The following is a 102,636-nucleotide window of genomic DNA, read 5'->3' on the forward strand; positions in this document are numbered from 1 at the left end:
TGAGGTAGCTGTTCGCTAGACACGACCGGCGGCAGCCCGATCGGGCTGCCGCCGGTCGTGTTACCGGGATCGCTACCGGGAAACGAGCTCGCCGACCTGCTTGCCCAACGTGTCGGTGCCGCCGGGCCAGCCGCGCAGCAGCTTGCCCCCCTTGCTCACCAGCGCGACCAGTGGTGGCTCCTCCACCCGGTACGTCCGCCAGACCTGTCCGGACCGATCGATGCCCACCGGATGTTTGACCCGGTTGTCGCGGACGTACTGGCTCATGCGCTCGACGGTCGAGTCGTTGCCCACGCCCACGAAGAGGACCACGTCCCGGTACTCCTCGGCGAGCCGGTTGATCTCCTTCTGCTGCTCGGCGCACAGCGTGCACCAGGGCTCGAGGAAGACCAGGACAACCGGCCGGCGGTCCCACTGTTCGTCCAGGTTCAGGACCGTGCCGTCGAGCAACTCCAGGGTGAATCCGGGTGCCTGCGGGGCGTTCGCCGGCGGGGCGACGAACGTGACGCCCTTGGGTACCGGGCCGGGGAGGGCCGCCGCCGGGGGCCGGTCGGCCTGGCCCGTCGAATCGGTGCAGCCGGCGAGCGCCAGGGAGGCGACGAGCAACGCGGAAAGACAGCTGCGGGACCTCATGAGACCACCACCTCGCCCGCGATGTCCGCGGCGTCGCTCTTCTTGATCGGTACGGCCGGGCGGTCTTCCAGGACCAGGACCTGTCCCTCGACCTGTTCTGTCGTCTCGACCTTGAGCAGCATCACGCAGAGCGTCGGCTCGCGCTTGACCTTGCTGAAGTCGACGTCCATCGCCTTCTCGGAGGTTCCCGTGGGGAGGGTGCCCCGCGCGATCTCGCGGCCGTCGGCGTCCTTGATGACGAACGGCGCCTCGGCGTGGGCGAAGCGGTACGGTCCGGCCCCCGAGCAGCTGGTGCCGGCCGGGCGAAGATTCCAGTCGGGCACGGTCAGCCGAATGACCTGGGTCTTTACGGGGGCGGCGGGTGGGTCGGAGCAGCCGCTGGCCAATGTCGCGCTCAGTATGGCGGTGCCGAGCAGGAGCGCTCGTGGTGGATTCATCGGTCCCTCTCATCGACAACGGTGCCCACCTGGCGGGGCGGCCGGTGGGGCCGGCAGACGGGTGGGTGCCGGGCATGCCGCCACCCACCCGTCGGTCACCGGGGCGAATCGGTCAGCTGCGGCGGCCGGTGTCCGCGGGCGTCACCGTACAGGTGCTGGTCGACCGGGCGGTCGGATCGCTCTCGGATACCGCGGTCAGCGTCACGGTGGTGTTGTTCGCTGCCCCAGGGGTGCGCGTGACGTAGACCGGTACGGTCACGTTCTGCCCGAACTGCGCGGTGGCGAGTTCGTTGTAGAGTTCCGCCCGCCAGCCCGGCCCGGACGACTCGACCGACAGCCGGTAGACGTCGGCGCGCACCTTGTCGCTGACGTCACTGGGGTGCAGCGTGCGGTCGATGGCGGCTGCCTCGCCCGTGTTGTTCAGCTGGAAGGTGCAGGTGGCGGCCTTCCCGGGGGTGTGCCGTCCGGCCTCGCCCGTGTCGAGCCGGACGCCGCGCTGGTGTGGCCCGGCGCCGTCGAGGGACCGCACGCCGACGGTGTAGGTCCGGATGCCGTCGGCGTCGACCGCGAGGTCGATGATGTAGAAGTGCAGCCGGTTGTCCCGGTCCACCCACTCGTACTCGGTTCCCGAGTTGGTGCCCACGTTGAAGGTGGCGTCGTTGAGCTGCCGCGGGTCACCCGGCACCACCATGCGCGGCGTGCCGTCCGGCTGGTAGAAGTCCACCATGTTGATGTCCTCGGGCTTCGGGTCGACGGTCCAGGCGAAGCACGTGGCGGTGCCGCAGTTGGTGGCCTGCGGCTTCGTCTTGTTGATGATCACGCCGTTGCCGGGTACGTAGGAGTCGACGCCGACCTGCTGCACCGTCTCGATGGTGTAGGCGGTGTAGTCGCTGTTGCCCGCGCAGTTCAGCCCGCCGGTGGACGGGTGGCACGAGGGGGTCCGGTCGACCGGCCGCGCGCCGTCGAGGTTGATCCGTACGCCGAGCAGTTCGTCCGCCAGCGGGCCGACCGCCCGGGCCCGGACCTTGGCGACGACGACCCCCGACTTCGCCAGGCCGTCCCGGCTGAGGTCGACGATGTCCTTCGTGGTGGCCAGGCCGAGTTGCAGCTTGTTCCGGAGGTTGTGGTGGGGCCCCACCGTTGATCCGCCGTCGGCGGGCACCTTCCAGCGGGTGTGCATGCCGTTGGGGCCGTTCCAGGACCCCTGGCTCATCATGTCCCATTGCCCGGTGAAGGTCCGCTGCGCGGGTACCGCGAACGCGCCGTTGTAGTTGTCGCCGATGCCGAGCAGGTGGCTGAACTCGTGCGCGTAGCCGGCGGTGCCGGACGACTCGGCCATGTTGGCGGACCGGTTGCCGGCGCTGGCCCAGGTGAACGAGCCGGCCGCCCAGGAGGTCCACGGGATGTACCGGGTCGGCATCCAGTTGGTCATCGTGCCGTCCGGGTCGAACTCCCGCGGCGGCCCGAACTCGTCCGGCACGTCCTCCGGGGACCGGAACATCATCTCGCCGAAGACCTGCCAGGCGGTCGACTCGTCGAGCCCGGCGCCCATGTAGAAGACCTGGTCGTACGAGTTGGCGACGGCCTGGCCGACGTCGGCGATCCAGAGATTGCGGGCATCCTGGGTGAAGTTTCCGTTGCAGGTGAACTTGGGCGGGCAGCTGCTCGCGTTGCCGTACGGGGAGTTGCCGTACTCGAAGTGGTTGCGCGGCAGCTTGTAGGCGCCGTACGCGTCGAGGTCGACGCCGTACTTGCCGTACGAGACCTCCATCCAGTAGGAGTTCAGCGTCTGCCCGTGGTTCAGCGGCCCAGGCTTGTTGAGCAGGTCGCGGTAGAACTCCGCGACGTCGTCGCGCGCCACGTTACCCACGCCGATCGGGTTGCCGAAGATCGTCGAGCCTGGGGCCTGGCTGATCTGGAACGGCATGTTGGGGTAGTCCAGGACGACGACTGCGGCCTTCCACCTCTTTACCGAGGGCTGGCGCGCGGGGTCGCTCCAGTCCACTCCCGGCACGGGTGTGAAGTCGTCCCAGGTGAGGTCGTACTGGTTGTCCCAGTTCTGCGGATCGAGCGGAACGATCTCCGGCGCGCCTGCCTGTGGTGGCGTGGCGCCGGCTGTCTGCGGCGCGACGAGAGTGCTGACGGTGAGCGCGGCAAGGACGACGGTCGCCCAGCGCCGTCGGGTTGGTCTCTGTCTCCAGGACAAGGCTGTCCTCCCTGTGGCTCGATGAGTCCCGTCGCGCCGGCGCTGACAGATAGACGTGTCGCGTTGTCGCTGCTCCTCGCCGGTCGGCGAGCGCATCGGTGGCGGCGGGGTCGCTCATGGACGGGGGTGGTCACGCGGGGTCGGTGGATCGCTTGTGGCGGTCGACGCGGTGGGGGAGCGACCCCGGATCCGGGGTCACGATTGTGATACGAGGTTGCAATTGTACATTGCACCAGCCGGATTCGATGGCTAATCTGCCTGGCAAAGCTCGCCCCAGGAGGTGCTCCGCACCCTCGACATGTTCGCGGTGACCACCCGTCCGCCACGCCTCACGCCCGCCGGGATCTCGGTGTCCCGCGTCGGGCGACAACCGTCCCGGCACGAGCGCCCTCTGCTGTTCCACAGGGGAGGTGCGAGCGTGCCCCGCGGCCCGTGTGGCGGACAGCCAAGGAGGAAATAATGCGTGTCAACGGCAAGGTCGGGCGCATAGTCGCCCTGTCGGCCGGCGTGGGGCTGCTCGCCGCAGTCACCGCGTGCAGTGGTGCCAAATCGACCGGGGACGGAGAGCGCAAGACGTTTGTCTTCGGCGCTTCCGAGGACCCCAAGACGCTGGACGCGGCGTACGTGTCGGACGGCGAGTCCTTCCGAGTCATCTTCCAGATCTACGAGACGCTGGTGGCTCTGAAGCCGGGAACGACCGAGGTCGTCCCGTCGCTGGCCACCGACTGGAAGGTCAGCGACGACGGGCTGACCTACACCTTCAACCTGGCGAAGGACGTCAAGTTCCACGACGGCGAACCCTTCAACGCCAAGGCCGTCTGCTACAACTTCGACCGCTGGTACAACTTCAAGGGCGCGCAGCAGAACGGGGACATCTCGTACTACTGGCAGACCATCTTCGGTGGCTTCGCCACCCAGGACAGCGAATCCGCCCCGAAGACCAGCCGCTACGGCTCCTGCGAGGCCACCGAGGACTCGGTGGCGACGCTGCACCTGAAGCAGCCGTCGTCCGCGCTGCTGTCCGGCCTGGTGCTGCCCGCCTTCGCCATCGCCAGCCCCAAGGCGATCGAGCAGGGTGGCACCGACCTCACGGTCAGCGGTGACTCGATCGCCTACACCGGCGGCTTCGGCACGAAGGTTGTGGCCGGCACCGGGCCGTTCAAGTTCGTGAGCTGGGACCGTGGCGAGCGGCTGATCCTGGAGGCGAACAAGGACTACCGCGAGGGCAAGCCGGCGCTGGACCAGATCATCTTCCGGCCGATCGCCGACGCGACCGCGCGTATGCAGGCGCTGCAGGCTGGCGAGATCGACGCCTACGAGGGCGTCGCGGCGGCCGACATCCAGGCCGTGAAGAACGTCGGCCAGGTGGTCGAGCGCCCGGCCTTCAACGTCGGGTACGTCGGCATGAACCAGAAGGTGCCGCTGTTGAAGAACCACAAGATCCGCGAGGCGATCGCGCACGCCCTGAACCGCCAGGGCCTGCTGTCCGCGGCGTACCCCGAGGGCGCCGAGGTCGCCAACCAGTTCCTGCCGCCGTCGCAGTGGGGCTACAACAACAGCATCAAGGGCTACGAGTACGACCCGGAGAAGGCCAAGCAGCTCATCGCCGAGTCGGGGGAGAAGGACCTGAAGCTGGAGTTCTGGTACCCGGCCAACGTCTCGCGTCCGTACATGCCGAACCCGCAGGCGGTCTACGAGTCCTTCGCCGCGGACCTGGAGAAGGTCGGCTTCACCGTCGTCCCGAAGACGGTCCCGTGGACGCCGGACTACCTGCAGAACATCCAGGCGGACGGGAAGGGCCAGCTCTTCCTGCTGGGTTGGAGCGGTGACTACGCCGACCCGGACAACTTCGTGGGCACCTTCTTCCGCGAGACCACCCCGCAGTTCAACCTGACCGACTCCACCATCCAGGACCTGCTCAACAAGGGACTGGCGGAGACCGACCAGGCCGCCCGCCAGAAGCTGTACGAGGAGGCCAACCAGGCCATCTTCGACTACATCCCCGGCGTCCCGTTCGTGCACAACCGGCCGCTGCTGGCCCTGGGCAAGAACGTGACCGGCTACCAGCCGTCCCCGGTGAGCCTCGAGTACTTCAAGATCGTAAACATCGAAGGCTGATAATCTCGTGCTTCGCTTTGTCGTTCGACGGCTGCTTCAGCTGATCCCGATCCTGCTGGGGTTGTCGATCCTGCTGTTCGCCTGGGTCCGCGCACTCCCTGGTGGGCCGGCCCAGGCACTGCTGGGGGAGAAGGCGACACCGGAGGCCATCGAACAGATCGAGGCGCAGCTCGGCCTGGACCGCCCGCTCTGGGAACAGTACGTTCAGTTCCTCGGGCGGGCGGTCCGGCTGGACTTCGGCGCGTCGCTGCAGACCGGTCGGCCGGTCCTGGAGGAGATGGCGCGCCGGTTTCCGGCCACCTTCGAGTTGGCCGTCGCTGCGCTCCTCATCGCCGTCGCGGTGGGCATTCCGTTGGGCTACCTGGCCGCTCGCCGCTACGGGACCTGGCTGGACAGCGTCCTGGTCTCGGGTTCCCTGCTCGGGGTGACCGTCCCGATCTTCTTCCTGGCGTACCTGCTCAAGCTCGTCTTCGCCGTCCAGCTCGGCTGGCTGCCCACAGCGGGCCGGGCGGATCCACGCGCCCTCGCGGATCATCCCACCGGCTTCTACGTCCTCGACGGGTTCCTCACGGGCAACCCGCAGGCGAGCTGGGACGCCCTGGCTCATCTGATCCTGCCAGCGATCGCGTTGGCCTCGATACCGCTCGCCGTGATCGTCCGGATGACCCGCGCCTCGGTGATCAACGTCCTGCACGAGGACTACGTGCGGACCGCCGAGGCGAAGGGCCTGTTGGCCGGCACGGTGATCCGCCGGCACGTGCTGCGGAACTCGATGCTGCCGGTCACCACCGTCATCGGCCTCCAGATGGGCGTCCTGCTCGCCGGAGCTGTCCTCACCGAGACGGTGTTCGCGTTCGCCGGTGTCGGAAAGTTCATGGCCGACGGCATCGTCGCGCGCGACTTCCCGACCATTCAGGGTTTCATCTTGGTGATTGCCGTGACTTACGTACTCATTAACATGATCGTCGACATGATCTACGGCCTGCTCGATCCTCGGGTGAGGGTGTCGTGAGCGTCGCGGAGGAAGCCCGCCCCGGGCAGCCGAGCGGACCGACGGGCGTCGACGCGACCCTCGGCGCGGGGCCACCGGTGCGTGGACTGCGCGGTGAGGCCATGCGCCGGCTGCTGCGGAATCCGATGGCGATGGTCGGGTTCGCGCTGATCGTGGTGTTCGTCGCGGTGGCCGTCTTCGCGCCGTGGATCGCGCCCTACTCGCCGAAGGACAACTCGTGGTTGTCCCAGGTCCGACCGGGTGCCTACCCCGGACCCTCGGCCGAGCACTGGCTGGGCATCGATCCCCTGGGTCGGGATGTCTTCTCCCGGCTCGTCCACGGGGCTCGGCAGTCGCTGCTGATCGGCGTGGTGTCGCTGGCGATCGGCGCCACCGCCGGGGTGTGCCTCGGGCTGCTCGCGGGCGCCTTCGGCGGCTGGGTCGACGTGCTGGTCATGCGGCTGGTCGACATCATGCTGTCCGTACCGGGTCTGCTCTTCGCGATCGCGATCGCCGCGATGCTGGGGCAGAGCCTCACCTCGGTGATGATCGCCATCGCGGTGGTCAACGTGCCGATCTTCGCTCGCCTGTTGCGTGGTGAGATGCTCGGGCAACGCGCCGCCGACTACGTGCTGGCGGCGCGCTCGCTCGGCATCTCCCGGGCCGGCATCGTCTTTCGCCACGTGCTGCCGAACTCGTTCACCCCGGTGATCGTCCAGGGCACCCTGACCCTCGCGCTGGCCATCGTCGAGGCGGCGGGCCTGGCCTTCCTCGGTCTGTCCGGCAGCGATCCGTCGGCGCCGGAATGGGGACGCATGTTGACCGACGCCCAGGTCGCGCTGACCTCCGCCCCCCAACTGGCGCTGTACCCGGGGCTGGCGATCGTCCTCGCCGCGCTCGGCTTCACGCTCGTCGGTGAGTCGTTGCGCGAAGCACTCGACCCCAAGCTACGGCGGTAAAGAGATGAGTTTCCTGCGCGTACGGGACCTCACGGTCACCTTCACCCGACCTGGACATCCGCCGGTGCGGGCGGTCGACGGCGTGACCTTCGACGTCGAGGCGGGGCAGTCGGTGGGGATCGTCGGCGAGTCCGGCTCCGGCAAGTCCGTCACCTCACTGGCCATCATGCGGCTGCTGCCCGCCCGGAACGTCCAGGTCACCGGCAGCATCATGCTCGGTGACCAGGACCTGCTGTCGCTGCCCGCCCGGCAGATGCGCGACATCCGCGGGCGGGACGTGGCCATGATCTTCCAGGATCCGATGACCTCCCTCAATCCGGTGGTCACCGTGGGCCGGCAACTCGGCGAGGTGATCGTCCGGCACGGCGACCGATCGGCCCCGGAGGCCAGGGCGGACGCCGAGGCACTGTTCGACCGGGTCGGGATCCCGGACCCGGCACGCCGGCTGCGGGAGTATCCGCACCAGCTGTCCGGCGGGATGCGGCAGCGCGTCATGATCGCCATGGCGATCGCCTGCCGGCCCCGGCTGCTCATCGCCGACGAGCCCACCACGGCGCTCGACGTGACCATCCAGGCGCAGATCCTCGACCTGCTGCGGGACCTCGTCGAGGAGAGCGGGTCCGCCTTGATGATGATCACCCACGACCTCGGGGTCGTGGCCGGGCTGTGTGAGCGGGTGCACGTGATGTACTCCGGCCGGATCGTGGAATCCGCCCCGGCGGCCGGCCTTTTCGGACAGCCCGCCCACCCGTACACCGACGGTCTGCTGCGCTCGATACCCCGCATGGAAGGCGAGCGGGGCGGCCTGTTGCACACGATTCGCGGTTCGGTACGGGACGTCGTGCCGTGGGATCGGGGCTGCGCGTTCCAGCCCCGCTGTGATCACGCGGTCGACGCGTGCCTGGGCGCTGCGCCACCGGTGCAGGAGCTCAGCTTCATCCCGCCGCGCCAGGTCCGCTGTCCACGCCCACTGGAGCCGGCGACACCCGCCGCCGGCGCGGGACGTCACGAGGGTAGTGTCGAATGAGCCTGCTTCAGGTACGCGATCTCAAGGTCCACTTCCCGATCCGCAGCGGTACGCTCCTGGGCCGGAACCACGGCTCGGTGAAGGCCGTGGACGGCGTGGACCTGGACGTGGCGGCCGGGACCACGTTCGGCCTGGTGGGTGAGTCCGGCTGCGGCAAGTCGACCCTCGCGCGGGCCGTCACGCGGTTGATCGAGCCGACCAGTGGCACCGTCACCCTCGACGGCGAGGACCTCCTCGGCCTCAAGGAACGGCAACTGCGGGCGTCGCGGCGGAACTTCCAGATGGTCTTCCAGGATCCGATGGCCAGCCTGGACCCCCGGCAGAGCGTGGAGTCGCTGCTCACCGAGCCGCTGCGTGCCCACAAGATCCCCGGCGGATCGGCGGAACACGCACGGCGGATCCGCCACCTGCTGGAGGTGGTGGGACTGCCGGCGACCGCGCTGAACCGGTATCCGCACGAGTTCTCCGGCGGTCAACGCCAGCGGATCGGCATCGCGCGGGCCCTGGTGCTGAGCCCCAAGCTGGTCGTCGCCGACGAGCCGGTGTCCGCCCTGGACGTCTCCGTCCAGGCGCAGGTGATCAACCTGCTCAAGGAGCTGCAGGAGAGGTTCTCGCTGACCTATCTGGTCATCGCGCACGACCTCGCCGTGGTCCGGCACATCAGCGACACCGTGGCGGTGATGTACCTGGGATCCATCATCGAGCAGGCGCCGTCCGAGGTGCTCTACCGGAAGCCGACCCATCCCTACACCAGGGCCCTCATGGGGGCCGTGCCGGTGCCGGACCCGACGGTCGAGGCGGGCCGCAACCGGATCCTGCTGCGGGGCGACCTGCCGTCGCCGGCCAACCCACCCGCCGGATGCCGGTTCCACACCCGGTGCCCGTGGCGCCAGGCCACCCGCTGCGCCGACGAGCGGCCGACGCTGCGCACGCTCGCGCCGGGACATCGGGTTGCCTGTCACTATGCCGAGGACATCGAGGCCGGCCGGATCAAGCCGGCGGCGAGCGCCACGGCGAAGTCCGGGGCGCCGCGGCAGAAGCAGGTCGCCGCGTCGCGGGCGGTCGATCTCCTGACTCCCGGGCGGCCCTCCGGTGGGCGGTGACCTCGGGCCGGAGGTCGTGCACCTCCGCGGTGGCGGCGTCAGCATCGTCGTCCACGCCGGCGGACCGGGGCTGCCGGTGCTGCGCTACTGGGGCCCCGAGCTGGGCGACGCGGATGCCCGTAGCGTCGGCCTCGGCTTCGGCGAAGCGTTGCCGGTCAACTCACCCGACCCGGTGGTGCCGCTGGCGATGCTGCCGGAGGCGAGTACCGGACACATGGGCCGGCCCGGTCTGCGTGGGCATCGCATGGGAACGTGCTGGTCGTCGGCCTTCGCGCTGACCGACGTCGCGGTCGCCACCGGCACGGCTCGATTCACCGCGGTCGACAATCGCGCCGAGCTGGAGCTGGTGACCGAGGTCGAGGTGACGCCGTCGGGGTTGGGCCGCGTGCGTCATGAGCTGACCAACCGCGGCGCCACGGCGTACGTGTTGGACGGCCTCGAGGTCGCCCTCCCGGTGCCGCCGCACGCCGACGAGGTCCTCGACTTCACCGGCCGGTGGGCTCGCGAACGCCACCCGCAGCGCCGGCCGTTCGACCGGGGCGCGTGGGTGCGGGAGAGCCGGCGCGGTCGTACCGGGCATGACGCGACCATCGGCCTGGTAGCCGGCACCCGAGGCTTCGGGTTCCGTGGCGGCGAGGTGTGGGGGATCCACGTCGCGTGGAGCGGCAACCATGTCACGTACGCGCAGCGACTGCCGGATGGGCGGTCCACGCTCGGGGGCGGCGAGCTGCTGCTCAGCGGCGAGGTGATCCTGGCGGCGGGGGAGTCCTACCGCTCGCCGTGGATCTACGCCGCCTACAGCCGCGAGGGTCTGGACGGCCTGAGCGCCGTGTTCCATCGGTGGCTACGGTCGCGGTCGCACCATCCGGCGCCGGCCCGGCCGCGACCGGTCGTCCTGAACACGTGGGAGGCCGTCTACTTCGATCATGACCACGACCGGCTGCGCGCGCTGGCCGAGGCGGCGGCCGAGGTCGGAGTGGAGCGGTTCGTCCTTGACGACGGCTGGTTCGCCGGGCGCCGGCACAGCAGTGCCGGCCTGGGTGACTGGTTCGTCGATCCGGACGTCTGGCCGGACGGCCTGGGGCCGCTGGTGGACCACGTCGAGTCGTTGGGCATGGAGTTCGGGCTGTGGGTCGAACCGGAGATGATCAATCCGGACTCCGACCTGTTCCGGTCTCACCCGGACTGGGTCCTCGGCCCGGCACCGGGCGTACTGCCGGTCACGATCCGCCGTCAGCAGGTCCTCAACCTGGCGCATCCGGCGGCGTACCGGTACATCCTGGACCGACTCGATCAACTGTTGCGGGACCACAACATCCGGTATCTCAAGTGGGATCACAACCGCGACCTGGTCGACGCCGGCCAGGACGGTCTGGCATCGGTGCACGACCAGACCCTCGCGGTGTACCGGTTGCTCGCTGAGCTACGCCGGAAACACCCCGGGGTGGAGATCGAGAGTTGCTCCTCGGGTGGAGCACGGATCGACCTGCAGATGCTGGAGTACACCGACCGGGTGTGGGCGAGCGACTGCAACGACGCGCTGGAGCGCCAGGCGATTCAGCGGTGGACGGGCCTGGTCCTTCCGCCGGAGCTGATCGGGTCCCATGTCGGACCCTCACGTTCACATACCACCTCGCGTACCCACGACCTGTCCTTCCGCCTGGCGACCGCGATCTTCGGCCATCTCGGGCTGGAATGGGATGTCTCCACCGCTACCGAGGAGGAGCGGCGGCAGTTGCGTCGAGCGATCGCCCTGTATCGGGACCTTCGCCCGCTGCTGCACACGGGAACCGTCGTTCGCGTCGACCACCCGGACTCGGCAGCCTGGGCGCACGGCGTCGTGTCGGCGGATCGCTCGGCCGCGGTGTTCGCCTACGCGCAACTGGCCACGTCCGTGGACGCCGTGCCGGCCCCCTGGCGGATGCCGGGCCTCGACCCGCACCGCTTGTACCGGGTCCAGGTCCTTGATCAGATCGGGCAGCCCGCGACCGCTGGTCGGTCCGACCCTGCGTGGTTCGAGTCGGGATCGGTCGACGTCAGCGGTCACGTGCTCGCCGTGATGGGGCTGCCGCCCCCGCTGCTGGCACCCGAACAGGCCGCCCTGGTCCGACTGGACGCCGTCGGCGAGGCGTAACGGTGAGGCACAGGCGCCGCGCAGTGCCCCCGCGACCCGCTGGCTCAGCTTCTGCCGCTGGGGCCGGGCAATCCGCGGATGAGTTCTACACTGCGCTGCACGCCGTCACCACGGCGGTCGCGCCGACACGAGGATTGAACGATCGGGGTTCTGCGGGTGGTTGGAACCAGTCCAACTATCCTGCAAGCGGAAGGGGTGCAGTAATGGCGCAGTCGTTGCATTTGCCGATGCTCGAGGCGCGGCGTAGCGTGCGGGGCCAGGTTGCCCACGCGCTGCGTGCGGCCCTCGTCGCCGGTGAAATGCGCCCCGGGGAGATCTACTCCGCGCCCGCCCTTGCCGCGCAGTTCGGCGTGTCGCCGACGCCGGTGCGGGAAGCGATGCTGGACCTGGTCAAGGAAGGCCTGGTCGAGACGGTGCCCAACAAGGGTTTCCGGGCCACCGAGCTCTCCGACGAGGAACTCGACAACATCACCGAGATCCGACAGCTTCTCGAGGTGCCGATGACCACCCGGGCGGCCGGCGTCGCCACTGCCGACGACCTGGCCCGCCTGCGACCGATGGCGGAACGGATCGTCGCGGCGGCGCAGGAGAAGGATCTGATCGCGTACATCGAGCAGGACCGCGTCTTCCACCTGGAACTCCTCGCACTGGCGGGCAACGCGAACCTGGTCTCGCTCGTCGGCGAGTTGCGGTACCGGACGAGGCTGTACGGCCTCACCCGGCTCGCCGCCAACGGCGAGTTGACGTCCTCGGCAGCGGAGCACCTCCAGATGCTCGATCTCATCGCCGCGAACGACAAGCGTGGCCTCGAACGGCTGATCAAGGCGCATATCGGCCACGTGCGCGGCAGCTGGGCCGGCCGTGAGGAACGCCCTCGCCGGCAGCGGACGCGAGCCGCGGCGGCGATCCAGGGCCCCGACAGCTGACCTCCGACGATCGACCGGCGCCTGCGCCGGTGCCGGTCTGCGCGGCCACGGCCGCACCCCCGCACGGATGCCGTGCCCCCCGGTCACCGTACGCGTGACATGCCCAGATGAAAGGAGGGAGCGACGGGCTCCCCGGGCCACCCGGAGTGCCCTGTCGCGAAACCCGATGAGCGCGGCTCACCCACTGAGTGTCGTCAACGCTGCCATCTTCGACGGCGTATCGGCCGAGCTGGCCGAGGGCGTGATCCACATCCACGACGGCGTCATAGTGGGGATCGGCGGCTCCGCCGGCCCGGCCGGCCAGGTGATCGACGCGCGCGGTGGCACGGTCATCCCCGGCCTCATCGACGCCCATTTCCACGCCTACGGCACCGAGCTGGATCTGCTCGTGCTCGAGTCCAGCCCGCTGAGCTACCTCTCGCTGGCCGGGGCGCGTCGACTCGCTGCCGCCCTCCGCCGAGGGTTCACCACTGTGCGTGACGTGGCGGGCGGGGATCCCGGCCTGGCGAAGGCCATCGCCGAGGAGCTCATCACGGCGCCGCGGTACCTGTACACCGGAGCGGCCCTGTCGCAGACCGGCGGGCACGGCGACCCTCGCCCGGGTGACCTTGACCTGTGCGCCGGCGGAGCGCATCTGGCCGAGATCGTCGACGGGGTCGACGCGCTGCGCCGCGCCGTCCGGGACCGTTTCCGCCAGGGCGCGCACGCCATCAAGATCATGGCCTCCGGCGGGGTGGTCTCCCTGACCGATCCGATCCGCATCCCGCAGTACTCCGCGGCAGAGATACAGGCGGTGACCGACGAGGCCACCCGACGCGGCAGCTACGTCGCGGCCCACGCCTACTCGCCTGAGGCGATCGCCCACGCCGTGACCAACGGCGTGCGCACCATCGAACACGGCAACCTGCTGGACGCGCCGGCCGCCGACCTGATGGCTGCGCACGGTGCGTTCCTCGTGCCCACGCTCGCCGCCTACGACGCGATGGACCGGCGTGGCGAAGAGGTCGGGCTCGCGCCGATCTCGCAGTCGAAGAACCGTGAGGTGTTGGCGGCCGGCCAGCGGGCGATCGAGCTGGCCCGGGCGGCGGGCGTTCCGATCGGATTCGGCAGCGACCTGATGGGCGTGCTGGAGGACGAGCAACTCACCGGGCTGCGGCTGCAGGTCGAGGTCGACGGGGCGCTCGAGACACTGCGCTCCGCGACGTCCGTCAACGCCGAGATAATCGGCCGGCCCGACCTCGGGCGCATCGCGGTGGGCGCTCGAGCCGACCTCGTGATCCTGCCCGGCAACCCGCTCGAGGACCCGTCGATCCTGTGGGCGCACCCACGACACCGCATGGTCGTCAAGGACGGCCGACTGGTTTAGCCACTCGCCGGCGACCGGTCGAACAGCGGTCCGCGGGGTCGATGCCACCGGGCCATGCCGCACCCGCATGCGCGGCGTGGCGTACCGCAGGAAAGGATGAGGATCATGACCGATCCTGTTCTCGAGTCCGCACTTCCCGGGCGCGTCGTCGTCACCGGTGCCACCGGCAAGCTCGGTCGCGCCGTGGTCGCGCACCTGCGCGACGTGGGCATCGACGTGCTGGCTGTGGACCGCGCCGGCGTACACGACCCCCGCGACGTCGACGGCGAGTTCCTCCTCGCCGACCTCACCGACTACGGGCAGGTGGTGGAGGCATTCACCGGCGGCGCCGACGAGCACGGCGGCAGGGTCGACGCGGTCGTGCACCTGGCGGCGGTTCCTGCCCCCGGGCTGCTGCCCAACGCGACCACCTTCGCGAACAACTCCGCGGCGACCTACAACGTCTTCGCCGCGGCCAGGGCCGCCGGGATCAAGCGGGTGGTGTGGGCGTCGAGCGAGACGGTGCTCGGGCTGCCGTTCGACACCCCGCCGCCGTACGCGCCGATCGACGAGAAGTACCCGCCGCGCCCGGAGTCGACCTACTCGCTGAACAAGGTGCTCGAGGAGGAGATGGCGCGGCAGTTCTGCCGATGGGACCCCGAGCTGGTCATGGTGGGCCTGCGGTTCTCCAACGTCATGGACGTCGAGGACTATGCGAAGTTCCCGTCCTTCGACGCCGACCCGCGGCTGCGCCGGTGGAATCTGTGGGGCTACATCGACGCCCGTGACGGGGCTCAGGCGGTCGAGCGGGCACTCGCCCACGGCCGGCCCGGCGCCGACGTCTTCATCATCGCCAACGCCGACACCGTCATGAGCAGGTCCAGTGCCAGCCTCATGGCCGAGGTCTACCCGGGTGTCGAGGTCCGCAAGGAACTCGGCGAGCACGAGACCTTGCTCAGCATCGAGAAGGCGCGGCGCGTGCTGGGCTACGAGCCCCAGCACTCCTGGCGGGACCATGTGGAACCCACGAGCCGCTGACCCGTCGCTGGGTGGGCTCAGCGCCCCCCGTCCGGGTGCTCAAGCAATCCGCGGTATTCGCCGTAGCCTTCACGCTCGAGGTCGTCGCGCCCGATGAACCTGAGTGCGGCCGAGTTCATGCAGTAGCGCAACCCACCGGCTTCCACGGGGCCGTCGTCGAACACATGGCCGAGGTGGCTGTCGCCGTGCGCCGACCGGACCTCGGTGCGGACCGTCCCGAAGCTCGATTCCCGGACTTCGACCAGGTTCTTCGGTTCGACCGGCCTGGTGAAACTCGGCCAGCCGGTACCGCTGTCGAACTTGTCGACGGAGGCGAACAGGGGTTCACCGGACACGACGTCAACGTAGATCCCGGGCTCCTTGTTGTCCCAGTAGGCGTTGTTGAAGGCCGGCTCGGTCCCCGCGTCCTGGGTGACCCGATATTGCTCCGGCGACAGCCGAGAAATCACCTCGGGGTCCTTGCGATACTCGTGTGGCACGGTCGTTCCTCTCGGATAGGCCGTCGGCAGGAAGGGACCGGTTCGGCCGGCCGCCACAAACGCGTCACGAAATGCGTACCCCGCCTGCGGTCGACTAACCACGACCTGGGCGGCCGGGGGGCCTGACCGGTCGGCGCCGTGCCCGCCGCCGCCGCAGGGCGTAGAGGGCGGCGCTGGCCAGGAACAGGGCGGCCGTGGCGAGCAGCCAGCGGCCGAGGAACGGTCGCTGGTTCTGCCCGGACGCGGCCAGGTAGGTCGGCCGACCCAGCCGGAGGATGCCGGGCAGGTAGACGAGGAACAGCAGGCCGGAGGCCAGGGCCGGCACGCGGATGTGGTTCAGCGGTGCCGGGCCCGACGCCGGCACGGCGCGGGGGCCCAGCGCGCGCCGCAGCACGCGATCGGCCAGTCCGTAGATCGGGAACAGCACGAAGTCGTGGGCGATCGCCGCGCCGGCGAACCAGAGCAACATCCGGCCGGCGGTCGGCTCCGCGGCGAGCCGTAGCGCCACCCACCCGGTGACCGTGAAGGTGCCGGCGAGCAGCAGCAGGTGCCCGGCCGGCGCCCCGTACGCAGCCCGGAACCGCGCCGCGAGGTCACCCACCGGTCCGCCCCCGGAACGCGATCTCCGCCACCCACTTGGTGCAGTGCACCCCGGGCAGCGCCGGGACGATGACCCGCGCGGGGTAGCCGTGGTCGAGGGAGAGGTCGACGCCGTTGACCCGCAGCGCGAGCAGGGAGTCGGGGTCGAGGACCTGGTTGGCCTGCAGGGTCGCCTGCTTGAACAGCCCCGCCTTCTCCAGGGACAGCACGTGCGCGGCGGTGATCCCGCTCGCTCCCACGAGGGCGGCGAGGTCGCGCAGCCGTACCCCGGTCCAGGTCTGCACGGTCGACCACCCCTCCACGCAGGCGATCGGCAGGGTGACGGTGTGCTGGGCCATGGCCAGCAGGCCGGCGCGGTCCACCGCGACGGTGCGGCCGTCCGCCCGTAGGGTGAGCCGCCAGCCCGGCCCGGTGTCGGCGGCCGCGACGCCGGCGGCGGCCGCGGTCCGGTTCACCGGGAACCCGGTCGGACCCGTGCCGGGCTGGCGGCCCCGGGGCAGGAGCAGGGCGGTACCGCGCCAGCGCCCGTTGAGATGCTGCCCCACGGTCAGGGCGGCGAGCAGCAGCGACAGGCCACCGACCAGGGTGACCGCGCCGCGCCGACTCATCGTCGGCGGCCCGGGCCGGGCGGCCACCAGCCCGTCCGGGTCCGACGGTTCGGGCCGGGTTTCCTCGCGGAACGTCGTCAGCTCCTCGGCCGGCGAGCGGGACCGCAGGCCGGTGACCATCCGCCGCAGCTTGAGCGCCACGTGCGTGACCAGCGCGGCGACGAACACCCAGGCGCCGAGGTAGTGCGCGGTGTAGAAGTCGAAGCCGAACAGGTAGGCGTACTGGATGTCGAGCAGGCCGGTGACGATCTCGAAGAGGATCCCGCCGACCAGCAGGACCAGGGACAGCCGCTCCAGCACCTGCGCCACCGAGCGGGCCGGCGGCCAGTCGAACAGCTTCGGCAGCACCGACCAGAGCTTGGCCAGCACGACCGGGATCAGAGTGATCCCGAGCCCCACGTGCAGGCCCTGGGTGAGGCGGAACAGCCAGGACGGGCGGGTCGGCCAGTCGAACTGCGGCAGCCGCAGCCAGCCGACGTCGTGCGGGAACGCCTGGCCGAACTGCGGCGAGTAGGCGAGGTAGTCCAGCAGCCCGGTGAGGAACACCAGCGGCAGGCCGACGAGCAGCACCGCGCCGTACACGGAGGTGAGCCACGGGCCGCGCAGCGGGCTGCGCCACCGGCGGTTCACGGTCGCGGCGCCGGGCGGGGGATGCTCGGCGAGGAACGCCCACCACCGCCGGGGGAAGCCGTAGGCGGGACGGTGGGACCGCGCGCGCTCCGACTCGACCGGGGGACCCCCGGCCGGGGGAGTGTCTTCCGCGCTCACCGGTCCTCCTCGTGCGTGGCCACGCCGGGATGTCCAGGCGCCGGCCGGCGGCCGGCGGGCGTCCCTCTCCGGCAGGTTACGGGCGGCCCTCACGGTCCGACCCGGATTGCCGGATTACGGAAGACTTACCGGCGGGCGCGGTGCCGGCATTTGTTGCGAGGTCCTTACGGGTGCGCCGAGCCGGCCCGGCGAACCGTCCGCCGGCCTACCCTCACCGACATGCGGGTAATGGTCACCGGCGGGGCCGGTTTCATCGGTTCGCAGGTCGCCGACCTGCTCGCCGCCGAGGGCCACGAGGTGGTGGCGTTGGACGCGCTGCTGCCCCAGGCGCACGGCGGTGAGCTGCCGGAGTGGTCCCGGCGGCACGACCCGGTGGTCGGTGACGTCCGCGACGCCGAACTGCTCGACCGGCTGCTGCCCGGGGTCGACGCGGTGTGCCACCAGGCGGCGATGGTCGGGCACGGGCTCGACCCGTCGGACGCCCCCGGTTACACCAGCCACAACGACTACGGCACCGCGGTGCTGCTGGCCGCCATGCACCGCGCCGGGGTGCGCCGGCTGGTGCTGGCCAGCTCGATGGTCGTCTACGGCGAAGGCCGCTACGAGTGCGGCCGGCACGGCGCCGTGCGACCCGCCCCGCGGCGCCCCGCCGACCTGGCCGCCGGCCGCTACGACCCGACCTGCCCGCGCTGCTCGGGCAGCCTCACCCCGGCGCTGGTGCCCGAGGACGCCCCGCTGGAGCCACGCAGCACGTACGCCGCCAGCAAGCTGGCCCAGGAGCACCTGGCCGGCGCCTGGGCGCGGCAGACCGGCGGCGGGGTGTGGGCGCTGCGCTACCACAACGTCTACGGGCCGCGGATGCCCCGCGACACCCCGTACGCCGGGGTGGCCTCGATCTTCCGGTCCGAGCTGGCGGCCGGCCGGCCGCCCCGGGTGCTGGAGGACGGCCGGCAGCGGCGCGACTTCGTCCACGTCACCGACGTGGCGCGCGCCAACCTGCTGGCGTTGGCCGCGCCGGCACCGGAGCCCCTGGTGCCGGTCAACGTCTGCTCCGGTGAGCCGCGCACCGTGGGCGACCTGGCCGCCGCCCTGGCCGCGGCGATGGCCGGCCCGGCGCCGCTGGTCGTCGGCGGTGCCCGCGCCGCCGACGTGCGGCACGTCGTCGCCGATCCACGGCGGGCGACCGAGCTGCTCGGCTACACCGCCCGGATCGGGTTCGCCGACGGGATCACCGCCTTCGCGACCGACCCGCTGCGCGAACCGGCGGCGCTGCCGGCCTGACCGGTCGCTCAGGAGACCGTCCAGAGCAGGTGGTTGACCGCGAGCGCGGTGGCGGCCTGCCCGACCAGCCACCACCGGCGGGTGTCTTCGGGCAGGTGGGCGGTGGCGACCAGGAGCCAGACCGCGAACGGCAGCCAGATCCGCTCCACCTCGGCCTTGCTCAGCCCCGACAGGTCACTGGCGAGCACCACCAGCGCCGCAGCCAGCGGCAGCAGCACCGTCGGCCGGGCGGCCGACGCCGCCGCCAGCGGCGACCGGAACCGGCCAGCCGGTCCCGGCGGGCGCGACCGGAGCCGCGAGCGGACCGCGCGGCACAGCGCCGGCCCGACCGCCGGGCCGGCGCTGCACACCAGCGCCGCCAGGTCCGCCCACACCCAGTAGCCGTACGGGCGCTCGGCCGCCCAGCCCTGGTAGTACCGCTCCACCACCCGCTGGTAGCCGTCCCACCACCAGAAGCCCGCCGTCGTGAACGCGGCCACCACGGCCGCGACGCCGGCGAGCGCGGAGAGCAGCGCGGCGATCCGGCCCACGGGGCGCAGCACCAGCACCGCCAGTGCCAGCACGCCGATCAGGACGAAGCCGTACGACAGGTACAGGGCGAAGCCCAGCACGAGTCCACCGACCGCGGGCGCCGCCCGCCGGCGTACCGCCAGCAGGGCCAGGCCCGCCGCGACCACGCCGGTGAACAGGCCGTCGGCGGAGGCGCCCACCCAGACCGCGCCGGGCAGCAGCACCAGGAACGGCACCACGGCACCGGCGGCGTCGGCCGCGCCGAGCGCCCGCAGCGCCACCGGTACGGAGACCGTGACGGTCGCGCCGACCAGGACGCACGCCAGCGCGGCGGCGGTGCCGCCACCCCACCCCACCCGGTCCAGCAGGACGAACACCAGCAGCGCCCCCGGCGGGTGACCGGCGGTGTGGGTGGACCAGGAGTCCGGTCCGAAGTCGAGAATCCGGCCGGTGAACCCGACCAGCATGGCGGGGACGTCGGTGACTCCGGGCACCTCGTGCAGGTATTCGGCCTGCGGGGTGAGCCGCTCGGTGAACCCGGCCGACCATCCGTCGACCAGGGCCAGCGACATCGCCCACGCCACCGAGGCCAGGTAGGCCACCCCGAGCAGGGGTGCCCAGCGCGCCGTACGGGCCCAGCGCATCCCGACGCCGATCACCACGGCCGCCACCAGCAGTGCGGCCGGCGTACCCCAGCCGAGGTGCGGTCGCCAGGTCGCGTACAGCGGTGCGGCGTCGGCGTACAACCCCACCCCGCGGCGGTTCAGCACGGCGCCCACCACAGCGGCGAGCGCGACCAGCGCCGCCTCGACGCCCAGCACCGTCAGGTCGGCCCGCCAGCGGCGGGCCGGCACCCGCTCGGGCGCGGTGGGCAGGCTCGTGGTGGTTGTCATGCCGACCGGACGGTACGGCCTTTCCGGGACGGGCGACAGGCGAACGGCCCGATCGTCACCGGCCGGTAAGAACCGAGCTGCCGGTAACAAATCCGTAAGGCCCGATCTGCCTGCCGGAGCCCGGGTGGCGGCTTAGCGTCGGCGGTGTGCCCGCACCGATCGACGTGGTCCTGCCGTGCCTCGACGAAGCCGCCGCGCTGCCCGGCGTCCTCACCGCACTGCCGCCCGGATACCGGGCGATCGTGGTGGACAACGGCTCCCGGGACGGCTCGGCGGAGGTCGCCGCCCGGCACGGGGCCCGGGTGGTGCACGAGCCCCGGCGCGGCTACGGCGCGGCCGTGCACACCGGCCTGGTGGCCGCCGACGCGGACCTGGTGTGCGTCCTCGACGCCGACGGCTCCTTCGACCCCGCCGAACTTCCCGCCCTGGTCGCCCCGGTGGCCGGCCAAGCCGCCGACCTGACCGTGGGCCGGCGCCGGCCCGTCTCCGCCGCGGCCTGGCCCTGGCACGCCCGCGCCGGCACCGCCCTCGTCGCGGCGCTGCTGCGACAGCGGGGCGTGCCGCTGCGCGACCTCAGCCCGATCCGGGTGGCCCGGCGCGACGCACTGCTCGCCCTCGGCGTCACCGACCGGGCCTTCGGGTACCCCCTCGAACTGCTGATCCGCGCCGCCGCCGCGGGCTGGCGGATCCGGGAGCTGGATGTCACCTACGCCCCACGGGCCGCCGGCACCCGCTCCAAGGTCTCCGGTTCGGTCCGCGGCACGCTCCGCGCCACCCGCGACTTCGCGGGCGTCCTGCGCACCGTGGGCCGACCCCGATGACCGTGCTGCTGGTGATGGCCAAGGCGCCGGTGCCGGGAGCCGTGAAGACCCGGCTCTGCCCACCGGCCACCCCCGACCAGGCCGCCCGGATCGCCGCCGCGGCGCTGCGGGACACCCTCGACGCCGTCCGTGCCCTGCCCGGGGTGACGCCCGTGCTGGCCGTACGGGGACACGTCGCCGACGGGGCGGACGGCGCCGGCCTGACGGCGGCCCTCACCGGCTGGTCGGTGCTGACCCAGCGGGGCGGCGACCTGGGTGACCGCCTCGCCAACGCCCACGCCGACGTCGCGGCGGCCTGGCCGGGACGGCCGGTGCTGCAGATCGGCATGGACACCCCCCAACTGACCCCGGCGCGACTGCTCGCGGCGGTCCGGCGCCTCGACCTGGCCGACGCCGTGCTCGGTCACGCCGTGGACGGCGGGTGGTGGGCGCTGGGGTTGCGTGACCCCCGGCAGGCCGCCGCGCTGCGGGAGGTGCCGATGTCCACCGCGCGGACCGGCTGGCGCACCTGGACCGCCCTGGCGAGGAGGGAACTGCGGACCCTGCCTCTGCCGGTCCTGCGCGACGTCGACGAATGGTCCGACGCGCTCGCGGTGGCCGCCGAGGCGCCGGGCAGCCGCTTCGCCCGTCAGGTCGCGCGGCTGCGCCCCAGCCTGCTGCGGGACGGCCAGTGGTGACCGTCGACGCGGTCGGGGCGGGTGAGCCGGCGGACCTCCGGGCGGACGCGGACGAGGCCGGGGACGTCTTCGCCGAGGCGCTGCGGCCGCAGCCGGGCGTGCACTGGCTCGTACAGGGCGACGGTCAACGCTGCCGGCTGCCGGTGCGGCGCTGGCACGGGCCCCCCGAGCCGGCGACCGCTGCGGTCGTGGCCCGGTGCACCGGCCCGGCCCTGGACGTCGGCTGCGGCCCGGGCCGGCTCACCCTCGCGCTGGCCCGGTCCGGACACACCGCGGTCGGTGTCGACATCTCCCCGTACGCGGTGCGGCTCACCCGGGCGCGCGGGGCCGTCGCGATCCGCCGCGACGTCTTCGCCGCGCTGCCCGGCGAGGGACGGTGGGCGCACGTCCTGCTCGTCGACGGCAACATCGGCATCGGTGGCGACCCGATCGTCCTGCTCCGCCGGTGCCGGGAGCTGATCCACGCCCGCGGAACCGTCCTGCTCGAGCTGGAGCCCCCCGGGCCCGGCCTGTGGCGCGGACAGGCCCAGTTGGCCTCCCGCTCCCCGGCCGGTGACGTACGCCGCAGCGGGGCCTTCCGCTGGGCCCGGCTGGACACGGTGGCGGTGCACGACACCGCGCGCGCCGCCGGGCTGGCCGTGCGGGACGTGTTCGAGGCGGGCCGGCGCTGGTTCGGCGAACTGGTTCCGGACAGCCGTGCGTCCTGATCGTGCGCCGGCCGGTCGTCGAGCGGGCCGGCAACCGGCCGCGCGCTCGCAGCACGCCACGGAAGCCGGCCAAAACGGCAATCTGGTTGGCGTCCCGGCCCGGTCGGCCTATGGTGAACGGATGTCCTCGGTCCGGCAGTCGGTCAGCGTCACCACGGTGACGCCTGCTGCCTTGCGCTGCCCGCGGCACGCGGTCGCGCCTACCCACGGCCGGCCGAGCCCGATCCCCACCGGCCGTGGCCCCCCGGGAATCCCCACATCCCGCGAGTACGGCCACCAGGGCGAAGCCATCAGGCTTCGGCCTTTTTCTTTTTCCAGGAAGGGATCCGACATGAGCACCGACCTCCGAGGCGCCACCGACCAGGAGCGGCTCACGCGGCTGCGGGCCACGCTGACCACCGATTTCGAGGCGCAGACCGCGCGGTTGACCGAACTGACCGCGGACACCGGCGACCCCGGCGAGGCGCACACCCAGGCCGCGATGATCGCCACGACCCGGCAGAGCCTGGCGCAGATCGGGGACGCGCTTCGCCGGATGGCCGAGGGCGTGTACGGCACCTGCGAGCGGTGCGCCGCGCCGATCCCGGCCGAACGGCTCGAGGTGTTGCCGCACGCCCGCTTCTGCGTTCCGTGCCAGCAGAAGCACGGCTGAGCTGACCACGGCGACGCCGGACCGCTCGAGCGGTCCGGCGGGCCGGCGTACGGTCGTGCCTGAGGTCAGGCCACGCGGTGACGAGGAGCCCCGCCCCCGGTGGACGGGGCCCCCGGACGGGTCAGCGGCCCTGGAGGGCCTTGACGTTGTCGCCGAAGGTCCAGCCCTTCGAGCCGTCCCAGTTGATCGACCAGGTCATCAGGCCCTTCAGGCCACCCCCGTAGGTGTTCCACGCCTGCGACACCAGTGACGGCGTCAGGTATCCGCCGCCGGCCCCGGACTGCGCGGGCAGACCGGGGACCTGCCGGTCGTACGGGACGCGGATGGTGGTGCCCTGCACGACCAGGCCGGTGTTGAGGCAGTTGGTCTGCGCGACGAAGCCCTGCACGGTGCCGGCGGCGTACGAGTCACCGGAGCATCCGTACATGCTGCCGTTGTAGTACTGCATGTTCAGCCACCACAGCCGACCGTTGTCGACGTACCGCTTGATGATCGGCAGGTACGCGCCCCAGATGGACCCGTAGGTGACGCTGCCGCCGGTGACGTACGCGGTCTCCGGGGCCATGGTGAGCCCGAACCCGGCGGGCATCTGGGCGAGCACCCTGTCGATGATCCGCACCAGGTTGGCCTGGGAGGTGGAGAGCTGGGTGATGTTGCCGCTGCCGGTGAGTCCGGTCTCGATGTCGATGTCGATGCCGTCGAAGTTGTAGCGCTTGAGGATCGGCACCACAGTGGCGACGAAGCGGTCGGCGACCGCGCTGGAGCTGAGGTCGATGCCGGCGGTCGCGCCGCCGATGGACAGCAGGATGGTCAGGCCGGCGGCCTTGGCCTGGCACATCTCGGCGGGGGTCGGCACCTTGACACCGGCGTCCATGCCGTTCTCCCAGAGCACGGTGCCGTCGGCGCGGATCACCGGGAAGGCGGCGGTGACCACGTTGTAGCCGTGCGCCCGGATGCGCGAGTCGGTGATCGGGATCCAGCCGAGCCCGGGGTGCACGCCGTTGGCCGCGCCGTCCCAGCTCTCCCAGTACCCCTGGAGCACCTTGCCCGACGGCCGCGACTTGAGCGCACAGGTGTCCGAGCCGGGCGGTGTGGTGGACGGGGTGGGTGTGGGGGACGTCGTGGGAGTGGGCGTGGGGGAGGTGGTGCGCGTCGGTGTCGGCGTGGGGGAGGGCTTCGGCGTGGTGGGGGTGGGGGACGGGGTGCCGCCGTCGCAGGCGCCGAGGTCGCTCCAGAGCGCCGGGGTGGCGGGTGGGGTCCAGCCGGCGCCCACCGGCGGGGTGTGCGTCTGCAGCGCCTGGTAGAGCCGGCCGCCGTAGGTGGCCTTGCTGCCGGCGGTCCAGGTGACGCCCTCGGCCCAGGCCGGGGCGGAGCAGGCCACCAGCGCGGCCCGCGTGCCGCCGGCGGCGAGGCCGGCGGCGGCCGGCAGGGCGGCGGTGACGGCGAGCAGTGCGGCGCCACCGAGCAGGGCGGTCAGTCCACGTCGAATTCGCATGACATACCTCCTCGTCGATGCGCCGCAGGCTATCAGTTAACTTTGTTAAATGTAAATGCGCAGTAGGCTGTCAGCGCTTGTTTCATGGCGTGAACGGGAGCCGCGCCGGCGGCCCCAGGGAGAGGACGGCGGCGGACGTGGACGCCAGACGCACCACCGTGCGCGACATGCGCCGTGCCAACCGATCGGTGCTGCTCACCCGGATCTGGCTGGACGGGCCGCTCAGCCGCCACGAGCTCGGCCAGACCACCGCGTTGAGCCTGGCCAGCGTGAGCAACCTGGTCGGCGAGCTGATCGGTGAGGGGCTCGTCGAGGAGGCCGGCTCGGTCGAGTCCGACGGCGGGCGGCCCCGGGTGCTGTTGCGCGTCGCCCCCGGCTACGGCTACCTGGTCGGCGCCGACGTCGGCGAGACCCGGGTCCAGGTCGAGCTGTTCGACCTGGCGATGACCGCCCTCGCCAAGGCCGAGTACCCGATCGCCGCCAGCGGGCCCGACCCGCGGGATGTGGCCGACCACCTGCTGCACGGCCTCGACGCGGTGGTCGAGCAGGCCGGCGTCGACCCCGCCATGGTGCTCGGCTTCGGCGTCGCGGTGTCCGGGACGGTCGAGCGGACCGCCGACGCCGTCGTACACGCGCAGACCCTCGGGTGGGACGGCGTGCCGCTCGGGGCGATGCTGCGGGCCGGCACCGACATCCCCGTCCACGTCGACAACGGCGCGAAGACCCTCGGCCAGGCCGAGATGTGGTTCGGTGCCGGCCGGGGCGTGCGGCACGCCGTTATCGCCCTGGTCGGCTCCGGCGTCGGGGCCTGCGTGGTCGCCGACGGCGTGGGCTACCGCGGCCCGCACAGCAGCGCCGGCGAGTGGGGCCACACCACGATCGTGTACGGCGGTCGCCGCTGCCGCTGCGGCAACCTCGGCTGTCTCGAGGCGTACGTCGGGGCGGAAGGGGTCCTCGACCGGTTCCGGCTGGCCAACCGGGGCCGCCCGGCGGCCGGCGGCGACGAGGAGAGCGCCTTCGGCGAGCTGCTCCGCTCCACCACCCGCACGGCCGCCAAGGTGCTCGACGACACGGTCGGCTACCTCGGCGCCGGGGTGGGCACGCTGGTCAACCTCTTCAACCCCGAGCGGGTGGTGCTCGGCGGCTGGGCCGGCCTGGCCCTGGGCGAGCGTTATCTGCCGCAGATCCGGGCGGCCACCGCGCGGCACGCGCTGCGCCAGCCGTACGCGCAGACCTCGATCGAGCTCTGCCGGCTCGGACCGGACGCGGTCGCGATGGGCGCGGCCACCCTGCCGATGGCCCGGCTGCTGCGCGACGGCGGCGTGCCGCGCGACCCGGTCACGCGGGTCACCCCGGCGCGGCCGGCGCCCCGTCCCCGGGCGCGGGCCCGCTGAGTCGCCGGGCCGGCGACGGGAGCGCCACCGGCCCGATCCTCGACCCGGCAGACGCCGAGCGCCGGGTCAACGCTCCCCGCGCACCCGCGCGACGGTGTCGCGGTACCAGTGCGCGCTGCGCTTCGGCGTACGCCGCTGGCTGTCGTAGTCCACCCGGACGATGCCGAACCGCTTGTCGTAGCCGTACGCCCACTCGAAGTTGTCCAGCAGTGACCAGGCGAAGTAGCCACGCACGTCGGCGCCGGCCTGCCGGGCCCGGGCCACCGCCCGCAGGTGTTCGGTCAGGTACGCCACCCGGTCGTCGTCGGCCACGAACCCGTCGGCGTCCGGGCGGTCGTCGAAGGCCGCGCCATTCTCGGTGATCACCAGCGGGACGCCCGGGTAGTCCCGGTCGAGCCGGACCAGCAGGTCCGTGAAGGAGTCCGGCACGATCTCCCAGTCCATCGCGGTGCGCGGCAGGTCCCGCCGGACCACCCGCCGCACCGGCCGGCCCTCGTCGTCCCGGTCCCGCCCGTGCTCGTCCACCCCGGAGAAGAGCTGCCCGAAGTAGTAGTTGACGCCGAGCACGTCGATCGGGGTGGAGATGATCTCGAGGTCGCCGTCCTCGACCGGGATCCGGATTCCCTCGGCGGCCAGGTCGGCCACCACGTCTTCCGGGTAGCGGGCGTGGAACAGCGGGTCCAGGTAGAGCCGGTTGCCCAGGCCGTCGGAGGCCCGCGCGGCGTCGTGGTCGGCCGGGCTGTCGGTGGCCGGATCGGCGGTGGCCAGGTTGACCGTCATGCCCACCTCGATCGGGGCGCTCGCCGCGGCGCGCAGGCGCCGCACCGCGAGCCCGTGGCCGAGCAGCAGATGGTGGGCGGCGGCGATCGCGTCGCCGAGGTCCCGCCGGCCGGGCGCGTGCTCACCGTACGCGTATCCGAGCATCGCCGAGCACCATGGCTCGTTCAGGGTCGTCCAGGTCTTCACCCGGTCGCCGAGCGCGGCGAAGACCAGCTCGGCGTAGTCGGCGAACCGGTGGGCGGTGTCCCGGTGCGGCCAGCCGCCCGCGTCCTCCAGTTCCTGCGGCAGGTCCCAGTGATAGAGGGTCACCCACGGGTCGATCCCCCGGCCGAGCAGCTCGTCGACGAGGCGGTCGTAGAACGCCAGCCCGGCCGGGTTGGCCGGCCCGCGCCCGCCCGGCTGCACCCGGGGCCAGGCCACCGAGAAACGGTAGGTGTCCAGGCCCAGGTCGGCGATAAGCGCCACGTCCTCCGGCATCCGGTGGTAGTGGTCGCAGGCCACGTCACCGGTCTCGCCGTTGGCCACCGCCCCCGGGACGCGGCAGAAGGTGTCCCAGATGGACGGCGCGCGGCCGTCCTCGGCCACCGCGCCCTCGATCTGGTACGACGAGGTCGCCACCCCCCACCGGAAGGTCGGCGGGAGGGTGTCGATCGGGTCGGCCTGCCCGGTCATGGTCGGGTGGGTGAGGTCGGTGTCCATGGTGGTTCTCCTCGGGTCTTCGCGGATCGGTAGGGCGGTGATGGTCAGCGGGACACCGGCTCGGCGGCGGGATGCAGCCAGCAGGCGACCGCGCGCCCCGGGTGGTCGTCGCCGGGCGGTCCGAGCGGCGGCAGTTCCTTGTCGCACGGGCCGAACGATTTCGGACAACGCGGGTGGAACGCGCATCCGCTCGGCATCGCGCGCAGGTCCGGCGGGGAGCCGGGGATGCCGGTCAGCTCGCGGCGGGGGCCGCGCAGCGCCGGGAAGGAGTGCAGCAGCCCGTCGGTGTACGGGTGCAGCGCCCGTCGGTACAGCTCGGCGGCGGGTGCCTCCTCGACGATCCGGCCGCCGTACATGATGGCGATGCGGTCGGAGAACTCCACCAGCAGCGACAGGTCGTGGGTGATGAACAGCACCGCGAAGCCCAGCCGCTGGCGCAGCTCGGCGAGCTGGCCGAGGATCTGCCGCTGCATCACCACGTCGAGCGCGGTGGTCGGTTCGTCCATGATGACCAGCTGCGGCTCCAGCGCCAGCGCCATGGCGATCATGACGCGCTGCCGCATGCCGCCGGAGAGCTGGTGCGGGTAGCTGTCCAGCCGGTCGGCGGAGATGCCGACCAGGCGCAGCAGCTCCTTCGCCCGGGCCTGCCGGCCGGCCGCGGTGCTCCTCGGCTCGTGTGCCTTGATCACGTCGAGCAGCTGGGTGGAGATCCGGTGCACCGGGTTGAGCGAGTTCATCGCCCCCTGGAACACGATGGACGCCTCCGCCCAGCGGAACTGGCGCAGCTTCGCGGGGGTCAGGGCGAGCACGTCGACCGGCGGGCCGTCGACCGGGTGGTAGATCACCTGGCCGCCGCTGACCACGCCGGGCGGCGGCAGCAGCCGGGTCAGCCCGTACGCCAAAGTGGATTTGCCGCTGCCGCTCTCCCCGGCCAACCCCAGCACCTCGCCCCGGTGCAGGGTCAGGTCGACGTCGCGGACCGCGTGCACCGCGTCGTCGCCGAGGCCGTAGTCGACGTGCAGCCCGCGGATCTCCAGAACGGGCGCGCTCATCGGTGCCCTCCTTCGTTCGCGACTGCGGGGCTCCGCTTCGCTGCACTCCTCGCGCTCACCGGTGCCCTCCTTCGTTCGCGAGTGTGGGCTCCCCGCGCTGGGCCGGGACGGCTGCGGGCGGTGCCAGGACGGGGGTGAAGCCCACCCGCATCCGCACGGTGCGCCCGTCGGCGGTGCGGATCCGGCCCCGGCCGCCGCTGCGCAGCCGGGGACTGACGAACTCGTCGATACCGAAGTTGATCAGCGCGAGGGCGGTACCGAGCAGCGCGATGGCCAGGCCGGCCGGGACGAACCACCACCAGGCGCCCTGCGCGAGGGCCTGTTGGCCCTGCGCCCAGAACAGGATCGTGCCCCAGTTCCACGAGGAGACCGACGAGATGCCGATGAACGCGAGAGTGATCTCCGACATGACCGCGAAGATCACCGTACCGACGAAGCCGGACGCGATGATCGCGGTGAGGTTGGGCAGGATCTCGAACAGAATGATGCGCCAGGTTCGCTCGCCGGTGGCCCGCGCCGCCTCGACATAGTCGCGGCGGCGCAGCGACAGCGTCTGTGCCCGCAGCACCCGGGCGCCCCACGCCCACGACGTGCACCCGATGATGAGCGCGACCAGAGTGTCGCTGGCCTGCTCGACGATCGACGTCACGATGATGATCAGCGGCAGCGCCGGGATGACCAGGAACACGTTGGACAGCGCCGAGCCGGCCTCGTCGGCCACCCCGCCGAGGTAGCCGGATGTCACGCCGATGATGATGGACAGAACCGTCGCCAGGACGCCGGCGATCAGGCCCACGACGACGACGCTGCGGGTGCCGATCAGGATCTGGCTGAAGATGTCCTGACCGAGATGGGTGGTGCCGAACCAGTGCCTGGCCGACGGCGCCTGCAGGATGTCGCTGCTGCGACCGTCCGGGTCGTACGGCGCCACCCACGGCCCGATGATCGCGAAGAGGCCGTAGCAGGCCAGGACGACCAGGCCGGTCGCGGTCTTGGCGTTGGCCATGAACCGGAACCGGCGCCGCTTCACCCTGCCCGGCGTCGCCGACGGCTGGGCCATCGCGCCCTGGCCGGGGATGACCTGCTCGATACTCGACGGTGAGATCGTCATCGCTCAGCCACTCTTTCGGGTCCGCGGGTCCAGAAGCAGATAGGCGACGTCGGCGATGAGGTTCGCCACCAGCACGGAGATCGTGATGATCAGGAAGATTCCCTGCATCAGCGGGTAGTCCTTGTAGCCAACGGCCTGGAAGAGTTGGAAGCCGAGACCCGGGTAGGAGAAGACGATCTCCACCAGCAGGGTGCCGCCGACGATGAACCCGAGCGACAGTGCGAAGCCCGAGACGTTCGGCAGTAGGGCGTTGCGGGCGGCATAGCTCAGGGCCACCCGGCGCTCCGGCAGTCCCTTCGCGTGGGCGACCGTGATGTAGTCCTCGGACGACACGGTGACCATCATGTTGCGCATGCTGAGGAGCCACCCGCTCATCGAGGAGACCAGGATCGTGGCGGCCGGCAGGATGCTGTGCTTGATTGCACTCGGGATGAAGTACTGGTCGAACGCCGGCACGAGGCCGGGCTCATAGCCGCCGGACGACGGGAAGAAGCTCCCCGGCCCGGCGAACAGCGCGATGGCGACGAGACCCAGCCAGAAGTACGGGATCGAGGACAGGAACGTCGTGGCCGGCAGCAGGGCGTCGATCCACGAGCCGCGCCGCCAGCCGGCGCCGACGCCGAGCGCTGTGCCGAGGAAGAAGCTGACGATCGTGGTGATGCCGACCAGGCCCACCGTCCAGGGCAGGCTGTCGCCGATGACCGTCGCCACCGGGGTCGGGAAGAACGTGAACGACAGCCCGAGGTCGCCGTGGAAGAGCTGCTTCCAGTAGTCGACGTACTGCTCAGCGAGGCTCTGGTCCTTGTCCAGCCCGAACAGCACGCGAAGCGACTGGATGGCGTCCGCGCTGATCCGGCCCTGGTTGCGCGAGATGAGGGACTGGACCGGGTCGCCCGGGATCATGCGCGGGATGAAGAAGTTGAGCGTGATCGCCGCCCACGCGGTGAACAGGTAGAAGGCGAGGCGCTGCAGCAGGAACTTCATCGAGCCTCCCCCGACGAGGTGGCGGCAACGGCCGGGTCGTAGAGCCAGCACGCCGCCCAGTGGCCGGGCCGGTCGGCGATCTCCAGCCGGGGCGGCAGGTCGACCGTGCAGCGGGGCATGACGTGGGGGCAGCGCGGGTGGAACCGGCAGCCGGCCGGCGGCTGGATGAGGCTTGGCGGCTCCCCGTTACCGCGGTCGTACGTGGCGGCAGCCGCTGTGGCGGTGATGCTGTCGGGGTCGGGCGCCGACTCGATGAGCAGGCGGGTGTAGGGGTGGGCCGGGTTCTGGGTGACCGTCTCGCTGTCGCCGCCCTCGACCATGCGGCCGGCGTACATCACGATCGTCTCGTCGGCAAAGTAGCGGGCCGAGGCGATGTCGTGCGTGATGTACAGGACGGCGAGGTTGAGCCGCGCCTTGAGGTCCCGCAGCAGGTTGAGCACGCCGAGGCGGATCGAGACGTCGAGCATGGAGACCGGCTCGTCGGCGAGCAGCACCTCCGGGTCGGCGCCGAGCGCCCGGGCGATCGCGACGCGCTGCCGCTGGCCGCCGGAGAGCTCGTGCGGGAACGCGTCCAGGTAGCGCTCGGGCGGCGTGAGGCTGACCCGGGCGAGCAGATCGGCGAGGGCCTTGTCCAGGTCCTCGGCGGTGCGGCCGGCGCGGCCGTGGATCCGCAGCGACCGGGTGAGGTGGTAGCGGATCGTGTGCACCGGGTTGAGCGACGCGAACGGGTCCTGCAGGATCAGCTGGACGCGTCGCACGTAGGACCGGAACGCCCGGCCGCCGCGGACCCTGGTCGACACGCCGTGCAGACGGATGTCGCCGGCGGTGCGGCGGTAGAGCTGGGCCAGCAGCCGCGCCACCGTGGACTTGCCGGATCCGGACTCACCGACCAGCGCGGTCACCTGGCCACGGCGTAGCGCGAACGATACGTCGTCGACGGCGTGGACGGCCGCCGGGGTCCGGGACAAGAGGTCACGCAGCCGCTTGCGGACGGGGAAATGCTTGGTCAGGCCGACGGCCTCCAGCACCACCTCGTTGACCGGCGGCGCCGCGCTTTCGCTCAACGTCATCCCGAGTTCCTGTCGTCAGGGGTGTCTTCGTCACCGAGGGCTACGCGGTGACCGGTGGCGAACGTGGGATCCGCCTCCCCGGTCGGCCACGGCCGACCGGGGAGGCGGTACTGCGGATCAGCTACCGGCGGGCTTGAGGTGCAGGACCACGTCCAGCGCGTTGGGCTGGGTGGGCTGCATCGCGCCGTACGGGTTCGAATCGTCCGGCCAGCCGGTCCAGTTCTTCGTGCTGTACGCGCCACCGATGTTGTCCGCGCCGACCGGGATCATCGGCATCTGCTCGACGAAGACCTTCTGCAGGGTGTTCATGGCGGCGGTACGGGCGGCCTCGTCCGTCGCGTTCGCGTAGGACTTCAGGGCATCGGTCGCCTGCTGGTTGTTGAAGCGGCCGAAGTTGCCCGCCGGAGAGGCGGTGCCGATCGGCTTCAACTGCGTACCGTCCATGATGGTCCGGTAGATGTCGTACGGCGTTGCGCCGCCCTCGGTCCACCGGAAGGTCGCGTCGAAGTTGCCCTGCTCGACGTTCCTGAACCAGGCGTCCTGGTTGGCCTTGTCGACCGTGGCGGCAATGCCGATCTTGGACAGATTGTCCCGCACGATCTCGAGGCTGGTTTGGTAGTCGGACCAACCGGCCGGGTCGGTCAGGGTCAGCTTGACGGGCTTGCCGGTCTTGTCCTTGAGGGTGTCACCGTCGAGCTTGTAGCCGGCGCCAGTGAGCAGCGTCTTGGCGCCGTCGACGTCGACCTTGTGTTCCTGGCCCTTGAATTCGGCAGCGATGAACGTGTCACCGGCGGGGCTGGGCAGACCGGTGACGCTCTTCACCAGTGGGTGGAAGTACCCGGCCTCGGCGGTGGTGAAGATGTCCTCGCGGTCGATGGCCATGTTCATCGCCCGGCGCAGCACCGGGTCGTCGAACGGCTTCTTCGTCGTGTTGATGTACAGGCCGTGGATGCCCAGGACCGGCGGCGCCCAGACCTTGTGGTGGGCCGGGTCCTTGTCGACGAAGACGGCCTTGTAGTTGGGGATGAAGACGAAGCTCCACTCCGACTCGCCGTTGGCGAGGGCGGTGGTCTGCGCACTGTTGTCGGTGTACGACGTGAAGCGCAGCTCCTTGACCTTCGGCAGGTCCTGCCAGTAGCCGCTGTCCCGCACCGTGAGCGTCGTGGTGGCCGGGGTGAAGGACTTGAGCGTGTACGGGCCGCTGCCGACGGGCTGCTTGTTGGGGTCGGTCGTCGGGTCGCTGATCTTCTCCCAGATGTGCTTGGGCACGATCGGCACCCGGAACAGGACCTTCTGCTGGTTGACGAACTGCGGGCTTTCGATCTTGATCGTGACCTCGTTGCCGCTCGCCGTCGCGTCCGTGTACGGCACGCCCTGGTCGTTCAGCGCCGGGTACTTCTTGATCAGGTTGTAGGTGAACGCCACGTCCTCAGCCGTGAGCTTCTGGCCGTCCGACCAGGTGGCATTGTCGCGAATGGTGACCTTGACCGAGGTGTAGTCCGCCGACCACTCGGCCTTGGTGGCCAGCCACGGCTTCATCGGTTCACTCGGCTTGACCGGGTTCCACATCATCAGCGGCTCGTAGATCTGCCAGCGGTAGCCCAGCGAGGCGCCGGCCGAGGTGGTGAGGAACGGATTGTTGTTCTCGGCCTGCGGGCCGTTCGGCATGCCGACGTTCAGGACGGTGACCGCCTGGCCCTTGTTCTTGTTGGCGTTCGGACTGTCGCTGCACGCGGCGAGCGTTGCCAACGCCGTCACGCTCGCCAGGGCGAGAGCGAGGCTGCGTCTGACGCGCATGTGTTCCTCCCGGTCGTGGTGGGTTTCGGTGGGTTCGATGGCGGAGCGGGGTGCGTCACCCCGGCGGGACGTGGGGGACGCCCCGCCGGGGTCAGTGGATCTGCTGCTGCAACTGCTCCGGCTCGGGCCGGCGCGGCCCGACGGCTCGGCGGTCGGCCGGTAGGGACGCTCCGGTCGAGCCTCGGACGATCAGGGTGGTGGGAATGATGCTGGGGTTGGCGGGCAGTGGCACGCCCTCGAAGTGCGACAGGAGCATCCGGGCCGCGGCCTCTCCCATCTCGCGCATCGGTTGGTGCACCGTGGTCAGTGGTGGTTCGGTGTGCGCCGCGTACGGGACGTCGTCGAAACCGACGACCGCGACGTCCTCCGGGACCCGGCGACCCGTCTCGCGGATCGCCTGCAGGGCGCCGCCGGCCGACAGGTCGTTGTGGGCGAAGACCGCGTCGAAGTCGATGCCGGCCTCGGTCAGCCCCCTGACGGCGCGGCTGCCGCATTCGAAGGTGAAGTCGCCCTCGACCACGAGCCGCGGATCCAGCGGCAGGTCGGCGGCGTCGTACGCCTCGACGAATCCGGCCAGCCGCTCCTGGGTGCAGCCGAACTCCTCGCAGCCCTTGATCACCAGCGGTCGGTGTCGACCCAGTGCGAGCAGATGGTGGGCGGCTGACTCGCCGCCCGTTCGGTTGGTGGTGGCCACGGACGGGAATGGCCGCTGATGACCGCGATCGTCGATGAGGACCACCGGCAGGCCATGGCCGTGCAGTTCGGTGATGTAGTCGAGGCTGCCCTCGGGCTCGATCACCAGCAGCCCGTCGAACGACTTCGCCGACACCTGCGAGGCGAACTGCCGCAGCGACTCCTCACCGCGATTGCAGGTGAAGAGCAACAGCCCGTACCCGGCGCTCTCCACCATGTCGACGGCGCCCTGCAGCACCTCGCCCATCCACGGCCACGTCAGGGCTGGCACCAGCATCCCGACCACCCCGGTCCGGCCGCGGGCGAGGCCGACCGCGCGGGCACTCGGCACGTACCCCAGGTCGCTGATCACGGCGCGGACCCGGTCGGCGGTGCGGACGTGCACCTCGCCCTTGCCGTTGAGCACCCGGGAAACGGTCGTCTTGCTCACGCCCGCCCGGGCGGCGACGTCGGCGATGGTGATCGGCACGTGACGCTCCCGGGTCGTAGGGGTGAGGCGGGTGTTTCGGAACCGGTTGCGGAACCGGTTGCATCGCAGTGAATCGAAGTGGCGCCGGTCACGTCAATCACGGCCAGGTAACGAAACATGGCTAAGTTCAAACCTTAAAAAAGCGGTGACGGTTTGACCGCGGCCTCCGCTGCCGGAGGTGGGCGTCGATCTCCCCGCCGAGCGGCCTCGATGCCCCTCCGGTTATCGGGTCGACCCGACCCGGTGTTCGGCCTACCGTGACCGGATGGGCGAGCGTCCTCCGATGTGGCGGTTGGACGTGGACGGCGTGGTCAACGTGTCGTGCCCCCGGCCGAACCGTGGCCTGCAACCGGCCGACCTGGAGCGGATCACGGCGTTCCTGGGCGCCTGAGACGATCCCCGGATCGGCAGTACACGTCGCCGGAGTTGGCCTCGTGCGGCAGCGCCCGCAGGTAGGCCGCCACCTCCGCCGCCGGCAGCCACTCCGGCAGGGCGAGGGCCATCTCGTCGCCGAGTCCGACGTTGAACCCGGTGAACCCGAGCTCGGTGAGCCGGTCGAGGCAGCGCGGCGCCAGCTCCCGCGCGATCGTGGTGAACTCGAACGACAGCGCCGGTAGCGGGTGGCTCAACCCGGCCAGCACGGCGTCCTCGAAGCCCTCCACGTCGATCTTCACGAAGGCCGGTGCGCCGCGTGCGGCGATGAGGCTGTCGAGCGTGGTGGCGGCGACCTCGATCTCGGCGTCCCAGGTCTCGTCCGCCCAGCCGCCGGCGCCGGCGGCCGCGCGGACGAAGTGGGAGGACGCGGTGGAGACCGTGGGGTTGGCGGAGTTGACGTGCAGCCGGACCCGATCCGCCCGCGCCCCGCAGGCCGCCTCGACCACCGTCACCTGTTCGTCGTCGCCGTAGAGGGCCCGCAGTGCCCGCACGCAGAGCGGTTGGGGCTCGACGGCCACCACCCGCGCACCGAGGCGGCGGAAGCTGCCGATCCGGTCGCCGACGTGTGCCCCGATGTCGAAGACCAGGTCGCCGGGCCGGACGAGGCCCGCGTAGAAGGCGTCCATCGCCGTTTCGCGGGCCGGGTCGCCGTAGTACGCGTCCAGCGACCGGCGCAGCGCGGACATGGTGGGGTCCGCCTTGAGTGCCTTGATCACCCCGAGATGGCCGCCCACTGCTCCGACCGTAGCCACGCCGGCGGGAACGCGAGGCCTGTTCGGCCAACCCGCCATTCCACCCCGGAGACCCAGCCTCCTAGGATGCCCTAGAGGTAGTGACCTCCATACGGAACCGGGGCGGGAGGATCTACTCCCGCCCCAGCACCGGTGACGCCTCAGGGAGTGTCGACGACCTCCTGGCCGAGCGGCCAGAGCGCCGCCGGCACCAGCTTGAAGTTCGCCACCCCGAACGGGATGCCGATGATGGTGACGCAGAGGGCGACGCCGGCGAGGATGTGGGACAGCGCGAGCCACCAGCCGGCCAGCAGCACCCACAGCACGTTCGCGAGGCCGGAGGCGATCCCGGCGCCCGGCTTGGGGACGAGGGTCCGGCCGAACGGCCACAGCGCGTACGAGGCGAGGCGGAGCGAGGCGACGCCGAACGGGATGGTGACCACCAGCACGAAGCAGATCAGTGCGGCCACCCCGTAGCCGAGGGCGAGGACGAGGCCGCCGCCGAAGACGAGCCACAACAGGTTCAGCACGAAGCGGATCATGGATCCATGGTGCCCGCGGCCCGCAACCCGGCGCCGGCCGGGGCGGTCGTCGGTGCGTCGAGCAGCAGCAGGGGAGTCTGCTGGGCCAGCGCGCCACCGCCTGACGGCGCCGCCCCCGCTCGTCCCGCACCGCGCGCCAGTCCGCATTGCGGGCCGGTGCCGCCTGCCCGTGATCGGATGGCGGACCACCATGACCACACAGGGCGGCGGCCTCGGGTCCCCGACAGTCATCCGTTGTCGTTGATAATGGACTGTGACCGGTCGGGTACAGCGGGCTTCGTGGTGAGCGGAGGGGACGCCGGTGTCGGTGCGCTACTACCTCTACGTCAGCGACAGCAAGATCGACATGATGCTGTCCCAGATCGACCCGGCGCTGACCAGGAAGCGGACCACCGAGCTGAGCGTCAACCTGCCGGTGCTGGGCGGCAGACGCGCCACGGAGTCCCCGGCCGCCGGCGAGCGGACCCGGCGACTGGAGCGGGTGGTGCGGCATCTGGAGGACCACGGCGACCTCGGCTCGGTCGACGACCCGGGCCAGTTCTTCTGGGGCCTGCTGCCGATGCGCTGGGGCCCGTTCCCGAGCGACCCGACACTGGTCTACTTCGCCGGGTCGACCCCGGACACGCTGGTGGGCCTGGGCGGCTCCGGCAACCACGTCCTCGGCGCCCCGCCGGACCCGCCGGCCGTGCCCCGGTCGCTCACGCCGTCCCTGCTCGCCGCACTCACCACCCACCCGACCATCCGGGCCCTGGTGGAGGCCGACGCCGACGGGGACGACCAGCCCGACCGGGCCGCGCTGGCGGCCGTGCGGCAGGCCAACGCGGCGATGCCGGGCCCGGCGCAGAACGTCGAGTTCGTCGCCAAGCGGCTGCTGCACGGGCCCGGCGCGGGCACCGACGGCCGGGCGGTGCTGCTCGGCACCCCGCTGTACGTCGCGCTGGTCGACTAGATGGGCGACGACTGGGCGCCGGGCGACATCGTCCTCGACCTCTACGAGGTCAGGGACGTGGTCCGCACCGGTGGCATGGGCCTGGTCTACCGGGTCCGGCACCGCGACTGGGACGTGGACCTGGCCGTGAAGACACCACGGGCCGAACTGGTCGCCTCGGCGGAGGATCTCGCCGCGTTCGAGGCGGAGGCCGACACCTGGGTCGCCCTCGGCGCCCACCCGCACACGGTCACCTGCGTCTACGTCCGCCGCATCGACGCGGTGCCCCGGGTGTTCGCCGAGTGGGTCGACGGCGGCACCGTGGCCGACGCGGTCCGCGACCGGCGGCTGCACCGTGACGGCGTGGGCCGGATGCTCGACGTGGCGATCCAGGCCGCCTGGGGCCTCGACCACGCGCACCGGCAGGGCCTGATCCACCAGGACGTCAAGCCCGCCAACGTCATGCTGGCCGACGACGGTACCGCGAAGGTGACGGACTTCGGGCTGGCCCGGGCCCGTGCCGTCGGAGCGGGGACGGGTGCCGGCCCGCTGGTCACTGTTCGCGGCATGACCCCGGCGTACTGCTCCCCGGAGCAGGCGCGGGGGGAGCGGTTGGGCGTCGCGACGGACGTGTGGTCGTGGGCCCTGACGGTCCTGGAGATGTTCGTCGGCCGCCCGCCGGTGCCGTACGGGCCGGCCGGGGCCGAGGCTCTCGCCCACCTCGTCCGCACGGGCGCGGGCGATCCGGCGATCCCGCCGCTGCCGGCGCCCCTGGCCGCCCTCCTGGCCCGCTGCCTGGCCCACGACCCCGGGGCCCGGCCCGCCGGGATGGCGGAGATAGCCACCGAGCTGCTCGGCATCCACCACGAGGTGACCGGAGCACCCTACCCGCGTGATCTGCCCGAGCCGCCGCGGCTGCTTGCCGACGGGCTGTCCAACCAGGCGCTGTCCCTGCTGGACCTCGGTAACCCGGAACGGGCCGACGAGCTGTGGCAGCGCGCCCTGGAGGCCGACCCGCGCCACCCGCACGCCACCTACAACCGCGGGCTGCGCCGGTGGCGCGCCGGGACGCTGACCGACCGGCAGCTGGTCGCCGAGCTGGACGGCGTCCGGTCCAGCGACGGGGGCCGCGAGATCGGCGACCACCTGCTGGCCCTGGTCCACCTCGAACGCGGCGACCGGGACGCCGCCGAAGCTCTGCTGCGTACCGTGCCGGACAGCGCCGAGGCCGACGAGGCGCGGGCGACCGCGCGCCGGCTGCCCGCCCCCCGCGAACCGGTCACCCTACCCGGCGGCGACATCACCCGGCGTGCGGTCGTCGCGCTCAGCGCCGGCGGCCGGGTGGCGGTCACCTCGTACGAGGCACGCAGCCTGCGGGTCTGGGAGGTCGACAGCGGACAGCTGCTGCGTACGCTGACCGGTCACGACACGGACGTCGAATCCGTGGCGTTGAGCGCCGATGGCCGGGTGGCGGCCTCCGGTGACAGCGCCGGGCACATTCTGATCTGGGACACCGGGCTGGGGCGGTGCACCGGAGCCCATCGCCTCCCGCCGCACGGCCTGGAGACGGTGGCGCTGAGCGCCGACGGCCGGGTCCTGGTCACGGCCGGGAGGGACGGCTCGGTGCGGGTCCTGGACGACCTCACCGGCGGCGGCTTCCGGCTGATCGCCGAGCCGTTCGGCGACTACGGGCCCGGGTTCGGCGGCACTGCGGCGATCACCGCCGACGGGCGGCACGTGGCAGCCTTCGACGGCCACCGGTGGCTGCTGCGCATCTGGGATCTGCGTACCGGCGAGCTGGTGGGCAACATGGACGGCCTCAACCGCAGGTTCGCGTTCAGCCCCGGTGGCGCGTGCGCGCTCGCCCTCACCGACGACGACCAGGTGCGGGTGCTGGACCTGGTGACCTGGGCGGTGGCGGACAAGGGCAGCGCCGCCGGGTGGGGCGGCGGCCCGGTCGCGGTCACCGACGACGGGCGGACCGGGCTGGGCACCGACTGGCAGTTCGGCCTGCAGACCTGGCAACTGGACGGCAACCGCTGCCGGCACACGAGCGAGCCCTACACCGCCGCCGACGTCGTGATCAGCGCCGACGGGCGCGTCGCCCTGGTGTCGGTCGGGCGCGAGACGGTACGGCTGGTGTGGCCGCCGACGGCCGGGCCGGCCGCGCCGTGGAGCTACACCCGTCCCCGGCAGCCCCGCCAGCTGACCGACGAGGCCGCCGCGGTCCGTGTGCACCTGGCCGCGGCGGAGCGGCTCATCGACGACGGCGACCACGCCGCCGCCTTCGACCGGCTGCGGTCCGTACGCGAGCTGCCCGGCTACCGTCGCGATGCCGACCTGCTCGCCTCCTGGCACCGTGTCGGGGCGGCCAGCACCCGGGCAAAGTTCGCCGGCGCCTGGCGGACGGCGACTCACGAACGGCTGGTTCGCGGCGTGTCGGCGGTCAGCGCGGACCTGCGGGTCGTCATCTCCGGCGACTACTTCGGCGCGGTGACGATCCGCGATCTGGAGAGCGGGCGCGCGGTGGAGGGATCGCACAGCCACGGCGCGGAGATCCGACAGGTGGCCGTGTGCGCCGACGGCCGGCACGCCGTCACCGAGGATGTCCGTGCTGCCTTCGTGTGGGATCTGGTCACCGGGCGGCGGACGGCTGTCCTGTCCCGGTCGGGCGACGCTGTGCTCACCCTCGACAGCACCGTCGACCCGCACCTCACCCTCACCCGTACGCCGCGCGGGCCGACCTGGCTGTGGCACACCCCGACGCGGCGACCCCTGTACGTCTGGCCCGGTCCCGGCGACCAGGCGGCCGTGCTGGCGGGTGACGTGGCGGCGACCCTCGACGAGCAGGGACGCGCCAGGGTGTGGGCCGGCCGGACCCGGCGTCACCTGCACACCGTCTCGTTTCCGCTGGTGGAGGTCGGTGCGCTCGTGCTCGGCGCCGACGGGCGGGTGATCGCGGTCGCGGACCACACCTTCGTCGCCGGCGGTGCCGTGTTCGTGGCGCACCTGGACGCCGTGGCGCCGCGGGGCGTGACCATCGCCCAGGACTCGGTCAACCGCCTCGCGCTGACCCCGGACGGCAGCCTCCTGCTCTCCGGGGGCATGGACCACCGGGTGCAGCTGTGGGACCCCTCGACCGGCGAGCGCATCTGCGAGCTGGAGGGCAACACCGAGGCGGTCTTCCAGGTCGCCCTGTCCGCGGACGGTGGCCAGGCGCTGTCGGTGGACAACCTCGGCACGGTGCTGCGCTGGGACCTGGACTGGGACTACCACCGACCCGGCTTTGCCCACTGAGCGGGCGGGGAGCCCGGGGGCCCGCCCACCTGTCTGCCTGGGATGGGCCGGAGCCCAAACGACCGTTAAGCTCTGGGGGTGGGAACCGACGATCTGTACCCGGCCGACCGGCTGGCCGCCGCGCAGCGCGCCACCGCCGCCGCCGGCCTGGACGCGCTGCTGCTCACCCCCGGCTCCGACCTGCGCTACCTGACCGGCTACGACGCGCACGAGGGGGAGCGGCTCACCTGCCTGGTGCTGCCCGCCGAGGGCGAGCCCACCCTGATCGTGCCGGTCCTGGAGCGCCCCGGGGCGGAAGCCGCACCCGGCACCGGCTTCCGGATCGTCGACCACGCCGACGGCACCGACCCGTACCCGCTGGTCCGCGCGGCGCTGCCCGGACCGGTGGCCGCCGTTGGGCTGGCCGACCGGATGTGGGCCGAGCAGGTCCTCGCCCTGCGCGCCGCGCTGCCCGACGCCACCCAGCGGCTCGCCTCCGAGGTGCTGCGTGAGCTGCGCATCCGCAAGTCACCCGCCGAGGTCGCGGCGCTCGCCGAGGCGGGCGCCGCGATCGACGCGGTGCATCGGCGGATGGGGGAGTGGCTGCGTCCCGGGCGGACCGAGATCGAGGTGGCCGCCGACATCGCCGCCGCGATCCGGGCGGCCGGCCACGTCACCGTCGACTTCGTCATCGTCGCCGCCGGGCCGAACGGGGCCAGCCCGCACCACGGCACCTCCGACCGGCCGATCCGCGCCGGCGAGCCGGTGGTGGTCGACATCGGGGGCACCATGCCGTCGGGCTACCGCTCCGACTGCACCCGCACCTACGTGGCCGGCGGTCCCGCCCCGGCCGAGTTCACCGACTACTACGCCGTCCTGCACGAGGCCCAGCGGGCGGCGGTGTCGGCGGTCCGCCCCGGGGTTGCCGCCGAGGCGATCGACGCGGTGGGCCGGGGCGTCATCAGCGCCGCCGGCTACGGTGATGCCTTCCTGCACCGCACCGGCCACGGCATCGGCCTCGACACCCACGAGGAGCCGTACGTCGTGACCGGCAACCCCCGGCCGCTGGAGGCCGGCATGGCCTTCTCGGTCGAACCCGGTATCTACCTCGCCGGGCGGCACGGCGCCCGGATCGAGGACATCGTCGTCTGCACGACGGACGGCGGGCAACGGCTCAACACCACCCCCACGGAGCTCATCGCGCTATGACTGTCGACCGGATCCTCCCCACTGACGAGGCCCACGACCTGCTGGACCTCGCCACCGAACTCGCCGACCGGGAGCTCGCTCCGAAGGCCGCCGGCTTCGAGGAGCGTGCCGAGTTCCCCCGCGAGGTGCTGCGCACCCTGGGCCGGGCCGGCCTGCTCGGCCTGCCGTACGCCGAGGAGCACGGCGGGGCCGCCCAGCCGTACGAGGTCTACCTCCAGGTGCTGGAGATCCTCGCCAGCCGTTGGCTCGCCGTCGCCGAGGCGGTCAGCGTGCACACCCTGTCCTGCTACCCGCTCGCCCAGTTCGGCACCGACGAGCAGCGCAAGCTGCTGCCGGACATGATCGGCGGGGAGCTGCTCGGGGCGTACTGCCTGTCCGAGCCGCAGGGTGGCTCCGACGCCGCGGCGCTGACCACGAAGGCGGTCCGCGACGGCGACGACTACGTGGTCTCCGGCACCAAGGCGTGGATCACCCACGCCCGGGTCGCCGATTTCTACAACATCTTCTGCCGCACCGGCGGCGCCGGCCCGAAGGGCATCTCCTGCCTGCTGGCCGACCGGAACACCCCGGGCATCCACCCGCAGGCGTCCGAGCGGACCATGGGCCTGCACGCCTCCCCGGTCGCCCAGATCGCCTTCGACGACGCCCGGGTGCCGGCCGAGCGGCTGATCGGCGGGGAGGGGATGGGTTTCACCATCGCCATGTCCGCCCTGGACTCCGGCCGGCTCGGCATCGCCGCCTGCGCGGTCGGCCTGGCCCAGGCCGCCCTGGACTACGCGGTCGGCTACGCGAAGGAGCGCCGGCAGTTCGGCCGGCCGATCATCGACTTCCAGGGGCTCGGCTTCTCTCTCGCCGACCACGCCACCCAGATCTCGGCGGCCCGCGCGCTCACGCTGGCCGCCGCCCGGCTGCGCGACGCCGGCCGGCCGTACTCGATCGAGGCGGCGAAGGCGAAGCTCTTCGCCACCGACGTGGCGATGCGGGTGACCATCGACGCGGTGCAGGTGCTCGGCGGCGCCGGCTATGTGGCTGACCACCCGGTCGAGCGGTACATGCGGGAGGCGAAGGTGCTCCAGATCGTCGAGGGCACCAACCAGATCCAGCGACTGGTCATCTCCCGGGCCCTCGCCAACGGTTGAGCCCGCCCGTAGCCTGGGCCGGTGACCGAGCCGACGGCGGCACTCGACCGCCTGTGGCGGGACGCGACCGGCCGGGAGAAGGTGGGCGTGCTCGCACGCACCCCGCCGGCCGAGGCCACCGGCGACGACCGGCTGTCGCTGCTCTTCGCCTGTTGCCACCCCAGCCTGCCGGAGCCGGCCCAGGTGGCGCTGACCCTCAACGCGGTGAGTGGCCTGCCGGCCGAGCAGATCGCCGCTGCGTACCTGGTCCCCGCCGCCACGATGGCGCAGCGGCTGGTCCGGGCCAAGCGGCAGCTACGCCGGAGCGGGGTGCGCTTCGACCTGCCGCCCGCCGAGGAGTACGCCGCACGCCTGCGGTCCGTCCTCGCGGTGGTCTACCTGGGAGGAGGCGCCTGACCACGCTCCGGAGGCGGTCCGCGACCGGACGACCTGCCGAGCGTGGCGTTCGGCGGGCGGGTGCGGCGTGGGAGCGCGTTTCCAGGTAGGTTGCACCGCGTGGAGGAGATCGACCGGGCCATCGTCGCCGCGTTGACCGGGGACGGTCGGCTGTCGTACACCGACCTCGCCGAGAAGGTGGGGCTGTCGGTGTCCGCTGTGCACCAGCGGGTCCGCCGGTTGGAGCAGCGCGGCGTCATCAAGGGATACGCCGCGCGCGTCTCGTTCGAGGCGCTGGACCTGCCGTTGACCGCGTTCGTGGCGATCCGGCCGTTCGACCCGTCGCAGCCGGACGACGCACCGGAGCGGCTGGCCCACCTGCCCGAGATCGACTCGTGCTACTCGGTGGCGGGCGAGGACTTCTACCTGCTGCTGGTCCGGGTCGCCAGCCCCGCGGACCTGGAGCGGGTGCTCCAGGAGATCCGGACCTCGGCGAACGTCACCACTCGGACGACCGTCGTGCTCTCCACTCCATACGAGCATCGCCCGCCGAAGGTCGGCCCGGATCCCGCGAATCAGCACCGGCTCCGTGGCATCTCGGCTGAGTCAGGGGGTTCGCGGGCGGGGTGACCCCGCTCAGCGAGCGATGATCACCTCCGCCGCCGGCCCGTCGAGGAAGATCGAGAACGGGCTACCCCGTTCGGCCGATTGCCAGGGTACGAATCTAGGATCCAACCCTGATACGTGCGGACGTGGGATCCGGATCTTGAGCGGACGGCAGGCCCAGGGCCCGTTTTGTCCGTGCTGCGTCGGCGCTCGAGTGGCTCTGCGTGTCATCAGCGGGAGGATGAGATGTACCGATTCCTGGCAAACTGGCGGGGCCGGGTGAGGCGGGTGCTGCGGATCGACCCGTCGTCGATGGGGGTTGGGCGATGACGGCTTCGAAGCCGGGTCGGTCCCGGTTCAGCGGATGGCTGGCGGAGGCGCGGACGTCGGCCGCCGGGGCGCGACTGCCCGCCTTGGCGGTCGAGGTGATGGCCCTCGCCGCTCTGCTGCTGGCGGCGGTGGGAAACTCCCGGCTCTGGGCGCTTCTCCCGGCCGTTCTGGCGCTCGCTCTGCTGGCCTGGACGTGGCGGGGCGGCTCGGTGTCCGCCGAAACGTCCGTGGTGGCGCGCATCCTCCTGCTCGGCTGCGCGTACCTGCTCGGCGCGGTACACGGCACTCTTGATCCCGCCTTGGCCGTTGGTATCGCCGTCGCAGCCCTGGCGGTTTTCAGCGAGCCGCTGTTGGCGTCCGTGTCCGATGCTGTCTACCCCGTCTCGGCCAACCTGCCCGGAAGCGGCTCACGGCGTGACGGTAGGCCCGACACAAGCCGCGTCGCGCTGGTCAACGGCGCCGCGGTTCTCGTGGCACTGCTCTGCGCGTTCACCAACGTCTCTGGGGTGATCGCGCTGGCGGTGGCGACCGCGGCGCTCGGGTTGGCCCTGTTCACCGGGTTGGAGGCGCTGAGGCGGGTGCGGGCGAGGCGCAGCAGTGAGGCGAAACTGCATGCCGCGCTGACCGCCTACGAGCCGGTCTTTCTCGTGCATTGGAACGCACCCGTCGGCACCGCCTACCAGCTCGGGATGTGGCTGCCCTACCTGGAACGCCTCGGCAAGAAGTTCTTTGTCCTGGTTCGCAGCCAAGCCAACTTCGACGAGGCGGTGGGTCTCACCAATGCCCCGGTGGTGCTGCGGTTGGGGCTGCAGCAGCTTGACGATGTCATCGCCCCGTCGCTACGGGCAGCCTTCTACGTCAATACCGCGACGATGAACAACCACGTTGTCCGGTACACACACCTGGCGCACATCCAGCTCAACCACGGCGACAGCGACAAGGTGCCGAGTCACAACCCGGTCTTCCGGGTCTACGACAAGAACTTCGTCGCCGGCCAGGCCGCGATCGACCGGTTCGCGGCCAACGGCGTGAGCATGCCCGCAAAGATGTTCACCATCGTCGGGCGCCCCCAGGTGGAGAAGGTCGCCATCGCCGCCGGGCCGATCGCCTCGATTACCAACCCTCGAGTCCTGTACGCCCCGACGTGGGCGGGCTTCTATGCCGACTCCAACTATTCGTCGCTGATCGTTGGCTACGACATCATCAAGGCGCTGCTCGCTCGCGGGTGCAGCGTCGTCTTCCGACCGCATCCGTACAGCCATCGGTCCCCCGAGTTGAGCCGCGAGTGTGAGCGCATCCGGACGCTGCTGGCTGACGACCGCCGGGCGAACGGACGGCCACACGTCTTCGGAGCCGAGGCTGAGGTGGAGATGACGGTCGCGGACTGCTTCAACGCGTCGGACGCGATGGTGTCGGATGTGTCGAGCGTGGTGGCGGACTACCTGTACTCGGAGAAGCCCTTCGTGATGGTTGCCGTCTCGGTGCCGGCGGCCCAGTTCCCGGAGGCGTTCCCGCTTGCGCGGGCGGGCTACGTGATCGACGCGTACGGCGGCCGGCTGCAGGGACTCGACGATGCCCTCGACGACCTCCTCGGCAGGGATCCCCTCGCCGCTACCCGCCACGACCTCAAGAAGTACTACCTCGGGGACATTCCGGCGGACCGGTACGCGCAGCGCTTCCTCGACGAGGCCTCGCGCTACCTCTGATCCAGCGAGCGGCGTAGCCGTCCACTACTGGCTCCGGTTCAGCGGTACCGCTGAACCGGAGCCAGTAGTCTGTGACGCGGCCGCGTAACCAGCGTGGTGCTGTCACCCGTACGGGAACCGATCGCCGCGGATCAGTGCCGAGCTCGCCGGTCGGGGCCGGTCGCGGGCGGCGGCGGAGCCGGCTGGTTCCACCGCAGGATGACCTGCCGCCCGTGCTCGTGACCGAGCACGCTGACGGTGGCAGTGTCCAGTCGCAGCAGTCCACCGGCGGACGGGGGCAGGCCGATCCAGCGGGCGCCGATCACCCGCAGGCTGTGCGCGTGCCCGACCAGGGCGACGTTGCTCCCGTCGAGCAGGGGAGCGATCCCGGCCAGCACCCGGTCCGCGCGCTCGCCGACCTGTGCCGGTGACTCTCCGCCGGGGCACCCGTCGGTCCAGATGTTCCAGTGCGGATTCTCCGCGTGGATGTCCGCGGTGGTGCGTCCCTCGTACTCGCCGTAGTTCCACTCGGCCAGGTCGGGGTCGGTGGCGTCGACGTCGAGCCCGGCGAGGTGCGCGGTGCACGCCGCCCGCTGCAGGGGACTGGACAGGACGCGGACGAAGCGGCGGCCGGCCAGCATCACGCCGAGCGTGCGGGCCTGCCGCTCGCCGTCGGGGGTCAGCTCCAGATCCGTGTACGAGGTGTGCCGGTGGCTGGCGCTCCAGGCGGTCTCGCCGTGCCGGATCAGCAGGATCTCGCTCACCGGTTCAGTCAACCACGCTGCGGAGCGCCGAACCGGGTCACCCGGGGCGGACCGGGCTCCAGTGAGCGCGCCGGCCGGACCAGCTGCCATTAACAGCCCATCTTCCTAGGATGCCCTGCGCGACGTGCGGTCCCTCACCCACGGTTTGCCGCGCCCGCCACCGGGGACGCGACAGGGAGTGACAGCAAGCCGAGGCTGAGGAGATGACATGGGCTTCACCGACAAGGCCAAGAACAAGGCTCAGGAGATGAGCGGCATGGCCAAGGAGCGGATCGGCGACGTCACCGACAACGAGAGGTTGCGGGCGGAGGGCGCCAACGAGCAGAGCGCGGCCCGGGCCCGGCAGGCCGGCCAGAACGTCAAGGAGGCCGGCCGGGACGCCCGCAACGCCTTCGAGAAGTGACCCGTGAAGCGGCGGCCCCCCGGGAATCCCCGGGGGGCCGCCGACGCATGGCTGGAGGTGGGATCCACTGCCCTAGCTCACGTCGACGCGCATCGAGCGCCTGGCGCAGCTGGCGAAGGTGGCGCCCGTGGTGCCGGTGGGGCGGGGTGGGCCGTGCCGGCCGGATAGGGTCGCGGGGTGATCGTCCTGCGTTCCCTGGTGTTGTTCCTGCTGGCCGCGTTGGCGGAGATCGGGGGAGCGTGGCTGGTCTGGCAGGGCTGGCGGGAGCACCGGGGCCTGTGGTGGGTGGCGGCCGGGGTGCTGGCGTTGGGGGCGTACGGGTTCGTGGCGACGTTCCAGCCGGACCCGAACTTCGGCCGGATCCTGGCGGCGTACGGCGGGGTGTTCGTGGCCGGGTCGCTGGCGTGGGGTGTGCTGGTGGACGGATTCCGTCCGGACCGGTGGGATGTGGCGGGCGCGGCGATCTGCCTGCTGGGCGTCGCCCTGATCATGTACGCGCCGCGGGGAGCTGAGTAGGCCGGGAAGGCCCGTCGCCCGGCACCCTGGTGCGGGGTGCCGGGCGACGGGTGGTGCGGGGTCAGTCGTTGCGGTGGGCCTCCCACCAGGCCTGTCCGGATTCGGGCAGGGTGTCGATCGGGTCGTAGTAGGCGTAGCGCTTGTTGAGCGCTTCGAGGTCGGCGGACTCGATCGAGGTGCGGTAGTTCTTGGTCCAGTAGGAGATGCCGCGTTCGCGGTCGTAGTCGGTGAGCATGTGGACCCAGCGCTTGCCGACGAAGGGGACGTCGCAGACGATGCGCGGGGTGGCGTAGCCGGGCAGGTAGCCCATGATGTCGTGCTGGAGCTGCTGGGCGTGCCAGACGGGAACCCGCCAGTGCTCGGCGTTGGGGATCATGTCGCACATGTAGAAGTAGTACGGCAGGATGCCCGCTTCGCCCTGGAGTGCGAAGCAGAGGTCGAGCAGGTCGCCGGCGGTGGCGTTGACGCCGCGCATGAGGACGCCCTGGTTGCGGACGTCGCGGACGCCGACGTCGAGGGCGGTCTGGGCGGCCTTGGCGACCAGCGGGGTGATGGACTGCCGGTGGTTGACGTGGGTGTGGATGGCGAGGTTGACGCCACGGCGGGCGGCGGTGCGGGCGACCCGTTCGAGGCCCTCGACGACGTCGGCCTGGAGCCAGTGCTGGGGCAGGCCCATGAGGGCCTTGGTGGCGAGCCGGATGTCGCGGATGGTTTCGATCTCGAGCAGCCGCATGAGGTACGACTCGAGGTTCTTCCACGGCACGTTGGCGACGTCTCCGCCGGAGACGACGACATCGCGGACGCCGGGGTGGGCCTTGAGGTAGGCGATGTGGGCGTCGTAGCGGTCGACGGGCTTGAGGGTGAGCTTGAGCTTGTCGACGGCGGGGGTGGAGTTGCCGACGAGGTCCATCCGGGTGCAGTGGCCGCAGTACTGCGGGCAGGTGGAGAGCAGCTCGGCGAGGACCTTGGTGGGGTAGCGGTGGGTGAGGCCTTCGGCGACCCACATGTCGTGCTCGTGGAGGCTGTCGCGGCTGGCGTAGGGGTGCGAGGGCCAGTCGGTGCGCCGGTCGGAGGCGACGGGGATCATGTAGCGGCGGACCGGGTCGGCGAGGAACGCCTCGGTGGTCATGGGTGCGAAGGGCACCATGGTGTTGAGCATCTGCGGGGGCACCAGCATGGACATGGTGGCCAGGGCCTTCTGGTCGGCCTCGAGGTCGGCGTAGAAGGTCTCGTCGACGAGGTCGCCGAGGACGGTGCGCAGCTGCTTGATGTTCTTGACGCAGTTGACCCGCTGCCACTGTGCGTTCTCCCACTGTTCGCGGGTGACGTGGCGCCAGCCGGGGAAGCGGGTCCAGTCGGGTTCGACCAGGGGGCTGCGGCGGTATTCGTACGGTTGTCCGGCGGTGGGGACGGCAATCGGCGCGGGGCGGGGCGCAGGGATGGTCTCCACGGGTTGGGTCTGGGTCACGGCCCCTCCTCGTTGGCGGTGCGGGTTGATCAATGGTCCCGAAGGCTACTGGAAAATATCCGGTGAAGAAATTATTCTGCCGGAAGTTTTCCCGCGACGCGAGTCCTGGTCGGGGCTTCGGGCGGCTTGACGGAGGGGGCTGGCGTGACGTCACCGGTGGGTCTGCACCGCGTCGTGGAACCTGCGGGGGTGCTGCCGCAGGCGGCGTGGCGGCTCGACGCCGATCCGCGGATCGCCTCGAACGAGGTGCGGATCCGGGTGGAGCGGCTGAACCTGGACGCGGCGAGTTTCCGGCAGCTGTCGGACAAGCACGGTGGTGACGGGGAGAAGGTCCGCGCCGAGGTGCTGGAGATCATCTCGACCCGGGGGAAGATGCAGAACCCGGTGACGGGCTCCGGCGGCATGCTGATCGGCACGGTGGAGGAGGCCGGGAAGCGGTCCCCGCTGGGGCTGAAGCAGGGCGACCGGGTGGCGACGCTGGTGTCGCTGACGTTGACCCCGCTGATGATCCTGGACGGGCTTTCCCGCTGGGACGGGCGCAGCGAGCAGGTGCCGTGTGACGGGTACGCGATCCTGTTCGCCCGGTCGATCGCGGCGGTGCTGCCGGCGGACCTGCACCCGGAGCTGTCGCTGGCGGTGCTGGACGTGTGCGGGGCGCCGGCGCTGACCGCGCGGGTCGTCGCCGAGCAGGTGGACCGGCGGCGGCGTGGGGGAGACGCCCGGCCGGTGCGGGTGGCGGTGATCGGTGGCGCGGGCAAGAGCGGGTCGCTGTCCCTGGCGGCGGCGCGGCGGGCGGGCGCTGCCCGTACGGTCGGGGTGGTGCCGGTGACCGGCGAGCGGGACGCGCTGGTCGCGGCCGGCCTGGCCGACGAGGTCGCGTTGGCCGACGCCCGGGATCCGGTGGGGCTGTCCACGGCGGTGACCACCGCGTTGGGTGCGCCGGCGGACGTGACGGTGGTGTGCGTGGACGTGCCGGGCTGCGAGCACGGGGCGATCCTGGCCACCGAGGACGGCGGCACGGTGATCTTCTTTTCGATGGCGACGAGCTTCGCGGCGGCGGCGCTGGGCGCGGAGGGCCTGGCGGCGGACGTGACGATGCTGGTGGGCAACGGGTACGCGCCGGGGCACGCGGATCTGGCGCTGGAGCTGCTGCGTGCCGAGCCGGGGGTGCGCCGTCTGTTCGAGGCGCGGTTGGCGGCAGACTGACTCCCATGACGAACCCCTCGACCTTGTACCGCGGTGGCATGCTGCACTGCCCCGCCGACCCGACCGCGACGTCGTTGCTGGTGCGCGACGGGCGGATCGCCTGGTTGGGTGCGGGCGCCGACGCGCCGGCCGCCGATCGGGTGGTGGACCTCGGCGGGGCGCTGGTGACCCCGGCGTTCGTGGACGCCCATGTGCACGCCACCGACACCGGGTTGGCCCTGTCGGGGCTGGACCTGTCCGGGGTGCGGTCGGCCGGTGAGTTGCTGGACGCGGTGTCGGCGTTCGCGGCCGGCCTGCCGGCCGACGCGGTGGTGCTGGGGCACGGCTGGGACGAGTCGAACTGGGGGGATCGGACCCTGCCGGACGCGGCGGCGCTGGATCGGGCGGCCGGGGGCCGGCGGATGTACCTGTCGCAGGCGTCGATCCACTCGGCGCTGGTGTCGCAGGCGCTGCTGGCGGCCTGCCCGGATGCGGCGGCCGCGCCCGGGTACGACGCGTCGGGCTGGCTGCGGCGTGACGCGCATCACGTGGTGCGGGCGGCGGCGCAGGGGTCGGTGACCCGCACGCAGCGGGTGGCGGCGCAGCGGGTGGCGTTGCGGCACGCGGCGTCGCTGGGTGTCGCCGCGGTGCACGAGTGCGGCGGCCCGGAGATCTCCGACGAGGAGGACTTCACCGGGCTGCTGGCGATCTCCGGCGCGGGGTTTCCGGAGGTGTACGGCTACTGGGGCGAGCTGCTGGGCGCGGCGCGGGCCCGGGACCTCGGGGCGGTCGGGGCCGGTGGTGACCTGTTCGCCGACGGGGCGTTGGGGTCGCGGACGGCGCACGTCTCGCAGGCGTACCTGGACGGGGAGGCCGGGGGGTGCGGGCACGGGTACGTGACCGCCGAGCAGGTGCGTGACCATCTGCTGGACTGTGCGGCGCACGGCATGCAGGGCGGCTTCCACGCCATCGGCGACGCGGCGATCAGCACGGTGCTGGAGGGGTTCGCGGGCGCGGCGGAGAAGCTGGGCCTCGACCGGTTGCGGGCGGCCCGGCACCGCGTGGAGCACGCGGAGATCATGAACAAGCGGCTCATCGCCGGGTTCGTGGAGTACGGGATCGTCGCGTCGATGCAGCCGGCGTTCGACCGGTTGTGGGGCGGCGCGGGTCGCATGTACGAGTCGCGGCTGGGTCTGTCCCGGTCGTTGGAGTCCAACCCGATGGGTGCGATGCACTCGGTCGGGGTGGCGTTGGCGTTCGGGTCGGACTCGCCGGTGACGCCGCTGGACCCGTGGGGTTCGGTGCGGGCGGCGGCGGCGCACCACAACCCGGTGCAGCGGATGAGTGTGCGGGCGGCGTTCGCCGCGCACACCCGCGGCGGGTGGCGTGCGGTGCATCTGGACAACGAGGGCGTGCTCGCGTTGGGCGCGCCGGCGACGTTCGCGGTGTGGTCCACCCCGGCCGGGGCGCAGCACGGCCTGCCGGTGTTGCAGGCCGATGACCCGGAGCTGCGCGGCGCGGACGATCCGACGCCGCAGCCGGTGTGCCGGGCCACGGTCCTGCGAGGAAACGTGATCTATGAGGAAGGTTGTTCGTGACGGGCAAGCTTGAGCTGGATCCGGCGCTGGTGGCGCGGGCGCGGGAGTTGGCGCGCCGCGCCGGGCAGCCGGTGGTGGACCTGGCGCGCAGCCACACCACGGTGTCGGTGGAGCGGGCGGTGCTGCGGTTGGCCGGGGTGACCGGCGCGGACCCCGACGGCATTCCGTGGGTGAACCGTCTGGTCGACGCGGTCGTCGCCGACACCGGCCTGGGCCATGGGGTGGCGGCGACGGTGTTCGACGCCCTCGCCCGGGAGCAGATCACCGATGTGACGCTGCTGGCGCAGAAGGCCGCCGCCGGGTCGGTGCGGTTCCAGCAGCCGACCGGCCGGGCCGCGACCGCGGCGCGAAAGGCCGCCCGCCGGGCGGTGGCCGCGGGGATCCGGCAGGTCGACCGGCGCCGCGCCGAGCGGGATCGGCTGGTCAAGCGGTACGGGGACCCGAAGCAGCGGCCGTGGATCTATCTGATCGTGGCGACCGGCGACATCTACGAGGACATCCCGCAGGCGCAGGCCGCCGCCCGAGCGGGCGCGGACATCATCGCGGTGATCCGCTCCACCGGGCAGTCGCTGCTGGATTACGTGCCGGAGGGCGCGACCCGGGAGGGGTTCGCCGGCACGTACGCGACGCAGGAGAACTTCCGGCTGATGCGGGCGGCGCTGGACGAGTCGTCGAAGGAGCTGGGCCGCTACGTGCGGCTGACGAACTACGCGTCGGGCCTGTGCATGCCGGAGATGGCCACGCTGGCCGGCCTGGAGCGGCTGGACATGATGCTCAACGACTCGATGTACGGGATCCTGTTCCGCGACATCAACCCGATTCGCACGTTCGTCGACCAACGGTTCTCCCGGCAGGTGCACGCCCGCGCCGGGATCATCATCAACACTGGTGAGGACAACTACCTCACCACCGCTGACGCCGTCGACGAGGCGCACACGGTGACCGTGTCGCAGCTGCTCAACGAGTACTTCGCGCACGAGGCCGGGCTGGCCGACTGGCAGTTGGGGCTGGGCCACGCGTTCGAGATCAACCCGGATGTGCCGGAGTCGTTCCGGCTGGAGCTGGCGCACGCGCTGCTGGCCCGGGAGCTGTTCCCCGACGCGCCGTTGAAGTGGATGCCGCCGACGAAGCACATGACCGGTGACGTGTTCCGCGGCAACCTGCTCGACGGGTTCTTCAACCTGGTCGGCACCATGACCGGGCAGGGCATCCTGCTGGTCGGCATGATGACCGAGGCGGTGGTGACGCCGTGGCTGTCCGACCGGGACATCGCCCTGCAGAACGTCCGCTACGTGCTGGGCGCGGCCGGTGGGCTGCACGAGGACTTCGTGCCCGCTCCGGGCGGGTTCATCCAGCAGCGCGCCCACCGGGTTCTCGGTGAGGCCGTCGACCTGCTGGACCGCATCGGTGACCAGTCGCTGCTGACGGCGATCGCCGAGGGCACCTTCGGGATCATGAAGCGGCCCGCGGACCGCGGCAAGGGGCTGGACGGGGTGGCCCGGCACGAGGCCGACTACTACAACCCGGCCACCGCGATCCTGGAAGGAGACCGCCCGTGACGGCCCCGGTGGAGAAGAAGATCGTGCGGCCGTACGGGGACACCACTGGTGACGGCATGGTGCAGGTGTCGTTCACCCTGCCGGTGCCGCACGACAAGCGGGCCGAGGGCGCGGCGATCCAGCTGGCCAACCGGATGGGCATGGACCCGGCGATGCTGGTGCACGCCAAGCAGATGAGTGACGAGTTCACCTTCTTCGTCGTGTACGGGCGGGTGAACCACCTGGTGGACCTGTCCCAGGTGCAGGTGGTGGAACGGGACTTCCCGCTCCTGTCGGCCAAGGAGGTCAACGCGGTGGTGAAGCAGAAGCTGCGGCGCAAGCTGTCCGTGGTGGGCGCGTGCATCGGCACGGACGCGCACACCGTCGGCATCGACGCGATCCTCAACGTCAAGGGCATCGCCGGGGAGAAGGGCCTGGAGTACTACCGGGAGCTGAAGGTCAGCAACCTGGGTGCGCAGGTCAGTGTGCCGGAGCTGGTGGAGGCGGCCCGGCGGGAGCGCGCCGACGCGGTGCTGGTGTCCCAGGTCGTCACCCAACGCGACGCGCACCTGCACAACACCCGGGAGATGTCGGCGGCGTTCCGGGAGGCCATGCCGGCCGGGAAGCGGCCGCTGCTGATCGTCGGCGGCCCCCGCTTCGACGAGACGATGACCGAGGAGTTGGGTGTGGACCGCATCTTCGGTCGGGGCACCACCCCGGGCGAGGTCGCAAGCTACCTGGTCCACGCCCTGATCACGAACAAGAAGGCGAAGGTATGAGCGAGCAGGATCCGCGGCTGGGACTGACCGTGACGCACCGGCGGTACGTGCCGTACTCGCACGCCCACTACGCGGGGAACCTGGTCGACGGGGCGTACGCGCTGGGGCTGTTCGGGGATGTCGCCACCGAGGTGTGCATCCGCACCGACGGCGACGAGGGGTTGTTCGCCTCCTACTCGGACGTGCAGTTCAAGGCGCCGATGAAGGCCGGGGACGTGCTCGAGGTGGTCGCGACGGTGACCCGGGTGGGCACCCGTAGCCGCACCATCGACTTCGAGGCCAGGGTCGTCTGCCGGGGCCGCCCCGACAAGGGTGAATCCGCGGCCGAGGTGCTGGCGGCGCCGATCGTGGCGGTCGCCGCGACCGGCACCGTGGTCGTGCCTGCGGCGGCGTGAACGCCGCCGTCTGCGCCGACGTCGGGTCGACGTACACCAAGGCGGCGGTGGTCGACCTCGACGGCGGCCGGCTGGTCGCGGCGGCGGCGGCGCCGACCACCGTCGGCACGGACGTGCTGCACGGCCTGGACGCCGCCGTCGGCGCCGCTACTGCCGACGCCGGTGTCGGTGACCTGCCCTGGTACGTGTGCTCGTCCGCCGGCGGTGGGCTGCGCCTGGCGGTCGTCGGCTACGAGCCCCTGGTGACCGCGCAGGCCGGCCGGCGGGTCGGGCTGTCCGCGGGGGCGAACGTCGTGCATGTGGCCGCCGGGCGGCTCGGCGCGGCCGAGCTGGCCGCGCTGCGCGCCGCCCGCCCCGACGTGGTGCTGCTGGTCGGCGGCACCGACGGTGGGGACGCGGAGGTGTTGACCCACAACGCCACCCGGCTGGCGAAGGCCCGCTGGCGGGTGCCGGTGGTGCTCGCCGGCAACGCCGACGTCCGTGACGACCTGCACGGGCTGCTCGCCGCCGCGAAGGTGCCGGTCACCGCCGCCGACAACGTGCTGCCGCGGATCGGGGTGCTCGCCCCCGCCCCGGCGCGGGCGGCGATCCGGGAGGTGTTCCTGCGCCACGTCATCGGCGGTAAGAGGCTGTCGCGTGGCGGCCGGTTCGCGCGGCTCGTGCGGGCGGCCACCCCGGACGCGGTGCTGACCGGGGTGGAGGTGCTCGCCGACGCCCTCGGCGGGGACCTGGCGGTGGTGGACGTCGGCGGGGCCACCACCGACGTGTACTCGGTGCTCACCCCGGACGAGCGGGACAGTGGGCCGGGCCGGGAGGTCGCCGGCACCCTGTGGCGGGCCCGCACGGTCGAAGGGGACCTGGGCATGCGGTGGAGCGCCCCGGGCGTGGTCCGCGCCGCCGCCGAGGAACGCCTGCTGGCCCCCGGGGAGTCCGACGAGCTGGCCGCCGCGGCGGCGGTGCGGGCCGCCGACCCCGGGTTCCTGCCCGCCGACGACGCCGACCGGGCCGCCGAGCGGCGCATCGCCGCGCTCGCCGCGACGGTGGCGTTGCGCCGGCACGCCCGCGGCGCGGCCACCGGTGAACGCGCCGGACGGGATCTGCGCGACGTGAAGCTGATGGTCGGCTCCGGTGGGGTGCTGCGGCACGCGTGCGCCGCCGACGCCGCCGAGGTGCTCGCCGCGGTGCTCGGCGACCAGGCCGGCGGGTGGCCGCTGCCCCGGGCCGCCCGCGCGGTGGTCGACGTCGACTATGTACTGGCCGCCGGTGGGCTTCTCGCCGCCGACCATCCACGGGCGGCGGCCGCGTTGTTGCGCCGCCACCTCGGCACGGATTGAGACGCGCCGACGCGACACGCCGTGGCGCAACACACGACAGGCCCGGGTGGGTTGACAGCGGCGGGGGTCCACGCCGTACCGTCTTTGAGTCCTACCACGGGAAGCGGCTGTTGTTCGCTTCGTCCCTTCGTCTGCTGGCCTAGCGACCTCGACGGTCGCAGCGGCCAGGTCCAGCGGGCGGGGGTCGGCGGGGCGGCGCGAACCGGCCGCGGTTACCGGTGTACGGGCAGGGTGAAAGGCACGGCCAGTAGACAACGGCCAGGCGGGGGCAGCCAGTCCGCGTCCGGTCGGTCCGAAGGTCGGCGCCGCTCATTCCCGCCCCACCGGCCGGGAAGGGCCTGGGAGCATCGGGGCGCGGCGCGAGCCGCGCCCCGATTTTCGCTTCGCCGGCGGTACCCCGTGGCTCACAGGTGGCGGCGGCGCCACTCGGACTGTTCCTGCTCGGTGGCGATCTGTTCCTGCAGCGCGACCTGCCGCACGTGGCGGCGCAGCCGGGCACTGGTGCGCAGCCCGGCCAGCACCAGCGCGACGCTGGCCACCGCGAGCACCGCCAGGCCGGCGGCCGCCGGCAGCCGGCCCGCGGGCAGCAGCACGACGATCAGCGCCACCACCGTCACGGCCGGCCACAGCCGCACCCGGTGGGTGGCACGCGCCCACAGCGCCAGCAGCCCCACGATGTAGATGATCACTCCGGTGAACAGCACCCGGTAGTCCAGTCCGAGCGCCCGCACCCGCCACGGGTCACCGTGCGGGTCGGCGATCACGGCGAGATAGCGCTTCAGGCCGAGGGCGAACAGGATGATCCCGGCGACCAGCGGCAGGTGCAGGTATGCGTAGACGTCACGGGCGAAGGCCGTCCGTGTGGCGGGGTCGCGGGTGCGGTGCAGCGTCTGCTCGAGGGCGGGTGACAGGGTGTCGAAGTACATCCACCACAGTGCCGCGATGGTGGTGACGCCGAGCACCGACGCCACGATCACCGCCCAGCTGAGCGGCAGGCCGGCGCCCGGTTTGGGGCCCAACCCCAGCGAGATGATCGACTCGCCGAGCGCGATGAGCAGGATCAGCGCGTACCGCTCCGCCCAGTGGGCGGCGGAGACCACCGCCAGACCGACGTTGCGGATCCGTCCCCCGGCGGTGAACTCGATGCCCACGGCGGCCGCCCACAGCGCCACCTGCAGCCACGTCGGCCCGACCTCTGCGTGGTGGGGCAGCGCCCCGGCGACCACGATGAGCGTCACGCTGGCCAGCAGCGGTAGGCCGAACCGCAGCGCTGCGCGGCCCGGGGCGTCGGCACGGGTCAGCAGCACCAGCACCTGCACCGCCCGGATGAGCAGGTAGCAGGCGGCGAAGACGAGCGGGCCGGGCGGCCCGCCGGGACGGCTCGAGAACGCCTGCGGCACGCTCAGGTTGAGCACGAACAGGGCGACCACCGTCACCGCGCCGATCAGCGGCAGCACCCCCTGGTCGGTGCGGACCACGTTGCCGATGGCCGCGAACGAGACCCAGCACCACCACAGCAGGGCCAGCGTCACGGCCCCGGCGAGCAGCGTGCGCACGCTCAGGTGCGCCGACAGCAGGGAGGTGACGTTGAGGAACGCGAGCACGAACACCAGGTCGTAGAACAACTCCAGGCGGGTGACGCCGGACCCCGGTGCGGCAGGCAGGATCCTGCCCCGCCAGTGGCCGGTGCTCATGCCGCCGAGTCTGGCATCCCCCGCCGGACACGGCGGCGGAAAGCCGCAGAACGGCCGCGTGATCGCCCGCCGCCGAGAACCTCGCCGGACCGGGGAGGCCTCACGCTGGTACTACCTGATACGGTGCCTGGTATGACCGGAGCGGTGCGAAAGTTGTCGATCTCGGTCCCGCCGGACGTCGCCGAGCGCCTCGAACGGGAACCCAACGCCAGCGCGTACCTGGTGCACGCCGCCCGGGTGCTGATGCGCCGGGAAGCCCTCGATGCGGAACTGACCCACCAGGGCATCACGGTCACCGACGGGGGCGTGGCCCGGGCCCGCGCCGCCCGCGCCGCCGTCGACGCGGCGTGGCCGTCCGAGCGCTACCAGGCCGTCCGGGACCGGGTGCGCCGCGCCGCCGACGAGGAGCCGCCCGCGGCGTCCGCCGCGTGAGCGTCGCCGACACCCCGCCCGTGCGGCTGGTGCTGGACCGGTCCGCCCTGCTGGCGTACGTGTCCGGATCCGTGCACGTGGGCGAGACGCTGCACGAGGTGATCACCGACGGGGTGCGGTTCGGGGTGACCGCGGTGACCGCCGCCGAGACCCTCGCCGTCGTGGACGACCCCAAGGACCGGGCGGCGCTGCGCCGGCTGCTCGCCCTGGATGCCTGCGCGGTCCTGCCCACCGACGCCGGCTCGTGGCACGAGCTGTCCTACTGGCGGCGGTTCACCGGCCGCGCCGACCTGGCCACCACCGTGCTGGCGTGCCTCACGCACGACGCCCCGATCCTCAGCGGTGATCCGCGCTACGGCGACGGAGACCTGCCGGTGATCGCGCTGCCCGACTGAGGCGGGGCGCGGGCCGCCCACCGCTCCGGCCGGGTAGCCTTCGGCCCGTGATCGAGATGAGGTGCCGGTGACGACGCTCGGCCGGGAAGAGGTGCGTGCCGCCGCCGACGGGGCAGGCGAGGCCGGGTGCCCGCGGCCGCTGCCGCTGCGGGTGGCCGTGCCACTGGCCGTCGTGGCCGGGCTGGCGCTGCTGGCCGCGTTCCCGCCGTACGGGGTGTGGCCCCTCGCGCCGGTCGGGGTGGCGCTGCTCGCCGCGGCGGCGCACCGGCGGCGGCTGCGCGCCGGCGCCGGGCTGGGCTTCCTCGCCGGGGTGGCGCTGTTCGCGCCGCTGCTGGAATGGACGAACCTGCACACCGGCGCCCTGCCGTGGATCCTGCTCTCCCTGCTGCAGGCCGGGTATCTCGCGCTGCTCGGCGCGGCGACCGCCTGGGTGTCGCCGCTGGTGGACCGGTGGCGGTGGACGTGGCCGGTGGTCACCGGGGTGCTGTGGGTGGGGCAGGAGGCGCTGCGCGACCGGACCCCGTTCGGGGGGTTCCCGTGGGGGCGGCTGGCGTTCAGCCAGGACACCTCACCGCTGCTGCGCCTGGCCGCGCTCGGCGGCGCCCCGCTGGTCACCTGCGCCGTCGCGCTGGCCGGCGGCATCCTGGTCGCCGCCGCCTGGCGCGACTGGCGCCGGCCCGCCGGGCACTGGCGGCCGGTGGCGGCGCTCGCCGCCGCGTTGGCGGCCCTGCTCGCCGCCGCAGGGGCCGTCCGGGTCGGCGTGGCCGGTGGCGGCGAGAGCGCCACCGTCGCCATCGTGCAGGGCAATGTGCCCCGGCTCGGGCTGGACTTCAACGCCCAGCGGGAGGCCGTGCTCAACAACCACGTCGACGCCACCGTGAAACTGGCCGAACAGGTCGCCGCGGGCGCACAACGCCGCCCCGACCTGGTGGTGTGGCCGGAGAACTCCAGCGACGTCGACCCGCTGCGTAACCCGGACGCCGGATATCGGATCTCCCAGGCCGCCGAGGCGATCGGCGCGCCCATCCTGGTCGGCGCGGTGCTGCTCGGCCCCGACGCCGGGCAGGTCCGCAACGCCGGCCTGCTGTGGCGCCCCGGCAGCGGCGTCGACCTGGGGCAGGTGTACGTCAAGCGGCACCCGGTGCCGTTCGCCGAGTACGTGCCGCTGCGGAAGATCGCCCGAATGGTCAGCTCCCAGGTCGACCGGGTCCGCTCCGACTTCGTCCCCGGCGCCACCGCCGGAGTGATCGACGCCGGGGCGGTCACCCTCGGTGACGTGATCTGCTTCGAGGTGGCCTACGACGACCTGGTCCGGGACACCGTCACCGGCGGCGGGCAGCTGCTGGTGGTGCAGACCAACAACGCCACCTTCGACGTGGCGGAGGCCCGCCAGCAGCTGGCCATGGTGCGGCTGCGTGCCGTCGAGCACGGCCGCGCCGCGCTGATGGCCTCCACGGTCGGGGTGTCCGGGTTCGTTACCCCCGACGGGCGGGTAGACGGGGCCACCGGGTTCAACACCGCGGCGGTGGTGGTCCGGCAGATGCAGCTCGGGGACGGGCGTACCCCGGCCACCCGGGCAGGGGTGTGGCCGGAGGTGGCCCTCGCGGCGCTCGCCGTCGCGGCTCTGGCCGGCGCGGCGGTGCTGCGCCGCCGCCGGGAGGTCGCCCCCGGGTAGGACGAGGTGCCGGTGCGCCGGCGGGAAGGCGGTACGACGGTGGGCGTGGCAGCCGACAGGCGGACGGTTGGCCATCCCGGGGTGGGGCGGGTGCTCGTGGTCATCCCCACCTACAACGAGGCCGACAACGTCAGCCGGATCGTGGCGCGGGTCCGCGAGGCCGCGCCGACGGTGGAGATCCTTGTCGCCGACGACAACAGCCCTGACGGCACCGGTGCGATCGCCGACGACCTGGCCCGTTCCGACCCGCACGTGCACGTGCTGCACCGTCAGGGCAAGGAAGGCCTCGGCGCGGCGTACCTGGCCGGTTTCGCCTGGGCGCGGGAGCGCGGCTACGACGCCGTGGTGGAGATGGACGCCGACGGCTCGCACGCCCCGGAGGACCTGCCGGCGCTGCTGGAAGCCGCCCGTGACGCCGACGTGGTGATCGGCTCCCGGTGGACCCGCGGGGCGCAGGTGCTGAACTGGCCGCTGCGGCGGCTGCTGCTGTCCCGCTGCGCCAACCTGTACACGCGGCTGGCGCTGGGCATGCCGGTCTCCGACGCCACCGGCGGCTACCGGGTGTACCGGTCCACCGCGCTGGACGCCATCGACCTGGACTCGGTGTGTTCCCAGGGGTACGCGTTCCAGGTGGAGCTGTCCCGGCTGGCCCATCGGGCCGGGGTGCGGATCGTCGAGGTGCCGATCACCTTCGCCGAGCGGGAGCACGGCGACAGCAAGATGAGCCCGCTGATCATGGCCGAGGCGCTGTGGCGGATCACCAGCTGGGGGCTGCAGGACCGACGTCCGGCGAGCCGGCGGGGCGGCCCCGACGAACTGGCCCGGTGGCCTTGAGCGTGGTCGTGTCATGCTGGAAGGGCGTGAGGACACCCGTGGCTGAAGAGGTGAGATGCGCCGAGGACTGAGGTACGTACCGCCGGCCCTGCTGCTGCTGGCGGTGCTGGAGCTGACCGTGTTCGTCCTGGTGGGCCGCGGCGTCGGCTTCGGTGCCGCGCTGCTGCTGGTGTTCGCGGCGTCCCTGCTCGGCCTGGTGCTGCTGCGCCGGGAGGGGATGCGGGCGTGGCGGGGCTTCCGCGCCGCCGCCGAGTCCGGGCAGCCGCCGGGGCAGCGGGTCACCGACGGCCTGGTGGGCCTGGCGGGCGCGCTGCTGCTGGCGCTGCCCGGCCTGATCACCGGCGCGGTGGGGCTGCTGTTGCTGGTGCCACCCGTGCGGCGGCTGGCGCGCGCCGGGGCGCAACGGGTCGCGGAGCGCCAGGTGTCGTCGATGGTCGCCGGTGACCTGTTCGGCCCGCGCCGGGTCCGGGTCTACCGGGGCGCGCCGGAGCCGCCTCCACCGCCACAGCAGCCACCGCAGCAGCCGGCCGCGGAGCCGGGCCAGGCCATCGAAGGCGAGATCATCGAGCCTGGGCGGTTCTGACTGAAATGTGACGAAGCGCCCCCGGGATGACCCCGGGGGCGCTTCGGTCGTCTGGTGCGCTCAGGCGCGGCCGCGGCGGGTGCGGACCTCCTGGAGCCGCTCGGCGAGGATGTCCTCCAGCTCGGCGATCGAACGCCGCTCCAGCAGCATGTCCCAGTGGGTGCGCGGCGGCTTGGCCTTCTTCTGCTCCGGCTCGCTGCCGTCGACCAGGCGGGCGACGCTGCCGTCGAACTTGCACTCCCAGGTCGTCGGGACCTCGGCGTCGACGGCGAACGGCACCTCGAACTGGTGGCCCTTGGCGCAGAGGTACTCGCGGGTCTGGCGCGGCGCGAGCTCCGTGTTGCGGTCGGATTCGTAGCTGACCGCGCCCAGGCGGCTTCCGCGAAGCATTCGCTCGCCCATGATCGACTTCCCCTCGTTGGTGGTGCTGGTCTTCTCGGTGTAACGGTCCGTCCCCGCCGGGCCATTCCCGCCCACGCCGGGCAGGATCCGCGCGGGGTCGGAACCCTGCAAGGGTAGCGGGCCACACCGGCCGCCCGGCGGGGTCGTCCCCGGCCGGGTCGAATGGGTGGAGTGTTTCGGCTGTCCCTGGGGATGTTAGCCGCCCACGGTGTGGCGGAGGTGACGATGACCAGTGACATGCCGGCCGGGACCCGACAACCCGGGGGGAAGACGTTCTTCGGCCACCCGCGGGCGCTGTCGACCCTGTTCCTCACCGAGATGTGGGAGCGGTTCAGCTTCTACGGCATGCGGGCCATCCTGGTCCTCTACCTGACCGCGGCCGTCGCCGACGGCGGGCTGGCCATCGGGGAGTCCACCGCCAACGCCGTCTACGGCGCCTACAACGCCATGGTGTACCTGATGGCGCTGCCCGGCGGTTGGGTCGCCGACCGGCTTCTCGGCGCCCGGCGCAGTGTGCTGTGGGGTGGTGTCGTCATCGCCGCCGGCCACTACGTGATGGCGGTGCCGGTCCGGTGGAGCGTCTTCGCCGGCATGACCCTGATCGTGCTCGGCACCGGTCTGCTCAAGCCGAACATCTCGACCATGGTCGGCGACCTGTACGACCGGGACTCCCCGCGCCGCGACGCCGGCTTCTCGATCTTCTACATGGGCATCAACCTGGGTGGGTTCATCGCCCCGCTGGTCACCGGCTTCCTCGGCGAGAAGATCAACTGGCATCTGGGGTTCGGCGCCGCCGCGATCGGCATGACCTTCGGCGTGCTCCAGTACGTCCTCGGTCGGCGCAACCTGGGCGAGGCCGGCGCGCGGCCCGTCGACCCGCTGCTCGGGGCGGACCGGCGGCGGGCGCTGGCCCGCATCGGCGTGGTCACCGTGGTGGTGCTGGCGGTGCTGGCCGCGCTCGCCCTGACCGGCCTGTTCACGGTCAACACCGTGGTCAACCTGCTCACCCTGGTCACCGTGCTGGTGACCATCGGATACTTCGCCCGGATCCTCACCGATCAGGAGATCAGCACCACCGAGCGCAGCCGGATGAAGGCGTACCTGTGGCTGTTCGTCTTCGCCGCCGCGTTCTGGCTGATCTACGACCAGGCCGGTTCGGTGCTGAACATCTTCGCCGCCGACAAGACCAACCGGGATGTGCTCGGCTTCACCTTCCCGGCGTCCTGGCTGCAGTCGGTCAACCCGATCCTGATCATCATCGGTGCCCCGGTGGCCGCCTGGGTGTGGCTGAAGCTGGGCCACCGGGTCTCCACCCCGATGAAGTTCGCCGTGGGTCTGGTCCTCAACGGCCTGTCGTTCGTGTTGATGGCCGCCGCCGCGCGGGCCGCCGTCGGGGACGGGCTGGTCTCGCCGTGGTGGCTGGTCGCGGTGTACGCCATCCAGGTCGCCGGTGAGCTGTCGCTGAGCCCGGTGGGCCTGTCGGCCACCACCAGGCTGGCCCCGGTCAAGTACGCCAGTCAGATGATGGGCCTGTGGTTCCTCGCCACCGCCGTGGGTGACGCCATCGGTGGCCAGGTGGCCCGGCTGGCCGGGACCTGGTCGGAGTCGACCTACTTCCTCACCTTCGGGTTGGCCTCGGTGGTGCTGGGGCTCAGCGCGGTGATGTTCGCCCGCAACATCCGGCACCTGATGGCCGGCATCCACTGACCGGCGCCGGCCGGCAGGTCACGCCGGGGTGGGTGGCAACGGCAGCGGCAGGCCGGGCAGCCCGTCGATGCTGATCGCCACGTGCTCCTTCCCGGCGAAGTAGGTGCCCAGCGAGGCGTCGTCCTCCCGGGCGAACCGCCTGCCGTGCAGGTCCCGGTCCGCGTCGTAGGTCATCAGCGGGACCGCGTATCCGCAGGTGTCGCGGATCAGCCCGGCGCGGACCACGATGATCGCCCGCAGCCCGTGCATGGTGGTGTCGATGTCGGGGAAGTGGCCCAGCAGATCCGACCACCGGGGATCGTCGCGGAACACCGGCTCGCCGCGCCCGTGCACCCGCACGATGTTCGGCGGGCCGGAGAACGCGCACCACATCAGCGTGATGCGGCCGTTCTCCCGCAGGTGGGCGATGGTCTCGGCGTTGCTGCCGGCGAAGTCCAGGTAGGCGACCGTGTGCTCGTCGAGCACCGCGAAGGAGCCGCGCAGGCCCTTGGGGGACAGGTTGACCGTGCCGTCGCCGGCCAGCGGGGCGGTGGCGGTGAAGAACATCGGCTGCGCCTCGATGAAGGTGCGCAGCCGGCCGTCGATGCGCTCGTACGTCTTTCCCACGCCCGCATCATCGCCGCCGCCGGGGCCGGCCCGCTGTCCCGTCCCAGTTGGCGGGTCAGGCGAGCAGCCGCTGACGCAGCCAGTCCGACAGGGCGCTCCGCGCCGGCGCGGCGATGCTGTGCCCCACCGGGTCGCGGCGGGCCGTGGCCGCGGCCCCGGACTCGCCGCGCAGATACCCCCACGTGCGGTCGAGCAGTTCGCGGGGGATGACGGTGTCGTGCTCGCCCTGGGCCACGAACACCGGCACGCCGGCCAGCCGGCCCGGGGTGGTGGGCACGCCGGCGTCGAAGGGCAGGGTGCCGTAGAGGGCCGCGGTGCCGGCGTAGCGGGCCGGGTCGTCGAGCAGCAGGCCGCCGGCGAACGCCGCGCCGCCGCTGAACCCGACCAGCGCCACCGGGCTGCCGGCCGGAGCCACCTCGTCGAGCCAGCCGCGGAACCAGTCCATCGTCGCGCGCAGCGACTCGGGGACCGGCCGGCCGATGCCCCGGTTGGCGAACCAGGCGTACCCGCCGCCCTCGGCGATCGGCGCGCGCACCGCCGCGTACGCCGGGCCGGCCGGCAGGTGGTCGGCCAGGGCGATGATCTCCTGCTCGTGGCTGCCACGGCCGTGCAGCAGGACGACGAGCGGGGCCGCCGGGTCGGTGCTGCCGGCGATGGCCACGACCGGCGTCGGGAAACCCAAGTGGTTGTGCATTCAACCAAAGTACGTCAGGGGGCCCGGGAGCCGAGCCGCGCCAGGGCGCTGGCCAGGTCGCTGACCTGGTCGGCGAGCTGCCCGGCCCGGCGCTGGGCCGCGTCGCGGTCGGCTTCGGCGGCTGCAAGCCGTGCCGCCAGCTCGGCCAGCCGGGCCTCGACGGCGCCGGCAGCCTCCCTCGCGGCCGCCAGGTCGGCGGCGAGGTTCCTTCGGGTGGCCGCCAGCTCCGCGGCGAGGCCGTCTCGCTCGCCGGCCCGGGCCGCCGCCTCCTGCCGCGCTGCCTCCGCCGCCGCGACGGCCTCCGCCCGGGCGGCCTCGGCCCGCTCCGTGGCGGTCCGCGCCTCCCGTTCGGCCTGCCGCGCCTCGGCGGTCTCCGCGCGAGCCTGCTCGGCTGCCGTCCGGGCCGCCTCCGCGTCAGTGCGCGACCGGTCGGCCTCGGCCCGCAGTCGCTCGGCGCGCTCGACGGCCTCACCCGCCGAGCGGGTGGCCCGCTCGCTGTCGGCGCGGGCGGCGTCCCGCTCGGCCGTCAGGTCCGCCACCCGTTGCCGCTCGCCGTCTCGCTCCGCCCGCACGGAACGCAGCTCCTCGCGGGCGGCGTCCCGATCCCGCTCGGCCTGCACCCGCAGCGCCTGCGCGGCGCTGGCCTCCCCGCGCGCCTCGTCCCGGGCCGCCTCGGCGCGCTCGGCCCGCTCCGCGGCGTGGGCGGCCGCCACCTCGGCCCGTTCGGCCCGTTCCCGGGCCGCGTCCCGCTCCGCCGACGCCGCCCGGGCCTCCTGACGAGTGCGGGCGGCGGTCGCGGCGGCGTCCTCGGCGTCCCGGCGGGCCTCGTCCCGCTCGGTGTGCGCCGCCGCCGCCTGGGCGGCCGCCTCGACGCGGACCTCCGCGAGCTGCCGCTCCACCCCGGCGGGGGAGAGTTCGGCGTGCAGCGCCTCGGTGAGGGTCTCCACGATCTGGTCGAGCCGGTCCACCGCCTCCCAGGTGCGGGCCACCTGCCCGGGCAGGCCGGGAGCGTTGCGGTGGCGCATCCGGGAGTTGCGGGACGCCCGCTGGCAGGCGCCGTCGTTGTCCCGGCAGTAGCGGAACGGGCGGCCGGCGCCGGCACGCTGCGGCACCTCCCGTCCGCAGTGGGCGCAGGGGCGGGTCTCGGGGGTGGGCTGGGCGTCCATCGGGGGCGAAGTCTAGTGGTCGGCCCCGACGACGACGCTCGCGCGCGGGTAGGTTTCCGGCCATGCCTGTCTCGCCCTACGTCGCCCGCCTGCGCGGGCACATCGGACACGATCTGCTCATGCTGTACGGGGTCAGCGCGGTGGTGACCGACGACGCCGGGCGGCTGCTGCTGGCCCGCCGCGGCGACAACGGCCGCTGGTCGCTGCCCGCCGGCCAGGTCGACCCGGGCGAGCAGCCGGCCGACGCGCTGCTGCGCGAGGTCCGGGAGGAGACCGGGGTGCGGGTGGAGATCGAGCGGATCGGCGGCGTGGCCACCCACCCCGTCGTCTACCCCAACGGCGACGCCTGCGAGTACCTCAACGTTTGGTTCCGCTGCCGCGCGGCCGGCGGCACCGCCACCGCCGACGGCGACGAGTCCCTGGCGGTCGGCTGGTTCGACCCGGACGACCTGCCCGAACTGGACGACTGGTCGCGGCTGCGGATCGAGACCGCGCTGCGCGAGGCGACCGACGCCTGGTACGCCGCTCCGGGTCGGCGCCACCCGGCCCTCACCCAGCCCGACAACCTCTGACCCGCCGGGAGAGCGCGCTTCCCCCGGCACCTGCCGGCCCAGGGCGGGCAACGCGGAAAGCACCGGGCCGACCGCCGACTCGTTCTGCACCACCAGCTGCCCCGGTGAGAGCCCACGCCGTGGACGCGACCGCCTCGTCGCGGTCGGGGCGGCATCGCCGCCGGGCGGCCTGCTCGGTGCGAAGCGGCGCGCGTACCGGTCAGGGGGTGGCGACGGCGGCGCGGGAGCGGTCCGCGGCGATGCGGACCGCGAGGGCGGCCAGCACGGTGCCCATCACGTACCGCTGGACCCGGGCCCAGGCGGGCCGTCGGGTCAGGAACGCCGAGACCGTGCCGGCGGTGAGCACGATCAGGCCGTTCACGGTCAGCGCGATGCTGATCTGGGTGAGCCCCAGCAGCAGGCTCTGCACCGCCACGTGGCCGCGCGCCGGGTCGATGAACTGTGGCAGCAGCGACACGTACAGGATGGCGATCTTCGGGTTGAGCAGGTTCGTGACCAGGCCCATGGTGAACAGCCGCCGGGGGCGGTCCGGCGGCAGCGGCGCCGGGGTGAACGCCGATCGGCCGCCCGGGCGCAGGGTGCGCCAGGCCAGCCACAGCAGGTACGCCGCCCCGGCCAGCTTCACCGCCACAAACAGCGGGGGCACCAGCACGAAGACCGTGGCGATCCCGGCGACCGCCGCGACGAGGTAGACCAGGAAGCCGACGGCCACCCCGAGCAGCGAGACCAGCCCGGCCCGCCGACCCTGGGTGACCGACCGGGACACCAGGTAGACCATGTTCGGGCCCGGCGTGAGCACCAGACCCAACGCCACCAGGGCGATCCCCACCACCGCGCCGACCGTGACCATGAGCCCTCCCGCCGCCCGTCCTACCGGGACCCTACGCCGGGGAGTGGGCTCGCCAGCGCGGGCGTGACGGGCGACACTACCGGGATGTCGATCGTGCTGCACGCCCCGCCCACCCCGTCCGCGCCCGGTCTGCTGCTGCGGCCCTGGCGCGACGGCGACGCCGACGCGCTGCTGGCCGCGTATCGAGATCCGCTGCTCCTGAGCTGGACCCAGAACCCGGTGACCACCCCGGCCGAGGCCCGCGCGTTCCTGCGCCGCAGCCGGCAGGGCTGGGCGGCCGACAGCCGGTTCAGCTTCGCCGTGCTGGAGGCGACACCCGAGAGGGAGCGGCTGGTGGCGCACGTGCTGCTCAAGGAGGTCACGCCCGGGCGGCCGTACGCCGAGGTGGGCTACTGGACGGCGGCACCCGCCCGAGGTCGCGGCGTGGCGCCCCGTGCCGTAGATGCGGTCAGCGAGTGGGCCTTTGCCCGCTTCGCCGCCGGTGGACTGACCGGCATCGAACTGCTGCACCAGGTCGACAACCCGGCCTCGTGCCGGGTGGCGGAGAAGAGCGGGTACGTCTTTCAGGAGGTGCTGCCCGCCCGACCCCCGTTCCCCCGGGACGGGCACCGACACGTGCGTGCTCGCCCTTGACCCGCACCCCGCGAAGCCGTGCGCTGCCGACGACAGGGTCAGGCGGGTGCCCGACCGAGCAGGCGCAGCAGCAGACGCGGCTCGCCCGGCCAGGCGTCGAGCAGCACCTGCCGAGGCACCTGCCGGCCGGCGTACCGCAGCGCGAGGGCGACCACGACGATGTCGTCCAGCGGGCCGATGACCGGCAGGAACTCGGGGATGAGGTCAATCGGGCTGGCCACCCAGAGCCCGGCGAACACGATCGCGGCCTTCGCGCGGCGCGGCACCCGCGGATCTTTCCGCAGCCGGCGCACGGTGGTCAGACAGTCGGGGATGAACGCGGCCAGCTCACGCAGAATGCCCGGCGGCAGGCGCCGCGCCAGCAGCACCAGCAGCGCCCAGCTGGCCAGCAGGCCGGCCACGGCGACGCCGAGCCCGATCAGCCAGTCGCGCACGCCGGGTGGTCCTTCCGTGTCCGGGCACGGCCGTCTGCCGGCCCACGCCCGGACTGTACGCCGGACCGGGTCCCTGGCCACCGGCGGGAAGGGGCCGCCTCGGGCGAGCCCTGACCCCGGTCGGGAGCGGTGGATAGGCTGGTTGCGGGAGGTGACGGCGATGACGACCGGCTGGGAGGCGGCGGTCGAGGCGCAGATCCGTTCGGCCCAGGAGCGCGGCGAGTTCGACAACCTGCCCGGCGCGGGCAAGCCGATCCCCGGGCGGGACCTGCCCTACGACGAGTCGTGGTGGATCAAGAGTTTCCTGGAACGCGAGCAGCTCCCCACCGACCTGCTGCTGCCGACGCCGCTGCAACTGCGCCGGCGGGTGGAGCGGGTTCCCGACGAGGTACGCGACCTGCCCACCGAGGAGTCGGTGCGGGCGTACGTCGCCGACCTCAACGCGCAGATCGTGGCCTGGCTGCGTACACCTGTCGGTCCGCGGGTGATGGTCCGCCCGGTCAGCGCCGACGACACCGTTCGCCGCTGGCGGGCCGACCGGGAGCAGGCCATGGCCGATCGGATCACCACGGCGGGTGACGCCGCTCCGGTCGTGGCCCGTCGGGAGCGGCGGCGCTGGTGGTCGCCCTGGCGACGCCGCTGACCTGCCTCACTCCACCGCCGCTCGCCAGCTCCACCCGGTACGCCGAGGCCGGTCGCCCAGCGTCGCCCGCCCGGTCATCCAGAGCAGCACCTCGACCGGGTCGCCGGCCGGCGCGTCGGGAAACAGCCGGTTCAGCACGCCGACGCAGAGTTCGGGCGGCGGGCACCAGCCCACCAGCTCGAGGCCCCGGGTGATGTCGTGGGTGTGCAGCAGGATTTCCGCGACCCCCATCGCGGCGAAGCCGCCCGGATCGCAGGGACCCCAGTGCCACGCCCGGGTGTCCGGGTCGGCGTTGTCGACGGCGGCGGCGAGCAGCCCCGCACTCGCGGTCACCACGGTCAGCACGTCCGCTGCCGTGGCGTCGGGGCGTACCCGCAGGTCGAAGGGAAGATAGTCGCGGTCCGGCCGGCCGGTCACCTGGCCGGCGTATCCGAGCAGGTCGTGCGCGACGTGCGCGGCGGTGGTCCAGCAGGACCAGTCCAGGTCGCCGGCCCGGACCGTCCAGCCCCGGTCCGCGACGGGCCACAGCGCCCGCGTCATCTCACCGGCCGCCGCGCGGACGTCCGTCCCGGTCATTCCCGTCATGTCGTCGAGCCTGCCAGCAGCCGTCACGGCTCGGCCAACGGGGCCGTTGCGCGGAAATGGGATCGCCGGACGGCTCGACCGCTTCCTACGATCATCCGCATGAGCGGGGCGGGGGAGTGGACGCGGGGGATCACCCGGTTGGCGGTACTGACCGGGGCGGGGATCTCGACCGACTCGGGGGTGCCGGACTACCGCGGTCCGGACGGGCTCTGGACCCGGGACCCGTCCGCAGTGGAGGCCTTCACGTACCCCCGGTTCATGACGGACCCGGCGGCCCGGGAACGGTTCTGGCGCACCTACGCCGATCATCCCGCCTGGCGCGCCGAGCCCAACGCCGCGCACCGTGCCCTGGTCGAGCTGCAGCGGTCCGGCACGGCGGTCCGGGTGCTGACCCAGAACGTCGACGGCCTGCACCAGCGGGCCGGCCTGCCGGCGCGGACGGTTCTCGAACTGCACGGCACGATTCACCAGGTGCGGTGCACCGGGTGCGACGTCCGTACGCCGACGGCCGCGACGCTGGCCCGGGTGCGCTCCGGGGTCGTCGACCCCAGGTGTGACGACTGCGGTGCGATCCTGAAGCTGGCCGTCGTCCTGTTCGGTGAGTACCTCGACGATCAGGTCCTCGACCACGCCCGCCAGATCGCCGCAGCGTCGCAGCTCCTGCTGGCGGTGGGCAGCTCCCTGCGGGTGGAGCCGGCCGCGTCACTGTGCGCCCTGGCCGTCGGCGCCGGCGCCCGCCTGGTGATCGTCAACCGGGACGAGACGCCCTACGACCACCTCGCCGACGAGGTGGTACGGGCTCCCATCGGGGTGGCCCTGCCCCGCATCGTCGCCGCCCTCTCACCGCGTCCCGAGGTCGTGAGCGGCGCCATCGGTGATGGCCTGGAGCTTGTCCGGGTTGGCAACGTTGTGCACGGCCGTGATACGGCTGCCGGCGTCGAAGTCGAAGGTGACGGTGGCGATCACACGACCCGGTCCGCTGAACACGATGCCCGGCCCGCCGTTGATCTCCACGAGTTCGGCGTTCATGTCGGCGGGCTCGACGCCCTGGTAGGTGACGGTGCCGATGGCCGCGAACCAGGCGGCCACGGTGGCTGCGCCCACGACCGGGCGGAGGGCTTGGCGGACCTTGCCGCCGCCGTCGGTCCACAGGGTGACATCCGGCGACAGCAGCTCCATCAGAGTGTTGATGTCGCCACCGGTCGCGGCGGCGAAGAACCGCTCGGTGACCTCGCGCTGCCGTGACCGGTCGGCGGCGAAGCGTGGCCGCCGGGCCCGCACATGCTCTCGCGCACGATGTGCGGCCTGCCGCACCGCGGGCTCGGAGCGCTCCACCGCCTCCGCGATTTCGGCGTAACTGAAGTCGAAGACCTCCCTCAGCACGAACACCGCGCGTTCGAGCGGGCTCAGCGTTTCCAGCACCACCAGCATCGCCATCGACACCGACTCGGCGTCCGTGACGGCCTCGGCGGTGTCGCCGCTGGTGAGGATGGGTTCCGGTAGCCACGGCCCGACATAGGTCTCACGCTTGTGCCGGGTGGAACGCAGCCGTTCCAGCGCCAGATTCGACACGATCCGCGTCAGGTACGCCTTGGGGTCGGCCACCTGCGAGCGGTCGGCGGCCGACCATCTGATCCAGGCGTCCTGCACCGCGTCCTCGGCGTCGGCCGCGGTGCCGAGGACGCGGTAAGCCACCGAGAAGAGCAGGTTGCGATGCTGGTGGAACACCTGCTGGTCGAGGTCCGTCGGCAGGTGGGTCATCGTGTCTCCCGGGTGAAGCGGCCGCCGTGGGGCCAGAACGCGCCGGAGGCGGGCATCTTCTTCATGCGGCCGTAGGTCGGCCAGGGCGAGGCAGTCACCGTCTCCTTGTATCGCGCCGCCACGCGCCCGGTCAGATACATCCGTCGGGGGCTGTCGTCGGGGCGGGTGAACTGCACCACCGCGTCGTGCCGGCCCAGGCTCACCGGCGTGTGATAGTAGCCGAAGCGGAACGGCTTGGGCTGCTTGCCCTTCAGCGCACGGACGATCGACACCGCGGCGTGTACGCCGGTCGGCATGCCGCCCTGGCAGGTGCCGTGCATGACGCCGTAGCCCTGGCGGATCGCGGCCGCGTCGCCCACGGCGTACACCTGCGGGTGGGACACCGACCGCAGCGCGGCGTCGGTGACGATGCGGCCGCGCTCGTCGACGGTCAGGCCGGCGGCGGCCGCCAGTGGCGACACCCGCGTGCCGCTGGTCCACAGGACCACGTCGGCCGCGATGCTCTTGCCATCCTCCAGGTCGACCGCATCGGGTCGCACCTTCACCACCTTGACCCCGCTGCGCACCCGGACGCCCAGCCGCTCAAGCGCGGACCGCAGATAGGCCTTGGCCTTCGGGTTCATGGCCGTACCGGGTTCCTGCCGGCCCACCAGCACGACATTCAGCTCCGGGTGCCGCTCGGCGATCTCCGCGGCGGACTCGACACCGGTCAGCCCACTGCCGCTGACCACCACCGTGCCGCTGCCCAGCCGCGCCAGCCGGTCCGCCAGCACCTCGGCGTCCTGGGCGCTGTTCAGGGTGTGCGCGTGGTCCTCGACACCCGGCACCGCCGCCGTGTCGGCCACGCCGCCCAACCCGTACACCAGCGTGTCGTAGTGCAGGACCCGGTCGTCGTCGATCCGCACGATCTTCGCGTCCGCGTCCACCGCCGTCACCCACCCGCGTACGAACTGCGCGCCCGTGCCGTCCAGCAGCTCCGGGATGCTCAGCTCGGCCAGCCGCTGCCCGGTCCCGGTCATGTGCAGCCGCAGCCGCTCGGTGAACCGCTCCTGCGCATTCACCAGGCTCACCTGCACATCCTCGCGGCGCTTGAGCCGGGCTGCGAGCTGGACAGCCGCGGACATGCCGGCGTAACCCGCACCCAGGATCAGAACGCGGTGGGCGGTCGCCACGACCGGCTCGTGCTGTGCGTTCATCGTTGCTTCCTCCTCAACTCACTGTTGACGACCACCAGATGCAAGCTGCGCACTCGTCCGTGACATGAGGCTGATGTGACGCGCGACACTGCCGAGGTCGGGCTTGCCCGCTGCACCGGCGCGACCTCTTCCTCCTCGCCACCCTGCCTGGGCTTGGTGCCGGCGGGCACTACAACTCGACGTTGACCCGGCCGTCTCGGACGTCGGGCAGGGCAGCCAGGTAGTCGACCTCGACGGGGTGCCGGACTCGGGAGCTCGCGTCTCGATGGCCCGCATGCTTTTGATGTGCGCGGATGGAGTGAGCGGCCTTGGCAGCGAACCCGGCGAGCGCGATGACGGCGGGCACGACGAGGTAGACGCCACTGAGGAGGAGCGTCAGCCCGGTGAGGGCACTGCCGGCGACCGCGATCGCGCGCATCCAACCCGCAGGCAGCAGCCGGACCGCCGCCAGCATGCCGACGAACATGACCGCAGCGAGACACGCGGAGGTCGCCCGCAGCAGCGGGTCCAGCCCGATCGGCCGCAGGAGCGTGGCCGCGCCGACGACCGCGATCGCCGCACCCAGCACGATCAGGCTGCGATGCGGTGACGCGACCCGGTGCGGCAGCAACCGCTGCTCCGCGAGCGCCACCCCGAGGCGGGAAGCCCCGGCGATGTACGTGTTGATCGCGCCGAACGTGAGGACGAGTGCCGCTATCCCGGTCACGGGTTCGGCGGCCGCACCGATGCGCGTAGACATCATGGCAGTGAGAGGTACCGGCGACGACGCCGCGCCGGAGCCCACGACCGTGACTGCCACGCCCAGATAGATGAGCGTGATCGCCGCCAGCGTAAGGCCGGTCGCCGTCAGCAGCCGCCGACCAGCGAAGTCGGCCGACAGGTGGCTGGCGGCCTCCCAGCCCACAAAGGCGAAGATCAGCACACCGACCGCGCTGCCGACGCCGCCGAGGCCGTGCGGTAGGAACGGGTCGAAACGCTCGGCGCGGACCGCGGGCAGGCTCGCGACGATTGCAGTGATCAACACCGCGAGCAGCAGGCCAACCATCACGACCTGCATGCGGCCGCTGGTACGCAGCCCCGCCGCGTTGGCGGTGAACGCCAACGCCAGCAACCCGAACGCGATCATCGCGGCGATCCGGCTGCCCCAGCCGAAGGCGTCCGCCGCGTAGATGCCGCCCGCGAGCGCCCCGGCGAGGGTGCCGATCGGCACCGAGGTGAAGAACCACCACCCGACCGCCGCGTACGCCCAGCGGCCCACCGCCGTCCCCGCGAAGTGCGCCACCCCGCCGCCATCGGGATGACGCAGCCCGAGCAGCGCGAACGTGAACGCGACCGGGACGCTGACAACGATCAGCGCGGCCCAAGCGAGCACCGACCCCGGTCCGGCCGCGTCCGCAGCCAGATGCGGAAGCACCAGCATGCCCGGTCCCAGCACGCCGCCGAGGACGGTCGCCGTACCCTGCCACACTCCCAAACGATGGTCCGTCATGCCTCGACGCTAAGCAAACGTTCGGCGAAGCGACCGCCTCGCCGAACGTTTGGTTGAATTTTGGTGCGAGAATGCGCTCGTGGACGAACTTGACGCGCGAATCATCGGCCTACTGCAGTCAGATGCTCGGCTATCCAACCGGGAGCTCGCCCGGCAGCTCGGCATCGCCCCGTCGACCTGCCTCGAACGGGTCCGGTCGCTCACCCATCGTGGCGTGATCAGGGGCTATCACGCCGAGATCGACCCAGTCGCGCTCAACCGCGGGGTGCAGGCAATGGTCTCCGTGCAGGTACGGCCGTTGAGCCGGGCCGTCATCGACGCGTTCAAGACGTCGGCGTCGAAGATGCCCGAGGTGCTCAGCGTCTTCGTGCTCGCCGGCGGCGACGACTTCCTGCTGCATGTCGGCGTGCCCGATCTCGATGCGCTGCACGCATTCCTCCTCGACCGGCTCAGCAAACGGCGCGAGGTCACCGGCTTCCGCACCTCGGTGATCTTCCAGCAGGTGAGCAATGTGGCGCCGCGCCTCCTGCCTCTGCCTGCGTGAGAACGCGGCGCGGCCACCGGCAGCATGACGTCAGGCCGTCATCGACCTGGCCCGTTGCGGCCGGTGGTGGGCCCGAAAGCCCCGAACACGTCGCCGACCTGCCCAGCCTGCGGGACCTCCAAATTAGTTGGGCTTGCCGAACCAGCGGGAGAGGTGGTCGTCCAGGTCCTGCTGATCGTCGCCGATCCAGGCGACGTGGCCGTCGGGGCGTAGCAGGACGCACGGAGCATCCAGTACCGCAGTGGGATCCCCGAGGTAGTCGACCCGGTCCGACCAGCCGCCGACGGTCAGGCGTTCGGTGCGGTCCAGCAGCAGGCCGCGGCCGCGATGCAGCAGACCGTAGAGATGGCCCTGTTTCACGTCGATGTCGCGCAGGCGGCGGCCGAGCAGGTCGGGGCCTGCGCCGAAGTCGTAGCGGATGCCGATCGCGGTGATCTTCTCGATCAGAAAGCGGTTCACCTCGTCGAAGTCCATCAGTTCGGTGAGCAGCCTGCGCACGGACTGCGGGCCCGGTTCGGTGGACAGCAGTTCCATCTGGGCTCGGGTGTTGTCCAGCACGTCCTCGGCGACCGGATGACGTTCGGCCTGGTAGGTGTCCAGCAGTGTTTCCGGCGCCCAGCCGCGGATCTCTGCGGCCAGTTTCCAGCCGAGGTTGAATGCGTCCTGAACGCCCAGGTTGAGGCCCTGTCCGCCGGTGGGCGGATGGATGTGTGCCGCATCGCCGGCCAGCAGCACCCGCCCGACCCGATAACGTTCGGCTAGCCGTGTGGCATCCCCGAAGCGGGACAGCCAGCGCGGGGAGTGCACGCCGAAATCGGTTCCGGCGATGGCGCGCAACTGTTGTTTGAAATCCTCGAGGGTGGGCGGTTCCGCGCGATCGCTGACTCCCGCGGCGGGGACCACGACGCTGTAGACCCCTTCGCCGAAGGGCCGGAGCCAGAAGGGCTGATGGGTCTCGCTGATTTCGGTCACCTTGGCGGCGATCTCCTCCTGCGGTACACCCACTTCCATCTCGCCCATCAGCGTCTCGGTCCGCGAGGGCTCGCCGGGGAAGCCGACGCCGAGCAGTTTGCGCACCGTACTGCGCCCGCCGTCACAGCCGATGAGGTAGCGCGAGCGCAGCTGTTCCCCGTCGGCCAGCTCGACGGTCACACCGTCGTCGTCCTGCTCGAAATCGGCCACCGCACAACCGCGCCGGACCTGCGCGCCCAGTTTGATCGCATGTTCTTCGAGCAGATGTTCGATGACCGGCTGCGGGATGCCCAGCAGATAGGCGTGCGCGGAGTCCAGGCCCTTGGGCGCGGGTTTGGGGATGGCGGCGAAGAATCCACCGGCCGGACGCTGTCTTCCGTGTTCGCGAATGCGATCGAGCAGTCCGCGCATTGCCATCAGCTCGAGACTGCGAATGTGCAGACCGACGATGCGGACGAACGACTTGGGCTCGGTTTCCTTCTCCAGGACGAGTACCCGCACATCGTGCAGCCGCAGTTCGGCGGCCAGCATCGCACCAGTCGGCCCGCACCCGGCAATGATCACGTCGAACATGAGGGGCGCACGATCGGCGCCGGAGGCTGGCGATGGGAGTCCGGGGACGTCGTCCGCGGTGAGAGCGCGCTCGACCGTATCGGTGGACGACGGCGCGGCGGTGAACTGCAGTGAGTGCATAGGTGTTGCCTTTCGGGAGTGCCTTGGTGGCGAGGCGCTCCCGGCGACACCTACGTCAATCGCCCGACCGTGACGGGAAGGGGGAGCACCCACATCGATACAGCGTTCATGGGTCTCACCTCCTCGGGCGGTGTCACGGGCAACTGCAAGCTACAAGCCCGAGCATCATCCCGTCCAGTCCTTTCCACCTCTCGCCACAGCGGCGGGCCGGCTCGCCAACTCAGCTGCGAAGCGACAGAGGCGTCCGCGACTGCCGAGCTGCTCGGCGCTCCATCGGACGCCGATAATCGGATTACCGGTAACGGCAATACCAAAAACCTTGCGAACAAAATGGACATAACGACACTACATCATAATGACAGTTATTGTGTAACGGACCTGGATGTTGCGCCGTTTACCGCTGGCCTCGTGGATCGGCAAGACGGCTGTCGGATCCATCGGGGTGCCTCCGGCCCGGCTCGGCCGGCGAGCGACGTTCGAAACATGTTTCAAAGCGGGAACCCATTGACTCCTCCGATGGCCCTCTGGTGTGGTCGTTCTTGCTCGCGAACCGTTTCACCCATCCGCCGCCCCGCACCCGGTCCCGGAGGAATTGCCATGCCGTCCACCAGCGCGCGTCCCGCCATCACTCGACGTGGGCTCTTCGGGTTGGGCGCGGCAGCCACCGCCGCCACCGCGCTGACCGGCACCGCTCCTCCCGCCCAGGCAGCAGAGGCGGCGACGGTCAGCCAAGACAGCGATGCTTCCGCCGACCTGCTGGAACAGTGGCGAGCGGCACCTGGCTCCCATCCGCTGGTGCCCGACGTGTCCCGCGCCGGCTACCGACTCGGCAGTAAACCGCCGACGCCTCCCGTCGTCGCGAAGGTCACCGATTTCGGTGCCCGCACCGACGGGACAGACAGCGCGGCCGCGTTCAATGACGCCATCCGTTGGGCGGGCGAGAACGGTGGAGGCGTCGTTCTGGTGCCACCAGGGGTCTACACCCTGTCCGGACCGGTCTGGATGCACTGGTCCAACGTCGTGCTCCGCGGCGCCAGTCGGGATTCCACGGTGCTGCATTTCACGCGCACCCTCGATGATGGCTACCGACCGAACCGACAGGACAGCGGAAACAGCCGCTGGTCCTGGACGGGCGGACAGATCTGGTTCGTGTCGCCGGAGCGCCGGGCGCAATGCGAGGCCGAGGACTACGCCGGAACCGAGGGCTGGCTGCTCGGCGACGTGCTCGCCGAGATCGGCGCGGCATCGCGCGGCCAGCAGACCCTTGTCGTGTCGGACAGCAGCCGGCTGAGCGCCGGTGACATGGTCGTCCTGGAGTGCCAGAACCCGTCGGACGCCGGCCTGCTGAGGCACCTGGCCGGCGACGTACCCGGCACTCAGAGCTACGATTGGCCGCGCCGGGCACCGCAGCTCGTGACGGGATCCGGCGGCCAGTATGTGCAGTACGCGACGCTGCAGTGGCCGGTACGGGTCGAGGCGGTGTTCAACAAACGCCTGATCCGGCTGTCCCAACCACTCAAGTACGACCTCCGGCCCGGTTGGCCCGCACGGCTACGCGACATCGGCCCCACCGTCTCCGAGGCGGGCGTCGAGCGCCTCACCATCCGGAACGAGTTGGTTCCCCAGACGGCGCACAACAGGCATCCGGGCTCGAACGGCGTCTGCTTCCAAGCCGTCCACGACTGCTGGGCGCGTGACGTGCGGGTCGAGAACTGCGACCTCGGCTTCGGGTTCACCTCAGCCAAGTCGGTCACCCTCACGGAGGTCGCCGTCGGCGGACGGGCCGCCCATCACAGCTTCGCTTGTCGTATGCAGTCCAACGACAACCTGGTGGAGCACTTCGAGATCGAGCGGTTCATCGTCCCGGTTCCGTCCGGGGCCGTCCATCACGGCCTTAACCTCGAGGGCCTCTCGTCCGGGAATGTCTACCGGCGTGGCCGCATGTCGGAGGGCACGTTCGACACCCACCGCGCTCTGCCGTTCGAGAACGCACGAACGGCCATCACCGTCGAAAACAACGGATCGGTGGGTGGTTCGGCGGCGTCGGGTCCCCTGTTCGGAGCCCGGATGGCGCACTGGAACGTCGTGATCACGAACGCCCGTTCGTACGCGATCACGATTGCCGACGTCGCACCGCGCAGTGTGACCGTCGGCGTGCAGGGCGTGGATGGCACCGGTAGCGGCCTGTCCCGGGACTTCTCCGGCGACCTCGAATCGCTGCTCGTCGGCCCGACGGAGGTCCCGAGGGTGATCGGGTCCGCCGCCCATTCGTGCACGTCGAGCACCGTCTTGCCGTCGAGGCTGATCACCCTCGCCCGCAGGCCGAGGCGCCCGTCGGGCTCGGTGCGCGCGAGGGCAGCAATCGGTGAGTGACAGTTGCCCTGCAGGATGTGCAACATGGTCCGCTCGGCCACGGTCTCCTGCCCGGTCCGCGGGTCGCTGAGGCTCGAGGCCAGGTCACGGGTGCCGGTGTCGTCGTCGCGGCATTGCAGGACCAGGGTGTCGGAGCCGACGGCCGGGACCATCATGTCGACGTCGATCGGGTGGGTGATCCGGTCGGCCTGCCCGATCCGCTGCAGGCCGGAGACCGCGAGCAGCAGCGCGTCGTACGTCTCGCCGGCGTCGAGCTTGGCCAGCCAGCTGTTCGCGTTGCCGCGGATGGCCACCGGCACCAGGTTCGGCCAGTGCAGGGCCAGCTGCGCGACCCGCCGGACCGCGGAGGTACCGATCCGGGTGCTGGCGGGTAGCTGCTCGATGCGCAGTCCGCCCGGGTGTACGAGGCAGTCCCGGACGTCGTCGCGGGTGAGGTAGGCGGCCATCACCGTGCCTGCCGGTGCCGGCCGGTCCCCGGGTACGTCCTTGACGCAGTGCACCACCAGGTCGACGTTCACGGCGACCAGGGCGACGTCGTGTCGGGGCTGATGCCTGAGGCCGACGCCGCGGCGGCGTAGGTCGCCGACAGTGGCGGTGAGGCTGGGGCAGCGCGTGGAGCGCCCCCGACCTCACCGCCTGTCAACCTGCTTGTCAGCCGGCTACCTTCGTGAGCTTGATGTAGTCGATGACGATCGACCCTGGTTTCACGGCCTCGAAGCGGACCGTGTGCTTTCCGGCCTCCGCGAAGGTCACTTTCCCCAGGCTCACCGGGACGTACACGTTGGCCGTCGAGCTGTTCTGGTCGACCGCCGCCCCGCTCGCGACCCCGTCCACGTACGCCTGGACCGTCGCCCTTCCGGACGTGTTCGTCTTGTACTGGTACGACACGTCATAGGTGCCTGCGACGGGAACATCGACGGGGAACTGGATCCACTCCCCGGCCGGCACCGAGCTGGTCTGCAGGTACGTCCTCCCGTTCGTCGAGGAGGTGGAAAGGGTGATGCTGGGGATACTCTTCTCGACCGAACCGAGCTGCGACTCTCCCTCGATCACCAGCTCAAGTGGGACGACGATCCCGTACTCCGCTCGCGTCGTGCCGTCTTCCGCCGTGACGATCAGGCTGTCCCCGGTGTCGATCAATTCGGCCGCGCTCCTCGGGCGACCGTCGGGAGCGGCGACGGCGTACGTCTGGGCGGAGCCGTCCGTCGACTCGATCTGCGTGGTCAGGTCGGCCACCGTGGACCCCAGCACCGCCGTGACGACCCGTGCTTCGGTGTCCAAGCCCGTCACGTTGTCGTGCCCGCCCCGCTTGAGCTGGATTGCGGTGTTGTGCGGATCCGTCACTTTCGGCGGATAGGCCTGGGCGTCCGACACTGTCACGTTGGTGAGGTTTTGGAGAGGAGTCAGTTGGTTTCCCCAGGTGCCGTCGTAGAAGGCGGAGTTACGCACGGTGATGTTGCTGGCGTTCTTCAGCTCGATGACGCTGGGGTTGTTTCTTCCCCTCACCATCGTCACACCGTCGAGCTCCGCGTTCTTGACGTCGTCGAGCACGAAGGCGTAGCGGTCGTCGTTGCCCTCGAAGTTCGTCGTCACGTTCTTGAAGCTCAATCCCTGCACGTGCCTCGCCCAGAACCCGTAGGAGGGCTGCACCCCGAAGTCGGCGACGTTGTACTTACCCACGCCGAGCTCCGGAGGGCTGATCTGCGAGTCCTCGTAGCTGTTGCCGCCCTTCACCAGCAGGTTCACATTCTCGAACGTGACGTTCTCGACGTAGCCGATGGCGCGGCCGTCCGGGAGGGTCGGTCCGCCCTCGCCGACCTTGTAGCCGGCGATGATCGGCGTCGCCTTGCTCTGGTTGGTGTAGGGAACCCATCGCTTCGAGGGGTCGCCGTACTGACTGCCCCCGTAGACCTCTTCGATGTTGACGTCCTTGACGTGAACGTTGCGGACGTGGCCGATGTTGACGGTGGTGCTCAGCAACTCGTCCCGCTGCACGCCGTTTTCCATAAATTTCGTTCGCTGCGCCTGCCCGCCGATCAGGCGGCCACGGTTGGAGATCGAAATGAAGAAGGGGGCCCGCGTGCGTCGCATCTGCGCCTGGTGGTGTACTGGTCCCGTCCTACCCGAGTTCAGGTAGATGTTCTCGACCGTCGCGCCGTCGTTGGTGGAGATGGAGAAACCGGCCTTGTTGCCGGCCAGCACATAGATGTTGTCGACGTACGCGTTCCTGATGTCGTCGGCTGTCTCGCTGCCGATCTGGAAGAGGTTGCAGTTCGTGTCGCCGATGATGTTCCGGACGTAGAAGTCGGTCGCCGGCCTGGTGAACCCCAGGGAGGAGTCGCTGCCGGGTTTGACGATGTCGTCGGACGTTCCCTTGGCGTAGATGTTCCTGGCGGTGACGTAGCTGCTCTGCATGAAGTCGAAGACGTCCCGCGCCTGACCGCCCTTGCCCTTGTCGTAGTAGAAGTCGTGCGTGTTGATGTGGTCCGTGCCGGTGGCCAGCAGCACGAAGTGTCCGGCGTTGTCGACCTTCAGCATGTTGCTGATGTCTGTCTGCCTCGACTCGGTCGTGCCGTCCTTGGCCAGGCTCTTGATGTAGTACGGCTGGTCGGTCGTGGGTGAGTCGGTCTCCTCGTACCAGAGGTCCAAGCCGTTGTCGAGCCCGCCGATCTCGACGTTGGTGCTGAGCTTCAGGGTCACCATTTTGTCGGCCCTGAGGTCGGGAGCGTTGTTCATGACGCCGTCGCTGGTCACGAGGTTGCCGTTGCCCGTGATCCGGCCATTCCCGATGATCTTGACGTTGTCGACCCGCTCACCGAAGAACATGCTGTTCCTGAAGTAGGTGTGGCCGACGTCCTGCTTGGTCGTGTAGTTCTCGGGGTCCCGGTAGGGCCCCGTGTCGGTCGGAGACGTACCCGAGCGATAGGCCCGGTCGGAGAAGTACGAGGTCTCAGGCGCGTCGGCGCCCTTGATCGCGGAGATGGTCGCATCCCTGTTGACGTACAGGTAGACGTTGCTGAGCAGGTGGACGGTCCTGACGTTGAACTTGCCGTTCTCGAACAGCAACGTCCCGCCGCCGATCTTGTTCAGGTAGCGGACCGCCCGATTGATCGCTTCCGTGTCGTCGGCAAGCCCGTCGCCCTTGGCCCCCATCAGCTTGACGTCCAGCTTGCCGGTGTAGAACGTTGCGACGTTCGACTCGCCGTTGTTCTCACCGCCTGTGACCTGCAGCTTGAAGCCGTACTCGGTGTTCGGTGTCAGGTCCTCGACCTCGACTTCGCCGATGCTGGTGTCGATCGTGGCCTTGCTCTGCGTCCAGGTTGCGCCCCCGTCCGTCGACTGCATCAACCTGACGGATGATGGGAACCGGGGCGTCGTCCACTTGAATCGCGCCTTGGTGTAGGTGTCCAGGGTTTCCTTGTAGGTCAGGCTCTTGTCCAGCACGCGATGGAAGTCGCTGACGGCCTTGACGACCTGGAGGCTGGCCGTGGCTGCCGGGCTCGTCAGTTTCTCGGGCTCGGAGGTGGTGTAGGAGACTTCGAACGAGTAGCTGCCCTGCCTGACCGAGACGTCCGTGAACCGGATCTGCAGGTCGGTGCCGTTCGAGGGCCTGAGGTCGAGCCCGCGAAACGTGATGACCTGGCTGCCGTCTTGAGCGTCCTCGATCGTGGCCGTCCCCACTCTCGGGAACCGGTAGCCCGCTCCGACCCTGCCGACCGACTGCGTCGCGAGCCCGGACAGGCTGACTTCTCCCCGACCGATGACGTTGACGGTCGTGTGGTCCATCGTGGCGCGGATTCCTCGTGGCACCTTCACACGCACGTCGGTGGCCGGACTTCTCATCCCGGATGTGAAGTTCACGACCACGTTCGAACTGGTGTTCGCGGTGATCACGTCGTGTTGCAGCTCCAGCTGGCCGCGCACCGCGCCCTTGACGACGTCGATCGCGTAGTGGTGTGTCTTGTGTTCCGCGGTCACGGTGAGGACGTCGCCCGGCACGACGCGGTCAGTGGCCTGTTTCTGAGCACCCTGCGAGTCCTCGACCGTGTAGGTCTGGGCGGAACGGTCCTTGGAGGTGATCTCCTTCAGCAGCTGGTCCACCGTCTTGACCTCGAGTGTGGTGCGGCCCTGACCCTCGGGGGTGTCCACCGTATAGATGAACGTGTCACCGGAAGCCAGGGTGATCGTGTCGCTCGAGATGCCAACGACGTGGATGCCCTCCGCCGAGGGGACGACGGACACGGACTCCGGGACAGTGGCGGGGCTGACCGCAAGGGCGGGTGGGGCGATGGAGAGCACCAGCGCCGTCAAAGCAGTTCCCAGGAATGTTCTGCGGGTGGCGTTCGTCATCGTTCCACGACCTCTACCTTCAATCTGCCCGGCAGCGCGGGCCCGCGCCGACCCCGGGAAGGCGCACCCGGTGCGGAGGGGGCAGGCAAAGCTTTTCCCGCCGGCCAGCGTCGCAGGAGCTGCCCCCGTCCGTCAATCCGTTGACGCCGATCATTCCGCAGGGTAGGAAAAGCTTTACCTACCCTGCGACCAGCAGAACCAGGAGAACCCACCATGGCTACCGAGCACAGCAGGCGCGATCTCTTCCGATGGGCGGGCGCGGCCGCCTCCGCCGCAGCCTTCGCATCGTTGGTCCCCGGCCGGGCGAGCGCCGATCCCACGCCCCCCGGCAACCCCTGGGCCCGCGCCGAGTACATCAGCGCCAAGGTGCGCCGCCCGCACTTCCCCAACCGCTGGTTCGACATCCAGGAGTATGGCGCCGTCGGTGACGGCACGACCGACTGCACCGAGGCGATCAGGCAGGCGATCGCCGCCTGCCACGGGGCCGGGGGAGGGCACGTGCTGGTTCCGGCCGGCCGGTTCCTCACCGGGCCGATCCACCTGCTCAGCAACGTCGACCTGCACGTCACCGCCGACGCGGTGGTGCTGTTCAGCCAGCGCCCCGCCGACTACCTGCCGGCCGTGTTGACCCGGTTCGAGGGCGTCGAGCTCTACAACTACTCCCCGCTGATCTACGCCTTCGAGCAGGAGAACATCGGGGTCACCGGCTCTGGGGTGCTGGACGGCCAGGCGGACAACGAGCACTGGTGGCCGTGGAAGGGCAAGGCCGAGTACGGCTGGAAGAAGGGCGACCCGAAGCAGGACGCCGCCCGGGCCCGGCTGTTCGCGATGGCCGAGCAGGGCGTGCCGGTCGAGGAGCGGGTGTTCGGCGAGGGCGACTATCTGCGCTCGTCCTTCATCGAGCCGTACCGTTGCCGCAACGTGGTCATCGAGGGCGTGACGATCCTTCGCTCGCCGATGTGGGAGATCCACCCGACGCTGTCCGAGAACGTGCTGGTGCAGAACGTCACCGTCAACTCGCACGGGCCGAACAACGACGGTTGCGACCCGGAGGCCAGCCGCATGGTCGTCATCCGCGGCTGCACCTTCGACACCGGCGACGACTGCATCGCGATCAAGGCCGGCCGCAACACCGACGGGCGCCGGGTCAACGTACCGAGCGAGGACATCCTCATCGAGGACTGCCTGATGCGCGACGGCCACGGCGGGGTGACCATCGGCAGCGAGATGTCCGGCGGGGTGCGCAACGTCTTCGCCCGTAACTGCGAGATGTCCAGCCCCAACCTCGACATCGCCCTGCGGTTCAAGACGAACTCGGTCCGCGGCGGGTTCATCACCGACATCTACGCCCGCGACATCCGCATCGGCGAGGTCGCCGGCGCCGTCATCGACATCAACTTCTACTACGAGGAGGGCCCCGGCTACGGGTTCAACCCGGTGGTGCGCAACATCGACGTACAGAACCTGACCGTCCGCCAGGCCGATCGCAGCCTCAACCTGCGCGGCTACGCCGACGACCACATCAACGGCGTGAAGCTCACCAACGTGGACTTCGGCACCACTCGCAAGCCGGGCGTGGTGGAGTACGTCGACAACGTCGTGCTGCGCAACGTCACCGAGAACGGCGAGCCGCTCGCGCTCGCGTCCGCAGCTGGCTGAGCCGGTTGTCCAGACCGCGGGCGGCCACATGGTCAAATGAGGCGGTGCAGCAGCGAACGCCCAGGAGTTCACCGCCACGGTCGACCATCCACGACGTGGCCCGACTCGCGCAGGTGTCCACCGCGACCGTGTCCCGGGTGCTGACCGGCGCCAAGCCGGTCTCGGTCGACCTGGCCGAGCGGGTACGCGAGGCCGCCGCGCGGCTGGACTACCGGCCCAACCCCGCAGCCCAGGTGCTCCTCAGCGGACGCTCGCACACCGTCGGCGTCGTCGTCCCGGACCTCGCGAACCCCTACTTCGCCGAGGTGCTCAAGGGTGCGACGCCGGCGGCCGGCGAGCGTGGATGGCGCACCCTCGTGGCGGACACCGACGAGGATCCCGAGGTCGAGTACCGCGTCGCCACCGAAATGGGACGGTGGGTGGACGGCGTGATCCTCTGCTCACCACGGATGAGCACCACCCGGGTCCGGGAGCTGGCCGCCAAGCTCCCGGCCCTGGTGCTGGTCAACCGTCTGGTGCGGGACCCGTCGGTGGCGGCGGTGCTGGTGGACTACCACCAGGGGATGACGCAGCTGTACGAACATCTCGCCTCCCTCGGGCACCGACGCCTGGTCTACCTGCAGGGACCGCCCAACGCGTGGTCAGACGGCCAGCGCCTGCGCGCCCTGCGCGCGGCCGCCGGCCGCGGGCTCGACCTCGTGCAGATCCCGTGCGGGTCGACGGCCCCGGACGGCCACCGGGCGGCCGAGGAGGCCCTGGGGCACAAACCGACGGCGATCGTCGCCTTCAACGACTACGTCGCGCTGGGGGTGCTGAGCCGGCTCAGCGAACTCGGGGTCGCCGTGCCGGACGACGTCTCGGTGACCGGGTTCGACGACATCCCGCTCAGCGGGCTGACGCCACCGGGGCTCACCACCGTCGCCGTGCCCAAGCGGACCGTGGGCCGGCTGGCCTGGCAGCGGCTCGCTACCGAGGGCACCAGGCCGTCGACGACGGCGACCAGGGTGCCGGTCGAGCTGGCCGTACGCGGCTCCACCGCCCCGCCCCGACCGGGCAGTCGATAGGCCTCGACCGGCGGTGCCGCTGCCCCGACCGGGGCAGCGGCACCGCCGTGTCGAACAGGACTCGGGATCAGCCCTTCAGCAGCCGCGCGACGTGGTCCACCAGCACCGTCCGGAACCCGTCGTGCTCGGGAAGATCCGCGCCGAAGATCTCCGGAATGCGCAGCAGCGATTCGACGAGGCGATGCGGCTCACCGTCGGCTGTCGCGGCAGCGGCCTGCAGCCGGTCGGCCATCGGATCGTCCAGCGGAAGCTTTCGCCCCCGCACATCGCGGCCCTGCGACACGTACACCATCCAGGCCGCGACCGCGAGGGCCGCGTGCCGCGGCACCGCCCCGGCGGCCAGCCGGTCCCGCACCGTGCCCAGCAGTCGCACCGGCAGCTTCTGCGAGCCGTCCATCGCCACCTGCACGGTACGGTGCCGCAGCGCCGGGTTGGCGAAGCGGGTCAGCACCTGGCGCCGGTAGTCGGTCAGGTCGAGCCCGTCGGGCACCCGAAGGGTGGGCGTCACGTCCTCCACCATCAGGGCCTCCGCGGCCGCCGACAGTCGATCGTCGGAGAGCGCGGCCGCGATGGTGTCGTACCCCGCCAGGGCGCCCAGGTAGGCGAGCAGGGAGTGGCTGGCGTTGAGCATGCGCAGCTTCACCGCCTCCCAGCCGGCCACGTCGGCGGTCAGCACCGCGCCGGCGCGTTCCCAGGCCGGTCGGTCGGCGGCGAAGTCGTCCTCGACCACCCACTGGCTGAACGGCTCGGCGACCACGACGCCCCGGTCCTCGAGGCCCAGTGCCCGCCGGACGTCGGCGCGATCCTCCTCCGTGGTGGCCGGCACGATCCGGTCGACCATGCAGGAGGGAAAACGCACCGAGCTCGCGATCCAGTCGGCGAATCCGGCCGCCTGCGCCGAGGGCAGCGCGGCCACGAAGTCGTGCACCAGCCCGCGCAGCACCTGACCGTTGTCGGTGAGGTTGTCGCAGGGCAGCACGGTGACCGGTGCCCCGCTCTGCGCGTGCCGGCGCTGCAGCCCGCGTACCAGTTGGCCGATGGCGGTCCGGGGTGGCCGGCCGGCGAGATCGGCCACCACCTCCGGATCCGACCGGTCCAGCCCGCCGGTGCCGTCGCGTCGGTACCCCTTCTCGGTCACGGTCAGCGTGACCAGGCGTACCGCCGGGTCCGCGATCCGGTCGACGACCGCCGCCGGGTCGCCGGCACCGAAGACGACCTCCCGGACGCTTCCGACAACGCGCAGCGACGCCACGTCGGCACCCCGTTCGAGCACCGTGTAGAGGCCGTCCTGCGGCATCAGCTGCTCGCGTACAGATGCCGACCGCTGGGTGACGCCCGTGATGCCCCAGTCGTCGCGGCCGGTCGCCGCGGCGGCCAGCTCGGTGAAGACGGCCTGGTGCGCTCGGTGGAAGGCCCCGATCCCGAGGTGCACGATCCCGACCCGCAGCGCGCGCGGATCGACCTGCGGGCCGGTCCAGGGCCGGTCCGGCCCGGCCAGTCTGTCCAGCGCGTCGAGGCGCAGCCGCTGCCCGACCTCGGCCTCGTCGCTCACAGCACCGCCCCCAGCTGCCACGGCACGATCTCCTCTCCGCCCAGGCCCAGTTCCTCGCTGGCGGTGCGCCGCCCCGACGCGACGTCGAGCAGCAGGTCGTACACCCGGCGGCCCATCTCCTCCAGCGGTACGGCCTGTTCCACCACGGGTGAACAGTCCAGGTCGACGTCGCCGACCATCCGGGCGGCCAGCTCCGCGTTGGTGGCGAGCTTGACGGTCGGCACCGGGCGGCTGCCGAATACCGAACCGCGGCCGGTGGTGAAGCAGATCAGGTTCGCTCCGCCGGCGACCATCCCGGTCACCGAGACGGGGTCGTAGCCGGGGGTGTCCATGAACACCAGCCCCGGCCGGGGAATCTGCTCGCCGTACTCGCGGACCGCGGCAAGCGGGCTGTGGCCCGCCTTGGCCACCGCACCCAGCGACTTCTCCAGGATCGTGGTGATGCCGCCGGCCTTGTTACCGGGGGAGGGGTTCGCGTCCAGCGTCGTGCCCTGCTGCCGGGTGTACTCCTCCCACCAGCGGATACGAGCCAGTAACGCGTCCGCCACCGCCGGGCTGGTGGCCCGGGCGGCCAGCAGGTGCTCCGCCCCGTACACCTCCGGCGTCTCACCGAGGACGCTGGTGGCGCCCGCGGCGACCAGCAGATCCGACGCGACACCGAGGGCCGGGTTCGCGGTCAGGCCGGACCAGCCGTCGGATCCGCCGCACTGCAGGCCGAGCACCAACTCCGCCACGTCCACCTCGGTACGCGCCGTGCCGGTCAGGTCGCCCATCATGCCGCGGACCAGGTCAACGCCGCGCTGCACCGCCGACGAGGTCCCGCCCAGCTCCTGAATGGTGTACGACGACACCGGCACGTGGTCGGCCACACCGAGGTCCGCCATCAGGCCCGCAACCGTGTTGACCTCGCAGCCGAGCCCGATCACCACCAGGCCGCCGATGTTCGGGTTGCACGCGTACCCGGCCAGGGTGCGCCGCAGCAGATCCCAGCCGTCGCCCTGCGCCGCCATGCCGCAGCCGGTGCCGTGGGTCAGGGCCACCACGCCGTCGACGCCGTCGATGTCCTCGGCCAGGTCCTCGGTGAGTCGGGCGACCTTGCGCGCCACCGTCGCCGAACAGTTGACCGTGGTGAGCACGCCGATGTAGTTGCGGGTGGCCACCCGCCCGTCCGGCCGGCGGTAGCCGTGGAACCTACGCCGCAGGTCGGCGGGCAGCCGCGCGGCGGAGCCCGTCGCATTCTGCGCCGCACGGATGGCGGTGTTCTCCGGCATGCCCAGGTTGTGCACGTGCACGTGCTCGCCGGCGCGGACCTCGGCGAGCGTACGCCCGATCACCTGGCCGTACTTGCGTAGCAGTGCCCCGGCGGGCAGGTCCCGCAGCGCGACCTTGTGCCCGGCGGGCAGGTCGCCGCGCAGCGTCACCTCGTCCGCCCCGCGTACCGCCACGGGGATCCCGCCCGGCATCGCTGTGGTCGCCACGGCGACGTCGTCGCTCTCGTGCAGCACCACCAGGCTCATCCCGGCACCTCCACTCCGATTTGTGCGACCAGCCGGCGGGACTCGGCGAGCTCCGGCAGGTATCCCGTGCCGCCGTGGCCCCGCAGCGACAGCGCCGCCGCGGCCGCGCCGAGCCGGACCGCGTCCGGCAGGCCGTCGCCGAGGGCCAGCCGGGCGGCCACGGTGCCGGCCAGCACGTCGCCGGCGCCGGTCTGGTCGACGATCTGCTCCGCGGGGTACGCGGGAATCTCGGTCCGCTGCCCGCCGTCGTCGAGCAGGACGCCGCCGGCGCCCTGGGTGAGGGCGACCGCTGCCGCGCCGAGCGCGCGGAACGCGGCGCATGCCGCGGCCGGACCCGGCACCGCGGTGTCGAGCAGCGCGGCGGCTTCCCGCGGCCAGGCCGGCGTGACCAGCCGTGCGTGCGGGGCCAGCGCCCGCAGGTGAGCGCCGGCGGTGTCGGCGCCGACCAGGCGTGGCCGCCAGTTGGGGTCGTAGACGAAACAGCGGGCGGCGCGGGCGGCCACCCGCACCGCCTCGAACGTCGTCGTCGAGATCGCGCAGGCGATGCCGCTGGACAGCACCGCACCGACGCGCCCGACGAGGTCTTCAGGTACGTCCGTGGCGGACAACCCGGAGCCGGCGCTGCCGCGCCGGACGTAGACGAACTCGCGCTGCCCGGACGGGTCGGCGTGCTGCAGGTAGAGGCCGTGCTGCCCGCGGGTGCGGATCAGGCACGACGTGTCGATGCCGAGTCCGGCCACCCGCGCCACCAGCTCGTCGCCCAGTTCGTCGTCGGGCACCCGGGCCAGCAGGCAGGTGTGCGCGCCGGCGGCCGCGGCGGCCGCGGCCGCGTTCAGCGCGTCCCCGGAGAAACCCAGCCGGAGCGCCGCGCCGTCCCGCAGCGGTTCCCGCGCGGTCAGCTCGACCAGGATCTCGCCGAGAACGAGGACATCCGGGGTGGTGCCGCTGCTCAGCACGGGTGCACCGTGCCGTCCTCGAGCCGGTTCGCCGGCAGGTACGGCGCCGACGACTTGTTCATGACGTCTCCTCGAATGCGCGCAGCAGGGAACGGAGCCGGTCCGCCGCACCCGGCCGGAGCAGGTCACTGCCGACGCCGACCGCGCACGCACCGGCCCGCAGCCAGTCCGGCACCGCCTCCAACGCGATCCCCCCGGTCGGTACGAGGTCCGCTCCCGGCAGCAGCTGCCGCAGGCTGACCAGGAAGCTGGGGCCACCGACATGGGCGGGGAACACCTTGACCGGTCCGTGCGCGGCGGCGGCCGCCACCTCGCCGGGGGTGAACGCCCCCTGCAGGAAGGGCAGCCCGGCGCTGTCCGCGACCGCCCGCACGTCGGCCGCCGGCCACGGGCTGACCAGGAACTGCGCCCCCGCCTCGACGGCCTGTGCGGCCAGCGCCCCGCTGGTCACGGTGCCGAGCCCAACCAGCGCCCCGTCGGGCGCCTCGCGGCGCGCGTCCCGCACCGCGGTGGCCCAGTCCGGTGTCGTGGCGGTCACCTCGACAACCCGCATGCCGTTCGCGAACATCGCCGTCGCCGCCGTCGTGGCCGCCGCCGGAGACGGCAGCCGCAGCACCGGCAGGACGCGCTGCCGGCGCAGCAGCTCGATCACGCCGCTCACGACTCCGGCTCCTCCTTGACCCGGGCCACCAGCTGCGTGGGGTTGACGTAGCGCAGGCTGACCACGAGCAGCACCAGCATCATCGACGTGTAGATGATCGCCATGGCATCCACGGACTGCTGCGCCCGGATGCCCGCCGCGGACATCGAGTAGTAGAGGGCGACGACGAGCGTCTGCGAGTCCGGGCCGGCGGTCAGGAAGGTCAGCTCGAACATGCCGACGGTCCGGACCAGGACCAGGATGGCCGAGGCGAGCATCCCGGGCAGCAGCAGCGGCGCCAGCACCCGGACGAACACGGACCCCAGCCCCGCACCGCACATCCGGGCGGCACTCTCGATCCGCGGATCGATCTGCTCGATGAACGGCGTCATCGTGAGAATCACGAACGGCACCGACGGCACGAGGTTCGCCAGCACGACGCCCGAGAGATGACCGGCGAGGCCGAACTTGTACAGCACCGTCGCCAGCGGGATGCCGTAGGTGATCGGCGGCATGAGGATCGGCAGCAGGAAAACCAGGTACGCCACCCGCTTGCCGGGGAAGTTGCGCCGGGCCAGGACGTAGGCCGCCGGCACCCCGACCAGCAGAGACAGCGCCACGACCAGCAGGGAGACCTGCAGGGTGACGACGATGACGTCGAAGAGCGCGAATTCGTGCCACGCCTCGCCGTACCACTTGCCGGTGTAGCCGTCGGGCAGCCAGGTGTCGAACCAGCGCTGGCCGAAGGAGCTGACCAGGACGGATCCGACGACGCCGAGCAGGTTGAGGAAGAAGAAGACGACCACGCCCCAGACCAGCCAGGCGGCTGGACGCGCGACCAGCCGTCGTCGGGGTCGGACCTCGGCGGTGGCTGTCGCGCCAGGGCGGATCTCGGTGACGGTGCTCATCAGCCCTTACCTCCCGTCGAGCCGGTGTAGAGGCGGGTGCGGCCGAGCAGCACGACCGAGATGACGACCAGCTCGATCAAACCCATGATCATGGCGATCGCGGACGCGTACGGGTAGTCGTACTGCTCGTAGGCCGCCTGGTATGCGGCGATGGAGATGACCCGGGTCTCGCCGGCCGGGTTGCCGACCAGCACGGCGGACGGGAACACGCTGAAGGCCAGCACGAACGTCAGGCAGAAGGTCGTTGCCAGCCCCGGCATCAGCAGCGGCAGCGTGACCATCCGGAACCGCTGCCACCAGCCCGCGCCCAGCGTGGCCGCCGCCCGCTCCAGGGTCGGGTCGATGCCGGTCAGATACGACAGCACCAGCAGGAAGGCGAACGGGAACCCGGTGATGATCAGCGAGAAGAAGACACCCCAGTAGTTGTGCACCAGCCGCACCGGTTCGTCGGTCAGGTGCAGGGCCAGCAGTATCCGGTTGAACCAGCCCGTTGGACCGAGGAAGCTGAGCAGGCCCTGGGCGGTCAGCACCGTGCCCAGCGTGATGGGTACCACCAGCAGGATGGTGACCAGCCGCTTGCCGCGGAACCGGCCCCGCATCCGGTAGGCGATCGGCACCGAGGCGAGCACGTTCAGCAGGGCAGCCGGAAGGGCGATGCGCAGCGTGATCCACATCGTGTCCCGCTGGTAGGCGTCCCCGAAGAAGCGTGCGTAGTCGTGGAACGGGCCGCCCTCGGTCGGCTGGAAGGACAGGCCGAGCCCGTAGAAGAACGGGTACAGGAAGAGCAGGACGACGAAGAGCACCGCCGGTGCCAGCAGCCACAGTTGCCCGTCGACGCCCCGTTCGGCGAGGCGGTGCCGCCAGTGCGCCCGGGAGGGCTGAGGCGCGCCGGCCGGTGGCGTCCGGCGCGCGGCCGTGATGCTCATCCGACCAGCCTCGGTGCTTCGGTCACGGCGTCCTCCGGGTCGTCTGGGGCGAGCGCGGGTTGCTCGCCGGGCTCGGCGGGGAAGACCAGCAGGCGCTGCGGCGCCACGCTCAGGGTGACCCGGTCGCCGGGGGCGATCCGCCGCTCGGTTCGTACATGGACCTGCAGGCCGGAGACGGTGCGGGCCTCCGCGGCCAACTCCCGGCCCTGGTACTCGACCACCTCGATCTCGGCCGGGAGCGCGTTCTCCGCGCCCGGCGCGTCGACCTGAACGTCCTCCGGCCGCACGCCGACGATCACCGCCGTACCGGGGTCGACCGCGGCGATCGGGTCGCCGACCAGGCGCAGGCCGTCGGCCTCGACGGTGGCGAGGCCAGCCTCCACTGATCGCACCCGCATCGGCCACAGGTTGCGGTAACCCATGAAGTCCGCGACGTGCCAGTTGCCCGGCCGGGTGTGCAGGTCCTGCGGCGACCCGATCTGTTGCACCCGGCCACCCCGCAGCACGACCAGGCGGTCGGCCAGCGACAGCGCCTCCTCCTGGTCGTGCGTCACGTAGACCGTGGTCAGTCCCAGGGACTGGTGCAGCCGGCGGATCTCGGTGCGCATCTCCAGCCGGAGCTTGGCGTCGAGGTTGCTCAGCGGCTCGTCCATCAGCACCAGCGACGGCTCGAGCACGACCGCTCGGGCGATCGCCACCCGTTGCTGCTGCCCGCCCGAGAGCTGGCCCGGCAGCTTGTCCGCGTGCTCCTCCAGCCGGACGAGCCGGATCGCCTCCGCGGTACGCCGACGGACCTCGTCCTTGGGTAGACGCCGCATCCGCAGGCCGAAGGCGATGTTGGCGCGGACGGACATGTGCGGGAACAGCGCGTAGCTCTGGAAGACCATGCCGAAACCGCGCCGCTCCGGCGGCAGGGTGTCGACCCGCTTCTCGTCCTGCCAGATGCTGCCGCCGGTCAGCGGCAGCAACCCGGCGAGACAGTTCAGCGCGGTGGACTTGCCGCAACCCGAGGGCCCGAGCAGGGCGATGAACTCGCCCGCTCGGATGGTCAGGTCGAGATCGCTCAGCGCGTCCTGGCTGCCGAACCGGCGGGACACCCCGTCGAGCCGCAGCTCGGAGAAGCCTGAGGTGGTGGCGCTCATCCCTGCTTAACCTTTCCGCTGCCGATCTCCCGGTCCCAGCGGTCGAACGCCGCGACGAGATCCTTCGCGTCCAGCGGAACCTCGGTCGGGTTGTTGGCGATGAGCGCGTCGTACTCCGGCCGGCCGAACTCCTTGATCGCGTCCTGGCTCTTCTGCGGCGCCATCGACAGGTCGACCCCCTTCACCGCCGGACCCGGGTAGAAGTAGCCCTGGTCGAAGGCCTTGGCCTGCTGCTCGGGGGTGAGCATGAACTTCAGCAGTGCCAGCACCGCTGCCTGGGTGTCGGTGGAGGCGCCCTTGGGGATGACCGCGTAGTGGGCGTCGGTCACCCAGTGGAAGCCCTGCAGCGAGCTGACCCTCGCCTCCTTCGGCACGGTGCCGAGCACACGCGGGTTGATGTCCCACCCGGTGGTCGAGGCGATCACCTCGACGGACCCGTTGGCCAGGTTCTTCATCGTCTCGGTCGTGCCGCTGGGGTAGTACTCGACGTACTGGTTGAGCTCCTTCAGGTACGCCCAGGTCTTGTCCCACCCGTTGACCGGATCCTTGGGGTCCTTGTCACCGAGAATGTAGGGCAGACCCATCAGGAAGGTCCGGGCCGGACCGGAGTTCGCCGGCCGGGCGTACTGGACCTTGCCCGGGTGCGCCTTGGCGTAAGCGAGAAGCTGTTCGGCGTTGGTCGGCGGGTTGGACACCTTGGCGGGCAGGTACTCCAGCAGCGGGCCGGACGGGTAGTAGGTGACGGTGACGCCGGCGTTGCCCGCCAGCTTCTGCATCGCGGCGGCCGGCTCCTGGTAGTCCTTCATGCCGGGCAGCCGGTCCGCGTAGGTCGGCAGCAGATCCATCCACAGGTTCTGGTCGATGCCGGCGGCGAGACCGTCCACACCGGTCAGCACCAGGCCAATGTCGACGCGGTTGGCGTTCTGCTGCGCCTTGATCTTGCCGGCCAGCTCCGGGGCGGGCGCCTTGGAGTAGGTGACCCGGGAGATGATGTCGGGGTTCTTCTGCACGAACTCGTCGATCATGTCCTGGGTCAGCTGAAGGTTGCCTGCCACGTCGAGGACGTTGAGCGTGACCGCCTGCTTCGGCTTCTCGGGCACCGGGCCGGTGCTGTCACCGCTGGCTCCGGAGCCGTTCGGCGCCCCGCAGGCGGCGGTGAGGGTGAGGACGGACGATGCTGCGGCGATCAGGGCGCTCCGCCGGGTAATGCCCATGATGACGATCCCTCTCTGGGAACGACACCCCGTGGTCGGGGTGTGGCCGTGGCCTTGGTGGTGGGGGGTGTGATCAGGCGGTTCGCGCGACCCCGGTGGAGCCGCGCACGAGAAGTTGCGTCGGCAGCTCACGGCGCGTGTTGCGTACGCCGTCGGGCTGCAGCAGCAGGGCGAGCAGCAGGTCGACCGCGGCCCGCCCAGCCTGTTCCTTGCTGACCGACACGGTGGTGAGCGCCGGGGAGGACATCACCGACATCTGGATGTTGTCGATGCCGATCACGCTGATGTCCTGCGGCACGTCCACGCCGCGGTCCCGTAGCCGGCTGAGCAGGCCGAGGGCCATGACGTCGTTGTAGGCGATCACCGAGGTGACGCCGGAGGCGACGACGAGGTCCGCCGCGGCGACCCCGCCCTCGAAGTAGGGTGGGAAGTGACCGACCACGAACAGTTCCATGCCGGCAGCGCTGGCCGCTGTACGGAGGGCACGCACCCGGTCCCGGTTCGACCAGGAGGTACGCGGCCCGCCAACCCAGGCGACCCGCTGGTGACCGAGCGCCTGGAGATGGGCGATGGCCTGCCGGATCCCGTCCGCGCTGTCGAACACGACGGACGGAATGGTGCCGAAGCGGCGGTTGACCATGACGAGTGTGGTGTGCTCGGTCAGGTCGCGGATCTCCTCCTCGCGCCCTCGGGGAGAGCAGAGGATGAGTCCGTCCACCTGCTTGGCCAGGGCGCGGACCAGCCCGACCTCGGCGGTCGGGTCCTCGTCGGTGTCGGCGAGGAAGACCGCGTAGTCCGCCTCCCGAGCGCGGGCCTGCACCCCCTTCACCACGCTGGGGAAGAAGGGGTTGGTCAGGTCAGGCACGATCAGCCCCAGGTTCCCGGTGCGGCCCGTGATGAGGCCTCGGGCTGCCCGGTTCGGCGCGTAACCGAGTCGCTCAGCCGCTCGCAGGACCCGTTCCCGAGTCACGGCGTTGACCATCTCCGGCGTCGACAGCGCTCGGGACACCGTTGACGCGGAGACACCCGCTTCACGGGCCACCTCGCGGATCGTTGCTCGCACGGCTCACCTCCTCGGATGTGGCGTGCCTCGCAGTCTGAAACCGATTGCAGCGCAATGTCAATACCTCGGTGCGTATGGATTTCATAAGCCTAAAGAGCTGCCTCTTGCCTCGGGACAGGGTCGGTGCAATCCTTTGCAGGACTGTTCCGCCCTGCCGACGAGGAGAGTTGCGTGGCACAGCTGCGTCTGCATCCCGACCGAGCCCTGCCAGCCGGAGACGACATCCGTGCCGTCGCCCGCCGGATCTACCAGTCCACTCGGGGGCTGCCGTTGCTGTGCATGCACGGGCACGTGGAGGCGGCGGTGTTCGCCGAGGACCAGCGGTTCTCGGACCCGGCGCACCTGCTGGTGGTACCCGACCATTACGTCACCCGCATGCTCGTGTCGCAGGGCGTACCGCTGGCGGACCTCGGCGTACCCCGCGTTGACGGCGGCGAGGTCGAGACCGACCCCCGCCAGATCTGGCGGCGGTTCTGTGCCCACTGGCACCTCTTCCGCGGCACCCCCAGCCGGTACTGGCTGGAGCACGAGATCGTCGAGGTTCTCAAGATCGACGTGGCCCCCGGCCCGGACACCGCGGACACGCTCTACGACCTCATCGAAGCGCGCCTCGCGCAGCCGGCCTTCCGGCCCCGCGCGCTGCTCGACGCCTTCAACATCGAGCTGATCTCCACCACCGATCCGGCCACCTCGGAGCTGGCCGACCACGCCCGGCTTCGGGCGGACGGGCTGGGCGAGCGGGTGGTCCCCACGTTCCGCCCCGACGCGCTGACGCACGTCAAATCCGCCGGCTGGACCCGCCGGGTGCGCGAGCTGCAAAAGCTGTCGGGAGTCGACACCGGGGACTACGCCGGCTTCATCGCGGCCCTGCGGAGCCGACGGGAGGCCTTCGCGGAGGCCGGTGCCCGGGCCACCGACCACGGTCACCTCACCGCCGCCGCTGAGCCCCTGTCAGACGTCGAGGCGAAGCGCATCTACGCGGCGGCCTGCCGCGGCGAAGCGGGCGACGACGAGGCCGCCGCGTTCGCCGGCCACATGCTCTTCGAGATGGCCCGAATGTCCCGGGACGACGGCCTCGTCATGCAGATCCACCCCGGCGTGCTCCGGGACCACGACACCGCCATCCACCACGCCTTCGGCTCCGACCGCGGATTCGACATCCCGATCACCGCCGAGTTCACCCGGGCGCTACGACCGATGCTCAACGCCTTCGGGCGTGACCCGAACTTCCGGATGATCCTGTTCACCGTCGACGAAACGGTCTACTCGCGGGAACTCGCCCCACTCGCCGGCGTCTACCCGGCCGTCCGGCTCGGCGCGCCCTGGTGGTTCCTCGACAGCCCGGACGGGATGCGCCGATTCCGCGAACTCGTGACCGAGACGGCGGGCTTCTACAACACCTCCGGCTTCGTCGACGACACCCGCGCCTTCCTCTCCATCCCGGCCCGCCACGACCTCGCCCGGCGGATCGACGCCGGCTACCTGGCCCGCTTGGTCGTCGAGCACCGGCTGGCCGAGGACGAGGCCATCGAGACGGCGATCGACCTGGCGTACCGCCTGCCGCAGCAGTCGTACCGGCCGTCCGCCGCCGGCAGCCACGCCGCACCGGCTGCCGGGTAGGCCGTCGCCTGGGGCCGACGGGTCGCGGCCGTACGCGGCGCGGGTCTGCACGTTTTCGCCACGCGACGGGGGCGGCCACGCTCAGCGAGGCCGCCGTCGTCGCCGCACCCTCACCGTTCGGTACGGTCCTCGATCTCGGTGCCGGACTCCTCGGGCAGGGCCCCGATCGCCTGCTCGGCGGCCCGGCCGCCGGTGCTCTCGTCACCGAGATTGAGGTCGCTGCGGGGCATGCCCTCCACCCCGGAAGCCGTGCCCGTGCCGTCCGGTGGGCCGGCGGTGCGGGAATCCCCGGTACGGCCCCGCGTCACGCCGCGGTCGTCGATGCTTCGGTGCGCGGTCTCGCCGGGCAGGTGGTCGGCTCGGGACTTCGCCACGCGGTTGATGTCGTCGCTCATGTCGCCTCCCGTGCGGTGGCTGTCGAACTGGTCGTCAGCGCCGGTCAGTGGTCGGTGCCCGAACGCCCCCGGTTCGGCGCGCCCGCTGGGGACGCCGCCGTCTGGGCGGCAGGGCCGCCAGCGGACTCGCGTCGCCCGACCCCCTGGCCGTGGTATACGCCCTCGTCCGTGCCGGGATCGCCCGGATCGGCCAGGCTGGTGTCGATCGGCCCGCCTGTCGGCTCGGCCAGGCCGGCCCGGCGCAGCGCGGCGACCAGATCGTCGTGCGGCATCCGGTCGATGTCCGGGATCCCGGCGGAGTACGCGATGGCACGTAGCGTCGCCAGGTCCTCATCCACGAAAGAATCGGCCATGCCGGTGCCTTCCCGGGCCTCGGCGCGGGAAACCCGTCGGCGATGGTTCGACGGCGGATCTGTCTTCTCGACACCGGGCTGGAGACCGGGGCTGGGCGGACCGGATCAGCCGCGGCGGACGGGGTGGCCCAGGTCAGCGCCCGAGGACCGGGGCGGCGCCGGTCGAGTCGCGGACGACCAGGGTGTGGCCGGTGGGACGGCGGCGCGGGCGGGCCGATTTGGGCTTGAGGGCGAGGGTGAGCGCCATCCGCCCCATCTGCGTCATCGGCAGGCGCACCGTGGTGAGGCTCGGCGCGATGTCGGCGGCGACCGACACGTCGTCGAAGCCGACCACCGACATCCGTTCGGGCACCGGGATGCGGTGGGCGCGCAGGGTGGACAGGACGCCGATGGCCATCGCGTCGTTGAGCGCGATGATCGCGGTGCTGTCCGGGTGCTCGCGCAGGATCCGTTCGGCCGCGACCCGGCCGCCGTCGCGGGTGAAGTCGGAGTGCACGACGGGGAGCTCGCCGAGGGAGAGCCCGTGTTCGGCGAGCGCGGCGGCCACCCCGGCGAGCCGGTCGGCCACCGTGGTCAGTCCGGGGGTCCCGGCAGCGACGGCGATCCGCCGGTGGCCGAGGTCCAGCAGGTGCGCGGCGATCGCGCGGCCGCCGGCCTCGTTGTCGGGCAGGACGGCGTCGACGCCCAGGGCGTGCCGGCCGATGACCGCGACCCGGCCGCCGGCACGCTGGAACCCGGCCAGTTCGGCGCGCGCCTCGCCCTCCACCCGCTGGTCGTTGTAGCCGGACCCGGCGATCAGGATGATGCCGACCCGCTGGGCGATGAGGTGGTGCAGCTGGCGCAGCTCGTTTCCCGGGTCGCGGCCGGAGTGGGCGATCTGGACCAGCAGCCCCTCCTCGGCGGCCACCTCGATGACACCGCTGGCGATCTCGGAGAAGTAGGGGTCGTCGATCTGGTGGACGATCAGGCCGACGGTGGAGCTGATGCCGCCGGCGAGGGTGCGGGCGTACGGGTTGGCGACGTAGCCGAGCTCGCGGGAGACCCGCCGGACGCGGTCGGCCACCTCCTCGCTGACGCCCTCCCGCCCGGCCAGAGCACGCGAGGCGGTCGCCAGCGAGACACCGGCGCGTTCCGCCACGTCGACGAGGCGCACTCGTGGACTGGGTCTGGGCATCCGCAACTCCTGGGAAGCATTGATCCGCGCCGCGCTCTTGCCTGTGGCGCAAGGCACAGCATAGGCTACGAAAGCGCTTTCGTAAGCGCTTTCGTACGCACGGCACCGGCCATCTGCCCCCGTCCAGACGTACCTCAAAGTCAGCGACCCGAGCAGGGTTCCACACACGTCACGTAAGCGCTTCCGTCAGCGACCGGCATCGCAACGACGAATGGAGCACCTCCGATGAGTAGAACCAGACGGGCAGCGGTCGCGGCCACCGCCCTACTGGGCCTGGCCCTGACCGCGGGGGCGAGCCCGGCCCAGGCTGACCGGCCCGGTCCGCACGACGTCCACCCGGCACTGTGGTCGCACCTAGTCGCCTTCTACGACTTCGACCACCCGGCGCCCGGCGCCCCCGCCCTGGAACGCGACCTGGGCCGCTCGGGCACCGACATCGAACTGATCAACGGCGGCGCGGCCATGCGGGTGCCCGACCAGGCGTACGAGGGCAGCGGCAACGCGTTGCAGACCCGGCAGGTCAACCCGGAGGTCGCCGGCAACGACGACTGGAAGGCCGGGGTCTGGTCGTCCACCGGCGTCCCGACGCTGCGCGCGTTCAACAACGCGCAGGGTGCGACGGTGATGGGCTGGTTCAAGCGGGAGATGGACGGACCGGCGCTCAACTCCACCACCGCGAACCCGACCGACCGCTTCAACGCCATCGGCCTGGCCGGTGTGCTGACCGGCGACTCGGACGGACACGCCGTACGGGCCCTGCTGGAACTCATCGACGTCAACGGCGAGCTGCGCCTGGTCGCCCTGGGCCGGCGCCTCGACGGTGGCGCCTCGCAGACGTTCGCCGCGAGCGAGGACTGGCGGACCCTGCTGCCGAAGGGGGAGTGGGTGCACCTCGCCGCCACATACGACTTCACCAACGGCACCATGGCGCTCTACCGCAACGGCGAGCCGGTCGACGGCTTCTACACGGTCGCCGGCGACCCGTGGAAGGTGTCCGGGCCCGGCCCACACGCCACCAGCGCCACCGACCCGCGCGGCATCAAGATCGGCGGCAGCTTCCCGCAGAACACCTTGGAACGCAACCCGTGCGACTGCCGCATGGACGGCCTCATGTTCCTCGACAGCGTGATCCCGGCGCGCGACATCGCCAAGCAGTACCGCTACATGACGACCCGCTGACCGTTACTCGGACCGTCCCAACCACAAGGAGAATCCGCGTGTTCATTCGCGCTGGCAGAACCGGCAGGCTCCGTAGAGCCGCACTGACCGCCGGGGTCACTGCCGCCACCCTTGTCCTGTCCACTCTGGTCGCGGGGCCCGCCCGGGCCGCCGGGGCCATCTACGACCCCATCCGCGAGACGCCGACCCAGTCCCGGCTCGGGCTGGTGCTGCAGGAGTTCACCAGCTTCCCCCAGTCGGAACCGAACCCAGCCCCGACCGACCAGCGGCTGATGCGCAAGGCCCGGATCAACACGATCAGCGAGCTGCCCGACGGTTCCGGCCGCCGGGCGGTGCCGGACCTGAACGGCAACCTGTACCTGGTCGAGAACGGCGTGCCGCACGTCTACCTGGACGTGGCGGCGACGTTCGCGCCGCAGTTCTTCTCCGGCCGCGGCCTCGGCCAGGGCTTCGGGTACGTCGCGTTCCACCCCGACTTCGGGCGCAACGGCCGGTTCTACACCATCCACACCGAGCAGGCGTCGCTCGCCACCAGGACGCCGGACTACGCCCAGTCCGGGACCATCTACCAGGGCGTCATCAACGAGTGGACGGCCACCGACCCGACCGCGGACACGTTCTCCGGCACCCACCGGGAGCTGCTGCGCATCGGCTTCGGCGGCCAGGTCCACGGCATCCAGGAGATCAACTTCAACCCGACCGTGAAGCCGGGCGACCGCGACTACGGGATGCTCTACCTGGCGGTCGGCGACGGCGGCCTCGGCGTACGCAACACCGACCCGCAGAACATGGCGATGCCGCACGGCAAGCTGCTGCGTATCGACCCGCAGGGCACCAACGCGCCCAACGGCCGGTACGGCATCCCGGCGGACAACCCGTTCGTCGGGCAGGCCGGCGCGGTGGGCGAGGTCTACGCGGTGGGCTTCCGTGACCCGCACCGCTTCAGCTGGGACCGGGCCACCGGCCAGATGTTCCTCGGCCACATCGGCGAGCACGCCGTCGAGTCGATCTACGAGGTGCGGGCCGGGGACAACTTCGGCTGGAGCGAGCGCGAGGGGTCGTGGGTCTTCGACAAGACTTCTACCAAGCCCTGCGACAAGCTCTACCCGCTGCCGGCCGACGACGCGAAGTACGGCTACACCTACCCGGTCGCCGCGTACGACCACGACCCGGCCCCGGGTTGGAACTGCACCTCCGACGTGGGCGTCGCGGTGGCAGGCGGGTTCGTCTACCGCGGCCACACCCTGCCGGCCCTGATCGGCAAGTACGTCTTCGGCGACCTCGTCGAGGGCCGGATCATGTACACCGAGGCGGACGAGATGCGCCGCGATGCGGGGCTCGCCACCATTCACCAACTCGCCCTGTACACCACCGCCGGCGACCTGGTGCGGATGCGGGACCTGTCCAGCCCGGGCGCGCCGGGTGACCCGAACCGGGTCGACCTGCGCTTCGGCACCGACGCGGCCGGCGAGCTCTACATCGTGGCCAAGGCCAACGGGAAGATCTGGAAGGTGGTCGGCACCAAGAAGGTGGCGGAGGGCGACGTGGGCAAGACCAAGGTCGTTCACACCGGCGGCGCGGACAACTGGGCGCCGGTGACCCCGTCGAAGTGGCGGTTCGACGGCGACGAGGTGATCCTCGCCGAGGCCGGCGTGAGCCGCCCCGGCCCGCGCCGGCCGTTCGAGTACGCAATCCTCACCAAGGGCCCGGCCTGGTCGTCGGTGCAGATCGACGCGCGGGTGCGCCTCGACACACCGGTGGAGGTCACCAACCGGGACATCATCATTGTCTTCGGCTGGCAGTCGGACACGCAGTACTACTACGCGCACCTGTCCACCGACAACACGATCTACCCGCACAACGGCATCTTCAAGGTCAACAACGCCGACCGGGAACGGATCGACCAGCAGTGGAACGGGCGCTCCCGCGGCACCAACCCGGCGATTGTCGACACCGACTGGCACAAGGTGCGAGTCGTGCACCTGCCCGCCACCGGTGAGATCGCCGTCTACGTCGACGGGCACCGGGATCCGCTGCTGACCGCGAAGGACAACACCTTCACCTCCGGTCGGGTGGGCTTCGGCTCGTTCGACAACATCGGCCGCACCCGTCTCTTCACGGTAACGGGCAACCCGGCCTGACGAACCATCCGGCAGGGACGGCGGCCGGTGCCGCTTGAACGAGGCTCCGCACCGACCAGCTGGACATTCTGTGGGTGCACGCGCGAGGTCGGGTAGCCCGAGGGAGTCTCTCCCTCGGGCTACCCGACTGGGCTCAATCGGACGGCGTGACCGGGGA

Annotated in this window: 91 protein-coding genes and 2 pseudogenes; 48 read left to right on the forward strand and 45 right to left on the reverse strand. The window is 71.6% G+C overall.

Annotated elements, in window-relative coordinates:
• Positions 1–72: 72 nt before the first annotated feature.
• The 3 genes from ACNAVT_RS22525 to ACNAVT_RS22535 all read right to left on the reverse strand — a co-directional run bounded on the left by ACNAVT_RS22525 (position 73) and on the right by ACNAVT_RS22535 (position 3,276).
• Positions 73–633 carry a TlpA family protein disulfide reductase gene (locus tag ACNAVT_RS22525; protein ID WP_416299129.1) on the reverse strand — a complete coding sequence of 187 codons (561 nt, stop codon included), beginning with the start codon at positions 631–633 and terminating at the stop codon, positions 73–75.
• Complete coding sequence (locus ACNAVT_RS22530) at positions 630–1,070, reverse strand: hypothetical protein (RefSeq protein ID WP_416299130.1); 441 nt, start codon at positions 1,068–1,070, stop codon at positions 630–632. Before ACNAVT_RS22530 ends, ACNAVT_RS22525 begins: the two co-directional genes overlap by 4 nt.
• 112 nt (positions 1,071–1,182) lie before the next feature.
• A complete protein-coding gene (locus ACNAVT_RS22535) occupies positions 1,183–3,276 on the reverse strand; it encodes an immune inhibitor A domain-containing protein (RefSeq protein ID WP_416299131.1) in 2,094 nt (697 codons plus the stop codon).
• 459 nt (positions 3,277–3,735) lie between these two features.
• Here ACNAVT_RS22535 and ACNAVT_RS22540 point away from each other — a divergent pair, with 459 nt between their 5' ends.
• The 9 genes from ACNAVT_RS22540 to ACNAVT_RS22580 all read left to right on the forward strand — a co-directional run bounded on the left by ACNAVT_RS22540 (position 3,736) and on the right by ACNAVT_RS22580 (position 14,917).
• Positions 3,736–5,394, forward strand: a complete 1,659-nt coding sequence (locus tag ACNAVT_RS22540; protein WP_416299132.1) for an ABC transporter substrate-binding protein — start codon at positions 3,736–3,738, stop codon at positions 5,392–5,394.
• 7 nt (positions 5,395–5,401) lie between these two features.
• Complete coding sequence (locus ACNAVT_RS22545) at positions 5,402–6,406, forward strand: ABC transporter permease (protein WP_416299133.1); 1,005 nt, start codon at positions 5,402–5,404, stop codon at positions 6,404–6,406.
• Complete coding sequence (locus ACNAVT_RS22550; RefSeq protein WP_416299134.1) at positions 6,403–7,344, forward strand: ABC transporter permease; 942 nt, start codon at positions 6,403–6,405, stop codon at positions 7,342–7,344. The genes ACNAVT_RS22545 and ACNAVT_RS22550 overlap by 4 nt, the downstream gene beginning before the upstream one ends.
• A gap of 4 nt (positions 7,345–7,348) precedes the next feature.
• Entirely contained in the window at positions 7,349–8,371 is a 1,023-nt protein-coding gene (locus ACNAVT_RS22555) for an ABC transporter ATP-binding protein (RefSeq protein WP_416299135.1), read from the forward strand.
• Positions 8,368–9,474 (forward strand): ABC transporter ATP-binding protein, encoded by a 1,107-nt coding sequence (locus ACNAVT_RS22560; RefSeq protein WP_416299136.1) that lies wholly within the window; start codon positions 8,368–8,370, stop codon positions 9,472–9,474. The genes ACNAVT_RS22555 and ACNAVT_RS22560 overlap by 4 nt, the downstream gene beginning before the upstream one ends.
• Positions 9,464–11,608: an alpha-galactosidase gene (locus tag ACNAVT_RS22565; protein WP_416299137.1), complete on the forward strand. Its 2,145-nt coding sequence runs from the start codon at positions 9,464–9,466 to the stop codon at positions 11,606–11,608. Before ACNAVT_RS22560 ends, ACNAVT_RS22565 begins: the two co-directional genes overlap by 11 nt.
• Before the next feature lie 203 nt (positions 11,609–11,811).
• A complete protein-coding gene (locus ACNAVT_RS22570; RefSeq protein WP_416299138.1) occupies positions 11,812–12,534 on the forward strand; it encodes a GntR family transcriptional regulator in 723 nt (240 codons plus the stop codon).
• Positions 12,535–12,700: 166 nt separating this feature from the next.
• On the forward strand, positions 12,701–13,900 hold the full coding sequence (locus ACNAVT_RS22575) for an amidohydrolase family protein (protein ID WP_416299139.1): 1,200 nt from the start codon (positions 12,701–12,703) through the stop codon (positions 13,898–13,900).
• A gap of 105 nt (positions 13,901–14,005) precedes the next feature.
• Positions 14,006–14,917: an NAD-dependent epimerase/dehydratase family protein gene (locus ACNAVT_RS22580; protein ID WP_416299140.1), complete on the forward strand. Its 912-nt coding sequence runs from the start codon at positions 14,006–14,008 to the stop codon at positions 14,915–14,917.
• A gap of 17 nt (positions 14,918–14,934) precedes the next feature.
• Here the strand turns inward: ACNAVT_RS22580 and msrB are convergent, their stop codons facing one another.
• From msrB to ACNAVT_RS22595, 3 genes are all read right to left on the reverse strand, one after another.
• Positions 14,935–15,396: a peptide-methionine (R)-S-oxide reductase MsrB gene (gene msrB / locus ACNAVT_RS22585; RefSeq protein ID WP_416299141.1), complete on the reverse strand. Its 462-nt coding sequence runs from the start codon at positions 15,394–15,396 to the stop codon at positions 14,935–14,937.
• A gap of 94 nt (positions 15,397–15,490) precedes the next feature.
• Positions 15,491–15,997 carry a hypothetical protein gene (locus tag ACNAVT_RS22590; protein ID WP_416299142.1) on the reverse strand — a complete coding sequence of 169 codons (507 nt, stop codon included), beginning with the start codon at positions 15,995–15,997 and terminating at the stop codon, positions 15,491–15,493.
• Positions 15,990–17,372 carry a molybdopterin-dependent oxidoreductase gene (locus ACNAVT_RS22595; protein ID WP_416299143.1) on the reverse strand — a complete coding sequence of 461 codons (1,383 nt, stop codon included), beginning with the start codon at positions 17,370–17,372 and terminating at the stop codon, positions 15,990–15,992. The genes ACNAVT_RS22590 and ACNAVT_RS22595 overlap by 8 nt, the downstream gene beginning before the upstream one ends.
• A gap of 219 nt (positions 17,373–17,591) precedes the next feature.
• Here ACNAVT_RS22595 and ACNAVT_RS22600 point away from each other — a divergent pair, with 219 nt between their 5' ends.
• Positions 17,592–18,653, forward strand: coding sequence for an NAD-dependent epimerase/dehydratase family protein (locus ACNAVT_RS22600; protein WP_416299144.1), 1,062 nt, complete (start codon positions 17,592–17,594; stop codon positions 18,651–18,653).
• Between the two features lie 8 nt (positions 18,654–18,661).
• Here ACNAVT_RS22600 and ACNAVT_RS22605 read toward each other — a convergent pair whose 3' ends face one another.
• Positions 18,662–20,056 (reverse strand): hypothetical protein, encoded by a 1,395-nt coding sequence (locus tag ACNAVT_RS22605; protein WP_416299145.1) that lies wholly within the window; start codon positions 20,054–20,056, stop codon positions 18,662–18,664.
• Between the two features lie 146 nt (positions 20,057–20,202).
• Between ACNAVT_RS22605 and ACNAVT_RS22610 the strand changes: the two genes are divergently transcribed.
• The 4 genes from ACNAVT_RS22610 to ACNAVT_RS22625 all read left to right on the forward strand — a co-directional run bounded on the left by ACNAVT_RS22610 (position 20,203) and on the right by ACNAVT_RS22625 (position 22,913).
• Positions 20,203–20,877 carry a glycosyltransferase family 2 protein gene (locus tag ACNAVT_RS22610; protein WP_416299146.1) on the forward strand — a complete coding sequence of 225 codons (675 nt, stop codon included), beginning with the start codon at positions 20,203–20,205 and terminating at the stop codon, positions 20,875–20,877.
• A complete protein-coding gene (locus ACNAVT_RS22615) occupies positions 20,874–21,554 on the forward strand; it encodes a TIGR04282 family arsenosugar biosynthesis glycosyltransferase (RefSeq protein WP_416299147.1) in 681 nt (226 codons plus the stop codon). Before ACNAVT_RS22610 ends, ACNAVT_RS22615 begins: the two co-directional genes overlap by 4 nt.
• Complete coding sequence (locus ACNAVT_RS22620) at positions 21,551–22,261, forward strand: class I SAM-dependent methyltransferase (protein WP_416299148.1); 711 nt, start codon at positions 21,551–21,553, stop codon at positions 22,259–22,261. The genes ACNAVT_RS22615 and ACNAVT_RS22620 overlap by 4 nt, the downstream gene beginning before the upstream one ends.
• Before the next feature lie 331 nt (positions 22,262–22,592).
• Positions 22,593–22,913: a TraR/DksA family transcriptional regulator gene (locus tag ACNAVT_RS22625; RefSeq protein WP_416299149.1), complete on the forward strand. Its 321-nt coding sequence runs from the start codon at positions 22,593–22,595 to the stop codon at positions 22,911–22,913.
• Positions 22,914–23,034: 121 nt separating this feature from the next.
• Here ACNAVT_RS22625 and ACNAVT_RS22630 read toward each other — a convergent pair whose 3' ends face one another.
• Entirely contained in the window at positions 23,035–24,408 is a 1,374-nt protein-coding gene (locus ACNAVT_RS22630; RefSeq protein WP_416299150.1) for a glycosyl hydrolase family 18 protein, read from the reverse strand.
• 137 nt (positions 24,409–24,545) lie between these two features.
• Here ACNAVT_RS22630 and ACNAVT_RS22635 point away from each other — a divergent pair, with 137 nt between their 5' ends.
• Entirely contained in the window at positions 24,546–25,802 is a 1,257-nt protein-coding gene (locus ACNAVT_RS22635) for an ROK family transcriptional regulator (protein ID WP_416299151.1), read from the forward strand.
• Positions 25,803–25,868: 66 nt separating this feature from the next.
• On the opposite strand, the gene ACNAVT_RS22640 is transcribed toward ACNAVT_RS22635, so the two are convergent.
• From ACNAVT_RS22640 to ACNAVT_RS22670, 7 genes are all read right to left on the reverse strand, one after another.
• The gene (locus ACNAVT_RS22640) at positions 25,869–27,281 is read right to left on the reverse strand and encodes a GH1 family beta-glucosidase (RefSeq protein WP_416299152.1); all 1,413 of its coding nucleotides are present in this window, start codon (positions 27,279–27,281) and stop codon (positions 25,869–25,871) included.
• Between the two features lie 44 nt (positions 27,282–27,325).
• Complete coding sequence (locus tag ACNAVT_RS22645; protein WP_416299153.1) at positions 27,326–28,333, reverse strand: ABC transporter ATP-binding protein; 1,008 nt, start codon at positions 28,331–28,333, stop codon at positions 27,326–27,328.
• Positions 28,334–28,388: 55 nt separating this feature from the next.
• Positions 28,389–29,444: an ABC transporter permease gene (locus ACNAVT_RS22650; RefSeq protein ID WP_416299154.1), complete on the reverse strand. Its 1,056-nt coding sequence runs from the start codon at positions 29,442–29,444 to the stop codon at positions 28,389–28,391.
• Positions 29,445–29,447: 3 nt separating this feature from the next.
• The gene (locus ACNAVT_RS22655) at positions 29,448–30,428 is read right to left on the reverse strand and encodes an ABC transporter permease (protein WP_416299155.1); all 981 of its coding nucleotides are present in this window, start codon (positions 30,426–30,428) and stop codon (positions 29,448–29,450) included.
• On the reverse strand, positions 30,425–31,498 hold the full coding sequence (locus tag ACNAVT_RS22660) for an ABC transporter ATP-binding protein (protein WP_416299156.1): 1,074 nt from the start codon (positions 31,496–31,498) through the stop codon (positions 30,425–30,427). The genes ACNAVT_RS22655 and ACNAVT_RS22660 overlap by 4 nt, the downstream gene beginning before the upstream one ends.
• Before the next feature lie 117 nt (positions 31,499–31,615).
• On the reverse strand, positions 31,616–33,295 hold the full coding sequence (locus ACNAVT_RS22665; protein WP_416299157.1) for an ABC transporter substrate-binding protein: 1,680 nt from the start codon (positions 33,293–33,295) through the stop codon (positions 31,616–31,618).
• 91 nt (positions 33,296–33,386) lie between these two features.
• Positions 33,387–34,457: a LacI family DNA-binding transcriptional regulator gene (locus ACNAVT_RS22670; protein WP_416299158.1), complete on the reverse strand. Its 1,071-nt coding sequence runs from the start codon at positions 34,455–34,457 to the stop codon at positions 33,387–33,389.
• Between the two features lie 265 nt (positions 34,458–34,722).
• Between ACNAVT_RS22670 and ACNAVT_RS22675 the strand changes: the two genes are divergently transcribed.
• Positions 34,723–34,848, forward strand: a complete 126-nt coding sequence (locus ACNAVT_RS22675; protein ID WP_416299159.1) for a hypothetical protein — start codon at positions 34,723–34,725, stop codon at positions 34,846–34,848.
• Here ACNAVT_RS22675 and ACNAVT_RS22680 read toward each other — a convergent pair.
• Positions 34,826–35,578: an FkbM family methyltransferase gene (locus ACNAVT_RS22680; RefSeq protein WP_416299213.1), complete on the reverse strand. Its 753-nt coding sequence runs from the start codon at positions 35,576–35,578 to the stop codon at positions 34,826–34,828. The genes ACNAVT_RS22675 and ACNAVT_RS22680 overlap by 23 nt on opposite strands.
• Before the next feature lie 206 nt (positions 35,579–35,784).
• Complete coding sequence (locus ACNAVT_RS22685) at positions 35,785–36,165, reverse strand: YccF domain-containing protein (RefSeq protein WP_416299160.1); 381 nt, start codon at positions 36,163–36,165, stop codon at positions 35,785–35,787.
• Between the two features lie 301 nt (positions 36,166–36,466).
• Here ACNAVT_RS22685 and ACNAVT_RS22690 point away from each other — a divergent pair, with 301 nt between their 5' ends.
• From ACNAVT_RS22690 to ACNAVT_RS22720, 7 genes are all read left to right on the forward strand, one after another.
• A complete protein-coding gene (locus tag ACNAVT_RS22690) occupies positions 36,467–37,114 on the forward strand; it encodes a DUF7019 family protein (RefSeq protein WP_416299161.1) in 648 nt (215 codons plus the stop codon).
• Positions 37,115–40,390 carry a protein kinase domain-containing protein gene (locus ACNAVT_RS22695; RefSeq protein WP_416299162.1) on the forward strand — a complete coding sequence of 1,092 codons (3,276 nt, stop codon included), beginning with the start codon at positions 37,115–37,117 and terminating at the stop codon, positions 40,388–40,390.
• A 72-nt stretch (positions 40,391–40,462) separates the two neighbouring features.
• On the forward strand, positions 40,463–41,578 hold the full coding sequence (locus ACNAVT_RS22700) for a M24 family metallopeptidase (RefSeq protein ID WP_416299214.1): 1,116 nt from the start codon (positions 40,463–40,465) through the stop codon (positions 41,576–41,578).
• Positions 41,575–42,717 (forward strand): acyl-CoA dehydrogenase family protein, encoded by a 1,143-nt coding sequence (locus ACNAVT_RS22705; RefSeq protein WP_416299163.1) that lies wholly within the window; start codon positions 41,575–41,577, stop codon positions 42,715–42,717. The genes ACNAVT_RS22700 and ACNAVT_RS22705 overlap by 4 nt, the downstream gene beginning before the upstream one ends.
• A 21-nt stretch (positions 42,718–42,738) precedes the next feature.
• Positions 42,739–43,113, forward strand: a complete 375-nt coding sequence (locus tag ACNAVT_RS22710; RefSeq protein WP_416299164.1) for a sigma factor-like helix-turn-helix DNA-binding protein — start codon at positions 42,739–42,741, stop codon at positions 43,111–43,113.
• A gap of 99 nt (positions 43,114–43,212) precedes the next feature.
• On the forward strand, positions 43,213–43,722 hold the full coding sequence (locus ACNAVT_RS22715) for an Lrp/AsnC family transcriptional regulator (RefSeq protein ID WP_416299165.1): 510 nt from the start codon (positions 43,213–43,215) through the stop codon (positions 43,720–43,722).
• Positions 43,723–44,255: 533 nt separating this feature from the next.
• Positions 44,256–45,734, forward strand: coding sequence for a CDP-glycerol glycerophosphotransferase family protein (locus tag ACNAVT_RS22720; RefSeq protein ID WP_416299166.1), 1,479 nt, complete (start codon positions 44,256–44,258; stop codon positions 45,732–45,734).
• A 131-nt stretch (positions 45,735–45,865) separates the two neighbouring features.
• Here the strand turns inward: ACNAVT_RS22720 and ACNAVT_RS22725 are convergent, their stop codons facing one another.
• Positions 45,866–46,477 (reverse strand): histidine phosphatase family protein, encoded by a 612-nt coding sequence (locus tag ACNAVT_RS22725; protein WP_416299167.1) that lies wholly within the window; start codon positions 46,475–46,477, stop codon positions 45,866–45,868.
• A gap of 208 nt (positions 46,478–46,685) precedes the next feature.
• Here ACNAVT_RS22725 and ACNAVT_RS22730 point away from each other — a divergent pair, with 208 nt between their 5' ends.
• Entirely contained in the window at positions 46,686–46,880 is a 195-nt protein-coding gene (locus ACNAVT_RS22730) for a CsbD family protein (protein WP_416299168.1), read from the forward strand.
• A 177-nt stretch (positions 46,881–47,057) separates the two neighbouring features.
• Positions 47,058–47,396, forward strand: coding sequence for a YnfA family protein (locus ACNAVT_RS22735; protein WP_416299169.1), 339 nt, complete (start codon positions 47,058–47,060; stop codon positions 47,394–47,396).
• 61 nt (positions 47,397–47,457) lie between these two features.
• Here ACNAVT_RS22735 and ACNAVT_RS22740 read toward each other — a convergent pair whose 3' ends face one another.
• A complete protein-coding gene (locus ACNAVT_RS22740) occupies positions 47,458–48,864 on the reverse strand; it encodes a KamA family radical SAM protein (RefSeq protein WP_416299170.1) in 1,407 nt (468 codons plus the stop codon).
• Positions 48,865–49,020: 156 nt separating this feature from the next.
• Here ACNAVT_RS22740 and ACNAVT_RS22745 point away from each other — a divergent pair, with 156 nt between their 5' ends.
• From ACNAVT_RS22745 to ACNAVT_RS22770, 6 genes are read left to right on the forward strand one after another with little or no spacing between them, the layout of a single operon-like run.
• Positions 49,021–50,070: a zinc-binding alcohol dehydrogenase gene (locus tag ACNAVT_RS22745; protein ID WP_416299215.1), complete on the forward strand. Its 1,050-nt coding sequence runs from the start codon at positions 49,021–49,023 to the stop codon at positions 50,068–50,070.
• Positions 50,071–50,075: 5 nt separating this feature from the next.
• Positions 50,076–51,647, forward strand: coding sequence for an amidohydrolase (locus ACNAVT_RS22750; RefSeq protein ID WP_416299171.1), 1,572 nt, complete (start codon positions 50,076–50,078; stop codon positions 51,645–51,647).
• Positions 51,644–53,206 (forward strand): lysine 5,6-aminomutase subunit alpha, encoded by a 1,563-nt coding sequence (locus tag ACNAVT_RS22755; protein ID WP_416299172.1) that lies wholly within the window; start codon positions 51,644–51,646, stop codon positions 53,204–53,206. Before ACNAVT_RS22750 ends, ACNAVT_RS22755 begins: the two co-directional genes overlap by 4 nt.
• A complete protein-coding gene (locus ACNAVT_RS22760) occupies positions 53,203–53,964 on the forward strand; it encodes an OAM dimerization domain-containing protein (protein WP_416299173.1) in 762 nt (253 codons plus the stop codon). Before ACNAVT_RS22755 ends, ACNAVT_RS22760 begins: the two co-directional genes overlap by 4 nt.
• Complete coding sequence (locus ACNAVT_RS22765) at positions 53,961–54,359, forward strand: hotdog domain-containing protein (RefSeq protein ID WP_416299174.1); 399 nt, start codon at positions 53,961–53,963, stop codon at positions 54,357–54,359. The genes ACNAVT_RS22760 and ACNAVT_RS22765 overlap by 4 nt, the downstream gene beginning before the upstream one ends.
• The gene (locus ACNAVT_RS22770; protein WP_416299175.1) at positions 54,356–55,693 is read left to right on the forward strand and encodes a glutamate mutase L; all 1,338 of its coding nucleotides are present in this window, start codon (positions 54,356–54,358) and stop codon (positions 55,691–55,693) included. The genes ACNAVT_RS22765 and ACNAVT_RS22770 overlap by 4 nt, the downstream gene beginning before the upstream one ends.
• A gap of 404 nt (positions 55,694–56,097) precedes the next feature.
• Here ACNAVT_RS22770 and ACNAVT_RS22775 read toward each other — a convergent pair whose 3' ends face one another.
• Positions 56,098–57,387: a low temperature requirement protein A gene (locus ACNAVT_RS22775; protein ID WP_416299176.1), complete on the reverse strand. Its 1,290-nt coding sequence runs from the start codon at positions 57,385–57,387 to the stop codon at positions 56,098–56,100.
• Between the two features lie 132 nt (positions 57,388–57,519).
• Between ACNAVT_RS22775 and ACNAVT_RS22780 the strand changes: the two genes are divergently transcribed.
• The 5 genes from ACNAVT_RS22780 to ACNAVT_RS22800 all read left to right on the forward strand — a co-directional run bounded on the left by ACNAVT_RS22780 (position 57,520) and on the right by ACNAVT_RS22800 (position 61,306).
• Positions 57,520–57,819 carry a hypothetical protein gene (locus ACNAVT_RS22780; protein WP_416299177.1) on the forward strand — a complete coding sequence of 100 codons (300 nt, stop codon included), beginning with the start codon at positions 57,520–57,522 and terminating at the stop codon, positions 57,817–57,819.
• Positions 57,816–58,214, forward strand: coding sequence for a PIN domain-containing protein (locus ACNAVT_RS22785; RefSeq protein ID WP_416299178.1), 399 nt, complete (start codon positions 57,816–57,818; stop codon positions 58,212–58,214). The genes ACNAVT_RS22780 and ACNAVT_RS22785 overlap by 4 nt, the downstream gene beginning before the upstream one ends.
• Positions 58,215–58,305: 91 nt before the next feature.
• Complete coding sequence (lnt, locus tag ACNAVT_RS22790; protein ID WP_416299216.1) at positions 58,306–59,889, forward strand: apolipoprotein N-acyltransferase; 1,584 nt, start codon at positions 58,306–58,308, stop codon at positions 59,887–59,889.
• A gap of 39 nt (positions 59,890–59,928) precedes the next feature.
• The gene (locus tag ACNAVT_RS22795; protein WP_416299179.1) at positions 59,929–60,723 is read left to right on the forward strand and encodes a polyprenol monophosphomannose synthase; all 795 of its coding nucleotides are present in this window, start codon (positions 59,929–59,931) and stop codon (positions 60,721–60,723) included.
• Between the two features lie 55 nt (positions 60,724–60,778).
• A complete protein-coding gene (locus ACNAVT_RS22800; RefSeq protein WP_416299180.1) occupies positions 60,779–61,306 on the forward strand; it encodes an FxsA family protein in 528 nt (175 codons plus the stop codon).
• A gap of 60 nt (positions 61,307–61,366) precedes the next feature.
• Here ACNAVT_RS22800 and ACNAVT_RS22805 read toward each other — a convergent pair whose 3' ends face one another.
• Positions 61,367–61,708, reverse strand: a complete 342-nt coding sequence (locus ACNAVT_RS22805) for an RNA polymerase-binding protein RbpA (protein ID WP_046564157.1) — start codon at positions 61,706–61,708, stop codon at positions 61,367–61,369.
• A gap of 225 nt (positions 61,709–61,933) precedes the next feature.
• On the opposite strand from ACNAVT_RS22805, the gene ACNAVT_RS22810 reads away from it, so the two are divergent.
• Complete coding sequence (locus ACNAVT_RS22810; protein ID WP_416299181.1) at positions 61,934–63,415, forward strand: peptide MFS transporter; 1,482 nt, start codon at positions 61,934–61,936, stop codon at positions 63,413–63,415.
• Positions 63,416–63,433: 18 nt separating this feature from the next.
• On the opposite strand, the gene ACNAVT_RS22815 is transcribed toward ACNAVT_RS22810, so the two are convergent.
• The 3 genes from ACNAVT_RS22815 to ACNAVT_RS22825 are packed head-to-tail and all read right to left on the reverse strand — an operon-like array spanning position 63,434 to position 65,881.
• Positions 63,434–64,021, reverse strand: a complete 588-nt coding sequence (locus tag ACNAVT_RS22815) for a pyridoxamine 5'-phosphate oxidase family protein (protein WP_416299182.1) — start codon at positions 64,019–64,021, stop codon at positions 63,434–63,436.
• A gap of 55 nt (positions 64,022–64,076) precedes the next feature.
• Positions 64,077–64,715, reverse strand: coding sequence for an alpha/beta hydrolase (locus ACNAVT_RS22820; RefSeq protein WP_416299183.1), 639 nt, complete (start codon positions 64,713–64,715; stop codon positions 64,077–64,079).
• 14 nt (positions 64,716–64,729) lie between these two features.
• Entirely contained in the window at positions 64,730–65,881 is a 1,152-nt protein-coding gene (locus ACNAVT_RS22825; RefSeq protein ID WP_416299184.1) for a hypothetical protein, read from the reverse strand.
• 62 nt (positions 65,882–65,943) lie between these two features.
• Here ACNAVT_RS22825 and ACNAVT_RS22830 point away from each other — a divergent pair, with 62 nt between their 5' ends.
• Positions 65,944–66,453, forward strand: a complete 510-nt coding sequence (locus tag ACNAVT_RS22830; RefSeq protein WP_416299185.1) for an NUDIX hydrolase — start codon at positions 65,944–65,946, stop codon at positions 66,451–66,453.
• 199 nt (positions 66,454–66,652) lie between these two features.
• Here ACNAVT_RS22830 and ACNAVT_RS22835 read toward each other — a convergent pair whose 3' ends face one another.
• Entirely contained in the window at positions 66,653–67,303 is a 651-nt protein-coding gene (locus tag ACNAVT_RS22835; RefSeq protein ID WP_416299186.1) for a LysE family translocator, read from the reverse strand.
• Between the two features lie 84 nt (positions 67,304–67,387).
• Here ACNAVT_RS22835 and ACNAVT_RS22840 point away from each other — a divergent pair, with 84 nt between their 5' ends.
• Positions 67,388–67,936, forward strand: a complete 549-nt coding sequence (locus tag ACNAVT_RS22840; RefSeq protein WP_416299187.1) for a GNAT family N-acetyltransferase — start codon at positions 67,388–67,390, stop codon at positions 67,934–67,936.
• A 38-nt stretch (positions 67,937–67,974) separates the two neighbouring features.
• On the opposite strand, the gene ACNAVT_RS22845 is transcribed toward ACNAVT_RS22840, so the two are convergent.
• Positions 67,975–68,370: a YkvA family protein gene (locus tag ACNAVT_RS22845; protein WP_416299188.1), complete on the reverse strand. Its 396-nt coding sequence runs from the start codon at positions 68,368–68,370 to the stop codon at positions 67,975–67,977.
• Between the two features lie 160 nt (positions 68,371–68,530).
• Between ACNAVT_RS22845 and ACNAVT_RS22850 the strand changes: the two genes are divergently transcribed.
• Positions 68,531–69,013 (forward strand): DUF1992 domain-containing protein, encoded by a 483-nt coding sequence (locus ACNAVT_RS22850; protein ID WP_416299189.1) that lies wholly within the window; start codon positions 68,531–68,533, stop codon positions 69,011–69,013.
• A 6-nt stretch (positions 69,014–69,019) separates the two neighbouring features.
• Here the strand turns inward: ACNAVT_RS22850 and ACNAVT_RS22855 are convergent, their stop codons facing one another.
• The gene (locus ACNAVT_RS22855; protein WP_416299217.1) at positions 69,020–69,589 is read right to left on the reverse strand and encodes a maleylpyruvate isomerase N-terminal domain-containing protein; all 570 of its coding nucleotides are present in this window, start codon (positions 69,587–69,589) and stop codon (positions 69,020–69,022) included.
• A 108-nt stretch (positions 69,590–69,697) separates the two neighbouring features.
• Between ACNAVT_RS22855 and ACNAVT_RS22860 the strand changes: the two are divergent.
• Positions 69,698–70,282: pseudogene (locus ACNAVT_RS22860) on the forward strand (SIR2 family NAD-dependent protein deacylase); the annotation flags it as partial.
• 156 nt (positions 70,283–70,438) lie between these two features.
• Here the strand turns inward: ACNAVT_RS22860 and ACNAVT_RS22865 are convergent.
• The 3 genes from ACNAVT_RS22865 to ACNAVT_RS22875 all read right to left on the reverse strand — a co-directional run bounded on the left by ACNAVT_RS22865 (position 70,439) and on the right by ACNAVT_RS22875 (position 74,044).
• Complete coding sequence (locus ACNAVT_RS22865; RefSeq protein WP_416299190.1) at positions 70,439–71,359, reverse strand: RNA polymerase sigma-70 factor; 921 nt, start codon at positions 71,357–71,359, stop codon at positions 70,439–70,441.
• A complete protein-coding gene (locus tag ACNAVT_RS22870; RefSeq protein ID WP_416299191.1) occupies positions 71,356–72,555 on the reverse strand; it encodes an NAD(P)/FAD-dependent oxidoreductase in 1,200 nt (399 codons plus the stop codon). Before ACNAVT_RS22870 ends, ACNAVT_RS22865 begins: the two co-directional genes overlap by 4 nt.
• Positions 72,556–72,724: 169 nt before the next feature.
• A complete protein-coding gene (locus ACNAVT_RS22875; protein ID WP_416299192.1) occupies positions 72,725–74,044 on the reverse strand; it encodes an APC family permease in 1,320 nt (439 codons plus the stop codon).
• A 79-nt stretch (positions 74,045–74,123) separates the two neighbouring features.
• On the opposite strand from ACNAVT_RS22875, the gene ACNAVT_RS22880 reads away from it, so the two are divergent.
• Positions 74,124–74,588, forward strand: a complete 465-nt coding sequence (locus ACNAVT_RS22880; protein WP_416299193.1) for an Lrp/AsnC family transcriptional regulator — start codon at positions 74,124–74,126, stop codon at positions 74,586–74,588.
• 123 nt (positions 74,589–74,711) lie between these two features.
• On the opposite strand, the gene rox is transcribed toward ACNAVT_RS22880, so the two are convergent.
• Positions 74,712–76,133, reverse strand: coding sequence for a rifampin monooxygenase (gene rox, locus ACNAVT_RS22885; protein ID WP_416299218.1), 1,422 nt, complete (start codon positions 76,131–76,133; stop codon positions 74,712–74,714).
• 717 nt (positions 76,134–76,850) lie between these two features.
• Here rox and ACNAVT_RS22890 point away from each other — a divergent pair.
• Entirely contained in the window at positions 76,851–78,626 is a 1,776-nt protein-coding gene (locus ACNAVT_RS22890; protein ID WP_416299194.1) for a glycosyl hydrolase family 28-related protein, read from the forward strand.
• Here the strand turns inward: ACNAVT_RS22890 and hemC are convergent.
• A pseudogene (gene hemC, locus ACNAVT_RS22895) lies at positions 78,545–79,144 on the reverse strand (hydroxymethylbilane synthase); the annotation flags it as partial. The gene ACNAVT_RS22890 and the pseudogene hemC sit on opposite strands and share 82 nt — an antisense overlap.
• 133 nt (positions 79,145–79,277) lie before the next feature.
• On the reverse strand, positions 79,278–82,520 hold the full coding sequence (locus ACNAVT_RS22900) for a carbohydrate-binding domain-containing protein (protein WP_416299195.1): 3,243 nt from the start codon (positions 82,518–82,520) through the stop codon (positions 79,278–79,280).
• A gap of 669 nt (positions 82,521–83,189) precedes the next feature.
• Between ACNAVT_RS22900 and ACNAVT_RS22905 the strand changes: the two genes are divergently transcribed.
• Positions 83,190–84,635, forward strand: coding sequence for a glycoside hydrolase family 28 protein (locus ACNAVT_RS22905; protein WP_416299196.1), 1,446 nt, complete (start codon positions 83,190–83,192; stop codon positions 84,633–84,635).
• A 95-nt stretch (positions 84,636–84,730) separates the two neighbouring features.
• Entirely contained in the window at positions 84,731–85,699 is a 969-nt protein-coding gene (locus ACNAVT_RS22910; RefSeq protein ID WP_416299197.1) for a LacI family DNA-binding transcriptional regulator, read from the forward strand.
• A gap of 67 nt (positions 85,700–85,766) precedes the next feature.
• Here the strand turns inward: ACNAVT_RS22910 and ACNAVT_RS22915 are convergent, their stop codons facing one another.
• The 9 genes from ACNAVT_RS22915 to ACNAVT_RS22955 all read right to left on the reverse strand — a co-directional run bounded on the left by ACNAVT_RS22915 (position 85,767) and on the right by ACNAVT_RS22955 (position 95,617).
• A complete protein-coding gene (locus ACNAVT_RS22915) occupies positions 85,767–87,251 on the reverse strand; it encodes a mannitol dehydrogenase family protein (RefSeq protein WP_416299198.1) in 1,485 nt (494 codons plus the stop codon).
• Positions 87,248–88,768: a UxaA family hydrolase gene (locus ACNAVT_RS22920; protein ID WP_416299199.1), complete on the reverse strand. Its 1,521-nt coding sequence runs from the start codon at positions 88,766–88,768 to the stop codon at positions 87,248–87,250. The genes ACNAVT_RS22915 and ACNAVT_RS22920 overlap by 4 nt, the downstream gene beginning before the upstream one ends.
• Positions 88,765–89,724 (reverse strand): PfkB family carbohydrate kinase, encoded by a 960-nt coding sequence (locus tag ACNAVT_RS22925; RefSeq protein ID WP_416299200.1) that lies wholly within the window; start codon positions 89,722–89,724, stop codon positions 88,765–88,767. The genes ACNAVT_RS22920 and ACNAVT_RS22925 overlap by 4 nt, the downstream gene beginning before the upstream one ends.
• Positions 89,725–89,782: 58 nt before the next feature.
• Positions 89,783–90,385, reverse strand: a complete 603-nt coding sequence (locus tag ACNAVT_RS22930; RefSeq protein ID WP_416299201.1) for a bifunctional 4-hydroxy-2-oxoglutarate aldolase/2-dehydro-3-deoxy-phosphogluconate aldolase — start codon at positions 90,383–90,385, stop codon at positions 89,783–89,785.
• Positions 90,382–91,272, reverse strand: coding sequence for an ABC transporter permease (locus ACNAVT_RS22935; RefSeq protein WP_416299202.1), 891 nt, complete (start codon positions 91,270–91,272; stop codon positions 90,382–90,384). The genes ACNAVT_RS22930 and ACNAVT_RS22935 overlap by 4 nt, the downstream gene beginning before the upstream one ends.
• Complete coding sequence (locus tag ACNAVT_RS22940) at positions 91,272–92,198, reverse strand: ABC transporter permease (protein WP_416299203.1); 927 nt, start codon at positions 92,196–92,198, stop codon at positions 91,272–91,274. The genes ACNAVT_RS22935 and ACNAVT_RS22940 overlap by 1 nt, the downstream gene beginning before the upstream one ends.
• Positions 92,195–93,340, reverse strand: a complete 1,146-nt coding sequence (locus tag ACNAVT_RS22945) for an ABC transporter ATP-binding protein (protein ID WP_416299204.1) — start codon at positions 93,338–93,340, stop codon at positions 92,195–92,197. The genes ACNAVT_RS22940 and ACNAVT_RS22945 overlap by 4 nt, the downstream gene beginning before the upstream one ends.
• Positions 93,337–94,554: an extracellular solute-binding protein gene (locus tag ACNAVT_RS22950; RefSeq protein ID WP_416299205.1), complete on the reverse strand. Its 1,218-nt coding sequence runs from the start codon at positions 94,552–94,554 to the stop codon at positions 93,337–93,339. Before ACNAVT_RS22950 ends, ACNAVT_RS22945 begins: the two co-directional genes overlap by 4 nt.
• A gap of 73 nt (positions 94,555–94,627) precedes the next feature.
• A complete protein-coding gene (locus ACNAVT_RS22955) occupies positions 94,628–95,617 on the reverse strand; it encodes a LacI family DNA-binding transcriptional regulator (RefSeq protein ID WP_416299206.1) in 990 nt (329 codons plus the stop codon).
• Between the two features lie 171 nt (positions 95,618–95,788).
• On the opposite strand from ACNAVT_RS22955, the gene uxaC reads away from it, so the two are divergent.
• Positions 95,789–97,237 (forward strand): glucuronate isomerase, encoded by a 1,449-nt coding sequence (uxaC, locus tag ACNAVT_RS22960; protein WP_416299207.1) that lies wholly within the window; start codon positions 95,789–95,791, stop codon positions 97,235–97,237.
• A gap of 110 nt (positions 97,238–97,347) precedes the next feature.
• On the opposite strand, the gene ACNAVT_RS22965 is transcribed toward uxaC, so the two are convergent.
• The 3 genes from ACNAVT_RS22965 to ACNAVT_RS22975 form a co-directional block, all read right to left on the reverse strand.
• A complete protein-coding gene (locus tag ACNAVT_RS22965) occupies positions 97,348–97,632 on the reverse strand; it encodes a hypothetical protein (protein WP_416299208.1) in 285 nt (94 codons plus the stop codon).
• A gap of 44 nt (positions 97,633–97,676) precedes the next feature.
• The gene (locus ACNAVT_RS22970; RefSeq protein WP_416299209.1) at positions 97,677–97,985 is read right to left on the reverse strand and encodes a hypothetical protein; all 309 of its coding nucleotides are present in this window, start codon (positions 97,983–97,985) and stop codon (positions 97,677–97,679) included.
• A gap of 133 nt (positions 97,986–98,118) precedes the next feature.
• A complete protein-coding gene (locus tag ACNAVT_RS22975) occupies positions 98,119–99,159 on the reverse strand; it encodes a LacI family DNA-binding transcriptional regulator (RefSeq protein ID WP_416299210.1) in 1,041 nt (346 codons plus the stop codon).
• A 225-nt stretch (positions 99,160–99,384) separates the two neighbouring features.
• Here ACNAVT_RS22975 and ACNAVT_RS22980 point away from each other — a divergent pair, with 225 nt between their 5' ends.
• Both ACNAVT_RS22980 and ACNAVT_RS22985 read left to right on the forward strand, forming a co-directional pair.
• Positions 99,385–100,338, forward strand: coding sequence for a LamG-like jellyroll fold domain-containing protein (locus tag ACNAVT_RS22980; RefSeq protein WP_416299211.1), 954 nt, complete (start codon positions 99,385–99,387; stop codon positions 100,336–100,338).
• Positions 100,339–100,376: 38 nt separating this feature from the next.
• The gene (locus tag ACNAVT_RS22985; protein WP_416299212.1) at positions 100,377–102,479 is read left to right on the forward strand and encodes a PQQ-dependent sugar dehydrogenase; all 2,103 of its coding nucleotides are present in this window, start codon (positions 100,377–100,379) and stop codon (positions 102,477–102,479) included.
• Positions 102,480–102,636 lie beyond the last annotated feature (157 nt).

Origin of the sequence: Micromonospora sp. SL4-19 (assembly GCF_047921475.1) — a bacterium.
GTDB lineage: Bacteria > Actinomycetota > Actinomycetes > Mycobacteriales > Micromonosporaceae > Micromonospora.

Bases quoted from the DNA above. Each gene is read 5' to 3' on its own strand.
- ACNAVT_RS22525 (WP_416299129.1), bottom strand. From the start codon at position 633: ATGAGGTCCCGCAGCTGTCTTTCCGCGTTGCTCGTCGCCTCCCTGGCG.
- ACNAVT_RS22530 (WP_416299130.1), bottom strand. From the start codon at position 1,070: ATGAATCCACCACGAGCGCTCCTGCTCGGCACCGCCATACTGAGCGCG.
- ACNAVT_RS22540 (WP_416299132.1), top strand. From the start codon at position 3,736: ATGCGTGTCAACGGCAAGGTCGGGCGCATAGTCGCCCTGTCGGCCGGC.
- ACNAVT_RS22555 (WP_416299135.1), top strand. From the start codon at position 7,349: ATGAGTTTCCTGCGCGTACGGGACCTCACGGTCACCTTCACCCGACCT.
- ACNAVT_RS22560 (WP_416299136.1), top strand. From the start codon at position 8,368: ATGAGCCTGCTTCAGGTACGCGATCTCAAGGTCCACTTCCCGATCCGC.
- ACNAVT_RS22570 (WP_416299138.1), top strand. From the start codon at position 11,812: ATGGCGCAGTCGTTGCATTTGCCGATGCTCGAGGCGCGGCGTAGCGTG.
- ACNAVT_RS22575 (WP_416299139.1), top strand. From the start codon at position 12,701: ATGAGCGCGGCTCACCCACTGAGTGTCGTCAACGCTGCCATCTTCGAC.
- ACNAVT_RS22580 (WP_416299140.1), top strand. From the start codon at position 14,006: ATGACCGATCCTGTTCTCGAGTCCGCACTTCCCGGGCGCGTCGTCGTC.
- ACNAVT_RS22600 (WP_416299144.1), top strand. From the start codon at position 17,592: ATGCGGGTAATGGTCACCGGCGGGGCCGGTTTCATCGGTTCGCAGGTC.
- ACNAVT_RS22605 (WP_416299145.1), bottom strand. From the start codon at position 20,056: ATGACAACCACCACGAGCCTGCCCACCGCGCCCGAGCGGGTGCCGGCC.
- ACNAVT_RS22615 (WP_416299147.1), top strand. From the start codon at position 20,874: ATGACCGTGCTGCTGGTGATGGCCAAGGCGCCGGTGCCGGGAGCCGTG.
- ACNAVT_RS22625 (WP_416299149.1), top strand. From the start codon at position 22,593: ATGAGCACCGACCTCCGAGGCGCCACCGACCAGGAGCGGCTCACGCGG.
- ACNAVT_RS22630 (WP_416299150.1), bottom strand. From the start codon at position 24,408: ATGCGAATTCGACGTGGACTGACCGCCCTGCTCGGTGGCGCCGCACTG.
- ACNAVT_RS22640 (WP_416299152.1), bottom strand. From the start codon at position 27,281: ATGGACACCGACCTCACCCACCCGACCATGACCGGGCAGGCCGACCCG.
- ACNAVT_RS22645 (WP_416299153.1), bottom strand. From the start codon at position 28,333: ATGAGCGCGCCCGTTCTGGAGATCCGCGGGCTGCACGTCGACTACGGC.
- ACNAVT_RS22650 (WP_416299154.1), bottom strand. From the start codon at position 29,444: ATGACGATCTCACCGTCGAGTATCGAGCAGGTCATCCCCGGCCAGGGC.
- ACNAVT_RS22655 (WP_416299155.1), bottom strand. From the start codon at position 30,428: ATGAAGTTCCTGCTGCAGCGCCTCGCCTTCTACCTGTTCACCGCGTGG.
- ACNAVT_RS22660 (WP_416299156.1), bottom strand. From the start codon at position 31,498: ATGACGTTGAGCGAAAGCGCGGCGCCGCCGGTCAACGAGGTGGTGCTG.
- ACNAVT_RS22665 (WP_416299157.1), bottom strand. From the start codon at position 33,295: ATGCGCGTCAGACGCAGCCTCGCTCTCGCCCTGGCGAGCGTGACGGCG.
- ACNAVT_RS22675 (WP_416299159.1), top strand. From the start codon at position 34,723: ATGGGCGAGCGTCCTCCGATGTGGCGGTTGGACGTGGACGGCGTGGTC.
- ACNAVT_RS22680 (WP_416299213.1), bottom strand. From the start codon at position 35,578: ATGTCCGCGCTGCGCCGGTCGCTGGACGCGTACTACGGCGACCCGGCC.
- ACNAVT_RS22685 (WP_416299160.1), bottom strand. From the start codon at position 36,165: ATGATCCGCTTCGTGCTGAACCTGTTGTGGCTCGTCTTCGGCGGCGGC.
- ACNAVT_RS22695 (WP_416299162.1), top strand. From the start codon at position 37,115: ATGGGCGACGACTGGGCGCCGGGCGACATCGTCCTCGACCTCTACGAG.
- ACNAVT_RS22705 (WP_416299163.1), top strand. From the start codon at position 41,575: ATGACTGTCGACCGGATCCTCCCCACTGACGAGGCCCACGACCTGCTG.
- ACNAVT_RS22730 (WP_416299168.1), top strand. From the start codon at position 46,686: ATGGGCTTCACCGACAAGGCCAAGAACAAGGCTCAGGAGATGAGCGGC.
- ACNAVT_RS22750 (WP_416299171.1), top strand. From the start codon at position 50,076: ATGACGAACCCCTCGACCTTGTACCGCGGTGGCATGCTGCACTGCCCC.
- ACNAVT_RS22765 (WP_416299174.1), top strand. From the start codon at position 53,961: ATGAGCGAGCAGGATCCGCGGCTGGGACTGACCGTGACGCACCGGCGG.
- ACNAVT_RS22775 (WP_416299176.1), bottom strand. From the start codon at position 57,387: ATGAGCACCGGCCACTGGCGGGGCAGGATCCTGCCTGCCGCACCGGGG.
- ACNAVT_RS22780 (WP_416299177.1), top strand. From the start codon at position 57,520: ATGACCGGAGCGGTGCGAAAGTTGTCGATCTCGGTCCCGCCGGACGTC.
- ACNAVT_RS22800 (WP_416299180.1), top strand. From the start codon at position 60,779: ATGCGCCGAGGACTGAGGTACGTACCGCCGGCCCTGCTGCTGCTGGCG.
- ACNAVT_RS22805 (WP_046564157.1), bottom strand. From the start codon at position 61,708: ATGGGCGAGCGAATGCTTCGCGGAAGCCGCCTGGGCGCGGTCAGCTAC.
- ACNAVT_RS22810 (WP_416299181.1), top strand. From the start codon at position 61,934: ATGACCAGTGACATGCCGGCCGGGACCCGACAACCCGGGGGGAAGACG.
- ACNAVT_RS22820 (WP_416299183.1), bottom strand. From the start codon at position 64,715: ATGCACAACCACTTGGGTTTCCCGACGCCGGTCGTGGCCATCGCCGGC.
- ACNAVT_RS22825 (WP_416299184.1), bottom strand. From the start codon at position 65,881: ATGGACGCCCAGCCCACCCCCGAGACCCGCCCCTGCGCCCACTGCGGA.
- ACNAVT_RS22830 (WP_416299185.1), top strand. From the start codon at position 65,944: ATGCCTGTCTCGCCCTACGTCGCCCGCCTGCGCGGGCACATCGGACAC.
- ACNAVT_RS22835 (WP_416299186.1), bottom strand. From the start codon at position 67,303: ATGGTCACGGTCGGCGCGGTGGTGGGGATCGCCCTGGTGGCGTTGGGT.
- ACNAVT_RS22840 (WP_416299187.1), top strand. From the start codon at position 67,388: ATGTCGATCGTGCTGCACGCCCCGCCCACCCCGTCCGCGCCCGGTCTG.
- ACNAVT_RS22850 (WP_416299189.1), top strand. From the start codon at position 68,531: ATGACGACCGGCTGGGAGGCGGCGGTCGAGGCGCAGATCCGTTCGGCC.
- ACNAVT_RS22855 (WP_416299217.1), bottom strand. From the start codon at position 69,589: ATGACCGGGACGGACGTCCGCGCGGCGGCCGGTGAGATGACGCGGGCG.
- ACNAVT_RS22865 (WP_416299190.1), bottom strand. From the start codon at position 71,359: ATGACCCACCTGCCGACGGACCTCGACCAGCAGGTGTTCCACCAGCAT.
- ACNAVT_RS22870 (WP_416299191.1), bottom strand. From the start codon at position 72,555: ATGAACGCACAGCACGAGCCGGTCGTGGCGACCGCCCACCGCGTTCTG.
- ACNAVT_RS22875 (WP_416299192.1), bottom strand. From the start codon at position 74,044: ATGACGGACCATCGTTTGGGAGTGTGGCAGGGTACGGCGACCGTCCTC.
- rox (WP_416299218.1), bottom strand. From the start codon at position 76,133: ATGTTCGACGTGATCATTGCCGGGTGCGGGCCGACTGGTGCGATGCTG.
- ACNAVT_RS22890 (WP_416299194.1), top strand. From the start codon at position 76,851: ATGCCGTCCACCAGCGCGCGTCCCGCCATCACTCGACGTGGGCTCTTC.
- ACNAVT_RS22905 (WP_416299196.1), top strand. From the start codon at position 83,190: ATGGCTACCGAGCACAGCAGGCGCGATCTCTTCCGATGGGCGGGCGCG.
- ACNAVT_RS22920 (WP_416299199.1), bottom strand. From the start codon at position 88,768: ATGAGCCTGGTGGTGCTGCACGAGAGCGACGACGTCGCCGTGGCGACC.
- ACNAVT_RS22935 (WP_416299202.1), bottom strand. From the start codon at position 91,272: ATGAGCACCGTCACCGAGATCCGCCCTGGCGCGACAGCCACCGCCGAG.
- ACNAVT_RS22940 (WP_416299203.1), bottom strand. From the start codon at position 92,198: ATGAGCATCACGGCCGCGCGCCGGACGCCACCGGCCGGCGCGCCTCAG.
- ACNAVT_RS22945 (WP_416299204.1), bottom strand. From the start codon at position 93,340: ATGAGCGCCACCACCTCAGGCTTCTCCGAGCTGCGGCTCGACGGGGTG.
- ACNAVT_RS22950 (WP_416299205.1), bottom strand. From the start codon at position 94,554: ATGGGCATTACCCGGCGGAGCGCCCTGATCGCCGCAGCATCGTCCGTC.
- ACNAVT_RS22965 (WP_416299208.1), bottom strand. From the start codon at position 97,632: ATGAGCGACGACATCAACCGCGTGGCGAAGTCCCGAGCCGACCACCTG.
- ACNAVT_RS22970 (WP_416299209.1), bottom strand. From the start codon at position 97,985: ATGGCCGATTCTTTCGTGGATGAGGACCTGGCGACGCTACGTGCCATC.
- ACNAVT_RS22975 (WP_416299210.1), bottom strand. From the start codon at position 99,159: ATGCCCAGACCCAGTCCACGAGTGCGCCTCGTCGACGTGGCGGAACGC.
- ACNAVT_RS22980 (WP_416299211.1), top strand. From the start codon at position 99,385: ATGAGTAGAACCAGACGGGCAGCGGTCGCGGCCACCGCCCTACTGGGC.